Consider the following 99503-nt stretch of genomic DNA (forward strand, 5'->3'; position numbering starts at 1 on the left):
CGCAACTGGCGCAGTTTTCACTGGCCCGCGAACCGCACATGGATACCGTTGAGACGCCAAAGGCGGCGGTATCCATGGCGAAAAAGACCTCGCTTGTCGTGGTGGTGATCACCGCACTTCTGACCATCTACGGCACGCTGATTTAAGCGTCCGTATCCGCAGGCGGGATGCCGAAGTCAGGCATCCCGTTTTCCTGCCAGCGAATCAGCTTCAACCGCGTATGACGATTGGGATCGTACAGCGGGTCGCCTTCAATCTCTGTGTAGTTACGGGCGTGATACACCAGCACATCCTCTCCCTCTGACGTCTGCGTAAAGCTGTTGTGCCCCGGCCCGTACTGACGATGCTCATAACTTGTCGTGAACACCGGTCGCGGGGATTTGTGCCAGTTGTCGGCCTGCAACGGGTCAGCGTTAAGATCGATCCACAGCAGCCCCATGCAGTAGTTTTCGTCCGTCGCGCTGGCAGAATAGCTGACGAACAACCGGCTGCCATGCACGATCACCGCCGGGCCTTCGTTGACCAGAAAACCCCGGCATTCCCAGTCGAACTCTGGTCTGCTGAGCATCACCGGTTCGCCGCGAAGCGTCCACGGGTTTTCCAGTTCAGCCAGATAAAGGTTGGAGTTACCGGCGATATCGGGCGCTTTTTGCGCCCACAGATACCACTGTTTTCCCTGATGGCGGAAGGTGGTGGCATCCAGCGCGAAAGTATCAAACGGTGTTTTGACCTGACCTTTTTCTTCCCACCGGCCGGTCAGTGGATCAGCGTCGTTGCAGATGAGTGTAAACATGCGGTGCTGAAACATGCCGAGCGCGTCCAGCGCTTCAGTGTGCGTGGCAGCAAAGTAGATCACCCACACGCCGTCGATATTGTGCAGTTCCGGCGCCCAGATGAGTTTGCTCATCGGGCCGGTGGAGGGTTTGCGCCAGACGACCACCGCCTGCGCGGTGCGTAAACCCTCAAGCGTTGCCGCCCGGCGGATCTCCAGCCGGTCATACTCCGGCACCGAGGCAATAAAATAGTATTGCCCTTCATGATGAAGGATAAACGGGTCGGCGCGCTGCTCAATAAAGGGATTTGGCCATACGTTCATTATGCTTTCCTTACCTGTTCGATCTGTTCCTGATACTCGTTCAGCTCGCGATAGTTATGACGGCGTTTTTCCAGGTCAGTCTGGATCTGTTGCATAAAATCGCGATCGACTTTCAGCAGGCGAACCACACCCGCGGTGATGAGATAGCCGATACCCGGAATCACCGTAAACAGCATGACGATGCCGTTGATTGCGGTGGCGCTCTGCGCTTTCGCCCCGGCGTCATAGCCGTACCAGGAGAGAAGGAAACCAACCATCGCCCCGGCGATCGCCAGCCCTACCTTGAGGAAAAAGAGGTTGCCGGAGAAGCTGATCCCGGTGATGCGCTTACCGGTTTTCCATTCGCCGTAGTCGTCAACATCTGCCATCAGCGACCAGTGCAGCGGCGAGGGGATTTGATGCAGGATGTTGAGCAGGAAATAGAGCACCAGAATCATCATCGTGGCGTGCGGATCAAAGAAGTAAAACGCGCAGGAGAAAATCGCCAGTGCGATGTTGGTCCAGAAAAAGACTTTCAGCTTACACCAGCGGTCGGTCAGCACTTTCGCCAGCATGATGCCAATCATCATTCCGACCACGCCGAGGCTGATAAACAGGGTGGCGAAGTGGGTGCTTTGTTGCATCACCCAGGTGACGTAGTACATGGTCGCCGCCATACGGATGAACCCAGGGCAGACGTTACACAGCGTCAGCAGGAGAATGCGCACCCACTGGTCGTTTTTCCATACGTCTTTGAGATCCTGTTTCAGTTCGTCGTTGGTTTGCACCGCCGGGCGAATGCGCTCACGCACGGTGGAGAAGCAGAACAGGAACATGCACATACCGATGAATGCCAGCACGGTCATCGCCAGCTGATAGCCTTTGGCTTTGTTACCGCCGCCGAACCAGTCGACCATCGGCAGCAGTGTCAGCGACAGCAGCAGCGTGGCGATCCCCACCATCACAAAGCGGTACGACTGGCAGGCGACACGCTCTTGTGGGTCATTGGTGATCACGCTGCCCAGCGAGCAGTAGGGGATATTGATCGCGGTATAGGTAATGGAAAGCAGGAAATAAGTGACGAACGCATAGATAACTTTGCTGCTGTAGCTCCATTCTGGTGTGGTAAACATCAGCACGCTGAACAGGGCGTAGGGGAAAGCAATCCATAAAAGCCATGGACGAAACCGGCCCCATTTACTGCGCGTACGGTCGGCCAGCGCGCCCATAATCGGGTCGGTAACGGCATCAATAACACGAACCGATAACAACAATACGCCAACCAGCGCCGGTGCCAGACCGAAGATATCGGTATAAAAATAGTTAACAAACAACAGGATGGCGCCGAAGATGATATTGCATCCTGCATCGCCCATGCCATAGCCGATTTTTTCTTTCACAGACAGTTTATTGTTGCCCATCGACATCACTCCATAATGAGATATGGAGAGAATTATTTGCACGCAAAGCAATATTTGCGTAGCAGGATAGGGGCGGTGATATGGACGAACGAGCTGTTAACGGGAAAGTGTGAGGAAGTTAACAACGCCTCTGCACCTGAAAACAGGCGCAGAGGCATTAAGGATCAATGTGCTTTAACGGTTTTTTCGTTTTTCTGTTTGCACAGATAACCGATGCCGAGGATCACCAGCCAGACCGGGATCAGCCACACGGAGATCGCCATGCCTGGGGTGATCAGCATGATCACCAGCACGCCCGCCATGAACAGCAGGCAAAGCCAGTTACCCAGCGGGTAGAACAGGGCAGGGAAGCGCGGGGTGACGCCCTGCTGTTGCTTCGCACGGCGGAATTTGATGTGCGCGAGGCTAATCATCGCCCAGTTGATGACCAGCGCGGAGACCACCAGCGCCATCAGCAGACCGAATGCCGATTCCGGTGCCAGATAGTTAATCAGCACGCAGAGCGCGGTGAACACAGCGGAAACCAGAATAGTGGTGACCGGCACGCCGCGACGGTCGAGTTTCAGCAGCGCTTTCGGCGCGTTGCCCTGTTGCGCCAGACCAAACAGCATACGGCTGTTGCAGTAAACACAGCTGTTATAGACCGACAGCGCCGCCGTCAGCACCACGATGTTCAGAGCGTTCGCCACGAAGGTATCGCCCAGCTCATGGAAAATCAGCACAAACGGGCTGGTGTCAGCAGTGACACGCGTCCACGGTAACAGCGACAGCAGAACCGCCAGCGAGCCCACATAGAAGATCAGGATGCGGTAGATGACCTGGTTAGTGGCTTTCGGGATGCTGTGTTCCGGATTGTCAGCTTCCGCCGCGGTGATCCCAACCAGCTCCAGTCCGCCGAAGGAGAACATGATAATCGCCATCATCATGACCAGGCCGGTCATGCCGTTAGGTAAGAAGCCCCCTTGCTCCCACAGGTTACGCACGGTCGCCTGCGGGCCGCCGTTGCCGCTGAACAGCAGCCAGCCGCCAAACAGGATCATACCGACCACAGCGACCACTTTGATAATGGCGAACCAGAATTCCATTTCGCCAAAGACTTTCACGTTGGTCAGGTTAATGGCGTTGATGATCACAAAGAACGCGGCGGCAGACACCCACGTCGGGATTTCCGGCCACCAGAACTGGATATATTTCCCGACGGCGGTCAGTTCCGCCATGGCAACCAGCACGTACAGCACCCAGTAGTTCCAGCCTGAGGCAAAGCCGGCGAAGCTCCCCCAGTATTTATAGGCAAAGTGGCTGAAGGAACCGGCAACCGGCTCTTCCACCACCATTTCCCCCAACTGACGCATGATCAGGAAGGCGATGAAACCGGCTATCGCATACCCCAGAATAATCCCCGGACCGGCAGATTGAATTACAGATGCGCTACCAAGAAACAGGCCTGTACCGATAGCGCCGCCCAGCGCAATGAGCTGAATATGGCGGTTTTTGAGTCCGCGCCTTAGCTGATCGCCGTGCTGTTGACCTTCCATCATGAAAACCTCGTGTGTGGTTGTATTTTTATACGCTTGTATTGCGTGTGTAATTATGAAATTCCATTTCCTGTACTTATTTTTTTACGTATTAACAACGGGAAAGTTCCTCTCACCTCTTTCGCAAGAGGAAGAATAGTGGTAAGCGCGGCGTAATGCACCTGCTTTATGAAGGGGTAGTGACGGATTGCATAAAAAGAAAGCATGTGTACAGCGTAGCAGGAGTTTTTCGCTGCGCACGTTTCTCATTCAATATTCAATTTAGGTGCATTTTTATTCATTTAACGACTTGGTGAATCGGTTCGTAATGCACAAAATCGCGTTTCATGCAGGTTAAATCTCCCACTTTGTGAGTAAACGCAGTATTTGTGCAAAGTTACATGTTTGAAACGTTAATTCTGTACTGTTGTTAAAATGTGCGTGGTTTCGTGATTTCAATCAAAACCTGTATGGACATTAGGTGAATACTTTGTTACTTTAGCGCTAAGAACTTGCAATTGGTAAGACCAATTGACTCCGGGCTAATGGCAGAGACAGGGAATAATGGCCTACAGCAAGATCCGCCAACCAAAACTTTCTGATGTGATAGAGCAGCAGCTGGAGTTTTTGATTCTGGAGGGGACACTGCGCCCCGGCGAAAAACTTCCACCTGAACGCGAACTGGCTAAACAGTTCGACGTTTCCCGCCCCTCGCTGCGTGAGGCGATTCAACGTCTCGAAGCCAAGGGCCTTCTGCTTCGTCGCCAGGGCGGCGGTACCTTTGTGCAGAGCAGCCTGTGGCAGAGCTTCAGCGACCCGCTGGTAGAGCTCCTGTCCGACCACCCTGAATCTCAGTTTGATCTGCTGGAAACCCGTCACGCGCTTGAGGGCATTGCGGCGTATTACGCAGCCCTGCGCAGCACTGATGAAGACCGTGAACGCATTCGCGAACTTCATCAGGCCATCGAGCGGGCACAGCAGTCAGGCGACCTTGACGCCGAGTCCAGCGCCGTCGTCCAGTACCAGATTGCCGTCACCGAGGCAGCACACAACGTAGTTTTGCTTCATCTGCTACGCTGCATGGAACCCATGCTGGCTCAAAACGTTCGCCAGAATTTTGAATTGTTGTATGCCCGCCGGGAAATGCTTCCGCTGGTCAGCAACCATCGCACCCGAATTTTCGAGGCGATTATGGCCAGAGAGCCGGAGCATGCGCGTGAAGCGTCGCACCGACATCTGGCTTTCATTGAGGAGATCTTGCTGGACCGCAGCCGTGAACAAAGTCGTAGAGAACGTTCACTTCGCCGCCTACAGCAACGAAAGGATTAAGCGCCGGTTTTTTTAGAGCGCGGCAACTAAACGTAGAACCTGTCTTATTGCGTTTTTAGTTGTTCAAAATAGTTCGGGTTATATCGCGGCGGCAAGTGCGCGAATCCCCGGAAGCATAGTGAACTATGTGACCGGGGTGAGAAAGCGCAGCCAACAAAGAGATAACCTGAAATATGAAGAACAAAGAACGCAATGGGACAGGTTCCAGACAAATCAACGAATTAAAGATAAGGAATACCCCCCATGTCAGAACGTTTCCAAAATGACGTGGATCCGATCGAAACTCGCGACTGGCTACAGGCGATCGAATCGGTCATCCGTGAAGAAGGTGTTGAGCGTGCTCAGTATCTGATTGACCAGCTCCTTTCAGAAGCGCGCAAAGGCGGCGTGAAAGTGGCTGCTGGTGCAGGGGCTAGCAACTACGTAAACACGATTGCCGTTGAAGACGAACCGGAATATCCGGGTAATCTGGATCTGGAGCGCCGTATTCGTTCAGCTATCCGCTGGAACGCGATTATGACCGTTCTGCGCGCCTCCAAAAAAGATCTGGAACTGGGCGGCCACATGGCGTCTTTCCAGTCTTCCGCAACCGTTTATGAAGTGTGCTTTAACCACTTCTTCCGTGCCCGTAACGAGAAAGACGGCGGCGACCTGGTGTACTTCCAGGGCCACATTTCCCCGGGCATCTATGCACGTGCTTTCCTCGAAGGCCGTCTGACTGAAGAGCAGATGAACAACTTCCGTCAGGAAGTTCACGGTAACGGTCTTTCTTCTTACCCGCACCCGAAACTGATGCCGGAATTCTGGCAGTTCCCGACCGTCTCCATGGGCCTCGGCCCGATCGGCGCTATCTACCAGGCGAAGTTCCTGAAATATCTGGAACACCGTGGTCTGAAAGATACCTCTGAACAGACCGTTTACGCCTTCCTGGGCGACGGCGAGATGGACGAGCCGGAATCGAAAGGTGCTATCACCATCGCCACCCGCGAAAAACTCGATAACCTGGTGTTCGTCATCAACTGTAACCTCCAGCGTCTGGATGGCCCGGTCACCGGTAACGGCAAAATCGTTAACGAACTGGAAGGCATCTTCAGCGGTGCTGGCTGGAACGTGATCAAGGTGATGTGGGGCAGCCGTTGGGACGAACTGCTGCGCAAAGACACCAGCGGTAAGCTGATTCAACTGATGAACGAAACCGTTGACGGCGACTACCAGACCTTCAAATCCAAAGATGGCGCGTACGTCCGTGAGCACTTCTTCGGTAAATATCCGGAAACTGCCGCGCTGGTGGCTGACTGGACTGACGATCAGATCTGGGCACTGAACCGTGGTGGTCACGATCCGAAGAAAGTCTATGCGGCACTGAAAAAAGCGCAGGAAACCAAAGGTAAAGCGACAGTCATCCTGGCCCACACCATCAAAGGTTACGGCATGGGCGATACCGCGGAAGGTAAAAACATCGCTCACCAGGTGAAGAAAATGAACATGGACGGCGTGCGTTATATCCGCGACCGTTTCAATGTGCCTGTCACTGACGAGCAGGTTGAAAACCTGTCTTACCTGACCTTCCCGGAAGGTTCTGAAGAGTACAAATACCTGCACGAACGTCGTCAGGCGCTGAAAGGCTACCTGCCGTCTCGTCAGCCGAAATTCACTGAGAAGCTGGAACTGCCTCAGCTTGCTGACTTCTCTCAGTTGCTGGAAGAGCAGAACAAAGAGATCTCCACCACCATCGCTTTCGTTCGCGCCCTGAACGTGATGCTGAAGAACAAGTCGATCAAAGATCGTCTGGTGCCGATCATCGCCGACGAAGCGCGTACCTTTGGTATGGAAGGTCTGTTCCGCCAGATTGGTATTTACAGCCCGAACGGCCAGCAGTACACCCCGCAGGACCGTGAGCAGGTTGCTTACTACAAAGAAGACGAAAAAGGTCAGATCCTGCAGGAAGGCATCAACGAGCTGGGCGCAGGCGCATCCTGGCTGGCGGCGGCGACCTCTTACAGCACCAACGATCTGCCGATGATCCCGTTCTACATCTACTACTCCATGTTCGGGTTCCAGCGTATCGGCGACCTGTGCTGGCAGGCGGGCGACCAACAGGCGCGTGGCTTCCTGGTCGGTGGTACTTCTGGTCGTACGACCCTGAACGGCGAAGGTCTGCAGCACGAAGATGGTCACAGCCACATTCAGTCTCTGACTATTCCGAACTGTATCTCTTACGATCCGGCTTACGCGTACGAAGTTGCGGTGATCATGCACGACGGTCTGGAGCGCATGTACGGTGAGAAACAAGAGAACGTTTACTACTACATCACCACGCTGAACGAAAACTACCACATGCCAGCGATGCCGGAAGGCGCCGAGGAAGGTATCCGTAAAGGTATCTACAAACTCGAAACCCTCGAAGGCAGCAAAGGCAAAGTTCAGCTGATGGGTTCAGGCTCTATCCTGCGTCACGTCCGTGAAGCCGCGCAGATCCTGGCGAAAGACTACGGCGTGGGCTCTGACGTCTACAGCGTGACCTCCTTCACTGAACTGGCGCGTGACGGCCAGGATTGTGAGCGCTGGAACATGCTGCACCCGACCGAAGCGCCGCGCGTACCGTACGTTGCGCAGATTCTGAGCGATGCACCGGCAGTAGCATCGACTGACTATATGAAACTGTTCGCTGAGCAGATCCGTAACTTCATCCCGGCAAGCGATTACCGCGTACTGGGTACTGACGGTTTCGGTCGCTCTGACAGCCGCGAAAACCTGCGTCATCACTTCGAAGTCGACGCTTCTTACGTGGTGGTTGCGGCGCTGGGCGAACTGGCTAAACGTGGCGAAATCGATAAGAAAGTGGTGGCGGAAGCGATCACCAAATTCAACATCGATGCAGATAAAGTTAACCCGCGTCTGGCGTAAGAGGTAAAAGAATAATGGCTATCGAAATCAATGTACCGGACATCGGGGCTGATGAAGTTGAAATCACCGAGATCCTGGTCAAAGTGGGCGACAAGGTTGAAGCCGAGCAGTCGCTGATCACCGTAGAAGGCGATAAAGCCTCTATGGAAGTCCCGTCTCCGCAGGCTGGCATCGTGAAAGAGATCAAAGTCTCTGTCGGCGATAAAACCGAGACCGGCAAATTGATCATGATTTTCGATTCCGCCGACGGTGCTGCAGCTGCAGCACCTGCCAAGGCAGAAGAGAAGAAAGAAGCGGCTCCGGCGGCGGCACCTGCTGCGGCAGCGGCAAAAGAGGTTAACGTTCCGGACATCGGCGGTGATGAAGTTGAAGTCACCGAGATCCTGGTGAAAGTGGGCGACACCGTGACCGCGGAACAGTCGCTTATCACCGTCGAAGGCGACAAAGCCTCTATGGAAGTGCCTGCGCCGTTCGCGGGTACCGTCAAAGAGATCAAAGTGAACACCGGCGACAAAGTCTCCACCGGTTCTCTTATCATGATCTTTGAAGTCGCGGGCGCTGCGCCTGCGGCGGCTCCGGCTAAAGCGGATGCCGCTCCGGCAACAGCGGCACCGGCTGCCGCTGGCGGTGCGAAAGATGTTAACGTCCCGGACATCGGCGGCGACGAAGTTGAAGTCACCGAAGTGATGGTGAAAGTGGGTGACAAAGTCACCGCTGAGCAGTCGCTCATCACCGTCGAAGGCGATAAAGCGTCGATGGAAGTCCCGGCACCGTTCGCGGGTACCGTGAAAGAACTGAAAGTCAATGTGGGCGACAAAGTCTCCACCGGCTCGCTGATCATGGTCTTCGAAGTGGAAGGCGCTGCGCCTGCCGCGGCTCCGGCTGCTGCACCTGCGGCCGCTGCTCCGGCAGCACAGGCAGAAAAACCCGCTGCGGCTCCGGCGGCGAAAGCCGAAGGTAAATCTGAGTTTGCTGAAAACGATGCGTACGTCCATGCAACGCCGCTGATCCGCCGTCTGGCGCGCGAATTCGGCGTGAACCTGGCGAAAGTGAAAGGCACCGGTCGTAAAGGCCGTATCCTGCGCGAAGACGTTCAGGCGTACGTGAAAGACGCGGTCAAACGCGCTGAGTCTGCTCCTGCTGCCACCGGCGGCGGTATCCCTGGCATGCTGCCGTGGCCGAAAGTGGACTTCAGCAAGTTTGGTGAAATCGAGGAAGTCGAACTGGGCCGCATCCAGAAAATCTCTGGTGCTAACCTGAGCCGTAACTGGGTGATGATCCCGCACGTTACCCACTTCGATAAGACTGATATCACCGATCTGGAAGCGTTCCGTAAACAGCAGAACGCCGAAGCTGAGAAACGTAAACTGGACGTGAAATTCACCCCGGTGGTCTTCATCATGAAAGCTGTAGCTGCTGCACTTGAGCAGATGCCGCGCTTCAACAGCTCGCTGTCTGAAGACGGTCAGCGTCTGACGCTGAAGAAATACATCAACATCGGTGTGGCGGTGGATACGCCAAACGGTCTGGTGGTTCCGGTATTTAAAGACGTGAACAAGAAGAGCGTGACTGAGCTGTCCCGTGAACTGACCACCATCTCCAAAAAAGCGCGTGATGGTAAACTGACCGCGGGCGAAATGCAGGGCGGTTGCTTCACCATTTCCAGCATTGGCGGCCTGGGCACCACCCACTTCGCGCCGATCGTCAACGCGCCGGAAGTGGCTATCCTCGGTGTGTCCAAGTCTGCGATGGAGCCGGTGTGGAATGGGAAAGAGTTTGTGCCGCGTCTGATGATGCCAATCTCTCTGTCCTTCGACCACCGCGTGATTGACGGTGCTGATGGTGCGCGCTTCATTACCATCATCAACAACATGCTGAGCGACATTCGCCGCCTGGTGATGTAATCGAAAAGCCGGCCTGACGGCCGGCTTTTTTCTGGTAATCTCATGGCGTACTGTGGGGTTATTAGTGCCAAAAGATAAATCGTTGCCGTTTTGTTGTATCAAAATTGTTAACAATTTTGTAAAATACGGGCGGACAGAACGACCCGGTGGACGATGGGCGAGAAGACCAGGGATCGCCGGATATCAATTAAGAGGTCATGATGAGTACTGAAATCAAAACTCAGGTCGTGGTACTTGGGGCAGGCCCGGCAGGCTACTCTGCTGCCTTCCGTTGCGCTGATTTAGGTCTGGAAACCGTAATCGTAGAACGCTACAGCACCCTCGGTGGTGTTTGTCTGAACGTCGGCTGTATCCCTTCTAAAGCGCTGCTGCACGTTGCGAAAGTTATCGAAGAAGCCAAAGCGCTGGCTGAACACGGTATCGTCTTCGGTGAGCCGAAAACCGATATCGACAAAATTCGTACCTGGAAAGAAAAAGTTATCACTCAGCTGACTGGCGGTCTGGCTGGCATGGCGAAAGGCCGTAAAGTGAAAGTGGTAACTGGTCTGGGTAAATTTACCGGGGCCAACACCCTGGAAGTGGAAGGCGAAAACGGTAAAACCGTGATCAACTTCGACAACGCGATCATCGCGGCGGGTTCCCGTCCGATTCAACTGCCGTTCATTCCGCATGACGACCCGCGTGTCTGGGATTCCACCGACGCACTGGAACTGAAATCCGTACCGAAGCGTATGCTGGTGATGGGTGGCGGTATCATCGGTCTGGAAATGGGTACCGTATACCACGCGCTGGGTTCAGAGATTGACGTGGTTGAAATGTTCGACCAGGTGATCCCGGCGGCAGACAAAGACATCGTTAAAGTCTTCACCAAGCGCATCAGCAAGAAATTCAACCTGATGCTGGAAACCAAAGTGACTGCCGTTGAAGCGAAGAAAGACGGTATTTACGTTTCCATGGAAGGCAAAAAAGCCCCGGCGGAACCGCAGCGTTACGACGCGGTGCTGGTGGCTATCGGTCGTGTGCCGAACGGTAAAAACCTCGACGCGGGCCAGGCCGGTGTTGAAGTTGACGATCGCGGCTTCATCCGCGTTGACAAGCAACTGCGCACCAACGTGCCGCACATCTTTGCTATCGGCGATATCGTCGGTCAGCCGATGCTGGCGCACAAAGGGGTTCACGAAGGTCACGTTGCCGCTGAAGTTATCGCCGGCCAGAAACACTACTTCGATCCGAAAGTGATCCCGTCTATCGCTTACACCGAGCCAGAAGTGGCATGGGTAGGTCTGACCGAGAAAGAAGCGAAAGAGAAGGGTATTAGCTACGAAACCGCCACCTTCCCATGGGCAGCATCTGGCCGTGCTATCGCTTCTGACTGCGCAGACGGTATGACCAAACTGATTTTCGACAAAGAGACTCACCGTGTGATCGGTGGCGCCATTGTCGGTACCAACGGCGGCGAGCTGCTGGGTGAAATCGGTCTGGCGATCGAAATGGGTTGTGACGCCGAAGATATCGCGCTGACCATCCACGCGCACCCGACCCTGCACGAATCTGTGGGTCTGGCCGCCGAAGTGTTTGAAGGCAGCATCACCGACCTGCCAAACGCGAAAGCGAAGAAGAAATAATTCTTCTGCCTCAATGACAAAAAGCGGCTGATTCAGCCGCTTTTTCTTTTTCCGCCCGACAGCGAAAGTTTGAAAAACTATTTCTCCGGTAATACCTCAGTACAACCTGAAGCGCTTTTTAAAATAATTTCCAGGTAAACTCTTAGTGTGCTAATTAATTCAGAGGTGCACTATGAAAACGTTACTGGCTACAGCAGCATTAACCGCAACGCTGGTATCTGGCCTGGCATTTGCCGCCGATCCCGTGATTCCATGGGCTGACAACAGCGGCGGTACCGAAAGTACCCACATCGCTGCCATGGGCGAGAATTTGAACGCGCAGCATCAGGCGGTCACCAAAACGCACGAAGGCGTCTGGGCGGCAAATTCGGGCAGCATCAGCGCCGATGAAGCCGCGCTCTCCAGCAACAAACCGGCGGTGGTGGGTCATCCCGGCTTGATGCCGCATCAGGGTTGATAATGCGTTTTTCCGCGATATAGACGGTCGCCCTTGCGGGCGACCACTAGCTTACTTGCCCAGGTTAAGAACGAACATCACTGTGATGTCGGAAATATTCCAACCACCATGCAGCGATGCCAGCACTAAACCTGTCACAATGATGAGCGCATACAGATAACGCATCTCCATTGCACGTTTTCCCTTTAAGGGCCACGTTGATTCCTTCTTCACCGGGAAAGGCAGAACCGGGCAAACCAGGTAATTGCCACGCGGAGTACTGGAACTGCTTCCAGGCCCGGTGACTGGCTGCTACGCCAGCGAAGCAGGCCAGGGGCGACTATATCGCCACTTTTTCGAAAAGCGATAGCAAAGCATCATTTGTTTCCTGACATTTTGTTAAAACGGGAATGCGCTACGCAAAACCGAAACTGACCATTGCAAACAGGTCAGGTTCTGTGCAAAATCGTCCTTGCCTGGTAATTGCCACAAACCCTGCTTCAACGGTGCCTGCTACCACCCTGAAGCAACAAACTAACCGCTTCATTGCGGTTTTTTTGTGTCTGAGAAACCCCGTTTGGCCTGCAATATATTCAGCGCAACGATTCAGCAAATTATTTAATGTTGCTTTTTTGTAAACGGATTAACACACTGCCAAAATCCTGCTATGCTGCCCGACGCGGTATCCGGCATTTACCCTACAAACTGCTGTCTCACAGGAGCGTGAAGAGAATCGCCTGCCGCACATGACAATGAGAGCGAGGAGAACCGTCGTGCTAAAAGAATACCGTGAGCACGTAGCTGAGCGTGCCGCCGAAGGGATTGTTGCTAAACCCTTAGATGCAACCCAAATGGCCGCGCTGGTGGAACTGCTGAAAAATCCGCCTGCTGGCGAAGAAGACTTCCTGTTAGATCTGTTAACCAACCGTGTCCCGCCTGGCGTTGATGAAGCCGCCTACGTTAAAGCAGGATTCCTTGCCGCTGTCGCCAAAGGCGAAGCGAAATCCCCTCTGGTTACCCCTGAAAAAGCGATTGAACTGCTTGGTACCATGCAGGGCGGATATAACATTCATCCGCTGATTGACGCGCTGGATAACGAAAAACTGGCGCCGATCGCTGCCAAAGCGCTGTCACAAACTCTGCTGATGTTTGACAACTTCTACGACGTAGAAGAGAAAGCCAAAGCGGGTAACATTTACGCGAAACAGGTGATGCAGTCCTGGGCTGACGCAGAATGGTTCCTGAACCGTCCTCAGCTCGCGGAAAAAATTACTGTCACCGTCTTTAAAGTGACGGGCGAAACCAACACCGATGACCTGTCTCCGGCGCCGGATGCCTGGTCACGTCCGGATATCCCGCTTCATGCGCTGGCGATGCTGAAAAACGCCCGCGAAGGGATTGAGCCGGATCAGCCGGGCGTCGTCGGCCCCATCAAACAAATCGAAGCACTGCAGAAAAAAGGCTTCCCGCTGGCCTACGTCGGTGACGTGGTCGGTACCGGTTCTTCCCGTAAGTCCGCGACCAACTCCGTTCTGTGGTTCATGGGCGATGACATTCCGCACGTGCCGAACAAACGCGGCGGCGGTCTGTGCCTCGGCGGTAAAATTGCGCCTATCTTCTTCAACACCATGGAAGATGCCGGTGCGCTGCCCATTGAAGTGGACGTGAGCAACCTGAATATGGGCGACGTGATTGACGTATACCCGTTTAAAGGTGAAGTGCGTAACCACGAAACCAACGAACTGCTGGCAAGCTTTGAACTGAAAACGGACGTGCTGATCGACGAAGTGCGTGCCGGTGGCCGTATTCCGCTGATCATCGGTCGGGGCCTGACCACCAAAGCGCGTGAAGCGCTGGGCCTGCCGCACAGCGACGTATTCCGCAAAGCGAAAGACGTGGCAGAAAGCAGTCGTGGCTTCTCGCTGGCACAGAAAATGGTGGGCCGCGCCTGTGGCGTTGCCGGTGTTCGTCCGGGCGCTTACTGCGAGCCGAAGATGACCTCCGTTGGCTCTCAGGACACCACCGGCCCGATGACCCGTGATGAGCTGAAAGACCTGGCATGCCTGGGCTTCTCGTCTGATCTGGTGATGCAGTCCTTCTGCCATACCGCGGCCTATCCGAAGCCGGTCGACGTGACCACGCACCACACGCTGCCGGACTTCATCATGAACCGTGGCGGCGTCTCGCTGCGTCCTGGCGACGGCGTTATCCACTCGTGGCTGAACCGCATGCTGCTGCCGGACACCGTAGGTACTGGCGGTGACTCGCACACCCGTTTCCCGATCGGCATCTCTTTCCCGGCCGGTTCTGGTCTGGTGGCGTTTGCTGCCGCGACGGGCGTGATGCCGCTGGATATGCCGGAATCCGTTCTGGTGCGCTTCAAAGGCAAAATGCAGCCGGGCATCACCCTGCGTGATCTGGTGCATGCGATCCCGCTGTACGCCATCAAACAGGGCCTGCTGACCGTTGAGAAGAAAGGTAAGAAGAACATCTTCTCTGGCCGCATTCTGGAAATCGAAGGTCTGCCGGATCTGAAAGTTGAGCAGGCGTTCGAACTGACCGATGCCTCGGCTGAGCGTTCTGCCGCCGGTTGCACCATCAAGCTCAACAAAGAGCCGATCATCGAGTATCTGAACTCGAACATCGTGCTGCTGAAGTGGATGATCGCGGAAGGCTACGGCGACCGTCGTACGCTGGAGCGTCGCGTGCAGGGCATGGAAAAATGGCTGGCGGATCCGCAGTTGCTCGAAGCTGATGCCGACGCGGAATACGCGGCGGTGATTGACATCGATCTGGCGGATATCAAAGAGCCGATCCTGTGCGCGCCGAACGATCCGGACGATGCGCGTCTGCTGTCTGACGTGCAGGGCGACAAGATCGACGAAGTGTTTATCGGTTCCTGCATGACCAACATCGGTCACTTCCGTGCGGCAGGTAAACTGCTGGATACCCACAAAGGCCAGTTGCCGACCCGTCTGTGGGTGGCGCCGCCAACCCGTATGGATGCGGCGCAACTGACCGAAGAGGGCTATTACAGCGTGTTCGGTAAGAGTGGCGCGCGTATTGAAATCCCGGGTTGCTCGCTGTGCATGGGTAACCAGGCGCGCGTGGCGGACGGTGCGACAGTGGTTTCCACGTCAACCCGTAACTTCCCGAACCGTTTAGGTACCGGTGCAAACGTCTACCTGGCGTCTGCGGAACTGGCAGCGGTTGCGGCGTTGATCGGCAAACTGCCGACGCCGGAAGAGTATCAGACCTTCGTTGCGAAGGTGGATAAAACCGCCGTGGATACTTACCGCTATCTGAACTTCGATCAGCTCAATCAGTACACCGAAAAAGCGGACGGCGTGATTTTCCAGACCGCCGTGTAAGTTTTTCGTTTACCGATCCGACAAACCCTTCTCCCCGGAGAAGGGTTTTTTATTTCAAACCTTCCCTTCGTACCGCTTTTTTTCTTCTGCTCTGCTGCGATAATTACGGTAAGGGTTTTGCAGAGGAACACATTATGGATTACGAATTTCTGCGCGATGTTACCGGAGTAGTAAAAGTGCGCATGTCCATGGGTCACGAAGTGGTCGGGCACTGGTTTAATGAAGAAGTGAAAGAAAACCTGGCCCTGCTGGACGAAGTGGAACAGGCGGCGCACACGGTGAAAGGCAGCGAACGTTCCTGGCAACGGGTGGGGCATGAATATACGCTCTGGATGGATGGCGAAGAGGCGATAATCCGCGCCAACCAACTGGAGTTTACCGGTGACGAAATGGAAGAAGGGATGAATTACTACGATGAGGAGAGTTTGTCGCTGTGCGGCGTGGAAGATTTTCTTCAGGTGGTGAAAGCATACCGGGAATTTCTTCATCAATCCTGAGTGATTTCAATCATCAAAGCAGCCGGACATTTGCGTCCGGCTTTTTTTTGCTGAAAAATGATTGTTTGATTTTTATTAATCATCTTAAAACTGTGATCTGGCGCGTTTGTGAACTAAATTTGATTAAATATAATCTTTATGATTTTATTTAATCACAACACAACAACAGGCGGGAAGACCATGAACATCAAAAAGGCAATAGAACGCGTACCCGGCGGCATGATGGTCGTGCCATTGGTTATCGGTGCCATTATCAATACCTTTGCCCCGCAGGCGCTGGAGATAGGCGGGTTTACCACCGCGCTGTTTAAAAATGGCGCGGCCCCGCTAATTGGCGCATTCCTGCTGTGTATGGGCGCCGGGATCAGCGTGAAGGCGGCGCCTCAGGCATTGTTGCAGGGGGGGACGATCACCCTGACAAAACTGTTGATCGCCATTGCGATCGGCCTTGGCGTTGAGCAACTATTTGGTACGGAAGGGATCTTTGGCTTAAGCGGCCTGGCGATTATTGCGGCAATGAGCAATTCGAATGGCGGGCTGTATGCGGCGCTGGTTGGCGAATTCGGCAACGAACGTGATGTCGGCGCGATCTCCATTCTGTCTCTTAATGACGGTCCGTTCTTTACGATGATCGCCCTGGGCGCGGCGGGAATGGCAAACATTCCGATCATGGCGCTGGTGGCGGTGCTGGTCCCACTGGTGGTGGGGATGATCCTCGGTAACCTCGATCACAACATGCGCGACTTCCTGACCAAAGGTGGCCCGTTGCTGATTCCCTTCTTTGCCTTTGCGCTGGGCGCTGGCATTAACCTTGAGATGCTGCTGCAGGGCGGTCTGGCGGGCATCCTGCTTGGCGTGTTGACCACTTTCGTTGGCGGTTTCTTTAACATCCGCGCAGACCGGCTGGTTGGCGGGAGTGGCATTGCTGGCGCCGCCGCGTCCAGTACGGCGGGTAACGCTGTCGCGACGCCACTGGCAATTGCGCAGGCTGACCCTTCACTGGCGCAAGTCGCCGCCGCCGCCGCGCCGCTGGTTGCCGCGTCGGTGATCACCACTGCGATCCTGACGCCCATCCTCACTTCATGGGTGGCAAAACGGCAGGCGCGGCAGGTGGCTCAGGAGAATAAAGCATGAAAATGATCGTTATCGCCGATGACTTTACGGGCTCTAACGATACTGGCGTGCAGCTAGCGAAGAAAGGCGCGCGCACGGAGGTGATGCTCACCCCGGCGCAGAAGCCTTCGCGCCGTGCCGATGTGCTGGTCATCAATACCGAAAGTCGGGCAATCTCTGCGGCGAAAGCTGAACAGGCCGTACAACAGGCATTAGCGCCGTGGTGCGAAGGGAGCAGCCTGCCGCTGGTGTATAAAAAAATCGACTCGACCTTTCGCGGCAACGTGGGGGCCGAAGTCAGCGCGGCGATGCGGGCGACTCATCGGCCGCTGGCGGTCATTGCCGCGGCGATCCCCGCCGCCGGACGCACCACCCGTGATGGGCTGTGCCTGGTCAACGGAACCCCTTTACTGGAGACAGAATTTGCCAGCGATCCCAAAACGCCGATTGTCTCTTCGCGCATTGCGGAGCTGGTCGCGTTGCAGAGTGACATTCCGGTGCGCGAAGTCTCGCTTGAAGACGTCCGTCGCGGCCGCCTGAGCGCGCTGTTGAGCACCTTCGCTGCAGAAGGTGAATGCATGGTTGTGGCGGACGCGGTGGAAGATCGCGATCTGTCGCTGATTGCGCAGGCCATTTGTGAACAAAAACAGCTGCCGCTGTTGGTCGGCGCGGCCGGACTCGCCAATGCCCTGCCGGTCAGAATGTTTATGCAGGAGAAACAAGAGCTGCCAGTACTGGTGGTCGCGGGCTCGATGAGCGAAGCCACGCGACGTCAGGTCGAAAAAGCGCTATGTCAGGAGAGAGCGAAGATCGTTGATATTGATGCCTCACGGCTGGTCTCAGCGCATTTCGAACAAGAGATCGCCTCGATTGTGGAGCAGGCCTGTACGCTGTTGAGCCGTCGGCATCATACGATTTTACGCACCAGTCGGCGTGCGGAAGATCGGGAGATGATCGACACGTTGTGTCGCTCCGTGGGGATGAGTCGCCAGCAACTCGGCGAACTGTTGAGTCAGCGGCTTGGGGTCATCACGTTACGCATTATTGAGCAGGCGCGCATCGGTGGCCTGTTCCTCACCGGAGGGGATATCGCCACCGCAGTAGCCAGCGCGCTGGGTGCGGAAGGGTATCGCATTCAAAGCGAAGTCGCCCCCTGCATTCCGTGCGGCACCTTTGTGAACAGCGAGATTGACGATCTGCCGGTTATCACCAAAGCAGGAGGATTCGGCTCAGACAGTACCCTTTGTGATGCGCTTTATTTTATTGAGGAGATGTACAGTGGTAACTAAAACAATCGCGATTACGATGGGAGATCCTGCGGGGATCGGTCCGGAAATTATTGTTAAAGCGCTCAGCCAGGATGAACTGACTGGCGTACCGCTGGTGGTGGTGGGATGCCTGCAAACCCTGAAGCGGTTGCAGTCCAGAGGGCTGGCGGAAGGCGTAACGTTCCGCGCGATCACCCAGGTCGCGGATGCCCACTTCACACCGGGCGTGATTCATGTGATCGATGAACCGCTGGCACAGCCGGAGGCGCTGGAGCCGGGTAAAGTGCAGGCGCAGGCGGGCGATCTGGCTTTTCGTTGCGTAAAACGCGCGACGGAGCTGGCGATGAAAGGCGACGTCCATGCCATCGCCACGGCCCCGTTGAACAAAGAAGCGCTGCATCTTGCCGGACACAACTTCCCGGGCCATACAGAGCTGCTGGCAACGTTGACCGAAAGCCGCGACTACGCGATGGTGCTCTACACCGATAAACTAAAAGTGATTCATGTTTCCACCCACATCGCTCTGCGTAAGTTCCTCGATACCCTCAATGCTCAGCGCGTGGAAACGGTGATCGGCATCGCTGATACCTTCCTGAAACGCGTGGGATTTGCGAATCCGCGCATTGCGGTGGCTGGTGTGAACCCCCATGCCGGTGAAAACGGGCTGTTTGGCGATGAAGAGATCCGGATTGTCGGACCCGCGATTGAGAACATGAAGGCGAAGGGGATCGATGTTTACGGCCCGTGCCCGCCGGACACGGTGTTTTTACAGGCGTATGAAGGTCACTATGACATGGTGGTGGCGATGTACCACGATCAGGGACATATTCCATTGAAGCTGCTCGGTTTTTACGATGGCGTCAACATCACTGCCGGTCTGCCATTTATCCGCACCTCTGCCGATCACGGGACGGCATTTGATATCGCCTGGACGGGAAAAGCAAAATCTGAGAGCATGGCCATATCGATTAAACTGGCAATGCAACTGGCGTAATTTCCTGTTATGAAAGGACAACACCGTCTGGATCAGATTGTGGCGTATTTGAAAAATCATACGCTGGTGACCGTGGAACAACTGGTGGACGCGGTCGACGCCTCCCCGGCGACGATCCGGCGCGATCTGATCAAACTGGATGAACAGGGAGTGATCAGCCGCAGCCACGGCGGTGTTGCGTTACGACGCTTTGAACCTGCGCAACCGACCACGAATGAGAAACAACTGCGATCCCCCGCTGAAAAACGGGCGATCGCGCGTTATGCCGCCTCCATGGTGCATGCGGGTGATGCGGTTGTGCTTGATGCTGGTACCACGATGCTGGAGCTGGCAAAATGTCTGACGCATCTGCCTTTACGCGTTATTACCGTTGATCTGCACATCGCCCTGTTTTTATCGGAGTTTCGCCAGATAGAAGTGACCATTGTCGGCGGTCGGATTGATGACAGCAGCCAGTCGTGCATCGGTGAATATGGCCGCAAGATGCTGCGCAGCGTCTACCCCGATATCGCCTTCATGAGCTGTAACACCTGGAGCCTGGAGAAAGGGGTGACCACGCCGACGGAAGACAAAGCGGGGCTGAAACAAGAAGTTATCGCTAACGCCCAGCGTAAGGTGTTGCTGGCCGACAGCAGCAAATATGGCGCGCATTCTCTGTTTAATGTCGTCGCTCTCAGCCGCTTTACCGACGTCATCACCGATGTTAATTTACCGCAGGCCGTGCAGGCCGAACTGAAAGCGCAATCCGTCGCCCTGACGCTGGTTCAACCTGAATAACCGGATAGCAGACGTTGGGATAAACCTGGAGATGAGTGATGGGTAATGAAATACCCCTGAAATTTTATGACATCGTGGATGAGTATTCGACGGAGTCCGCAGAGCCTGTTAACGCCCCGGAGCGTGACGCTCTGGCACGCTATTTCCAGCTGCTGATCACCCGTTTAAGCAATAATGAAGAGATCAGCGAAGAGGCGCAGCAAGAGATGGCTCGTGAAGCCAACATTGACGCGCAACGCATCGATGATATCGCTGAATTCCTGAATCGATGGGGAAATGAATAAATCCTGATTTCGCTCAGGAGCTCTGCAGAGCTCCTGAGGGTTGTTCTTATACGCTCGGGATATTGCGCCCGTAGTAGATTTCGCGCATTTCTTTCCACAGCAGGTCGGTAATGACCTTGCGCTCTTCTGCAGATAACTCTTCCGGTTTGGTGTGAAACATGTAGTGCTTAAGGTCGAACTCTTTAAGCAACATCTTGGTATGGAAGATGTTTTCCTGGTAAACGTTCACATCCACCATGTCGTACAGCGCTTTCATGTCGTCGGACATAAAGTTCTGAATCGAATTAATTTTGTGATCGATAAAGTGCTTCTTACCGTTGATGTCACGGGTAAACCCCCGCACGCGGTAATCGATGGTCACAATGTCTGATTCCAGCTGGTGGATCAGGTAATTCAGCGCCTTCAGCGGCGAAATCACCCCACAGGTGGACACTTCAATATCCGCGCGGAAGGTGCACAGACCGCCTTCTGGGTGGCTTTCCGGGTAGGTATGCACGCAGATATGGCTTTTATCGAGATGAGCAACCACCGTTTCGGGCAGCGGTCCCGGGTGTTCTGTGGTGTCGATAAGCATCGGATCGACCGGTTCTTCGCTCACCAGAATAGTGACGCTCGCGCCCTGAGGTTCATAGTCCTGGCGCGCAATGTTGAGAATATTGGCACCGATAATCGAGCAGGTTTCTGACAGGATTTCGGTCAGACGGTTGGCGTTATAGAGTTCGTCGATATAGGCGATATAACCATCGCGCTCTTCCGCTGTTTTGGCATAGCAGATATCGTAAATACAAAAACTCAGGCTTTTGGTCAGGTTGTTAAAGCCATGCAGTTTAAGCTTTTTCAATTTTTATCATCTCCTTAGAAGCAGAGTGCGTCTTGCAGGTATTGGGGCAGTGCGAAGGCGGCCGTATGCACGCCGGGATTGTAATAGCGGCATTTCAGACCGGAGCTGTGAAAGCGCGCCTGAATGATTTCGGTGGAAAGATGGCGCAGCGCACCGTTGTCCGTCGCCCAGGCAAAAGTCATGATGCCGCCGTAATAGGTCGGGATCGCCGCCTGGTAAAAACTCACGTCGCGGAAGTAATGGCTCAGTTTACGATGGCTGCCGATGGCCTCATCCTGCTGCAGAAAACTCACGCCGTTCTGGGCGACGAAAATCCCGCCAGGGTTCAGGCAGCGCTTGCAGCCTTCGTAGAAATCCGAGGTGAACAGGCTTTCGCCAGGACCGATGGGATCTGTACAGTCAGAGATAATCACATCGAACGTCTGACGGGTCTGGTTGACGAAATTGACGCCATCGTCGATCACCAGCGTATAACGCGGATCGTCATAGCTCCCGGCGTTATGGTTCGGCAGATACTGGCGGCAGAACGAGACCACACCCGCGTCGATTTCCACCATGGTGATGGTTTCAACGGTTTTGTGGCGGGAGACTTCGCGCAGCATTGCGCCGTCGCCACCGCCGATGATCAGCACATGTTTTGCCTGGCCGTGAGCCAACAGCGGAACGTGGGTCATCATTTCGTGATAGATAAATTCGTCGCGCTCGGTGGTCTGCACCACGCCGTCCAGCGCCATCACCCGGCCAAACGCCGCGTTTTCGAAAATGATCAGATCCTGGTGGTCGGTCTTCTCGTGATACAAGACGTTATCAACGGCAAAGTATTGACCAAACTGGTCGTGCAGGGTTTCGTGCCACCGGTTTTTATCGGTCATCGACGGATACCTCCTTTGTTAACACCCCCTCAAAATGGGCGCAACATGATAGCCAACAATAACCGTGGATGCACGGTCATTATTTCATCAGAGGATTATTTCACGTAGGCGAGAAGACTTAATGAATCCCGCGCCAGCGCTTTACATTTTTTGGCGGTAGGAATGCTGATGCCGCTCAGATCGCGATAGCTGTCTTCACCGAGGGCTTTCATATTGTAGGTGTCGTAGTTGCTCAAATCCCACTGGTTTTGCTGGGCGAAAAACACCAGCGCACGGCGGATCTGACCATTCGGTAAGTTCTGGTAACCGCAATCATTTTTCAGGAACACAAAGACAGCGGTCAGGTCAGCCATATCTTCTGCTTCGGATTCGCTTAATGCGTAACTGTTGCAGGAGAGGGCAAGCAGGCTGCCAAGCACCAGTGTTCTGAAAAACATCTTCATGGGTTCTACCTTAATTCGTGGAAGTTCAACGTTAGCACACTTCATGGGGCCTCGCCGCTGTTTCTTGCTATCTTTCTGCTTGACCCTGCCGCAAGGGAAAGGGGTAAGCTTAATTATTCGCCATAAAAATAAAAGGAAGTAAAAAAATGCATCGCCGTGACTTTATAAAACTCACCGCCGCCGTAGGCGTCGCCAGTGCATTACCGGGATGGAGCCGCCTGGCGTTTGCCGCCGATCCCCCCGCGCTGCCGATCCCCGAACTGCTGACCACCGACGCCACCAGCCGCATCGCCATCAACGTGCAGGCCGGTAAAACGACGTTTGGCTCACATGTAGCCACCACCTGGGGCTACAACGGGAATCTGTTGGGCCCGGCGCTGCAACTGCGTCAGGGAAAAGCGGTGACGGTGGATATTCATAATCAGCTCAGCGAAGAGACTACGCTGCACTGGCACGGGCTGGAAGTGCCGGGCGACGTCGATGGCGGCCCGCAGGGGATCATCAAACCTGGCGAAACGCGCACGGTTACCTTTACGCCGACGCAGCGCGCGGCGACCTGCTGGTTTCATCCGCATCAACATGGCAAAACCGGGCGTCAGGTGGCGATGGGGCTCGCCGGACTGGTGCTGATAGAAGATAACGAACTGCACAACCTGCTGCTGCCGAAACAGTGGGGCATTGATGATGTGCCAGTGATCGTGCAGGACAAGAAATTCACCGCCGACGGGCAAATTGATTATCAGCTCGACGTCATGAGCGCGGCTGTCGGCTGGTTCGGTGATACCTTGCTGACCAACGGTGTTATCTATCCGCAGCATTCCGCGCCTAAAGGCTGGCTGCGGTTGCGTCTGCTCAACGGCTGCAACGCGCGGATGCTGAATTTCGCCACCAGCGATAACCGACCGCTGTACGTCATCGCCAGCGACGGAGGGTTACTGCCGGAGCCGGTGAAAGTGACGGCGTTGCCGGTGCTGCCGGGGGAACGTTTTGAAGTGCTGGTGGATATCAGCGACAGCAAAGCGTTTGATCTGGTTACGCTGCCGGTCAGGCAGATGGGGATGGAGGGTGCGCCGTTTGATAACGCGTACCCGGTGATGCGCATCCAGCCGCTGGCCATTCCGGCTTCCGGTACCTTGCCGGATACGTTAACCCGCATGCCTGCGCTACCGTCGCTGGACGGGCTGACGCAACGCACCCTGCAACTGTCTATGGATCCGATGCTCGACATGATGGGCCATAGGGGGTCGATGGATCACGGCGGCAACGGTTTTGATTTCCATAACGCCAATAAAATTAACGGTGTGGCTTTTGAGATGGATAAGCCGATGTTTTCCGCGGCGAAAGGGCAGTACGAGCGCTGGCTGATCTCCGGCAAAGGCGACATGATGCTGCACCCGTTCCACATCCACGGCACGCAGTTCCGCATTCTGTCTGAGAACGGTAACGCGCCTGCGGCGCATCGCTCCGGCTGGAAGGATATCGTGCATGTCGAAGGGGATGTCAGTGAAGTGCTGGTGAAATTTGACCATGACGCGCCAAAGGAATTTGCTTATATGGCACATTGTCATCTGCTGGAACACGAAGACACCGGAATGATGCTGGGGTTCACGGTATAAAAAAAGCCCGGTAAGCAGCGGCGCTTACCGGGCATCACATTACTTCACGTCGTCCGGCAACGCATACGCGACGATATAATCGCCCATCTTCGTCCCGAACGAACCATGACCGCCTGCGGAGATGACAACGTACTGCTTGCCATTCACTTCATAGGTCATCGGCGTAGCTTGTCCACCCGCAGGCAGACGCGCCTGCCACAGTTTTTCCCCGTTGGTCATGTTGTACGCACGGAGATAGTTGTCGGCGGTGGCGGCAATAAACAGCACATTACCGGCGGTGGAAATCGGACCGCCCAGCATCGGCATCCCCATGTTGAACGGGACCGGAACCGGCATCGGGAACGGCATGCTGTCCTGCGGGGTACCAATGCGTTTTTTCCATGCCACCTGGTTGGTTTTCAGATCCAGAGCGGAAATGTAACCCCAGGCCGGTTGTTTACACGGCAGACCAAACGGCGACAGGAACGGGTTCAGCGTGACGCCATACGGTACGCCATACTGCGGCTGAATGCCGGATTCAGAACCGGTACCCTGCGCATCTTTCGGCTGTTCCATTGGATTACCCGGGCCGCGCGGGATGAGCTTCGACACAAACGGCAGCGCCATCGGGTTCGCAATCGCCACCTGGCGGTTCGGATCAACGGAAATCCCGCCCCACTCAAACATGCCGAGGTTGCCCGGGAAAACCAGCGTGCCCTGTTCAGACGGTGGTGTGAAGATGCCTTCATAGCGCATCTGGTGGAAAATCACGCGGCACACCAGCTGATCGAACATGGTGGCGCCCCACATGTCCTTATCGGTCAGATCTTTCTTCGGACGGAAGCTCAGCTCAGAGAACGGTTGTGTTTTGGTTACGTAGTCGCCTTTTGCCGCACCCTGCGGAACCGGTTTTTCCGGTGCCGGAACGACCAGCTCACCGTTACGACGGTCGAGAACAAAGATATTCCCGGTTTTCGCTGGGGCATAAATCACCGGCACGGTTTTGCCGTTAACGGTGATATCCGCCAGTGTCGGCTGGGACGGCATGTCCATATCCCACAGGTCGTGGTGTACGGTCTGGTAACTCCAGGCGAGCTTACCGGTGGTCGCATTCAGCGCCACAATGGAACTGGCGTAACGCTCCTGTTCCGGCGTACGGTTACCGCCCCAGATATCCGGCGTGGTCACGCCCATCGGCAGGTAAACGAGATCCAGCTTCGCATCATAGGCGGCAGGCGCCCAGGAGTTCGGCGAGTTGAGCGAGAAATGGTGCTCATCAGCCGGAATGGCGTTGGCGTCTTTCGCGCCCGGGTCGAAGGCCCACAGCAGGTCACCGGTGTTGATGTCGAAGCCGCGGATCACGCCCGACGGTTCGCGCGTCGAGAAGTTATCCGTTACCGCACCGGCGATCACGATGGTTTTATCGGTCACGATTGGCGGAGATGTCGGTTCATACATGCCTGGCGTGGTGACCGGCATGTTGGTCTGCAGGTTGAGGATCCCTTTGTTGGCAAAGGATTCGCACAGCTTGCCGGTTTCAGCGTTAATGGCAAACAGGCGGCCATCATTCACTGGCAGAATGATCCGGCGCGGGCAGTTAGCCACCACATCCGCCGGCGCGTTCGCTGGCGTGGCTTCGTGATACGACACACCACGACAGGTCACGTGCTGGAAGGTCGGGTTGGTATTTAACTGCGGATCAAAGTGCCACTTCTCTTTCCCGGTCGCCGCATCCAGCGCAAACAGACGCTGGTGAGCAGTACAGAGAAACAGGGTGTCGCCGACTTTAATCGGCGTGACTTCGTTGGTGATTTCACCCGGATCGTTCGGTTGCTTCAGATCGCCGGTGCGGAATACCCAGGCCTCTTTCAGTTGCTTAACGTTGTCGGCGTTAATCTGTTTCAGCGGCGAATAGCGCTGTCCTTCCTGATTACGTCCGTACGCGGGCCAGTCCTGATCGGCTACCTGCGAAATCGGTGCGGCAGGGGTGACGTCGGTGCTTAGCGTACCGTTGATTTCCTGCGGATCGTGAAAGCCCGCCCAGGTCAGTATCCCGCCGCTAATCAGCAGCGCGACGACCAGCGCCGCCACGGCACCGCCGGAAGGGATAATCAGCCGACGCCAGACAAACGGCAGGATCAGCCAGATGCCGAAGAAGACCAGCACATCGCTGCGCGGCGTCAGCGCCCAGAAATCGAAACCGACTTCCCATACGCCCCAGATCAGGGTCGCGAGCAGCAATGCAGCATACAGCCACAGCGCCGAGCGCTGGCGACGCCACAGCATTACCGTCACGCCGAGCATCACCAGACCAGCAACCGGGTAGTACCACGACCCACCGATCGCCGCTAACCATATCCCGCCGATAAGGAGATACAGACCGCAAAACGCCGCGAAGAGCGCCGTGAGCCTCACGAGGAGCCGTGATTGTTGATATTTTGTTTCAGCCATAAAAAGACACCTGCTAAATCGTTAATTTTTTAGTAGCAATTAATTATAGGAGTTAACAAGTGTGATCGGAATCACAAATTGCGCTTTGCGATCGCATACACCGTATAAATCGATTTGCTGGTATACTGCGTGCCTTGCTGATCAATGTCGGTGCTTAAGGTAGCGGTATTGAGTGATTTACTATCAAAATCAGATGGTTAGTTTTATGAAACATACTGTTGAAGTGATGATCCCGGAAGCGGAGATCAAAGCGCGTATTGCCGAACTGGGTCGTCAGATCACCGAGCGTTATAAAAATAGCGGCAGCGACATGGTGCTGGTGGGGCTGTTACGCGGTTCATTTATGTTCATGGCTGACCTGTGCCGCGAAGTGCAGGTATCACATGAAGTCGATTTTATGACAGCGTCGAGCTACGGCAGCGGCATGTCGTCTACCCGCGACGTGAAAATCCTGAAAGATCTGGATGAAGATATCCGTGGCAAGGACGTGCTGATCGTTGAAGATATTATCGACTCCGGCAATACCTTGTCGAAAGTGCGTGAGATCCTGAGCCTGCGTGAACCGAAATCGCTGGCGATCTGCACGCTGCTCGACAAACCGTCGCGTCGTGAAGTGGACGTGCCGGTGGAATTTATCGGCTTCTCGATCCCGGATGAGTTTGTGGTTGGTTACGGTATTGACTACGCGCAGCATTATCGCCATCTGCCCTATGTCGGCAAAGTGGTGCTGCTGGACGAATAAAACAAAGGCCCCGAGGGGCCTTTTGTTATTTGTGGTTGTGGTGTTTCTGCTGGAGGTTGGAAATCCCGTGGCGGTAACGCTGCTCAAGGGTTTCACGGTTGGTGGCCGTGACGTCCAGATCGCGCAGCAGGCCATCGTGAATACCGTAAGCCCAGCCGTGAATCGTGACTTTCTGGCCGCGTTTCCAGGCGGACTGCATGATGGTGGAGTGACCCAGGTTATACACCTGCTCCATCACATTAAGCTCACACAGGGTATCCAGACGGCGCTCCTGCGGCATTTCACCGAGCAGCGAGCTGTGTTTAAACCAGATATCGCGGATGTGCAGCAGCCAGTTATTGATAAGCCCCAGTTCCGGGTTTTCTACCGCGGCCTGTACACCGCCGCAGCCGTAGTGACCACAAATGATGATATGCTCGACTTCCAGAACATCCACCGCGTACTGGACGACGGAGAGGCAGTTAAGGTCGGTGTGGATAACAAGGTTGGCAACGTTACGATGAACAAAAAGTTCACCTGGCTCAAGCCCTGTCAGGCGTTCAGCGGGAACGCGGCTATCGGAACATCCAATCCATAGAAAGCGCGGTTTCTGCGCTTGCGCCAGTTTCTCAAAAAAACCGGGGTCCTCTTCCACCAGCATTTTTGACCATAGTGCATTATTGCTGATGAGTGTATCTATATCTTTCATGGAGGTTAACGACCTGTAACCGAGTAAGTGCGTTGCGCTAATATAGGTCAACTCCTGACTTTTTAAAACCATGCATCGAGTGTCACAACTTGATAAGAGATATTTAATGACCATTGCACTGGAACTTAAGCAGCTTAAAAAGACCTATCCGGGCGGCGTCCAGGCGCTGCGGGGGATCGATCTTACCGTCACCGCTGGCGATTTCTACGCGCTTCTGGGGCCGAATGGCGCGGGGAAATCCACCACCATCGGCATCATCAGTTCGCTGGTGAACAAAAGCGCCGGTGAAGTGAGCGTCTTTGGCTACGATCTCGACAAAGACGTCGTCAACGCGAAACGCCAGCTGGGGCTGGTGCCGCAGGAATTTAACTTCAACCCGTTCGAAACCGTTCAGCAGATCGTCGTCAACCAGGCGGGCTACTATGGCGTTGAACGCAAAGAAGCGGTTATCCGCAGCGAAAAATACCTGAAACAGCTCGATTTGTGGGAAAAACGCAACGAACGGGCACGGATGTTATCCGGCGGGATGAAACGCCGCCTGATGATCGCCCGCGCGCTGATGCATGAGCCAAAGTTATTGATTCTCGATGAACCGACTGCCGGGGTCGACATCGAACTGCGCCGCTCGATGTGGGGCTTTCTGAAAGATCTCAACGACAAAGGCACGACGATCATTTTGACGACGCACTATCTGGAAGAGGCCGAAATGCTGTGCCGCAACATCGGCATCATTCAGCATGGCGTGCTGGTGGAAAACACCTCGATGAAAGCGCTGCTGTCAAAACTGAAATCAGAAACGTTTATTCTCGATCTGGCACCGAAAAGTCCGCTTCCGGTGCTGGAAGGGTATCAGTACCGGCTGGTGGATACTTCCACGCTGGAAGTGGAAGTGTTGCGTGAGCAGGGCGTTAACAGCGTGTTCAGCCAGTTGAGCGCGCAGGGGATTCAGGTATTAAGTATGCGTAACAAAGCGAACCGTCTGGAAGAGCTGTTTGTCTCGCTGGTGAATGAAAAACAGGGAGAACAGGTATGATGCAGCTTTATTGGGTTGCGCTGAAAAGCATCTGGACGAAAGAAATTCAGCGCTTTATGCGCATCTGGATACAGACGCTGGTGCCGCCGGTGATCACCATGACGCTGTATTTCATCATCTTTGGTAATCTGATCGGTTCCCGGATTGGTGAAATGCATGGCTTCACCTACATGCAGTTTATCGTGCCGGGGTTGATCATGATGGCGGTGATCACCAACGCCTATGCCAACGTGGCCTCGTCGTTCTTCAGCGCGAAGTTCCAGCGCAACATTGAAGAGCTGCTGGTGGCGCCAGTGCCGACCCACGTTATCATCGCCGGTTATGTCGGCGGCGGCGTGGCGCGCGGTCTGTGCGTGGGGATCCTGGTCACCGCGGTGTCGCTGTTCTTCGTGCCTTTTCAGGTGCATTCATGGGTGTTTGTCGCGCTGACGCTGCTGCTGACGGCGATCCTCTTTTCGCTGGCGGGGCTGCTGAACGCGGTGTTTGCCAAAACCTTTGACGACATCAGCCTGATCCCGACTTTTGTACTGACGCCGCTGACCTATCTTGGCGGGGTGTTCTACTCGCTGACGCTGCTGCCGCCGTTCTGGCAGGCGTTGTCGCACCTGAACCCGATCGTCTATATGATCAGTGGTTTCCGCTTTGGTTTCCTCGGCATTACCGATGTACCGCTGTTTACCACGGTCGGTGTACTGGTGATCTTTATCGTGGCATTCTACCTGCTGTGCTGGTATCTGATTCAGCGTGGCCGTGGGTTGCGCAGTTGATCCCACGCCCGGCGGTGCTGATGCCCGCCGGGCGCGTCTCTTAAGGGGAAAGTAATGTTAGGTTGGGTCATTGCCTGCCATGACGACCAGGCAGAGGATATGCGGGAGCGGCTGGAAAAAAAGTTCGGCCCGCTGGTGCAGTGTCAGGCCGTCAACTACTGGCGGGGACTGAGCGCCAATATGCTCAGCCGGATGATGTGCGATGCGTTGCACAGTGCTGACTCCGGCGACGGTGTTATTTTTCTCACCGATATCCCCGGTGCCGCGCCTTACCGCGTCGCCGCGTTAATGAGCCACAAACATAATCACTGTGAAGTCATTTCCGGCATCAGCTATTCATTGCTGGAACGGATGTATCCTCTGCGCGAAACGCTGGGCAGCGAAGCCTTCCGGGAAGCCATTGTGAGCAGTGGCGGTGCGGAGGTCAGCAGCCTCTGGCACCAGCAGCAAAAAAATCCGCCTTTCGTTTTGCTTCACGACCTGTATGACAATTAACCATTGGTATTGATTAGGCTTTTGTTACAATAACAACAGTTTCCTTGCTCCGGTTGTCACGCATGCTCACTCGCGTTTTTCTCATCTTGCTGCTGCTCATCACCAGCAGTGCCTCCGCCAGCCTCATCAATCAACAGCGGCTGCCCGCCAGATATATGCAAACCACCGAAGATGCCACCATCTGGGCGCAGATCGGCAATAACGTGGTGACGGTCGGTCACGTGCGGGCCGGGCAAATTCTCGCGGTGGTGCCGGGCGCTGCCGACTACTACGAATTCAGCTTTGGCTTTGGCACCGGGTTTATCGATAAAGCCCATCTGGAGCCGGTACAGGGGCATCAGCGTGTCGAAGATACCCTCGGCGATCTCAATAAACCGCTCAGTAATCAGAATCTGCTCACCTGGCGGGATACGCCGGTGTATAACGCGCCGGGTACCGGTAGCGCCCCGTTCGGCGTACTGACGGACAACCTGCGATATCCGATCATCAGCAAACTGAAAGACCGCCTGAATCAGACCTGGTATCAGATCCGCATTGGTAACCGGCTGGCGTGGATCAGCAGCCTGGATGCGCAGGAAGATAACGGCATTCCGGTGCTCACCTATCACCACATTTTGCGTGATGAAGAAAATACGCGCTTTCGCCACACCTCAACCACCACCTCGGTGCGCGCGTTCAGTAACCAGATGACCTGGCTGCGCGATCAGGGTTACACCACGCTGACGATGTATCAGTTAGAAGGCTATGTCCGCAACAAGATGAACCTGCCGGCGCGCTCGGTAGTGATCACTTTCGACGATGGCCTGAAATCGGTCAGCCGTTACGCCTACCCGGTGCTTAAGCCTTACGGCTTTAAAGCCACGGCGTTTATTATCTCGTCGCGCATCAAGCGTCAGCCACAGAAATGGGACCCCAAATCGCTGCAGTTTATGAGCGTGTCAGAGTTGCGTCATATTGAAGACGTCTTTGATGTGCAGTCACACACCCATTTTCTGCACCGTGTTGACAGCCATCGTCACCCGATTTTGCTGAGCCGCAGCTATCACAACATCCTGTTTGATTTTGCCCGTTCCCGCCGCTCGCTGGCGCAGTTTAACCCGCATGTGTTGTATCTTTCTTATCCCTTTGGCGGCTACAACAACAACGCGATTAAGGCGGCGAATGACGCGGGTTTTCATATGGCGGTGACAACGGTGAAAGGGAAGGTGAAGCCAGGAGATAACCCGTTCTTACTGAAGCGCTTATATATTTTAAGAACGGATTCTTTAGAGACGATGTCGCGGCTGATCAGTAATCAGCCGCAAGGGTGAGACAACTAAGCCACCTGAACCGGAATGGCTTTTGCCGTACGCTTCATTTCGTTGCCCGCATCGAAATAGGCCACTTTCGGCTGCCAGCGGCGGGCTTCTTCGTCGGACATCATGACAAAGCTGGCGATAATCACAATGTCGCCCACGTCTGCGCAGTGCGCTGCCGCGCCGTTGACGGAGATAATTTTGGAACCGCGCTCGGCCGCAATGGCATAGGTGGAGAAACGTTTGCCATTGTTCACGTTCCAGATATCAATCGCTTCGTTTTCAAGAATTCCTGCCGCATCGAGAAAATCCTGGTCAATGGCGCAGGAACCTTCATAGTGCAGGTCGGCCTGAGTCACTGTCACACGGTGAAGCTTACCTTGCAGCATTTTGCGAATCATTACGTCTACCTTTAATCATCATGCATTACCCTCTCCCGCAGAGAGAGCAGGGTGAAGGGAGTTATTCCCGGAGCCTGTATGCGCGCAGTATTGCCCGATTTTTAGTCGGTGTCTACTGCGCCAGCTCAACCTGTTTATTATCAATAAGACGCGCCTGCCCAAGCCAGGCGGCAACCAGAATTACTGCCCGTTTACTGGTTTCGGTCAGCTCCAGCAGCGTATCGGCATCGCGGATTTGTACTTCGTCGCTGCGGAACCCTTTTTCATTCAGTTCCTGCTCGCCAAGGGCGATCATCTCGTCGAGATCACGCTCACCGGCCTGCAGTTTTTTCGCAATGCCGTTCATCACCTGGCTCAGTCCCGGCGCGATTTTACGCTCGGCGGCGGTGAGGTAACCGTTGCGGGAACTCAGCGCCAGACCATCTTTGGCACGAACGATCGGCACGCCGACAATCTCGATGTCGTAGCCCATGTCGGCCACCATTTTGCGGATCAGCGCCAGTTGCTGGAAATCTTTCTCACCAAAGCAGGCCACGTCGGGCTGTATGAGATTAAAGAGCTTGCTGACAATCGTGGAGACGCCACGGAAATGGCCCGGACGGCTGGCGCCTTCCAGCATGGTGGAAAGACCGGGGACATCGACGTAAGTCTGCGTGTCGGTACCGTGCGGGTAGATATCGGCAGGCGCCGGGGCGAAAATCAAATCGACTTTGCGCTTGTTCAGCTTTTCGCTGTCTTCCTGCAACGTGCGCGGATAGCGCACCAGGTCGTCCGGTCGGTCAAACTGCATCGGGTTAACAAAGATACTGACGACGACCACGTCCGCACGCGCTTTCGCTTCGTCCACCAGCTTCATATGACCATCGTGCAGGTTGCCCATCGTCGGAACCAGCGCAATACGTTTGCCTTCCAGGCGCAGTCTGCGGATATGCTGACGCAGCAGCGGGAGTGTTTCGATTATCACCACAACAAAACTCCTTAATGGAAACTGTGTTCTTCGCCCGGATACACGCCGGACTCAACGTCAGCAATATACTGCCGTACCGCGGCGCGCATGTCGCCCGCTTCAGAAAGGAAATTTTTGGCAAATTTCGGAATATGCCCGCCAGTAATGCCAAATGCATCGTGCATCACCAGAATTTGCCCGTCGGTGACATTGCCCGCGCCGATGCCGATCACCGGGATTTGCAATGCTTCGGTGATGCGTTTCGCCAGTTCCACCGGTACGCATTCCAGCACCAGCAATTGCGCCCCGGCCGCTTCCAGCGCCAGTGCGTCATCGAACAGTACCTGCGCCGCATCGCCGCGGCCCTGCACTTTATAGCCGCCGAAGATGTTGACCGACTGCGGTGTCAGGCCGAGGTGCCCGCACACCGGTACAGCGCGTTCGGTGAGCATTTTTACCGTTTCTACCAGCCAGGCGCCGCCTTCAATTTTGACCATATTCGCCCCGGCACGCATCACCGTCGCAGCGTTTTCAAACGCCTGTTCCGGGGTGGCGTAAGCCATAAATGGCAGGTCGGTGAGCAGCAGGCAGTGCGGCGCGCCACGACGCACCGCACGGGTGTGATACGCGACATCTTCCACCGTCACCGGCAATGTGGAGTCATGTCCCTGGACCGTCATTCCCAGCGAGTCGCCGACCAGCATGACGTTAATGCCCTCGTCGGCAAACAGTTTCGCGAAACTGTAGTCATACGCGGTGATGGTCGCGAAGCGTTTCTTGTCCTGCTTGCATTTCTGCAACAGGGAAATGGTGGTTGGTTTCATTGCGTTTCCTGATAGCAAAAGCCGATTCTTGCGGCATTGTAACAGCAACCATCAGGGGGACAAGTTTACCAGTGGGCAGGTTGTGCGCTATTGAGTGATTTCAGCGCAACGGCAAGCGGTGTGCCATCAGGAAAAGTGAGATCAGGGGCGATTTCAAACAGCGGCCACAGCATAAAACCGCGGTTTTTCATGTCGTAATGGGGAACGGTGAGACGGTCGGTCTGAATGACACGATCGCCGAACAGCATGATATCGAGATCGAGCGTACGCGGCCCCCAGCGCTCTTCCTTACGCACGCGGCCTTGCTGCAGCTCAATGCGTTGCGTGTGGTCGAGCAGTGTTTCCGGGGACAACGCGGTTTCCAGCGCGACAGCGGCGTTCAGGTAATCGGGTTGATCCTGCGGTCCTAGCGGCGGAGTGCGGTAGAAAGAGGAGAGGGCGACGATGCGGCTGTCGGGGATCTCTCCGATCGCGGCAATCGCCGCATTAACCTGATCCAACGGTGACGCCAGATTACTGCCAATGGCGATCCAGACCGTGGTCACGCGTTGCTCTCCGGACGCGGTGCACGCTTGCGCGGGCGACGATGGCGTCGGCGGGCGGGTTCATCACCTAAATCGGTCAGCATGTCTTTCTGTTCAGGCGGCGCGGCCACCTGGAATTCGCCCCACCACTGCGTCAGACGCTGCAGTTCGGCGCTGTTTTCTGCTTCCGCACGCAGCGCCAGCAGATCATAAGCGGCGCGGAATTTCGGATGCTCCATCAGCTTCCAGGCGCGTTTGCCCTGACGACGCGACATACGCAACTGCAACTGCCAGATATCGCGCACCAGCGTGGTAATGCGTTTCGGAATGGCGATGGAACGGCAGGCTTCGTCGAGCACGTCATTAGTGGCCAGCGCGAAGGCGTCGTAGTAGGCCAGACCGCTTTCCTGTGCAATTTTCTGCGCCATTTCCAGCAACGGATACCAGAACATCGCCGCGAACAGGAACGCCGGATTCACGCGCATCTCGTTATGAATGCGGTTATCGGTATTTTTCAGAACCTGGGTGATGATTCGTTCCATTGGGCTATCACCGTTTTCGGTAAAGTAACGGGTAATAGTCGGAAACAGCGGTTGAAACAGACTGTATTCACGCAGTAAACGCCAGGTTTCGAATCCATAACCTGCCTGCAGGAGTTTCAGACACTCTTCAAACAGGCGCGCGGGCGGCACATCGTTAATCAGTGTGGCAAGACGCGGGATGGGCTCAGCAGTTTCCGGGCTGATGCTCATGCCCAGTTTCGCGGCAAAACGCACAGCACGCAGCATGCGCACCGGATCTTCGCGATAACGGGTTTCCGGGTTGCCAATCAGGCGGATCACGCCATCGTTGAGGTCCTGCATGCCGCCGACGTAATCACGCACTGTGAAATCCGCCACGCTGTAATACAGGCTGTTGATGGTGAAGTCGCGGCGCTGGGCATCTTCTTCGATGGAGCCGAAGATGTTATCGCGTAGCAGCATGCCGTTCTGGCCGCGCTGCGAGGTGGTGCGGTCGATCGGACTGCCGTCGTGGTGACCACGGAAGGTGGCGACTTCGATGATTTCAGGGCCAAACATCACGTGCGCAAGACGGAAACGGCGGCCCACGAGGCGGCAGTTACGGAACAGTTTGCGCACCTGGTCGGGCGTCGCACTGGTCGTGACGTCGAAGTCTTTGGGCTTTTTGCCCAGCAGCAAATCACGTACACCGCCGCCGACCAGATAGGCTTCATAGCCCGCTTTGTTCAGTCGATAGAGAACTTTGAGGGCATTTTCACTGATATCTTTGCGGGAAATAGCATGCTGCTCACGCGGGATAACCGTCATTTTAGGTCTGGCGACGACGATTTCTGCCTCGCTCTCCTCACGGCTTAGCACCTTACGGCAAAAATTAGCGACTCGGGTAAAAATATTGCACCTCGGTTGTGTAGTATCGATAAACGAAAAAATAAGATTCCGGACAAAAAATAGCGGCTAATCATAGCTCAGCCAAACGCGTTTGAGAATGCTGGATTTCCGGTACTGTCGAAAGCTTCCAGTTAGTCACTGCATTTTTTAGCAGATCCTCAACGCTCAAATCCTGCCATCCTTTTGCTATATCCTGATTAAGAAACTGTAAAGCGTTGATTAATTCAGGACGTGGATCGCCCTCCGGCAGTGCGGGCGCATGGTTCTGTTTAGACAGCTTATTGCCGTCGCTATTCAGTGCCAGCGGCAGATGAATGTAGTCCGGCGCCTGCCAGCCAAAATGGCGGTAGAGCGAGATCTGCCGTACGGTGGGCTCAATCAGATCAGCCCCGCGCACGATTTCCGTGACGCCCTGAAAATGGTCGTCGACCACCACCGCCAGGTTGTAGGCGAAAAGCCCGTCACGGCGATGAATAATAAAATCTTCCCGCGCCAGCGCCTCGTCAGCGACGATCTCTCCCCGAAGTTTATCGTAAAACCGGAGTACCGGTTGTTGCTGGCGCAGACGCAGCGCGGCGTTTTGCGGGCCGAGGTGCAAATCGCGGCAATGGCCATTGTAGATCCCGCCCATGCTGTGGATTTGGGCGCGGGTGCAGGTGCAGTAATAACTGAGCCCTTGCTGTGCAAGCCAGTCCAGCGCGGCGCGGTAGGCGTCGTGACGCTGTGACTGCCATAACACCTCGCCATCCCAGTGCAGACCGTAATGTTCCAGCTGGCGCAGGATGGTCTCTGCGGCACCGGGAACTTCACGCGGGGGATCGATATCTTCAATGCGCACCCGCCAGGTACCGTGATTAGCGCGGGCCTGCAGGTAGCTGCCAAGAGCGGCAATTAATGAGCCGAAGTGTAATTCACCGGAGGGAGATGGCGCGAAGCGCCCAATATAGTGTGATTCAGGCATATCAGTCATTACAAGGCGGGAGAAACTCCCGCCTTTGGATGGTATACAGTGCTGGAATTAACCGGCCATCTGTTTTTCGCGGATTTCAGCCAGGGTTTTGCAATCGATGCACAGATCGGCTGTCGGGCGCGCTTCCAGACGACGAATACCGATTTCAACACCGCAGGATTCGCAGTAGCCAAAATCTTCGTCTTCGACTTTCTTCAGCGTTTTTTCGATCTTTTTGATCAGCTTGCGTTCGCGGTCACGGTTACGCAGTTCGAGGCTGAACTCTTCTTCCTGCGCGGCACGATCGACCGGATCCGGGAAGTTAGCAGCTTCATCCTGCATGTGTGTAACAGTACGATCGACTTCATCCCTGAGTTGATTACGCCATGCTTCAAGGATGCGCTTGAAGTGCGCCAGCTGGGCTTCGTTCATATACTCTTCGCCCGGTTTCTCTTGATACGGCTCCACCCCAGCGATGGCGAGAATACTCAGGGACGATGTTTTACGGTTTTGCCCTTCTTGCATGTTGCTTCTCCTTAACACGCACTATCGATCCCCATGTTGGGGGAAAAATCAGGCCGCTATAAATAGCAGATGCTTTTCCGGATAGCAATTATCTAAACGTTACACTTGACAACCCTGTGAGGAAAAGCGTATTTGCGCACGCGACCAGCACACTTATTGTTCAGCGGTTTACCACGCTATAACACCACGGGTACCGGCTCACTCAGAGTCATAATATCGGCAGAAAGTTCCGCTTTATAAGCCAGAATTTCCACCCCTTTGCTTTGTGCCTCATTCAATAGTTGCGCGTATTTAGCATCGATGTGGCGCGCGGGTGAAAAACAGGTGATGGCTGAGTGAAGTACCGCAAAAAAAATGACGGCACGATCGCCTTCTGACACCACGCTCATCAGTTCCCGAAGATGCTTTTGACCCCTTTCCGTCACGGCATCCGGGAAAAAACCGTTCTCATTTTCCGCCAACGTAACCGATTTCACTTCAATATAGCAGTTTCGTCTATTCTCTGCTTGTAACATAAAATCAATACGGCTGCGCTCTGCGCCATATTTCACTTCGCCTTTCAACGCAGTATATCCGCGAAGCGCAGGAATAATTTCGGATTGAATCGCTTCTTTCACCAGCGCGTTCGCTCGTAATGTATTGACGCAAATAAAAGCGCCCTGCTGAGTTTGTGTTAATTCCCAGGTATGGGCGTATTTCCGTTTAATATTCTCCGAAGTGGAATACCACACGGTATCGCCCGGTGTGGCACATCCTGTCATTGCGCCGGTATTGGGGCAATGGAGCGTGATGACGGTTCCCTCAGCGGTGATCACATCCGCCAGAAAACGTTTATAGCGTTTTATCAACGTGGCGGATTGTAATTTAGGAATAAACTGCATCTTTGTTTCCTGATTATTCTGTTAACGCCCAACGCTCCAGCGCAGTATAACGCGTTCGTCCCTGCGAAAATGTCGACTCGTACAGCACAAATTCGCTCACCGGCACCGGCCAGTGGAACCCTGGCGGCGGGATCTTCACCGCATGGCTGGCGTCACGCAGCAATGTAATGTGCGGGTGAAAGGGCTGCGGACTCTGATAACAGCCGCGCCGCGCGGCCTGCGAGCGCAGCAGGCTGGCTAGCTGCAACAGTCCCCGTGGCGGCTGGCGAGTGCCGAGCCAGACCACCCGTGAACGCAGCCACTGCCCGGCGTCGTCCAGATGCAAAGTAAACCCCGGCTGACGAATGCGCCCGGCCATCGCCGTCAGTGCGCGCTGTTTTTCTGCGCTGACGTCGCCGAGAAACGCCAGCGTCAGGTGCAGGTTTGCCGCCGCGACCGGCCGTCCGGCTTCCGGCGCAAATTGCGTCGCCCGCCAGTGGACTATCTGCTGCTGAATATCGCCCGGTAATTCAAGGGCAAAAAACAGCCTTTTCGGCTCAGACATGATGGGTACTCGGTAATGATTTACCGCGATGCTACAATGCATGACCCTGAATGTTAACCCTTCGGAGCTTTTGTGTCCTCATTGCCGGTTGCCGCTGTCATTCCCGAACTCCTTCAGGCGCTGAACCATGCGCCGCAAGTCTTACTCAATGCGCCGACCGGTGCAGGCAAATCCACCTGGCTGCCGTTGCAACTGCTGGAACAGGGGGCGATGACGGGCAAAATCCTTCTGCTGGAGCCGCGACGACTGGCGGCGCGCAATGTCGCTCAGCGGCTCGCGGAACTGCTGGGCGAGCAACCAGGCGGAACGGTGGGCTACCGGATGCGCGCTGAAACCTGCGTCGGGCCCACGACGCGGCTGGAAGTGGTCACCGAAGGGATCCTCACACGGATGATTCAGCACGATCCCGAGCTCAGCGGCGTGGGGCTGGTGATCCTCGATGAATTTCACGAGCGCAGCCTGCAGGCGGATCTGGCGCTGGCGCTGCTGCTGGATGTCCAGCAGGGGCTGCGCGATGACCTCAAATTATTGATCATGTCCGCGACGCTGGATAACGCACGGCTGCAACAGTTGTTGCCGGATGCGCCGGTGATTGTTTCTGAAGGGCGCGCGTTCCCGGTGGAGCGGCGCTATCAGGCGCTGGCGGCGCATCAACGTTTTGATGAAGCGGTTGCTGTCGCCACCGCTGACTTGCTGCGCGCGGAATCTGGCTCGCTGCTGCTGTTTCTGCCGGGCGTCGGTGAAATTCAGCGCGTTCAGGAACAGCTGGCTTCGCGCGTCGCCGGGGATACGCTGCTGTGCCCGTTATATGGCGCGCTGCCGCTGAGCGAGCAACGAAAAGCGATCCTTCCAGCTCCGGCGGGCAAACGTAAAGTAGTACTGGCGACCAACATTGCCGAAACCAGTCTGACCATCGAAGGGATCCGCCTGGTGGTCGACTGCGCGCAGGAGCGGGTTGCGCGGTTTGATGCCCGGACGGGCTTAACGCGGCTCATCACGCAGCGCGTCAGCCAGGCCTCAATGACCCAGCGCGCCGGACGCGCCGGGCGCCTGGAACCGGGCCTCTGCCTGCATCTGCTCGGCAAGGAACAGGCGGAACGCGCGGCGGCGCAAAGTGAACCGGAGATCCTGCAAAGCGATCTTTCCGCCCTGTTGCTGGATCTCCTGCTGTGGGGTTGTGCTGATCCAGCAGAACTTCGCTGGCTCGACCTTCCGCCTGCCAGCAACCTGGCTGCCGCACGGCGGTTACTCACCGGGTTACAGGCGCTGGAGGGCGAACGGTTAACGCCGCGCGGGCAACGCATGGCTGCGCTGGGGAATGATCCCCGGCTGGCGGCGATGCTGGTGGCGGCAGACGGGCGTGATGAGGTGGCGACGGCGGCGAAAGCCGCGGCGATCCTGGAAGAGCCGCCGCGCAACAGCGGCAGCGATCTCAGCCATGCGTTTTCACGTCAGCAGCCCAACTGGCAACAGCGCGCCCGGCAGCTCAGCCAGCGGCTGGGGACGACAGGTGGTGATGCTGACATTGACGCGCTAGCACCGCTCCTGGCACGCGCTTTTGCCGACAGAATTGCCCGCCGACGCGGTCAGGAAGGACGATACCAGCTGGCGAACGGGATGGGCGCGATGCTGGATGCAGATGACGCGTTGAGCCGTCATGAATGGCTGATTGCGCCGCTGTTGTTGCAGGGCAGCCAGTCGCCGGACGCGCGCATCCTGCAGGCGCTGCCGCTGGATATCGACCGGCTGATCGCCCGTTGTCCGTGGCTGTTACAGCAGTCAGACACCATCGAGTGGGATGACGCGCAGGGCACGCTGAAAGCCTGGCGTCGTCAGCGCATCGGCGAACTGGTGGTCAAAGTCCAGCCGCTGGCGAAGCCGTCTGAAGAAGAACTGCATCAGGCCATGCTGAACGGCATTCGTGATAAAGGCCTGGCAGTCCTGAACTGGACTCCGGAGGCGGAACAGCTTCGGTTGCGGCTGCACTGTGCGGCAAAATGGCTGCCGGAACAGCCGTGGCCGGCGGTCGATGACGCGTCGTTGCTGTCGTCGCTGGAAAGCTGGCTGCTGCCGCAAATGCAGGGCGTACACTCGCTGCGCGCGCTGAAAGCCATCAATCTTCACACGGCGTTACAAAACCTGTTGCCATGGTCATTACGTCAACAACTGGATAGTGAGCTGCCAGCGCATTACACTGTGCCGACCGGAAGCCGGATTGCCATCCGCTATCACGACGAAAATCCCCCGGCGCTGGCGGTGCGGATGCAGGAAATGTTCGGTGAAGCGACAACGCCGACGATTGCTCAGGGGCGCGTCGCGCTGGTGCTTGAGCTTCTGTCGCCTGCGCAGCGACCGTTGCAGATCACGCGTGATCTCAGCGCGTTCTGGCAGGGAGCGTATCGTGATGTGCAAAAAGAGATGAAAGGGCGCTATCCAAAGCACGTATGGCCAGACGACCCTGCGAATGCGGTGCCTACCCGGCGAACGAAGAAATATTCACAGAGCAAAAATTGAGAGATTTCTTCTTTCACCTGCGGGTGAAAGACAAGAGAATCAGGCCATTACGCCTGAAAAATGCGGAGAGAAAGCATGGCGGGGAATGACCGCGAGCCGATAGGACGAAAGGGGAGACCCGCGCGTCCGGCAAAAGAAAAGATAAGTCGTCGTCGACTTCGGGAAGAGGAGTATGACGACGAGTACGATGACTACGACGATGAGGATGAAGAGCCGATGCCGCGTAAGGGGAAAGGCAGAGGGCGTAAGCCTCGTGGTAAACGCGGCTGGTTCTGGCTGCTGGTGAAGATTTGCATCGTCCTTGCGGTGCTGGTCGCCATTTATGGCGTCTATCTTGATCAAAAAATTCGTAGCCGTATCGACGGTAAAGTCTGGCAGCTTCCGGCGGCAGTGTATGGCCGGATGGTCAACCTTGAACCTGACATGCCGGTCAGTAAAAACGAGATGGTGCGACTTCTGACGGCCACGCAGTACCGTCAGGTGACGGCGATGACGCGCCCTGGCGAGTTTACCGTGCAGGCCAACAGCATTGAGATGATCCGCCGTCCGTTTGACTTCCCGGACAGCAAAGAGGGGCAGGTGCGCGCGCGTCTGACCTTCGAGGGCGATCACCTCTCGACCATCACCAACATCGACAACAATCGTCAGTTCGGTTTCTTCCGTCTTGATCCGCGACTTATCACCATGCTCTCTTCGCCCAATGGCGAACAGCGCCTGTTTGTGCCGCGCAGCGGCTTCCCGGATCTGCTGGTCGATACGTTGCTGGCCACCGAAGACCGCCATTTCTACGAGCATGACGGCATCAGCCTGTATTCCATTGGTCGTGCGGTGCTAGCTAACCTGACTGCCGGGCGGACAGTGCAGGGCGCCAGTACGCTGACGCAACAGCTGGTGAAAAACCTGTTCCTCTCCAGCGAGCGTTCTTACTGGCGTAAGGCGAACGAAGCCTACATGGCGCTGATCATGGACGCGCGTTACAGCAAGGATCGTATCCTTGAGCTGTACATGAACGAAGTCTATCTCGGTCAGAGCGGCGACAATGAAATCCGCGGCTTCCCGCTGGCGAGCCTGTACTACTTCGGCCGTCCGGTGGAAGAACTGAGTCTCGATCAGCAGGCATTGCTGGTGGGGATGGTGAAAGGGGCGTCGATTTACAACCCGTGGCGTAACCCGAAACTGGCGCTGGAGCGTCGTAACCTGGTGCTGCGTCTGCTGCAACAGCAGAACGTGATCGACCAGGAGCTGTACGACATGCTGAGCGCCCGTCCGTTGGGGGTTCAGCCACGCGGCGGCGTGATTTCACCACAACCTGCGTTTATGCAGATGGTGCGTCAGGAGCTGCAGGCGAAGCTGGGCGATAAGGTGAAAGATCTCTCCGGCGTGAAGATTTTCACCACCTTTGACCCGGTCGCGCAGGATGCGGCTGAAAAAGCGGCCACTGACGGGATCCCTGAGCTGAAGAAACAGCGCAAGCTGAGCGATCTGGAAACCGCGATGGTGGTGGTCGACCGTTTCAGCGGCGAAGTCCGGGCGATGGTCGGCGGGGCGGAACCGCAATTTGCGGGCTACAACCGCGCGATGCAGGCGCGCCGTTCGATTGGTTCTCTGGCGAAACCAGCGACCTATCTGACCGCGCTGAGCCAGCCGAATCTCTACCGTCTGAATACCTGGATTGCCGATGCGCCGGTGTCTATTCGCCTGTCGAACGGCCAGACCTGGTCACCGCAGAACGATGACCATCGCTACAGCGGCCAGGTGATGCTGGTGGATGCGCTGACCCGTTCCATGAACGTGCCGACGGTCAACCTCGGGATGGCGCTGGGCCTGCCTGCGGTGACAGATACGTGGCTGAAACTGGGTGCGCCGAAAGATCAACTGAACGCGGTACCGGCAATGTTGCTGGGGGCGCTGAACCTGACGCCGATCGAAGTGGCGCAGGCGTTCCAGACCATCGCCAGCGGCGGTAACCGCGCCAGCCTTTCCGCGTTGCGCTCGGTGATTGCTGAAGATGGCACCGTGCTCTATCAGAGCTATCCGCAGGCTGAACGCGCGGTACCGGCACAGGCAGCATACATGACGCTGTGGACCATGCAGCAGGTGGTGCAGCGCGGTACCGGTCGTCAACTGGGCGCGAAATATCCGGGCCTGCACCTGGCGGGGAAAACGGGGACCACCAACAACAACGTAGACACCTGGTTTGCGGGTATCGACGGACGTGAAGTGGTGATCACCTGGGTTGGCCGCGACAACAACCAGCCGACGAAGCTGTACGGTGCCAGCGGTGCGATGTCGATTTACCAGCGTTATCTGGCAAATCAGTCGCCGATCCCGCTGAATCTGACACCACCCGAAGATATCGTCGATATGGGCGTAGATGATAACGGCTACTTTGTCTGCGGTGGCGGCGGTATGCGTACCCTGCCGGTCTGGACGACAAACCCGGATGCGCTGTGCCAGCAGAGCCAGGCGCAGCAGGAACAACAGCCGGGTAACCCGTTTAACCAGTCGCAGCAGCAGCCTCAACAGCAGCCGCAACAGCAGCAGCAACAGCAGCAGCAACAGCCGCAGCAGCAGGAGAAAAGCGACGGCGTCGCAGGCTGGATCAAAGACATGTTTGGCAGCAACTAACGCCATCTGTGTGCCCTCTCTCCATCGGGGAGAGGGCGTTTCATGATCGGTGAATTAACCTTCCGCTAACTCCCTAACAACGCTCCGGTTATTTTTTATTCCCTTAGAACCCTCAGGGTCGCATTCCACTTGCTATGGCTGCGGCGTTTCGCCTATTATGCTGCCGTCATAATAATAATTATCGTTTACGTTATCATTCACTATTTCATCAGAGAAACGAAATGGCGCGTCCAAAAACTGCTCAGCCAAAGCCTGCCACATTGCGTAAAATCGCAGTGGTAGTAGCCACAGCGGTTAGCGGCATGTCTGTATACGCACAGGCGGCTGAACAACCGAAAGAAGAAACCATCACCGTTACCGCCGCACCGGCCAGCCAGGAAAGCGCCTGGGGCCCGGCACCAACAATCGCCGCGAAACGTACCGCGACGGCAACGAAAACCGATACCCCGATCGAAAAAACGCCGCAGTCGATTTCCGTGGTGACGAACGAAGAGATGCAAATGCATCAGTTCCAGTCCGTCAAGGAAGCGTTGGGTTACACGCCAGGCGTGACGGTCAGCAGCCGTGGTGCTTCGAATACCTATGATTTTGTCATTATCCGCGGTTTTTCTTCTGTCGGCCTGAGCCAGAATAACTATCTGGATGGCATGAAGTTGCAGGGTGATTTCTATAACGATGCGGTTATCGATCCCTACATGCTGGAGCGAGTTGAGCTGATGCGCGGCCCGGTATCGGTGCTGTATGGTAAAAGCAACCCTGGCGGTATCATCTCTATGGTCAGCAAGCGCCCGACCACTGAGCCGCTGCATGAAGTGCAATTCAAAATGGGAACAGATAATCTGTTCCAGACCGGTTTTGACTTCAGCGATGCACTGGATGACAACGGTGAATTCTCCTATCGCCTGACCGGTGTGGCGCGTTCCAGTAATGAGCAGCAGGAAAATGCGGAGCAGCAACGCTATGCGATTGCGCCGTCTTTCTCCTGGCGCCCGGATGACAAAACCAATTTCACCTTCCTGTCTTACTTCCAGAATGAACCGGAAACTGGCTACTACGGCTGGTTACCGAAAGAAGGGACTGTTCAACCGTTGCCAAATGGTGGTCATCTGCCGACCAGTTTCAACGAAGGAGCCAGTAACAACACCTATTCCCGTAATCAGAAAATGGTGGGTTACAGCTTCGAACACGGTTTCAACGACACGTTTACCGTGCGCCAGAATTTGCGTTTCTCTGAAATGAAGGTTGCCCAAAAGAGTGCTTACGGTACCGGTCTGTGTAACAACAGCATGAACGCCTTCAACGTTTACTGTCAGGCATTGACGCCAGAGCAACAGGCACATTATCTGGGGCGTGGCACAGTCGTGGACAATGAACGCCTGCAAAACTTTAGCGTTGATACTCAACTGCAAAGCAAATTTGCGACCGGCAGTATCGATCATACGCTGCTGACAGGGGTTGATTACATGCGTATGCGCAATGATATCAATGCCCTGTTTGGTAACGCGCCAGCATTGGATCTCAACAATCTGCCGTCAATGAATGATGTTGATTTTGGTGATGCCGTTCCTTACCAGATGAACGAAAGCAAGCAAACGGGCATTTACGTTCAGGATCAAGCTGAGTGGGACAAATGGGTGGTGACGCTGGGCGGTCGCTATGACTGGTCGAAGCAGGCAACCACCGTTCGCAGCGATAACGGCTACATCGATCGCAACGATCATAAATTTACCTGGCGTGGTGGCGTTAACTATCTGTTCGATAATGGTATTTCACCATACGTTAGCTATAGCCAGTCTTTCGAACCGAACGCCTTCAGTCTTTACAGCACTCCTCGCGTCGCTTATGCACCTTCTAAAGGTGAACAGTATGAAGCGGGTGTGAAGTATGTGCCGAAAGATATGCCGATCGTGGTGACTGGTGCGCTCTATCAGCTGACCAAATCGGATACCCTCATGGCGGACCCGAACAACGCCCTGAATCAGGTGCCCGCGGGTGAGATCCGTTCTCGCGGTGCAGAGCTTGAAGCCAAAGCAGCGGTAAATGCCAATATCAATGTGACTGCGTCTTATACCTACACGGATGCGCAATACACGAAAGATACTGATCTGAAAGGCAATACCGTGGTACAGGTGCCTAAACATATGGCTTCACTGTGGGGCGATTACACCTTCAATGAAGGCGCTCTGTCAGGCCTGACGCTGGGTACCGGTGGACGCTTTATTGGTTCCAGCTATGGCGATCCGGCAAATACCTTCAAGGTCGGCAGTGCGGCTGTCATGGATGCAGTTGTGAAATACGATCTGGCACGTTTCGGTATGGCAGGCTCCAGTCTGGCAGTGAACGTGAATAACGTATTTGACCGGGAATATGTATCCAGCTGCTTCGAAACCTATGGTTGTTTCTGGGGCGCAGAGCGTCAGGTGGTTGCCACCGCAACGTTCCGTTTCTAAATCCTTTTCAGGCGCGGCTTGCCGCGCCTTTTTCACACGTTGGTCGCTATGCAGGAAAAAACTTCTCTTTCCGAAACTACCTTTTCGCTTAGCAACGTCTCTTTTCGCGTACCGGGCCGTACGCTGCTGCATCCTCTCTCTCTGACGTTTCCCGTGGGCAAAGTGACCGGACTGATCGGTCATAACGGCTCGGGCAAATCGACATTGCTGAAAATGCTCGGCCGCCATCAGCCGCCGTCGGAAGGGGAGATCCTGCTCGACGGTCAACCTGTGGAGAGCTGGAACAGCAAGTCGTTCGCCCGTAAGGTCGCCTATCTGCCGCAGCAACTGCCTCAGGCGGAAGGGATGACGGTGCGCGAACTGGTGGCGATTGGACGTTACCCGTGGCACGGCGCGTTAGGGCGCTTTGGTGTGGCGGACAGAGAAAAAGTGGAAGAGGCGATCAGTCTGGTTGGCTTAAAACCGCTGGCGCACCGGCTGGTGGACAGCCTCTCCGGCGGCGAACGTCAGCGCGCGTGGATCGCCATGCTGGTGGCGCAGGACAGCCGTTGCCTGTTGCTCGACGAACCAACGTCCGCGCTGGATATCGCGCATCAGGTGGACGTGCTGGCGCTGGTGCATCGCCTGAGCCAGCAGCGCGGGCTGACGGTGATCGCCGTGCTGCATGACATCAACATGGCAGCGCGGTACTGCGATTTTCTGGTGGCGCTGCGCGGCGGGGAAATGATTGCCCAGGGGACGCCGGAAACGTTGATGCGCGGTGAAACGCTGGAACAGATCTACGGCATTCCGATGGGCATTCTGCCGCATCCGGCGGGCGCTGCGCCGGTAAGTTTTGTCTATTGATGAACAGTTCAATGTTAATTAGCCGCCGACGTCTGCTGACCGCCATGGCGCTGTCGCCACTGCTACTGAAGATGAATGGCGCCCGCGCGGCGACAGTCGATCCGCATCGTATCGTGGCGCTGGAATGGCTGCCGGTGGAGTTGCTGCTGGCGCTCGGCGTTACGCCTTACGGCATTGCTGATATTCCCAATTACAAGCTGTGGGTGAATGAGCCCGCGTTGCCTGACTCGGTGATTGACGTTGGACTACGCACCGAGCCCAATCTTGAACTGCTGACCGAAATGAAACCGTCATATATGGTCTGGTCAGCTGGCTATGGCCCGTCGCCGGAGACGCTGGCGAAAATCGCGCCTGGCCGTGGCTTTAACTTCAGCGACGGTAAAAATCCGCTGGCGATGGCGCGTAAATCGCTGGGGGAAATGGCACAACTGCTCGGGCTGGAAACGGCGGCCCGCCAGCATCTTGACCACTTCGATCAGTTTGTCGCGCAGTACAAACCACGCTTCGCGCAGCGAGGCCAGCGCCCGCTGTTGATGCTCACTTTACTCGACGCCCGCCATATGCTTGCCTTTGGCCCTAACTGCCTGTTCCAGCCGATCCTTGACGCGTATGGCATCGTCAACGCCTGGCAGGGCAACCCCAATTTCTGGGGAAGCGAAGTGGTGGGGATCGACCGACTCGGCGAATTTAAGGATGTGGACGTGCTGTGCTTTGATCATGGCAACGACCGCGAAATGCAAAAACTGATGGCGACGCCGCTGTGGCAGGCGATGCCGTTTGTCCGCCAGCAGCGCTTTCAGCGCGTGCCCGCGGTGTGGTTTTACGGTGCCACGCTGTCGGTAATGAATTTTGTTCGCGTACTGGATAACGCGCTGGGAGGGAAAGCATGAGATCGCGAATCGCATCTTTCCCGGCAGCACTGTTACTCGCGTTGTTTATTGCCGCCGCGGCGCTGAGCTGGGTGAATTTCAACCTCGCGTTGCCGCGCGCGCAGTGGGGCGAGGCGTTCTGGCAGCCGGATATCGACAGCATCGCGCAGATGCTGTTCCACTACAGTTTGTTGCCGCGGGTGGTGGTTTCACTGCTGGTGGGCGCCGGGCTGGGTTTAGTGGGCGTACTGTTCCAGCAGGTGCTGCGTAACCCGCTGGCGGAACCGACGACGCTTGGCGTTGCGACCGGCGCGCAACTGGGGATCACCGTCACCGCGCTGTGGGCCCTGCCCGGTGCGTTGACGGCGCAGTTCGCGGCGCTGGCGGGCGCCTGCATCGTTGGCGCGCTGGTGTTTGGCGTCTCCTGGGGCAAACGCCTGTCACCGGTGACGTTGATCCTCGCTGGTCTGGTGGTCAGCATGTACTGCGGCGCAATCAATCAGTTGCTGGCGATTTTCCATCACGATCAACTGCAGAGCGTGTTCCTGTGGGGTACCGGGACGCTGACGCAAACCGACTGGAGCGTGGTGAAACAGCTGTGGCCGCAACTGCTTGGCGGCGTAATGCTGACGTTACTGCTGTTGCGCCCGCTGACGCTGATGGGGCTGGATGATGGCGTCGCGCGTAATCTCGGGCTGGCGCTGTCGCTGGCGCGTCTGGCAGCGCTGGTGCTGGCAATTGTCATCAGTGCCCTGCTGGTGAATGCGGTAGGGATCATCGGCTTTATCGGCCTGTTTGCGCCATTGCTGGCGAAAATGCTTGGCGCCCGCCGACTGCTTTCCCGCCTGATGCTGGCGCCACTGATTGGCGCGCTGATCCTCTGGCTGTCCGATCAAATCATCCTCTGGCTTTCCCGCGTCTGGATGGAAGTCTCAACCGGTTCCGTGACCGCGCTGATTGGCGCGCCGCTGCTGCTCTGGCTGTTGCCGCGACTGCGCAGCATCAGCGCACCAGCGATGGATGCCGGGGATCGCGTCGCCGCAGAACGCCAGCGCGTGCTGGCCTGGTCATTGGCAGGACTGGCGGTGTTGCTACTGGTGATGCTGGTCTCGCTTTCGTTTGGCCGTGATTCTCAGGGCTGGCAGTGGGCGGGCAGTGAGCTGCTGAATCAACTGATGGAATGGCGCGCGCCGCGCATTCTGGCTGCGTTGATCGCCGGGATGATGCTGGCGGTGGCAGGCTGTATTATTCAGCGTCTCACCGGCAACCCGATGGCCAGCCCGGAAGTGCTGGGGATCTCCTCCGGCGCGGCGTTTGGCGTGGTGGTGATGTTGTTCTTCGTACCGGGCAATGCCTTTGGCTGGTTGATGCCCGCCGGTAGTCTGGGTGCGGCGGCAACGCTGATGATTATTCTGATCGCCGCCGGACGTGGTGGTTTTTCGCCGCACCGCATGCTGCTGGCGGGGATGGCACTCAGCACGGCATTCACCATGCTGTTGATGATGCTGCAGGCCAGTGGTGATCCGCGTATGGCGCAGATCCTGACATGGATTTCCGGGTCGACTTACAACGCGTCATATCCGCAGGTGATTCGCACCGGACTGATGATGATCGTGCTGCTGGCACTGGTGCCGTTTTGCCGTCGCTGGCTGACCATTTTGCCGCTGGGCGGTGAGACAGCCCGCGCGGTAGGAATCGCGCTGACGCCATCGCGCATTGGGCTGCTGTTGCTGGCCGCATGTCTGACGGCCACCGCCACGATGACCATCGGGCCACTCAGTTTTATTGGTCTGATGGCGCCACATATGGCGCGCATGATGGGATTCCGCCGGACGATGCCGCACATCGTGCTGTCGGCGCTCATTGGCGGGCTGCTGCTGGTGTTTGCTGACTGGTGTGGCCGGATGGTGCTGTTCCCTTACCAGATCCCGGCAGGGCTGCTGTCGACGTTTATTGGCGCGCCGTACTTTATCTACCTGCTGAGGAAGCAGAGCCGATAAATCCAGGCCGGGAAGCGCTCATGCGTACCCGGCCTGTAAAACTTACAGCTGCGCAAACACTCTGCGGGCGGCGTCGATGGTGTTATCGATATCTTCTTCGCTGTGGGCAACCGACATAAAGCCCGCTTCAAATGCTGACGGCGCCAGGTAAACGCCTTCGTCCAGCATCAGGTGGAAGAAGCGTTTAAAACGCTCTACATCGCATTTCACCACATCCTGATAGCAGGTCACGGTTTCCGCATCGGTAAAGAAAATCCCGAACATGCCGCCAACGTGGTTCACCACCAGCGGGATCCCCGCCTCTTTTGCCGCTTCCCGCAAACCGTTCGCCAGTTGCGTTGTCAGCGCGGTCAGCGTGGAATGCACGCCCGGCTGAGAGACTTCCGTTAAGCAGGCGAAACCGGCGGCCATGGCAATCGGGTTACCGGACAGCGTACCGGCCTGGTAAACCGGGCCGGTCGGCGCCAGCGCGTCCATCACGTCGCGACGACCGCCAAACGCACCGACAGGCATGCCGCCGCCGATAATTTTGCCAAGGCAGGTCAGATCCGGTACCACATCGTAATACGACTGTGCCCCCGCCAGCGCCACGCGGAAACCGGTCATCACTTCGTCGATGATCAGCAGCGCGCCAAATTCGTCGCACAGCGCGCGCAGACCCGGCAGGAAATCCGGCTGCGGTGGAATGCAGTTCATGTTGCCCGCGACCGGCTCAACGATGATACAGGCGATATCCTGTGGATACTGTTCGAACGCGGCGCGGACAGAGGCCAGATCGTTATAGGTGCAGGTCAGGGTATGCTTCGCGAAGTCTGCTGGTACGCCCGGCGAGTTCGGCTGGCCGAGGGTCAGCGCGCCGGAACCGGCTTTCACCAGCAGGCAGTCGGCGTGGCCGTGATAGCAGCCTTCAAATTTGATGATTTTGTCGCGACCGGTAAAACCGCGCGCCAGACGGATTGCACTCATGGTGGCTTCAGTCCCGGAGTTCACCATGCGCACCATATCCATCGTCGGCACCAGTTCGGTCACCAGCGCCGCCATTTTCACTTCCATTTCGGTTGGCGCGCCGAAGCTCAGGCCGCGTTCCGCCGCTTCAATCACCGCATTGCGAATGGCAGGATGGTTGTGCCCCAGCACCATCGGCCCCCACGAGCCAACGTAATCGACATACGCTTTGCCGTCTACATCGTACAGGTAAGCGCCATCGGCACGTTCGATAAACAGCGGCGTACCGCCCACGCCGCTGAAGGCGCGTACCGGTGAGTTCACACCGCCGGGGATGAGTTCGCGCGCGGCGCTGAAGAGGTTTTCTGATTTGCTCATAGCCTGTTCCTGATTCGTAGAAAGCGAAATGAGGACTATTCTAAGGTATTCCGCGAAGGTTATGAAAGTGTTGCCCAAATCAAAACGAGAGCAGGGCCGGGAATTTTCAGGCGACAGCAGTGCGGCGGGATGAGTACAATACGCCGCGCAATTTGTATGACCAATGAACAAGAATGGCATGAAAGCAGAAACGTCCTCTTTTGAATCACAGCAATTTCTTCGTTTACGCCGTCGCGATGCGATGCGGCGTCTGTTGAACCGCGACAAAACGCCGCTGGCGATTTTGCTGATGGCCGCCGTGGTGGGCACGATTACCGGGCTGGCTGGTGTTGCTTTTGAAAAAGCCGTCACCGGGGTGCAAAACTGGCGTATCGGGACGCTGACGCAGGTGGCGGATCACGGTTTTCTGCTCTGGCCGCTGGCATTTATTCTCTCGGCGCTGCTGGCGATGGTGGGCTATTTTCTGGTGCGCCGTTTTGCGCCGGAAGCTGGCGGTTCGGGGATCCCGGAAATCGAAGGCGCGCTGGAAGAACTGCGGCCAGTGCGCTGGTGGCGGGTGCTGCCGGTGAAATTCATCGGCGGGATGGGAACGCTGGGCGCGGGCATGGTGCTGGGCCGCGAAGGGCCAACGGTGCAGATCGGCGGCAACATTGGCCGCATGGTGCTGGATCTGTTCCGCATGCGCAGCCCGGAAGCGCGTCATACGCTGCTGGCGACCGGCGCTGCGGCGGGGTTATCGGCGGCGTTTAATGCACCGCTGGCCGGGATCCTGTTTATCATCGAAGAGATGCGTCCGCAGTTTCGCTATAACCTCATCTCCATCAAAGCGGTGTTTACCGGCGTTATCATGTCGAGCATCGTGTTTCGTGTCTTCAACGGCGAAGTGGCGATTATCGATGTGGGACATCTGTCAAACGCGCCCGTCAACACGCTGTGGCTGTACCTGATTCTGGGGATGATTTTCGGCTGCGTTGGCCCGCTGTTTAACGCGCTGGTACTGCGCACACAGGATATGTTTCAACGCCTGCACGGCGGGGAAATCAAAAAATGGGTGTTGATCGGCGGCGTCATTGGCGGGGCGTGCGGCGTGCTGGGGCTGATCCAACCGGCTGCGGCGGGCGGCGGTTTTTACCTCATCCCCATTGCGGCGGCGGGCAATTACACCATCGGCGTGTTGCTGTTTATCTTCATCGCCCGCGTGGTGACGACGCTGCTCTGTTTCTCTTCCGGCGCACCGGGCGGGATTTTTGCGCCGATGCTGGCGCTGGGGACGCTGCTCGGTACCGCGTTTGGCATGGCGGCGGCAGTCAGTTTTCCGGCCTATCAGCTGGACGCAGGCACCTTTGCGATTGCCGGAATGGGGGCGCTGCTGGCGGCGTCACTGCGCGCGCCACTCACTGGGATCGTGCTGGTTCTGGAAATGACTGACAATTATCAGCTCATTTTGCCAATGATTATTACCTGTCTTGGCGCAACACTACTGGCACAATTTTTGGGCGGTAAGCCGCTATACTCCACTATCCTCGCGCGTACACTGGCAAAACAGCAGGCAGAACAAGAGCGCAATACACAGCAGGTGAGTGGGGAGAATACTTGAACGAAATACTCGGGTATTAGATAATGGCTCAAAAGCTCAGGTTATAATTTAACCTGACTGCAGTATAACCGGGAGTAAGAAATGAGTGATGACGTAGCAGCACTGCCGCTGCAGTTTACTGATGCCGCAGCGAACAAGGTAAAAAGCCTGATTGCGGATGAAGACAACCCGAACCTGAAACTGCGTGTGTACATCACTGGCGGTGGTTGCAGCGGGTTCCAGTACGGTTTTACCTTTGACGATCAAATCAACGAAGGCGATATGACCATTGAGAAACAGGGTGTCGGTCTGGTTGTGGATCCGATGAGCCTGCAGTATCTGGTGGGCGGTTCTGTGGATTACACGGAAGGCCTGGAAGGGTCTCGCTTTATCGTCTCCAACCCGAACGCCACCAGCACCTGCGGGTGTGGTTCCTCGTTCAGTATCTGATGCCGTTGGCCCGGTGCTGACCGGGCCGATATTCCGCATTACCGTCCGTTTTCATCCAGCGCAAACGTCGGCAGTTTCAGATGCCAGCGTATCGCCGCCAGGCGAATCACCAGCGTCACTAACATCCCCAGCATCGCTGAATTTTCAAGAGACATTGCGAACGTGTGATGCGCCGTCGCATGCACAATACCGCCGACAATACAGGCGGTGGCGTAGATTTCGGTGCGCAAAATCATGGGGACTTCACGCGCCAGCACGTCACGGATGATCCCGCCGCCGACGCCGGTTACTACGCCCATACAGATGGCGACTAACGGGCCGCTGTCAGCCAGAAACGCTTTGTTGACGCCAATCCCGACGAACACCGCCAGCCCGACGGCATCCAGTACCGGCAAAATCCATTTCGGCAACCGGCGCGGCTGACGCACCAGCAAAATCGTCAGCATGCTGGTGACCATCGCGACGACCAGATCGGTGGGATCTTTCACCCAGAATACCGGGCCATTGGCCAGCGCCATATCACGAATCGTACCGCCACCGACGGCGGTGACCACGCCGAGCACCAGTACGCCAAACGGATCCATGCGGAGTTTTCCGGCGAGCAGAACGCCGGAGATAGCAAAAACGGCTGTACCTACGATATCCAGCCAATACACGAGCATCGTTATTTTCCTGCCTGATTCACCTGCGCAAGCGCAGAACAGAGTTGTTTTGCGGCGAGGATAATACGCGGGCTCGCGCGTTCAAACCAGTCACTATTGAGAGCAATAACCGGAATTTTGAGCTGGGTATGCCAGTAAGCTGCAATTTTCGGAACTTCTCTCTCTTTTCCCCCGAAGACAATGGCCTGAGGATGACGCGACAGCACTTGCTCGCGGCTGACCTGCGGCCAGGGAACCCGGCTGGCGGCAAAAATGTTTTCTCCACCGCACAGCTCAAGGATTTCGTTCTGAATGGAGTGCTTTCCGCTGGTAAAGAGGGGATTCGTGCCGAACTGCAAAAAAACGCGCGTTTTAGATGTGCTGGCGTAGCGGGATTTCAGCGCCGCATAGTCCTGCTGTAACGCGCGGGCGGCCTGTTTCGCTTTTTCAGGCTGCGGGCTCCAGGCGGCCAGTTGTTGCAGCGCGTCAATGATGCTGGCGACAGAATCGGTTTCAATCCACAGCACGTGAATGCCCAGCGCGCTCAACTGGTTGATCTGCCGTTCGGCATTGCCCTCTTTCCATGCCAGCACCAGGTCCGGTTTGAGCGCCACGATGCGTTCAAGATTGATGCCCTGCCAGCTCGCCACCTGCTCAATGGCGGCGGCTTCAGGCGGATAATCAGAAAACGCGCTCACGCCGACTGGGGTGATCCCGGCGGCGAAAGCCAGTTCGGTATTAGACGGAGAGAGTGAAATGACCCGCGGCGCGGCGAGCAGCCACGCCGGGGTAAGCAGGAGCAGGGCAACAATGGCCCTGAAAAAGGCGTTAGCCACGCGCCAGCTTCTGCACCAGCGTTTCTACCATCAGGGTAGACTGCTTCGCCGCCACGGCGAGGAACTCGTCAAAGCTGAGGTGCGACTGCTGGTCAGCCACGTCAGAGATGGCGCGGACCACCACAAACGGTACGCCAAAGCTGTGGCAGACATGCGCAATGGCAGTGGCTTCCATCTCTACGGCAATCGCGTGTGGGAAGTTGTGGCGAATTCGTGCCAGGCCGACAGAGCCGTTGATAAAGGCGTCGCCGCTGACGATGAGCCCGCGCACCGCGTGCAGGTTCAGCGCAGTGATGCAGCTTTCTGCGGCGGCGATCAGTTTTTCATCCGCTTTAAAACCCGCCGGGCAGCCCGGTAACTGACCATATTCGTAACCGAAGGCGGTGACGTCGGCGTCGTGATAACGCGCTTCGTCAGACACCACGATATCGCCCACGTTCAGCGTCGGGGCCAGGCCGCCTGCGGAGCCGGTGTTAATAATGACATCGGGTTTGCAATGCTCGAGCAGCAGGGTCGCGCCCATCGCTGCCGCCACTTTACCAATGCCGGATTTGAGCAATGCGATCTCTGTGCCATTCAGCGTACCGGTGTAAATTTCGCTTCCGCCCAGGGTGAGCGTTTTGCGGTTCTCGATTTTGTCACGCAGCAGCGTAACTTCTTCTTCCATTGCACCAATAATGCCGATTTTCATAGATTTACTCGCGATAAGTCATAATTAGAGGCATAGTTTACCATGCGCTCAGAAGATGCGCATTTCCGGACCGGGAGCGGGTATGGCTAAGATCGACTTTCGCAACAAAATAAACTGGCGTCGGCGTTATCGTTCTCCACAGGGCGAGAAAACCGAACATGAGATCCTGCGCATTTTCGAAAGCGACCGCGGGCGCATCATTAACTCGCCAGCGATTCGTCGGTTGCAGCAAAAAACCCAGGTCTTTCCGCTTGAGCGCAATGCCGCTGTGCGCACGCGTCTTACCCATTCACTGGAAGTGCAGCAGGTCGGGCGTTATATCGCCAAAGAGGTGCTGACGCGCCTGAAAGAGCAAAAGTTGCTGGCGACCTATGGGCTGGATGAACTCACCGGGCCGTTTGAGAGCATTGTCGAAATGGCCTGCCTGATGCACGACATCGGCAACCCGCCATTTGGTCACTTTGGCGAAGCGGCGATCAACGACTGGTTTCGCCAGCGCCTGTTCCCGGGCGATGCCGCCAGCCAGCCGCTGAGCGATGATCGCTGCATGGTGCCAGGATTACCGCTGCGGGAAGGCGAAGAGACGCTGAACGAACTGCGCCGCAAGGTGCGTCAGGATCTGTGTCAGTTTGAAGGCAATGCGCAGGGTATTCGCCTGGTGCAGACGCTGATGCGCATGAATCTCACCTGGGCGCAGGTGGGCTGTATTCTGAAGTACACCCGCCCGGCATGGTGGGTGGGACCGCCGCCGACAACGCACAGTTATCTGATGAAAAAACCGGGTTATTACCTGTCGGAAGAGCCCTACATTGCGATGCTGCGTAAAGAACTTTCACTGGCGCCTTACAGTCGTTTCCCGCTGACCTGGATAATGGAAGCCGCGGACGATATCTCTTATTGCGTGGCAGACCTTGAAGATGCGGTAGAAAAACACATATTCAGTGTTGAGCAGTTGTATCAGCATTTGCATGACGCCTGGGGGCATCATGAAAAAGGATCGCTGTTTTCTCAGGTTGTCGAAAATGCGTGGGATAAATCGCGTTCTAATTCCCTGATGCGCAGTACAGAAGATCAGTTCTTTATGTATTTGCGGGTCAACACGCTGAATAAACTGGTGCCTTACGCGGCCCAGCGCTTTATTGACAATATTGCGCAGATTTTTGACGGCGACTTTAATCATGCGTTGCTGGAAGATGACAGCGACTTTAGTCAACTGCTTGATCTTTATAAAAAGGTGGCAATGAAACATGTGTTCTGTCACCCGGATGTAGAACAGCTGGAGTTGCAGGGATACCGCGTCATTAGCGGCCTGCTGGAGATCTACAAGCCATTGCTGGAATTATCCGAACACGATTTCAGCGAGCTGGTTGCCAAAGAACGGCTGCGTCATCTGCCGATTGAATCGCGGCTTTTTCAGAAACTGTCGACCCGCCATCGGCTGGCTTATATCGAAGCGGTAAATAAAATTCCACGCGATCCGGCGACGTTCGTGGTGATGGAATATTATTACCGTTGCCGCCTGATCCAGGATTATATCAGCGGGATGACCGATCTCTACGCCTGGGATGAATACCGCCGTCTGATGGCGGTGGAATAAGCGGTGAGTTTTGTAAAGACGGACAATATTTTTTTACTTTTTCCATAAACTTAATTCCGGAACTTCCCGCTATAAAGTGAATCTGATAGTGACGTACACAGCGTTTCGCCCTATTTGAAAATTGGAATTGAGATTGAGAAACATGAAAAAAACCACGTTAGCAATGAGTGCACTGGCTCTGAGTTTAAGTTTAGCGTTATCGCCTCTGTCAGCGACGGCGGCGGAAACGGCCTCAACGGCAACCACAGCGCAGCAGATGCCGAGCCTGGCGCCGATGCTTGAAAAAGTCATGCCTTCAGTGGTTAGTATTAACGTTGAGGGTAGTACCACCGTTAATACACCGCGGATGCCGCGCAACTTCCAGCAATTCTTTGGTGATGATTCCCCGTTCTGCCAGGACGGCTCACCATTCCAGAGCTCCCCGTTCTGTCAGGGCGGCCCGGGCGCTGGTGGCGGTAACGGCGGCGGTCAGCAGCAGAAATTCATGGCGCTGGGTTCCGGCGTGATCATTGATGCCGCGAAAGGCTATGTGGTGACTAACAACCACGTTGTCGATAACGCGACGTCCATTAAAGTCCAGTTGAGCGATGGCCGTAAATTAGACGCTAAAGTCGTCGGTAAAGATCCTCGCTCCGACATCGCCCTGATCCAGGTTCAGGATCCGAAAAACCTGACGGCGATTAAACTCGCTGACTCCGATGCGTTGCGTGTCGGTGACTATACCGTGGCAATCGGTAACCCGTTTGGTCTCGGTGAAACCGTCACCTCCGGGATTGTCTCCGCGCTGGGCCGTAGCGGCCTGAACGTGGAAAACTATGAAAACTTTATCCAGACGGATGCGGCGATCAACCGCGGGAACTCCGGCGGTGCGCTGGTTAACCTGAATGGCGAACTGATTGGTATCAACACCGCGATCCTCGCGCCGGACGGCGGCAACATCGGCATCGGCTTTGCGATTCCGAGCAATATGGTGAAAAACCTGACCGAGCAGATGGTCAAGTTTGGCCAGGTGAAACGCGGCGAGTTGGGCATTATGGGGACCGAACTGAACTCTGAGCTGGCGAAAGCGATGAAAGTCGACGCGCAGCGCGGGGCTTTCGTCAGCCAGGTCATGCCGAATTCTTCCGCGGCGAAAGCGGGCATTAAAGCCGGTGACGTCATCACCTCGCTGGACGGCAAACCGATCAGCAGTTTCGCGGCGCTGCGTGCGCAGGTAGGCTCAATGCCGGTCGGCAGCAAAGTCAGCCTGGGTCTGTTGCGTGACGGCAAACCGGTGACGGTATCGCTGGAATTGCAGCAGAGCAGCCAGACGCAGGTCGAATCCAGCTCCATTTTCAACGGCATTGAAGGCGCTGAAATGAGCAACAAAGGACAGGACAAAGGCGTGGTGGTGAATACCGTGAAAGCCGCTTCTCCGGCCGCGCAGATTGGCCTGAAGAAAGGCGATATTATCGTTGGCGCGAACCAGCAGCCGGTGAAGAACATCGCGGATCTGCGTAAGATCCTCGACAGCAAACCGTCTGTTCTGGCGCTGAATATCCAGCGCGGCGACAGCACGATTTACCTGCTGATGCAGTAATCCTCAAGGCCTCTCCCGTCCGGGAGGGGCCGCTTTCTTTCCAATCTGTGATTATTCCCACATCTCCATAGATCTCACTGCTGGTTTGTGCATCTGCACAATGTGATAGCGTAGTATCTTCACTAATCTGTTGCTCTGCTGACAGGAGGGGATATGGCTGGCTGGCATCTTGATACCAAAATGGCGCAGGATATCGTGGCGCGAACCATGCGCATCATCGATACCAATATCAACGTGATGGATGCCCGCGGGCGGATCATCGGTAGCGGTGATCGTGAGCGCATTGGGGAATTGCACGAAGGCGCGCTGCTGGTACTGTCACAGGGGCGGGTCGTGGATATCGATCACGCTGTCGCCCGCCATCTGCACGGCGTCCGTGAAGGGATCAACCTGCCATTGCGTCTTGAGGGCGAGATTGTCGGCGTTATCGGCCTGACCGGTGAACCGGAATCCCTGCGTAAATACGGCGAACTGGTGTGTATGACCGCCGAAATGATGCTGGAACAATCCCGTCTGATGCATCTGCTGGCCCAGGACAGCCGCCTGCGTGAAGAGCTGGTGATGAACCTGATTCAGGCGGAAGAGAACACCCCGGCGCTGACGGAATGGGCGCAGCGACTGGGTATCGATCTCAACCAGCCGCGCGTTGCGGCGGTGGTGGAAGTCGACAGCGGGCAGCTCGGCGTCGACAGCGCGATGGCGGAACTGCAACAGTTGCAGACGGCGCTGACGACGCCAGAACGCAATAACCTGATCGCGATTGTGTCGCTGACCGAAATGGTGGTGCTGAAACCGGCGCTCAACGCCTTTGGTCGCTGGGATGCGGACGATCACCGTCGCCGCGTGGAGCAGTTGATCTCCCGCATGAAAGAGAACGGTCAGTTGCGTTTTCGCGTGGCGCTGGGGAACTACTTTACCGGGCCGGGCAGCATCGCGCGTTCCTGGCGTACTGCGCGAACAACGATGATGGTCGGTAAACAACGGATGCCCGACAGTCGCAGCTATTTTTATCAGGATTTGATGTTGCCCGTACTGCTCGACAGCCTGCGCGGCGGCTGGCAGGCGAACGAACTTGCCCGCCCGCTGGTGCGACTGAAAGCGATGGATAACAACGGGCTGCTGCGCCGTACGTTACAGGCCTGGTTTCGCCACAACGTCCAGCCGCTGTCGACCTCAAAGGCGCTGTTTATTCACCGCAACACGCTGGAGTATCGCCTGAACCGCATTTCAGAACTGACCGGGCTGGATTTGGGGAATTTTGACGATCGGCTGCTGCTTTATATTGCGCTGCAACTGGATGAACAACGGTGAAGTGATTGCCGGGTAAGGCGAAACCGCCACCCGGCAATAAACCACTTATTTGGTACGGGTCAGTTTTTCAAGATCCGCTTCGATTTCATTGATCTTGTTGGTGACCACGCTTTCCAGATGACGAAGGTCGTCGAGGATCTTACGCTTCAGGTCGACTTCAGTACGGTCGCGCAGGCAGATTTGATCTAATTCATCAATCACATAGCGCAGATTCGGGCTGATTTCCTGCACTTCTTTGTAGCCCTGTCCAACGCCATCCGCCACGACGGTCTTGCGCTGGCGCGGATATTTGAATTTCACGCTCTTTGCGAAAAACTCGCCTTTATCCTTCTGGAAATAGATTTTCAGGATATCGTTATTGGCTTCCTGCCGGAGGCTATAACGATCGATTTCATCAGGATTGGTAATGCCCAGACTTTTCAGATTGTCGTACATAGCGGTACCCCTAATTTCAATATAACTATTGAATAATTAATGAAAAAATCCATTTCCGCCAGCGCGACATGTAAAAAAAGCGGGACACGCCCGCTTTTCAATCCCGATATTAATCGATGGTGCGTAGCAGCTCGTTAATACCGACTTTGCCGCGCGTTTTGGCGTCGACTTTTTTGACAATAACTGCACAGTACAGGCTGTATTTGCCGTCTTTTGACGGCAGGTTGCCGGAAACCACAACGGAGCCCGCCGGGACGCGGCCGTAATGGACTTCACCGGTTTCACGATCGTAAATTTTGGTGCTCTGGCCGATGTACACGCCCATCGAGATCACCGCGCCTTCTTCAACGATAACGCCTTCGACGATTTCAGAACGCGCGCCGATGAAGCAGTTATCTTCGATGATGGTCGGGTTAGCCTGCAGCGGTTCCAGAACGCCGCCGATGCCAACGCCGCCGGACAGGTGAACGTTTTTACCAATCTGCGCGCAGGAGCCGACAGTCGCCCAGGTATCCACCATCGAACCTTCATCAACGTATGCGCCGATGTTCACGTAAGAAGGCATCAGCACGGTATTGCGGGCGATGAACGCACCCTGACGCACCGCGGCGGGCGGCACAACGCGGAAACCTTCTTTCTGGAAACGCGCCTGATCGTAATCGGCGAATTTCATCGGCACTTTATCGAAGTAGCGGCTTTCCGCACCATCGATAACCTGATTATCGTTAATACGGAAAGAGAGCAGCACCGCTTTCTTCAGCCACTGATGGGTCACCCATTGACCCTCGATTTTTTCGGCCACACGCAGTGCGCCGGAATCCAGCAGGGAAATGACCTGGTTAACCGCTTCACGGGTGACGGTATCCACGTTTGCCGGAGTGATTTCGGCGCGGCGTTCAAAAGCGGATTCAATAACGTTCTGTAACTGCTGCATTGTTTCTCTTTCCATTCAATTCACAAAAAAAATAACGTTACCCTTTATCGTTTGGATTGAGGGCCGCTGTCAACCGCTGTTGCACTTCTTGTTGCAGCACATTATTAAGGGCACGCCGGTCGGCGGTGGCGATTATAAATAAATCTTCTACTCGCTCGCCAATCGTGGTGATCCTGGCTCCGTGGAGCGAAATACCAAGGTCGGCAAACACCTGGCCGACGCGCGCCAGCAGGCCGGGTTGATCGAGGGCGATCAGCTCAAGGAAGGATTTTCTGTCGGTATGCGTCGGCAGGAAATTGACTTCGGTATCGACGGTGAAATGGCGCAATTTTGCCGGTTTCCGTCGCGGCGTTGGCGGCTGCCAGGCGCGCTGAGTGATGGCCTGCTCCAGACCGTGACGAATCGCCTCATGGCGATCCGCGGACAGCGGGCTGCCATCGGGCTCCAGCACGATAAAGGTGTCCATCGCCATGCCATCACGGGTGGTGAAAATCTGCGCATCGTGAACACTGAGGTTACGTCTGTCGAGTTCCGCACAGACAGCGGCGAAGAGGTAAGGGCGGTCAGGGCTCCAGATGAAAATCTCCGTGCCGCCGCGCGTCGCCTGTGGGCTTAACAGGATCAGCGGCTGTTTGAGATCATGCTGCAGCAGATGACGCGCATGCCAGGCGAGCTGGTTTGGCGTGTGGCGGACAAAGTAGTTGGCGCGGCAGCGCGCCCAAATCTGATGCAGCGCCTCTTCGTCGATGTTGTCCATCCGCAGCAGCGCCAGTGCCTGCAACTGATGATGACGCACGCGTTCGCGCATATCCGGCATGCTCTGGATGCCGCGGCGCAGCTGTTTCTCTGTCGCGAAATAGAGTTCGCGCAGCAGGCTTTGTTTCCAGCTGTTCCACAGCGTTTCGTTGGTGGCGCAGATGTCGGCGACGGTCAGGCAGACCAGGAAACGCAGGCGGTTCTCGGTCTGCACGGCTTCGGCAAACTGCTTGATGACTTCAGGATCCTGAATATCGCGGCGCTGCGCGGTCACCGACATCAGCAGATGATGGCGTACCAGCCAGGCGACAAGCTGCGTTTCGCGGGAATTAAGGCCGTGCAACTCCGCAAATTTCAGCACGTCCTGTGCGCCGAGTACGGAGTGGTCGCCGCCGCGCCCTTTGGCGATATCGTGAAACAGGGCGGCGATGAGGATCAGTTCCGGATGATTCAGCCGCGGCCAGAGCTCAACGCACAGCGGGTGCTGCGAGCGGGTCTCTTCGCGGGCAAAACTTTCCAGTTTCAGCAGGACGCGGATGGTGTGCTCATCCACGGTGTAGGCGTGGAACAGATCGAACTGCATTTGCCCGACAATGTGCGACCACTGCGGCATATAGGCCCACAACACGCTGTGGCGGTGCATGGGCAGCAGACCGCGGCGTACCGCGCCGGGGTGACGCAGCATGCTGAGGAAAATCGACCGCGCCTCCGGAATGTAACACAACGGCTGCGCCAGATGACGGCGGGCATGGCGTAAATGGCGCAGCGTGGTGGAGTAGATCCCGGTGATGGTGCTGTTACGCACCATCATGTAAAACATGCGCAGGATCGCCTGTGGCTCGCGCATGAACAGTGTCTCGTCGCGCAGATCAATGAGCGTGCCGCGTAACTGGAAATCATCATCCAGCGGACGTGGTTTTTCGTCTTCGGTCAGCGCCAGAATGGCTTCGTCAAACAACTGGAGCAGCATCTGGTTCAGCTCGCCGACGCGGCGGGTGACACGATAAAAATCCTTCATCATGTGCTCAACCGGCTCATTGCCTTCGCCGTGGTAGTTGAGCCGTTGTGCGACGCTTAACTGGCGATCAAACAGCAGACGGTTATCGTAGCGATTAAGTTCCAGATGGAGCGCAAAACGGATGCGCCACAGCAGATGCAGACACTCGTTCAGTTCGTTACGCTCGGCTTCGGTCAGAAAGCCGAAACCGACCATTTCGTCGAGCGAGGTGGCGCCGAAGTGACGGCGTGCGACCCATTGCAGGGTGTGGATGTCCCGTAAGCCGCCAGGGCTGCTTTTGATATCCGGCTCCAGGTTATAGCTGGTGCCGTGATAACGCTGGTGGCGATCATTCTGCTCTTCCACTTTGGCGGCAAAGAATTTCTCTGAAGGCCAGAATCCGTCGCTGAAAATGTACTTTTGCAGTTCAAGAAAAAGCGCGACGTCGCCGATGAGCAGACGGGTTTCAATCAGGTTGGTGGCGACAGTGAGGTCAGAAAGCCCTTCCAGCAGGCACTCTTCCAGCGTACGGACGCTGTGACCGACTTCCAGCTTGACGTCCCACAACAGCGTCAGCAGTTCGCCGATTTTTTGCGCCGCGTCGTCCGGTAGCTTTTTACGGCTGAGTATTAGCAGATCGATATCTGACAGCGGGTGCAGTTCACCGCGCCCGTAGCCGCCTACGGCCACCAGCGCCACGTCGCTCATCTCACCAAAACCGTAATGCAGCCACAGGCGTTGCAGCAGCTGATCGATAAACACGGTGCGGGCATCAATCAGTTGTTCAGCGGAAATCCCGCTGTCGAAAGCGTCACCCAGCCAGCGCTGGAATGTCTCCAGTTGCGCTTTGATCGTCGCGCAGTCCAGGAATGTTTCGGGCCACGAGACCGGGTTCGCGGGTTGATCGGGCAAAACAGGCAGTGTGGTGTCAGGTAAAGAAGTATTCATCGCGCCACCCATAAGAGAAAGCTATCACCCATAAAAAAACCGGCTTTCGCCGGCTTTTCATCATTCGTTGTGCGAGATTATCGCCGGGATGGTGTCATCCCTGCGTAGTGTCAGAATTTCGCAGCCGTTGTCTGTTACCACAATAGTATGCTCGTATTGCGCAGACAAGCTTCTGTCTTTGGTTTTCACCGTCCAGCCATCTTTCATCGTGCGGATGCGGTAATCGCCAGCGTTGACCATCGGTTCAATGGTGAAGGTCATGCCCTGTTTCAGTACCACGCCGCCATCGTCTGCGTCATAGTGCAGCACCTGCGGCTCTTCGTGGAACCCGCGGCCAATACCGTGACCACAGTATTCACGCACCACGGAGAAACCTTCCGCTTCAACAAATTTCTGGATAGCGGCGCCGAGGGAACGCAGGCGAATGCCCGGTTTCACCATTTTCAGCGCGATATACAGGCTCTCCTGAGTGACGCGGCACAGGCGCTCACCCAGAATGGTCGGTTTCCCGACAATAAACATTTTTGAGGTGTCGCCGTGGTACTCGTCTTTAATAACGGTCACGTCGATGTTAACGATATCGCCATCTTTCAGCAGTTTTTCGTCATCCGGGATGCCGTGGCACACCACTTCATTAATAGAGATGCACACGGATTTCGGGAAGCCGTGATAACCGAGGCAGGCGGAGATCGCGTGCTGTTCATTCACGATGTAGTCGTTGCAGATGCGATCCAGTTCGCCAGTGCTCACGCCCGGTTTAATATACGGTTCGATCATTTCCAGCACATCTGCGGCCAGTTTGCCCGCGACGCGCATTTTTTCGATTTCTTCAGGGGTCTTGATTGAGATAGCCATGAATTCTGTCCATCAGGGCCGATTTTTCGGCAATACTAGTCTATGTGTTGCAATGGTATCAGCCCGGCGTACTTCCTGCCAAATTGAGAATCCAGTTCAGCACGTAGCGCCAACATTTATTGGTTTCCGACGGCGATTTATGGTATAAAGCGCGCCGGACTTCCGATCCATCTCAGATACACAGGCTGGACGGAGGCGCTAAATCTCACTTTGTGTAACAACACACACGTATCGGCACATATTCCGGGGTGCCCTTTGGGGTCGGTAACATGGGATACGTGGAGGCATAACCCCAACTTTTATATAGAGGTTTTAAACATGGCAACTGTTTCCATGCGCGACATGCTCAAGGCTGGTGTTCACTTCGGTCACCAGACCCGTTACTGGAACCCGAAAATGAAGCCGTTCATCTTCGGTGCGCGTAACAAAGTTTACATCATCAACCTTGAGAAAACTGTACCGATGTTCAACGAGGCACTGGCTGAGTTGGGCAAGATTTCTTCTCGCAAAGGTAAAATCCTTTTCGTTGGTACCAAACGCGCTGCAAGCGAAGCGGTGAAAGAAGCTGCTAACAGCTGCGACCAGTTCTTCGTGAACCATCGCTGGCTGGGCGGTATGCTGACTAACTGGAAAACCGTTCGTCAGTCCATCAAACGTTTGAAAGATCTGGAAACTCAGTCTCAGGACGGTACTTTCGAAAAGCTGACCAAGAAAGAAGCGCTGATGCGTACTCGTGAGCTGGACAAGCTGGAAAACAGCCTGGGCGGTATCAAAGACATGGGCGGCCTGCCGGACGCACTGTTCGTTATCGACGCTGACCACGAGCACATCGCTATCAAAGAAGCAAACAACCTGGGTATTCCGGTATTTGCTATCGTTGATACTAACTCTGATCCGGACGGCGTTGATTTCGTTATCCCGGGTAACGACGATGCTATCCGTGCTGTCAACTTGTACCTGGGCGCAGTCGCTGCGACCATTCGTGAAGGCCGTTCTCAGGATCTGGCTTCTCAGGCGGAAGAAAGCTTCGTAGAAGCTGAATAATAAGGTTCAAGCCCTTATTTAACCAGGTAGTACTGAGTTTGGTTAGGGGCCTCTTTATGGCCCCTTTTTCACTTTTATATCTGTTTGGCCGGGAGCCAGGCAGGTCTCAATCTCCCGAGGATTTTAGAATGGCTGAAATTACCGCTTCCCTGGTAAAAGAGCTGCGCGAACGTACTGGCGCAGGCATGATGGAATGTAAAAAAGCACTGGTTGAAGCTAACGGCGACATCGAGCTGGCAATTGAGAACATGCGTAAATCCGGCGCTATCAAAGCGGCGAAAAAAGCAGGCAACGTGGCTGCTGACGGCGTGATCCTCACCAAAATCGTCGGCAACTACGGTGTGATTCTGGAAGTTAACTGCCAGACTGACTTCGTTGCTAAAGATGGTGGCTTCCAGGCATTTGCGAACAAAGTTCTGGACGCGGCAGCAGCAGGCAAAATCACTGACGTTGAAGTTCTGAAAGCACAGTTCAAAGAAGAACGTGTTGCCCTGGTTGCGAAAATCGGTGAGAACATCAACATCCGTCGCGTATCTTCCCTGGAAGGCAACGTGCTGGGCAGCTACCTGCACGGCGCGCGTATCGGCGTTCTGGTTGCTGCAACTGGCGCTGACGAAGAACTGGTTAAACAGCTGGCAATGCACGTTGCTGCAAGCAAGCCGGAATTCGTTAAGCCGGAAGACGTATCTGCTGACGTGGTAGAAAAAGAGTACCAGGTTCAGCTGGACATCGCCATGCAGTCTGGTAAGCCGAAAGAAATCGCAGAGAAAATGGTTGAAGGCCGCATGAAGAAATTCACCGGCGAAGTGTCTCTGACCGGTCAGCCTTTCGTTATGGATCCGAGCAAAACCGTTGGTCAACTGCTGAAAGAGCACAACGCTGACGTGACTGGCTTCATCCGCTTTGAAGTGGGCGAAGGCATCGAGAAAGTTGAGACTGACTTCGCAGCCGAAGTTGCTGCAATGTCTAAGCAGTCTTAATCGCAGTAAAAGGAGCCGCCTGAGGGCGGCTCTTCTTTGTACCCATCATGTTAAATTCAGTCAGCTCCGATTGGGTACGACTGTGAAGCAACGCATGATGTCGCCAGATTAAAACCATCCCATTCGTGACAGTCTCAGGAAAGAAACATGGCTACCAACGCAAAACCCGTCTACAAACGTATTCTGCTTAAGCTAAGTGGCGAAGCGCTGCAGGGCTCAGAAGGCTTCGGCATTGATGCAAGCATTCTCGACCGTATGGCGCAGGAAATTAAGGAACTGGTTGAACTGGGGATCCAGGTCGGAGTGGTGATTGGTGGCGGTAACTTATTCCGCGGCGCAGGCCTGGCGAAAGCGGGGATGAACCGCGTGGTGGGCGATCACATGGGGATGCTGGCGACTGTGATGAACGGTCTGGCAATGCGTGACGCACTGCATCGCGCCTATGTGAATGCTCGTCTGATGTCAGCGATTCCGCTGAATGGCGTGTGTGATAACTACAGCTGGGCGGAAGCGATCAGCCTGCTGCGCAACAACCGGGTGGTGATCCTCTCCGCAGGGACCGGCAACCCGTTCTTCACCACTGATTCCGCTGCCTGCCTGCGCGGTATCGAAATAGAAGCAGACGTGGTGCTGAAAGCCACCAAAGTGGACGGCGTCTTTTCCGCAGACCCGATGAAAGACCCGACTGCGACGCTGTATGAGCAGCTCACCTATCAGGATGTGCTGGAAAAAGAATTAAAAGTCATGGATCTGGCCGCCTTTACGCTGGCTCGTGACCACAACTTGCCGATTCGTGTTTTCAACATGAACAAGCCAGGCGCACTGCGTCGCGTGGTGATGGGCGAAAAAGAAGGCACTTTGATTACGGAATAATTTCCGTCGCGGCCAAATACGGGTAAGATTCTGCTTTAACATTGGCGGGTGATTTACCCGGTGGCATGATTTAAACGAGACTATACTTAGCACACTTTATTCTCCGCGGTGTGACGGTCTGGTCTGACTGAGACAAGTTTTCAAGGATTCGTAACGTGATTAGCGATATCAGAAAAGATGCTGAAGTGCGCATGGATAAATGCGTAGAAGCGTTCAAAAACCAAATCAGCAAAATTCGCACGGGCCGTGCTTCTCCCAGCCTGCTGGATGGCATTGTCGTCGAATATTACGGTACGCCGACGCCGCTGCGTCAGCTGGCCAGCGTCACGGTAGAAGATACCCGCACGCTGAAAATCAACGTGTTCGATCGTTCTATGGGGCCAGCGGTTGAGAAAGCCATCATGGCGTCCGATCTGGGCCTGAACCCGAGTTCTGCGGGCAGCGACATTCGTGTTCCACTGCCGCCGCTGACGGAAGAACGTCGTAAAGATCTGATCAAAGTCGTGCGTGGCGAAGCAGAGCAGGGTCGTGTGGCTGTGCGTAACGTGCGCCGTGATGCGAACGACAAGGTAAAAGCGCTGCTGAAAGACAAAGAGATCAGCGAAGATGACGATCGCCGTTCTCAGGATGACGTGCAGAAACTGACTGACGTGGCTATCAAGAAAATTGATACCGCGCTGGCAGAAAAAGAAGCAGAACTGATGCAGTTCTGATTTGCGCGGATAGCCGACAACGCCGTACAGGAGGCTTATAGCTTTGCTGGCGGCGTTTTGCTTTTTATACCCCTTTAAAATTCTTCCGGATCTTTCATGAAGCAATTAACCGTTCTTGGCTCTACCGGCTCCATTGGCTGTAACACACTGGATGTGGTGCGTCATAACCGCGACCGTTTCACCGTTACCGCGCTGGTCGCCGGGAAAAACGTTGACCGGATGGTCGAGCAATGCCTGGAGTTTACGCCGCGCGTTGCCGTGATGGACGATGACCAGAGTGCGAAAGCGCTGAAAATGGCATTGCAGCAGCATGGTAGCCGAACGGAAGTCATGAGCGGACAGCAGGCCGCCAGCGACGTCGCAGCGCTGGATGATGTCGACCTGGTGATGGCGGCGATTGTCGGCGCGGCAGGGCTGGTGCCAACGCTTGCGGCGATCCACGCCGGGAAAACGGTGCTGCTGGCAAATAAAGAAGCGCTGGTCACCTGCGGACGTTTATTTATGGACGCCGTAAAGCGCAGTGGTGCACAGCTATTGCCCGTGGACAGCGAACATAACGCGATTTTTCAGAGTTTGCCGGAAACAATTCAGCAGAACCTGGGATACGCTGACCTGGAGCAGAATGGCGTCTCGTCGATCCTGCTTACCGGGTCTGGTGGCCCGTTTCGTGAAACCGCGTTGTCTGAGCTGGCGGCAATGACGCCGGATCAGGCGTGTAAACATCCGAACTGGTCGATGGGGCGTAAAATCTCCGTCGATTCGGCCACCATGATGAACAAAGGTCTGGAATACATCGAAGCCCGCTGGCTGTTTAATGCTTCTGCCGCGCAGATGGAAGTCCTGCTGCATCCGCAATCGGTGATTCACTCGATGGTGCGTTATCTGGATGGCAGCGTGCTGGCGCAGTTAGGCGAGCCGGATATGCGTACGCCAATCGCCCATACGATGGGGTGGCCCGCGCGTGTGGTCTCCGGCGCCAAACCGCTCGACTTCTGCTCGCTGGGGACATTAAGTTTTGCCGCGCCGGATTATCACCGCTATCCGTGCCTGAAACTGGCGATGGACGCGTTTGAGAACGGGCAGGCGGCCACCACGACGCTGAATGCGGCGAATGAAGTTACCGTCGCCGCGTTCCTTGCCGGACGCATTCGCTTTACCGATATCGCCGCATTAAATTTATCGGTACTGGAGATAATGTCGATGGCAGAACCGCAAAGTATTGATGAAGTGCTGGCGGTGGATGCAGGCGCGCGTGAAATAGCGCAAAAACAAGTGATGCGTTTCGCAAGCTGATGATAATCCGCCTGTGTTGAGTCGCGGCATTTGTTAGCGCAGGGCTTCGGTGATATAGTCTGCGCCACCCTGTCGTAGCGATTTGATCGTCTGCGCGCAGGTGAGCCGTGATTTTCCACGGCTTTTTTTGCGTAAAGCTTTAGACTGTATCCCGTGGTTGACCCTGGGTCGACGCGAAGCCAGCGGCGCAGTGATGGGCTGTCAGGGGCGGGTATTCCGTAGTACCGCTAATTCCTTTTCATGGATCATTAACGCGTTATGTTGTCTGCGAATCAACCAATAAGCGAAAAATTGCCCGCACATGGCTGTCATCATGTGGCGATAATTATGGACGGCAATGGGCGCTGGGCGAAGAGACAAGGGAAGATACGAGCCTTTGGTCATAAAGCGGGGGCGAAATCCGTTCGTCGTGCAGTCTCTTTTGCTGCAAATCATGGTATCAGCGCATTAACGCTTTACGCATTCAGTAGCGAAAACTGGAACCGACCGGCGCAGGAAGTCAGCGCGCTGATGGAGCTGTTCGTCTGGGCGCTGGATAGCGAAGTGAAAAGTCTGAATCGCCACAATGTACGTTTACGTATTATTGGCGATACCAGCCGTTTCAATGCGCGTTTGCAGGAGCGAATTCGTAAAGCCGAAGCATTGACGCAGAATAATACAGGGTTAACACTCAATATTGCGGCAAATTACGGCGGTCGTTGGGATATTATTCAGGGAGTTCAGCACCTGGCTGAACAGGTTCAGGAAGGCGCACTCCGCCCCGATCAAATCACTGAAGATTTGCTGAGTCAGCAAATCTGCATGCACGAGCTGGCTCCCGTAGATTTAGTTATTAGGACAGGGGGAGAACATCGCATCAGTAACTTTCTGCTCTGGCAAATCGCCTACGCGGAACTTTATTTTACCGATGTTCTTTGGCCTGATTTCGATGAACAAGACTTTGAAGGGGCGTTGCATGCCTTTGCCAACCGTGAGCGTCGTTTCGGCGGCACCGAACCTGGTGGCGAAAATGCCTGATGGGGGTCGCTTTTGCTGAAGTATCGCCTGATTTCTGCTTTCGTTTTAATTCCCGTTGTCATCGCGGCGTTGTTTCTTTTGCCGCCGTTGGGGTTTGCCATTATCACGCTGGTTGTCTGTATGCTGGCAGCGTGGGAATGGGGTCAGTTAAGCGGTTTCACGTCTCGCACACAGCGAGTCTGGCTGGCGGTGCTTTGCGGCCTGTTGCTGGTGGTTATGCTGTTTTCGCTGCCGGAATATCATCAAAATATCCATCAGCCATTGATTGAAGGTTCGCTCTGGGCCTCGTTCGGGTGGTGGATTGTGGCGCTTCTGCTGGTGTTGTCTTACCCCGGCTCTGCGGCGCTGTGGCGCAACTCGAAAACGCTGCGTCTGATTTTTGGTTTACTGACCATCGTGCCGTTTTTTTGGGGCATGGTGGCGTTGCGCGCCTGGCACTACGAGGTGAATCACTACAGCGGCGCGCTGTGGCTCCTCTATATTATGGTGCTGGTCTGGGGTGCGGATTCCGGTGCTTACATGTTCGGAAAGCTGTTCGGCAAGCATAAGCTGGCGCCGAAAGTCTCGCCGGGCAAAACGTGGCAAGGGTTTATCGGCGGGTTATTCACCGCGGCGATTATCTCCTGGGCGTACGGGATGTGGGCCAATCTGGAAGTGGCTCCGGTCACTCTGTTACTCTGTTCCGTTGTGGCGGCGTTAGCGTCCGTCCTCGGCGACCTCACCGAGAGTATGTTCAAGCGGGAAGCAGGAATCAAAGACAGCGGTCATTTGATTCCAGGGCACGGCGGTATTCTGGATCGTATTGACAGCCTGACGGCGGCTGTTCCGGTCTTCGCCTGTCTGTTATTGTTAGTTTTCAGGACGATTTAACGGAAGGTTTTATGCTGAGCATTCTCTGGAATTTGGCTGCGTTTATCATTGCGCTGGGTGTGCTGATCACCGTGCATGAGTTTGGCCATTTCTGGGTTGCTCGCCGCTGCGGTATTCGTGTTGAGCGCTTTTCCATCGGTTTTGGTAAAGCGCTGTGGCGTCGTACCGATAAGCGTGGCACCGAATTTGTGATCGCCATGATCCCCCTTGGCGGTTACGTCAAAATGCTCGATGAGCGCGTTGAACCGGTCACGCCGGAGATGCGCCATTACGCGTTCAATAATAAAACAGTGGGGCAACGCGCCGCTGTTATCGCCGCCGGTCCGGTGGCGAATTTCCTCTTTGCTATTTTCGCTTACTGGCTGGTGTTCATCATCGGCGTGCCGGGTATTCGGCCCGTGGTTGGTGAAATAACGCCCAATTCGATCGCCGCGGAAGCACAAATTGCACCTGGCACGGAACTTAAAGCCGTTGACGGTATCGAAACGCCTGATTGGGATGCGGTGCGTCTGGCGCTGGTCGCAAAAATTGGTGATTCTCAGACGACAATCACGGTTGCCCCTTTCGGAAGTCCCCAACGCCAGGATAAAATCCTTGATCTTCGGCACTGGGATTTTGAGCCAGACAAAGAGGATCCGGTCACTGCGTTGGGTATTCATCCCCGAAGTGCGCAAATTGAGACCGTTCTGGCGGAAGTTCAGCCAGATTCCGCCGCAAGTAAGGCAGGTTTGCAAGCGGGCGACAGGATCGTTAAAGTCGGTGGTCAGCCGCTGACGCGTTGGTTAACGTTTGTTACGCTGGTGCGTGACAACCCTGGTAAGCCACTGGCACTTGAGATTGAACGGCAGGGCAGCGCCTTGTCATTAACATTGATACCCGATACAAAACGCGGTAGTGATGTGGCTCAGGGGTTTGCAGGGGTGGTGCCAAAAGTCACGCCGCTGCCCGATGAGTTTAAGACAGTTCGGCAATATGGACCGTTTGACGCGATCCTTCAGGCCACGGATAAAACCTGGCAGTTGATGACGCTAACGGTTCGTATGTTAGGAAAATTGATAACCGGTGACGTAAAACTGAACAACCTCAGTGGGCCGATTTCTATCGCTCAGGGGGCTGGGATGTCAGCGGAGTTTGGGTTGATTTACTACCTGATGTTTCTTGCGCTCATCAGTGTGAATCTCGGCATTATCAACCTGTTCCCGCTGCCCGTACTCGATGGGGGTCATCTGCTCTTTTTAGCGATCGAAAAGCTGAAAGGCGGACCGGTATCCGAGCGAGTTCAAGACTTTAGTTATCGCATTGGCTCAATTCTGCTGGTGCTGTTAATGGGGCTTGCACTTTTCAATGATTTCTCTCGGCTCTAAGAGAGATGGTTAGGAAGAACGCATAATAACGATGGCGATGAAAAAGTTGCTTATAGCGTCGCTGCTGTTTAGCAGCGCGACCGTATACGGTGCTGACGGGTTCGTAGTGAAGGACATTCATTTCGAAGGCTTGCAGCGAGTCGCCGTTGGTGCGGCCCTTCTGAGTATGCCAGTGCGACCGGGCGATACGGTGACTGATGACGACATCAGTAACACCATTCGCGCCCTGTTCGCGACCGGAAACTTTGAGGACGTACGCGTTCTGCGTGATGGTGATACGCTGCTGGTTCAGGTGAAAGAGCGTCCCACTATTGCCAGCATCACTTTCTCCGGCAACAAGTCGGTGAAAGATGACATGCTGAAGCAGAACCTGGAAGCCTCCGGTGTTCGCGTTGGCGAATCCCTCGACCGCACAACCCTTTCCGATATCGAGAAGGGGCTGGAAGACTTTTACTATAGCGTAGGGAAATACAGCGCCAGCGTGAAAGCGGTGGTAACGCCACTGCCGCGCAACCGCGTTGACCTCAAGCTGGTCTTCCAGGAAGGCGTCTCAGCCACCATCCAACAGATTAACATCGTGGGTAACCACGCGTTTACCACTGACGAACTGATCTCCAGCTTCCAGCTGCGTGATGAAGTGCCGTGGTGGAACGTGGTGGGCGATCGCAAATATCAGAAACAGAAACTGGCGGGCGACCTTGAAACCCTGCGCAGCTACTATCTGGATCGCGGTTACGCACGCTTCAACATTGATTCGACGCAGGTCAGCCTGACGCCGGACAAAAAAGGCATCTATATTACCGTCAACATCACCGAAGGCGACCAGTACAAGCTGTCTGGCGTTGAGGTGAGCGGTAACCTGGCGGGGCACTCCGCAGAAATCGAAGGCCTGACCAAAGTGGAGCCGGGTGAGCTGTACAACGGTACCAAAGTGACCAAAATGGAAGATGACATCAAAAAGCTTCTGGGTCGCTATGGTTACGCCTATCCGCGCGTGCAGTCTCAGCCTGAAATCAATGACGCTGACAAAACCGTTAAGCTGCATGTGAACGTCGATGCCGGCAACCGTTACTACGTGCGTAAAATCCGCTTTGAAGGTAACGATACCTCCAAAGATGCCGTTCTGCGTCGCGAAATGCGCCAGATGGAAGGCGCATGGCTGGGCAGCGATCTCGTTGACCAGGGTAAAGAGCGTCTGAACCGTCTTGGCTACTTCGAAACTGTAGATGTGGATACCCAGCGCGTATCGGGTAACCCGGATCAGGTTGATGTGGTTTACAAGGTCAAAGAGCGTAACACCGGTAGCTTCAACTTCGGCGTCGGTTACGGTACAGAAAGCGGCGTCAGCTTCCAGGTCGGCGTTCAGCAGGATAACTGGTTAGGTACCGGTTACTCTGTTGGCATCAATGGCACCAAGAACGACTATCAGACCTATTCCGAATTTTCTGTGACCAACCCGTATTTTACGGTTGATGGTGTGAGCCTCGGTGGTCGTATCTTCTACAATGATTTTAAAGCGGATGATGCTGACCTCTCCTCATACACCAACAAGAGCTACGGTGTAGACGGAACGCTTGGCTTCCCGATTAACGAATACAACACGCTGCGCGCCGGTTTAGGCTACGTCCATAACGACCTGTCTAACATGGAACCGCAGGTGGCGATGAACCGTTATCTGACCTCTATCGGCCAGACTGCCAGCACCACGCAGGATGACAACGGTTTCTCGGCAGATGACTTCACCTTTAACTACGGTTGGACGTACAACAACCTCGACCGCGGGTTCTTCCCGACGAAAGGTAACCGCGTCAACCTGAACGGTAAAGTGACCGTCCCGGGCTCCGATAACGAGTTCTACAAAATGACGCTGGATACCGCGTCCTACTTCCCGATCGATGACGATCACAAGTGGGTGGTGCTGGGTCGTACTCGTTGGGGTTATGGTGATGGTCTGGGCGGCAAAGAGATGCCGTTCTATGAAAACTTCTATGCCGGTGGTTCCAGCACGGTTCGTGGCTTCCAGTCGAATAACATCGGCCCGAAAGCAGCTTACTACGGTGCACCGGGGCTGGATGAATGTGATCAGAGCTCAGGTATTTGTAAGTCTGATGATGCGGTCGGTGGTAACGCCATGGGCGTCGCCAGTATGGAACTGATTGTTCCGACGCCGTTCGTTAGCGATAAGTACGCGAACTCGATTCGTACCTCCTTCTTCTGGGATGCGGGTTCGGTGTGGGATACCCATTGGGAAAACACAGCGGCAACGCGTGCAGCAGGTATTCCGGATTACAGCGATCCGAGTAATATCCGTATGTCAGCCGGTATCGCATTACAATGGATGTCTCCATTGGGGCCGTTGGTCTTCTCCTACGCCCAGCCGTTTAAGAAATACGACGGAGACAAAGCAGAGCAGTTCCAGTTTAACATTGGTAAAACCTGGTAATTGTTCGGTGCAAAGGAATGCATTCGCAGTGTAGCGATGACTCAGGCGAACACTTCGGTGGTCGCCAGGCCACGCAAAAGACGGTACCTCAGGGTACATATGGGATGGTAAGGAGTTAATTGTGAAAAAGTGGTTATTAGCTGCAGGTCTCGGTTTAGCAATGGCAACTTCTGCTCAGGCAGCGGACAAAATTGCGATTGTTAATATGGGTAGTCTGTTCCAGCAGGTTGCACAGAAAACAGGCGTTTCTGCAACGCTGGAAAACGAGTTCAAAGGCCGTGCCGGCGAACTGCAGCGTCAGGAATCCGATCTGCAATCTAAAATGCAGCGTTTGCAGCGCGATGGTTCTACCATGAAAGCCAGCGACCGTAGCAAACTGGAAAAAGACATCATGTCTCAGCGTCAGACCTTCTCTCAGAAAGCGCAGGCTTTTGAGCAGGATCGTGCGCGTCGCTCTAACGAAGAGCGCGGTAAACTGGTCACCCGTATCCAGACTGCCGTGAAGAAAGTGGCTGACGATCAAAGCATCGACCTGGTTGTTGACGCGAACACCGTCGCTTACAACAGCAGCGATATCAAAGATATCACCGCTGATGTACTGAAACAGGTTAAATAAGTAATGCCTTCAATTCGACTGGCTGATTTAGCTCAGCAGTTGGATGCAGAATTACACGGTGATGGCGAGCTCGTCATCACCGGCGTTGCGTCCATGCAATCTGCTAAAGCAGGTCACATTTCGTTCATGGTGAATCCTAAATACCGTGAACACCTGGCGCTTTGCCAGGCCTCTGCGATCGTGATGACGCAGGACGATCTTCCTTTTGCCAAAAGCGCGGCTCTGGTGGTGAAGAACCCCTACCTGACCTATGCTCGTATGGCACAAATTCTTGATACCACGCCGCAACCTGCACAGAATATCGCACCCAGTGCGGTGATCGACGCGACTGCGACGCTCGGCAACAACGTCTCTGTCGGGGCGAACGCGGTGATCGAATCCGGCGTCGTTCTGGGCGATAACGTCGTTATCGGCGCAGGCTGCTTCGTGGGTAAAAACACAAAAATCGGTGCGGGTTCCCGTTTGTGGGCCAACGTTACCGTTTACCACGAGATTGAAATCGGCGAAAATTGCCTGATCCAGTCCAGCACCGTGATCGGTGCAGACGGTTTTGGCTATGCCAACGATCGTGGTAACTGGGTTAAGATCCCGCAGCTCGGTCGCGTTATTATTGGCGATCGCGTTGAAATTGGCGCCTGTACCACAATCGATCGTGGGGCGCTGGACGACACGGTGATCGGCAACGGTGTTATCATTGATAACCAGTGCCAGATTGCACACAACGTGGTTATTGGCGACAATACCGCGGTTGCAGGTGGCGTTATCATGGCGGGAAGCCTGAAAATCGGCCGTTACTGCATGATTGGCGGTGCGAGCGTGATTAACGGGCACATGGAAATTTGCGACAAGGTTACGGTAACCGGTATGGGCATGGTGATGCGTCCGATCACCGAACCTGGCATCTATTCCTCCGGTATTCCGCTGCAACCGAACAAAGTGTGGCGCAAAACGGCAGCCCTGGTGATGAACATTGATGATATGAATAAGCGTCTTAAGAGCATTGAGCGCAAGGTCAATCAACAAGACTAAAAATTCATCATTCAGCCCTGCATTTCCCGGCCTGTCGGCATTCCTTTGATTGCGGCAGGCCGTGTTATTATTGCCATTCAGTATATTTTGACAGGAAGAGTATTTTGACTACTGACACTCATACTCTGCACATTGAAGAGATTTTAGAACTTCTGCCACACCGCTACCCGTTCCTACTGGTCGATCGTGTGCTGGATTTTGAAGAAGGTCGTTTTCTGCGCGCAGTGAAAAATGTTTCTGTAAACGAACCGTTTTTCCAGGGACATTTCCCTGGTAAGCCGATTTTTCCAGGCGTTCTGATCCTGGAAGCGATGGCGCAGGCCACCGGCATTCTGGCATTCAAAAGCGTAGGTAAACTGGAACCTGGCGAACTGTACTATTTCGCCGGGATCGATGAAGCACGCTTTAAACGCCCGGTAGTGCCTGGCGATCAGATGATCATGGAAGTGACCTTTGAAAAAACCCGTCGTGGCCTGACCCGTTTCAAGGGCGTTGCCCTGGTTGACGGTAAAGTGGTCTGCGAAGCGACTATGATGTGTGCGCGTAGCCGGGAGGCCTGATACGTGATTGATAAAACCGCCTTTATTCATCCAACCGCCATTGTGGAAGAGGGTGCCGTCATTGGCGCCAATGCCCATATTGGTCCGTTTTGTATTGTTGGCCCGAATGTTGAAATCGGCGAGGGCACCGTACTGAAATCTCATGTCGTCATTAACGGTCATACTAAGATCGGCGCTGACAATGTGATCTATCAGTTCGCTTCCATTGGGGAAGTTAACCAGGATCTGAAATATGCTGGTGAACCGACGCAGGTGGAAATCGGCGACCGTAACCGTATCCGCGAAAGCGTGACCATTCATCGCGGCACAGTACAGGGCGGCGGATTGACGAAGGTGGGCAGCGATAACCTGCTGATGGTCAATGCTCATGTGGCGCATGACTGCACCATCGGCAACCGCTGCATCCTCGCCAACAACGCCACGCTGGCGGGGCACGTATCGATTGATGACTTCGCGATTATCGGCGGTATGACGGCCATCCATCAGTTCTGCATCATTGGTGCACACGTGATGGTGGGCGGCTGTTCTGGCGTAGCCCAGGACGTACCGCCGTACGTGATTGCGCAGGGCAACCACGCCACGCCTTTCGGTGTCAACATCGAAGGGCTGAAGCGTCGCGGCTTTAGCCGTGAGGCGATTACGGCAATCCGTAACGCGTACAAACAGCTGTACCGTAGCGGTAAAACGCTGGAAGAAGCCAAACCAGAGATTGAAGCCCTGGCCGAACAGTATCCGGAAGTCAAAGCGTTCACCGAGTTCTTCGAACGTTCGACGCGCGGACTGATTCGTTAATGGCGGAACAGCGTCCTCTGACAATTGCCCTGGTCGCCGGAGAAACCTCCGGCGATATCCTTGGCGCAGGTCTCATCCGCGCACTGAAAGCGCGGGTACCCAATGCCCGCTTTGTCGGTGTGGCGGGTCCATTAATGCAGGCGGAAGGTTGTGAAGCCTGGTATGAAATGGAAGAACTGGCGGTGATGGGCATTGTCGAGGTGCTGGGGCGTCTGCGTCGTTTGCTGCACATTCGTGCTGATCTCACTCAGCGCTTTACCGAACTCAAGCCCGATGTTTTCGTGGGTATTGATGCGCCTGACTTTAACATTACCCTCGAGGGGAATCTGAAAAAGCAGGGGATCAAAACCATTCATTACGTCAGCCCGTCCGTCTGGGCCTGGCGACAAAAACGCGTTTTCAAAATCGGCAGATCCACCAATCTGGTGCTCGCTTTCCTGCCTTTCGAAAAAGCGTTTTATGACCGTTTCAACGTGCCGTGCCGGTTTATCGGTCACACCATGGCCGATGCCATGCCGCTGGAACCCGATAAAAACGCGGCGCGCGACGCACTGGGTATAGCGCATGACGCTCACTGTCTCGCGTTACTGCCTGGTAGCCGCGGCGCGGAAGTGGAAATGCTTAGCGCGGATTTCCTGAAAACGGCGCAGATCCTGCGTAATCATTATCCCGATCTTAACGTCGTGGTGCCGTTGGTTAACGCGAAGCGCCGCGAACAGTTTGAACGGATTAAAGCCGAGGTCGCTCCTGATCTCCGCGTGCATTTGCTTGACGGCAAAGGGCGCGAGGCGATGATCGCCAGCGATGCGGCATTGCTCGCTTCCGGGACGGCGGCGCTGGAGTGTATGCTGGCGAAATGCCCGATGGTCGTGGGCTATCGCATGAAGCCTTTTACATTCTGGCTGGCAAAGCGGTTAGTGAAAACGGACTACGTTTCGCTGCCGAATTTGCTCGCCGGGCGTGAGCTGGTGAAAGAGCTGCTGCAGGATGACTGCCAGCCGCAGGCGCTGGCCGACGCGCTGATGCCGTTGCTGGCTAACGGCAAAACCAGCCATGAAATGCATGACACTTTCCGAGAACTGCATCAGCAAATCCGCTGCAATGCGGATGAGCAGGCCGCCGATGCGGTACTGGAGTTAGCACAATGATGGAATTTATCTATCCGCACACGCACCTGGTGGCGGGTGTGGATGAAGTCGGTCGTGGTCCGCTGGTAGGCGCGGTCGTAACAGCGGCGGTGATCCTCGATCCCGCGCGCCCGATCATGGGCCTCAACGACTCTAAAAAACTCTCTGAAAAGCGCCGTCTCGCGCTGTTTGACGAAATCACTGAGAAAGCCCTGTGCTGGAGCCTCGGCCGCGCAGAGCCGCATGAAATCGATGAACTGAATATTTTGCATGCCACGATGCTGGCGATGCAGCGCGCTGTCGCCGGGTTAACGATCATACCGGAATATGTGCTGATTGACGGTAACCGCTGCCCGGCGCTGCCCATGCCATCTCTGGCGGTGGTCAAAGGCGACAGTCGGGTGAAGGAAATCAGCGCCGCGTCGATTCTGGCGAAAGTGACGCGTGATGCGGAAATGACGGCGCTGGATCTCAACTTTCCCCAGTATGGCTTTGCGCAGCATAAAGGGTATCCTACCGCTTTCCACCTGGAGAAGCTGGCCGAACACGGTGCGACCGAGCACCATCGACGCAGTTTTGCCCCGGTAAAACGTGCGCTGGGTCTGGTGTCCTGACCGGGCGCTATTAAGCAACGCGGAATCTGAAGATGGCTGAACCACGTTTCGTACACCTGCGGGTGCACAGTGACTACTCCATGATCGATGGGCTGGCGAAGACCGGGCCGCTGGTGAAAAAGGCGGCCGCGCTCGGTATGCCTGCGCTGGCGATCACCGATTTCACCAACCTGTGCGGGCTGGTGAAGTTTTACGGAGCGGGACACGGTGCTGGCATGAAGCCGATCGTCGGCGCTGATTTTCACGTCCAGAGCGATTTACTGGGCGAGGAACTCACCGAGCTGACAGTGCTTGCCGCCAACAATACCGGTTACCAGAACCTGACGCTGTTGATTTCCCGGGCTTACCAGCGCGGTTACGGTGCGCTGGGGCCATGGATCGACCGCGACTGGCTGGTCGAACACAACGACGGGTTGATTTTGCTGTCAGGCGCGCGGATGGGCGACGTGGGTCGCAGCCTGCTGCGCGGCAACATGGCGCTGGTCGATCAGTGCGTGTCGTTTTATGAAGAACATTTCCCTGACCGTTACTACCTCGAACTGATTCGTACCGGTCGTGCAGATGAAGAAAATTATCTTCACGCGGCGGTAAGCCTGGCCGAAGAGCGCGGGCTGCCGGTGGTTGCGACCAATGACGTGCGGTTTATCGACGCCGGTGATTTTGACGCCCATGAAATTCGCGTCGCGATCCACGACGGTTTCACGCTGGACGATCCCAAGCGCCCCCGCAACTACTCCGCACAACAGTACATGCGTACTGAAGACGAGATGTGCGAGCTGTTCGCGGATATCCCTGAAGCGCTGGAAAACACGGTTGAGATTGCCAAACGCTGCAACGTGACTGTGCGTTTAGGCGAATACTTCCTGCCGCAGTTCCCGACCGGGGAGATGACCACAGAAGACTTCCTGGTCGCCAAATCGAAAGAGGGTCTGGAGGAGCGTCTTGAATTCCTGTTCCCTGACCCGGAAGAGCGCGTAAAACGCCGCCCGGAATATGATGAGCGCCTGGATATTGAACTCCAGGTGATCAACCAGATGGGCTTCCCCGGCTACTTCCTCATCGTGATGGAGTTTATCCAGTGGTCGAAGGATAACGGCGTGCCGGTAGGCCCCGGGCGAGGCTCCGGTGCGGGGTCGCTGGTGGCCTACGCGCTGAAAATTACCGATCTCGATCCTCTCGAATTCGATCTGCTGTTCGAACGTTTCCTTAACCCGGAACGCGTCTCTATGCCTGACTTTGACGTCGACTTCTGCATGGAGAAACGTGACCAGGTGATTGAGCACGTGGCGGACATGTACGGCCGCGACGCGGTTTCCCAGATTATCACCTTCGGTACGATGGCGGCGAAAGCGGTTATCCGCGACGTGGGGCGCGTGCTGGGGCACCCGTATGGCTTCGTCGATCGTATCTCTAAACTGGTGCCGCCAGATCCGGGTATGACGCTGGCGAAAGCGTTTGAAGCCGAGCCGCAACTGCCGGAAATCTACGAGGCAGACGAAGAGGTGAAAGCGCTGATCGACATGGCGCGTAAACTGGAAGGCGTCACGCGTAACGCCGGTAAACACGCCGGTGGCGTGGTGATCGCGCCGACCAAAATCACCGATTTCGCCCCGTTGTACTGCGATGAAGCGGGTCAGCACCCGGTCACCCAGTTTGATAAAAACGACGTGGAATACGCCGGGCTGGTCAAATTCGACTTCCTCGGTCTGCGCACGCTCACCATCATCAACTGGGCGCTGGAGATGATCAACGCCCGCCGAGAGAAACACGGCGAGCCACCGCTGGATATCGCCGCCATCCCGCTGGATGACAAGAAAAGTTTCGACATGTTGCAGCGCTCGGAAACCACCGCGGTATTCCAGCTTGAATCGCGCGGCATGAAAGACCTGATTAAGCGTCTGCAACCTGACTGCTTCGAAGATATGATCGCGCTGGTGGCCCTGTTCCGTCCGGGGCCGTTGCAGTCGGGGATGGTAGATAACTTTATCGACCGTAAGCACGGACGCGAAGAGATTTCCTACCCGGATGTTGAGTGGCAGCACGAGAGCCTGAAACCGGTGCTGGAGCCGACCTATGGCATTATCCTGTATCAGGAACAGGTAATGCAGATTGCCCAGGTGCTTTCCGGCTATACGCTGGGTGGCGCGGATATGCTGCGTCGTGCGATGGGTAAGAAGAAGCCAGAAGAGATGGCCAAGCAGCGCGGCACCTTTGAAGAAGGGGCGAAGAAAAACGGCGTTGATGGCGAACTGGCGATGAAAATCTTCGACCTGGTGGAGAAATTCGCCGGTTACGGATTTAACAAATCTCACTCCGCCGCCTATGCGCTGGTTTCCTACCAGACGCTATGGCTGAAGGCGCACTATCCGGCTGAGTTTATGGCGGCGGTAATGACCGCCGATATGGACAACACCGAGAAAGTGGTGGGGCTGGTGGATGAGTGCTGGCGCATGGGGCTTAAGATCCTGCCGCCGGATATCAACTCCGGTCTGTACCATTTCCACGTCAATGACGACGGTGAAATCGTCTACGGCATTGGGGCGATCAAAGGCGTCGGCGAAGGCCCGATCGAAGCGATCCTCGAAGCGCGTAACGAGGGCGGTTACTTCCGCGAGCTGTTTGATCTTTGCGCCCGCACCGACACCAAAAAACTCAATCGCCGGGTGCTGGAAAAACTGATCATGTCCGGGGCGTTTGACCGGCTTGGCCCGCACCGCGCGGCGCTGATGAATTCGCTCAGCGATGCGCTGAAAGCCGCCGATCAACATGCCAAAGCCGAAGCGATCGGCCAGGCGGATATGTTTGGCGTGCTGGCGGAAGAGCCGGAACAGATTGAACAATCCTATGCCAGTTGCCAGCCCTGGCCGGAACAAATCGTACTAGATGGCGAGCGTGAAACGTTAGGGTTGTACCTGACGGGGCACCCGATCACCCAGTATCTGAAAGAAATTGAGCGCTATGTCGGAGGCTACCGGCTGAAAGACATGCATCCGACCGAACGTGGTAAAGTCACCACGGCGGCGGGGCTCGTGATTGCCGCGCGGGTTATGGTCACCAAACGCGGCAATCGTATCGGCATCTGTACGCTGGATGACCGTTCCGGGCGGCTTGAAGTGATGTTGTTCACGGACGCTCTGGATAAATACCAGCAATTGCTGGAAAAAGACCGCATACTTATCGTCAGCGGACAGGTCAGCTTTGATGACTTCAGCGGGGGGCTTAAAATGACCGCCCGCGAAGTGATGGACATTGACGAAGCCCGGGAAAAATATGCACGCGGGCTTGCTATCTCGCTGACGGACAGGCAAATTGATGACCAGCTTTTAAACCGTCTCCGCCAGTCTCTGGAACCCCACCGTTCGGGGACCATTCCAGTGCATCTCTACTATCAGAGAGCGGATGCACGCGCGCGGTTGCGTTTTGGCGCGACCTGGCGTGTCTCTCCGAGCGATCGTTTACTCAACGATTTGCGTGGCCTCATCGGCCCGGAGCAGGTGGAACTGGAGTTTGACTAATACAGGAATACTATGAGTCTGAATTTCCTTGATTTCGAACAGCCGATCGCCGAGCTGGAAGCGAAAATCGATTCCCTGACAGCAGTAAGCCGTCAGGATGAGAAACTGGATATTAACATCGATGAAGAAGTGCATCGTCTGCGTGAAAAAAGCGTAGAACTGACGCGCAAAATCTTCGCCGATCTTGGTGCATGGCAGGTAGCCCAGCTGGCGCGCCATCCACAACGCCCATATACCCTGGATTATGTCCGCCTGGCGTTCGACGAATTCGACGAGCTGGCCGGTGACCGCGCTTACGCTGACGACAAAGCGATTGTCGGCGGGATTGCGCGTCTGGACGGGCGTCCGGTGATGATCATTGGTCATCAGAAAGGCCGTGAAACCAAAGAGAAAATTCGTCGTAACTTTGGTATGCCAGCGCCGGAAGGCTACCGCAAAGCGCTGCGCCTGATGGAAATGGCAGAACGCTTCAACCTGCCGATCATCACCTTCATCGACACCCCGGGCGCATACCCTGGCGTGGGCGCGGAAGAGCGTGGTCAGTCTGAAGCGATCGCCCGCAACCTGCGTGAAATGTCACGCCTGAAAGTGCCAACTATCTGCACCGTGATCGGTGAAGGTGGTTCCGGCGGTGCGCTGGCCATCGGCGTGGGCGACAAAGTCAACATGCTGCAGTACAGCACCTATTCGGTGATCTCGCCGGAAGGCTGCGCGTCAATTCTGTGGAAAAGCGCCGATAAAGCGCCGCTGGCCGCAGAAGCGATGGGCATTATCGCCCCGCGCCTGAAAGAGCTGAAGCTTATTGATTCCATTATCCCGGAACCGCTGGGTGGCGCACACCGTAACCCGGAAGCGATCGCCGCAAGCCTGAAAGCGCAACTGCTGGCTGATCTCGCCGATCTCGACGTGCTGAGCAAAGAAGACTTGCTCAATCGCCGCTATCAGCGTCTGATGAGTTACGGCTACGCATAACTAACAGATCCTTCTGAAAAGCCGCGCTTCTGTGCGGCTTTTTTATGTCTGAGATGTAGCCAGGCTATGATTAGCTAAAGGTTTTCCTGGAGGAACACGTGAATATTATTGCCATCATGGGGCCTCACGGGGTCTACCACAAAGACGAGCCGATCAAGGAACTGGAAGCGGCGCTGGCACAACAGGGATTCAAAACTATCTGGCCGCAAAACAGCGCCGACCTGATCAAATTCATTGAGCATAATCCACGCATTTGCGGCGTGATTTTCGACTGGGACGAATACAGCGTCGATCTGTGCAGTGAGATAAACCAGCTGAATGAATATCTCCCGCTCTACGCTTTTATCGATACTCACTCGACGATGGACGTCTCGGTTCACGACATGCGCATGGCGCTGTGGTTCTTTGAGTATGCGCTGGGGCAGGCGGAAGACATCGCCTCCCGCATCCGGCAGTACACCGGCGAGTATCTGGATAACATCACCCCACCATTTACCCGTGCGCTGTTCACGTACGTGAAAGAGGGGAAATATACCTTCTGCACACCAGGGCACATGGGCGGTACGGCCTACCAGAAAAGTCCGGTGGGGTGCCTGTTTTATGATTTTTTCGGCGGGAATACGCTGAAAGCGGACGTGTCGATTTCGGTAACGGAACTGGGCTCGCTGCTCGATCACACTGGCCCACATCTCGAAGCGGAAGAGTATATCGCCCGCACCTTTGGCGCCGAGCAGAGTTACATGGTGACTAACGGCACCTCCACTTCGAACAAAATCATCGGTATGTATGCCGCGCCTGCGGGCAGTACGTTGCTTATCGACCGTAACTGCCACAAATCGCTCGCGCATCTGCTGATGATGAGCGATGTGGTGCCGTTATGGTTAAAGCCGACGCGCAACGCACTGGGGATCCTGGGCGGCATTCCGCGACGCGAATTCACCCGCGACAGCCTCGCGCAAAAAGTGGCGACCACGCCGCAGGCGCAGTGGCCGGTGCATGCGGTGATCACCAATTCGACCTACGATGGTCTGCTGTATAACACCACCTGGATTAAACAGACGCTGGACGTTCCCTCCATTCATTTTGATTCCGCCTGGGTGCCCTATACGCATTTTCATCCGATTTATCAGGGAAAAAGCGGGATGAGCGGCGACCGGGTGCCGGGCAAAGTGATTTATGAGACGCAGTCAACGCATAAGATGCTCGCGGCCCTGTCGCAGGCGTCGCTGATCCATATCAAAGGGGATTACGACGAAGAGGCATTTAACGAAGCGTTCATGATGCATACCTCAACCTCGCCGAGTTATCCCATCGTCGCCTCAATTGAAACCGCGGCGGCGATGCTACGGGGGAACCCGGGCAAGCGGCTGATTCATCGCTCGGTCGAGCGCGCGCTGCATTTCCGTAAAGAAGTACAACGGTTGCGGGAAGAGTCGGAAGGCTGGTTCTTTGATATCTGGCAGCCGGAAGCGGTAGACGACGCGGAATGCTGGCCGGTCGCGCCAGGTGAAGACTGGCACGGTTTCGCCGATGCCGACGCGGATCATATGTTTCTCGATCCGGTAAAAGTGACCATTCTGACGCCAGGCATGGATGAGCAGGGCAACATGAGCGATGAAGGGATCCCGGCGGCGCTGGTGGCCAAATTCCTCGACGAACGCGGCGTGGTGGTGGAAAAAACCGGTCCTTACAATCTGCTGTTTTTGTTCAGCATCGGCATTGATAAAACCCGGGCAATGGGGCTTCTGCGTGGGCTGACGGAGTTTAAACGCGCTTATGATCTCAATTTGCGCGTCAAAAATATGCTACCTGATCTCTATGCCGAAGATCCTGACTTCTACCGCAACATGCGCATTCAGGATCTGGCGCAGGGGATCCACAAACTGATTCGCCAGCACCAGCTTTCGCACCTGATGCTGCGCGCATTTGATGTGCTTCCGGAGATGGTCATGACACCGCATCAGGCATGGCAACGGCAGATTAAAGGCGAAGTGGAAACCATCGAGCTCGAACACCTGGTGGGACGCGTTTCGGCGAATATGATCCTGCCTTATCCGCCGGGTGTACCGCTGTTGATGCCGGGTGAAATGATCACCAAAGAGAGCCGGTCAGTGCTCGATTTCCTGCTGATGCTGTGCTCTATCGGGCACCATTATCCCGGCTTCGAAACCGACATCCACGGTGCGCGGCGCGGTGAGGATGGCATCTATAGGGTACGAGTCTTAAAAAATGACTGAAGGGTTGCGCGCATCGGTCGCGGGCGGGTAACGTGCTGGAATATTTAAAGGAGGATTTCCATGCTGGGTTTAAAACAGGTTCACCACATTGCCATCATTGCGTCGGATTACGCGAAGAGCAAAGCATTCTACTGCGACATTCTCGGTTTTACGCTGCAGAGTGAAGCGTATCGCGAGGCGCGTGACTCCTGGAAAGGCGATCTGGCGCTGAACGGGCAATATGTGATTGAACTGTTCTCCTTTCCGTTTCCGCCTGAGCGCCCGAGTCGCCCGGAAGCCTGCGGATTGCGCCATCTGGCATTCAGCGTAGAGGATATCGACCAGGCCGTCGCTCACCTCGAAGGCAAAGGCGTACGCTGCGAAGCGATTCGCGTCGATCCTTTCACCGATAAGCGTTTTACCTTTTTTAACGATCCTGACGGTCTGCCGCTGGAACTCTATCAGCAATAACACTTGTCATCACAGACTTAGCCCGGTAACGTGCCGGGTTAGGCTTCTTTAATGCAATACCATCATGACAACCCCGGCAATCGCTCAATTTCTCTCTCCCTGGCGTCGTTTCCTGGTCGCGTTTAGCGGCGGGCTTGACTCGACCGTGTTGCTGCACCAGTTGATGTGCTGGCGGCAGGAGAACCCGGACATTCAACTGCGTGCGATTCACATTCATCACGGCCTCAGCGCTAACGCTGATGACTGGGTGGTGCATTGCCAGCAGCGTTGTGCGCAGTGGGAAATCCCGCTGGAGGTTGTCCGTGTCACGCTGGTGGATGAAGGCAAGGGAACGGAAGCACATGCGCGGCTGGCGCGTTATACCGCTTTTCGTGAGGCGCTGACGCCTGGCGATGTGCTGGTCACGGCACAGCATCTGAACGATCAGTGCGAAACCTTTTTGCTGGCGTTAAAGCGTGGCAGCGGACCGGCGGGATTGTCGGCGATGCCTGCTCAGGCGGATTTCGCGGGGACGAAACTTCTGCGCCCGTTACTGAATACGTCCCGCGCATCGCTGTTGCAGTGGGCACGGGATCATGCGCTGAGCTGGATTGAAGACGAATCCAATCAGGACGATACCTACGATCGTAATTTTCTGCGCCTGCGCGTGGTGCCTGCGCTTACCGACCGCTGGCCGCATTTTGCTGATGCAGTGGCACGCAGTGCGCAACTGTGTGGTGAGCAGGAAAAACTGCTGGATGAGCTGCTGACCGATGAGCTGGCAACGCTGACGGACAGCGAAGGGGCGCTGGCCATCGCGCCGCTGGAGCGGGTCAGTGAGGTGCGCCGTGCCGCGCTGCTGCGACGCTGGCTGGCGCAACAACAGGCGCCGATGCCTTCCCGGGAAAGTCTTCAGCGACTCTGGGACGAAGTGGCGCAGGCCCGTGAGGATGCGAACCCCTGTCTGCGTTTTGGCGAGTTTGAAATCCGTCGTTTTCAGCACCGGCTGTGGTGGCTAAAAACACACGCCAGCCAGGCGGAGTGCGTGATTGCCTGGTCGTCGCCTTCGACCGTGCTCACACTGCCGGATAATCTCGGTCAGCTACGACTGACACCGGGCGGGCTGGTTCGCGCACCGACGGACGATGATGTCGTCAGTGTGCGGTTTAAAGCACCGGGTATGCTGCGCATTGTGGGGCGCAACGGGAGCCGTAAGCTGAAAAAAATCTGGCAGGAACTGGGCGTCGCGCCCTGGCTACGGGACACGACGCCGCTGCTGTTTTATGGTGAGACGTTGATTGCAGCGGCGGGTCAGTTCGTGACGCAGGACGGTCTGGCAGAAGAGGGGAATGGCGTACAACTGGAATGGATAAAAAACGGGCAGTTGCCTGCCCGTTCATAAATTACGACTCGCTGACCACTACGGTGCCGATTTCCGGATGACTGAAGCTGGCGATTTTATCAAGACGTAGCTCCCGGGTTTCACCGGAGACGTCGACGACCAGATACTCCACGTTTTTGCGTGACAGCAGGTCATTGGCCTTCGCTTTCAGGACTTCACCATCTTTCAGCTCCAGCGTCAGGATCAGATGATGCTGGCAGGCGAGTTCGAGATTGTCATAGTCATCACAATTGATGGGTTGATAAGTATCATTCATTGACATAATCGCTCACCAGTAAGTTCGCAGCGGCATAGGCTGCTTTTTCCCTGACCGACTCTGAAACGGCATGATCAGATGCAACATCGTTCAATGCCTTCAGCACACAACCCAGCGCATCCGGGATATACCCTAAATCTCCGCTGGCAATTTCCGCATATCTCGCGCGTATTAACTCACAATACTTTTCCACATGCCCTCCTGTCAGCGTTCTGACTTAACCGTGGGATGCAAGTTTAAGCCTACGAAGATAAACTCTGTTTAGCAAGGTGACTATACCATACCCATCAAAGCAATATCAGCAGGATGAGCGTTAACTCCGCGAATTCGTGACAGCCTTTTGTCACGGATTTCGTTACAATAACCGCCAATTTTTGCAGGAGTGACCTCATGGCGCTGAAAGCGACAATATATAAGGCGACAGTGAACGTTGCCGACCTCGACCGCAATCAGTTTCTGGATGCTAACCTGACACTGGCGCGTCACCCTTCGGAAACCGAAGAGCGAATGATGCTGCGTTTGCTGGCATGGCTCAAATATGCCGATGAGCGGTTGCAGTTTACGCGCGGATTAAGTGCGGATGATGAACCCGAGCTGTGGCTGTTAAACGATCACTTAGCGATTGATTTATGGATTGAACTGGGGCTGCCGGACGAGCGCCGGATCAAAAAAGCCTGCTCCCGTTCGCAGGCGGTGGCGCTGTTTACCTATAACAGCCGCGCGGCGGAAGTCTGGTGGCAGCAGAATCAGGCGAAGATGGCGTCGTTTGATAATCTGTCGATCTGGTATCTCGACGATGCGCAATTAGCAACGTTGAGCGCCTTTGCCGCCCGCACCATGACGTTGCAGGCAACGTTACAGGATGGCGCCATCTGGCTGTCGGACGATCAGAATAATCTGGAAATTCATTTAACCCCCTGGCAACAGCAGGCATGATCACCCTTTCGCGAAATGTCTCCCTGGCTGACGATGAAGTGGTGATTACGGCGATCCGTGCGCAGGGCGCGGGCGGGCAGCATGTTAATAAAGCCTCAACGGCCATACATTTGCGCTTTGACATTCGGGCCTCAAGCCTGCCAGAGTACTACAAGGAACGCCTGCTGGCCGCCAGCCATCATTTAATTACTGAAGATGGCGTGATCGTGATAAAGGCGCAGGAATATCGCAGCCAGGAGATGAATCGGGAAGCCGCACTGGCTCGCCTGGTGAGCGTCATAAAAGAATTAACCGCCGTGCAGAAGCATCGTAAATCAACCCGACCCACAAAAGCGTCGAAAGAACGCAGACTGGCCTCAAAGGCTCAGAAATCCTCGGTAAAAGCGCTGCGCGGTAAAGTTCGTCATTCCTCATCGTGACGAAGAAAAATCATTGAGAATAAGGAATTCAAGGTGAAGAAAGCGATATTAACCGTGGCTGCAGCCTGCACACTCTTTGCACTCATCGGCTGTAATAACCGTGCTGAAGTGGATACGGTGCTGGCGCCGCAGTCGGAAGAATTAACCCCGATGCAGCAAAGCTGGCGTGGTGTTTTACCTTGTGCGGATTGCGAAGGTATTGAGACGTCATTATTCCTGGAAAAAGACGGCACCTGGGTGATGAACGAACGCTATCAGGGCGTGCAACACGAACCGTCTTCGTTTGCATCGTATGGTACCTGGGCGCGCACGGCGGATAAGCTGGTGCTGACCGACAGCGGTGGCGAGAAGTCTTACTATCGTGCGAAGGGCAATAAACTGGAAATGCTCGATCGCGACGGTAACCCGATTGAATCGACATTGAATTATTCGCTTGAACCGGTAAAGGCAAGCCTGCCGACGACGCCGATGGCGATGCGTGGAATGTATTTTTATATGGCTGACGCCGCCATCTTTACTGATTGTGCAACGGGTCAGCGCGTCGCGGTAGCTAATAACGCCCAACTGGAACGTGATTATGCCGTTGCGCGTGGTACCGAAACAAAACCTATTTTGCTGGTGGTCGAAGGGCATTTCACCCTTGAGCCAAATCCGGATACCGGTGAAATGACCAAAACGCTGATGGCGGATAAAGGATCAAAATTTATCCCCGGCAAAGACTGTAATGAGTGATAAAAAAAGCCTCGCAATCGCGAGGCTTTTTTGTCGGCTTAGCCCTTAATGGCAGTGACCAGGTAATTGAGAATATCGCCGGTTTTAATCAGCTGCTTCTCACCTGAACGACGGTATTTATATTCGATATCGTCGTTATCAAGGTTACGGTCGCCAATCACGATGGTGTGAGGGATACCAATCAGTTCCATATCGGCGAACATCACGCCCGGACGCTCTTTACGGTCATCCATCAGCACGTCAATTCCCTGCGCGCGCAGTTCGTTGTACAGTTTTTCCGCCAGTTCCTGTACGCGGTAGGATTTGTGCATGTTCATCGGCAGGATCGCGACCTGGAACGGCGCAATAGCGTCCGGCCAGACGATACCGCGCTCATCGTTGTTCTGTTCGATCGCGGCGGCAACCACACGTGTCACGCCGATACCGTAACAGCCCATCGTCAGGATCTGGTTACGACCATCTTCACCCTGCACGGCGGCATTCATCGCCTGAGAATACTTGGTGCCAAGCTGGAAGATGTGACCTACTTCGATACCGCGTTTGATAACCAGCGTACCCTGACCGTCCGGGCTCGGATCGCCAGCAACCACGTTACGGATGTCAGCCACTTCTGGCGTCGCGACGTCGCGATCCCAGTTGATACCAAAGTAGTGTTTACCATCGATGTTCGCGCCAGCGCCGAAATCGCTCATCGCCGCCACAGTGCGGTCGATCACCACCGGTACCGGCATATTCACCGGGCCAAGGGAACCCGGACCGGCATTGACCACAGCGCGGATTTCCGCTTCGGTGGCGAAGGTCAGCGGGCTTGCCACTTGCGGCAGCTTCTCTGCTTTCACTTCGTTCAGTTCGTGATCGCCACGGACCAGCAGCGCAATCAGCGGATATTCGCTGCCTTCCACCGTTTTCACCAGCAGGGTTTTGACGGTTTTCTCAATCGGCAGATTGAACTGCTCAACCAGCTCGGCGATGGTTTTCGCGTTCGGCGTATCAACCAGCGTCATTTCCTGTGTTGCAGCCGCGCGCGGCGTTTTTGGCGCAAGCGCTTCTGCAAATTCAATGTTAGCGGCGAAATCGGAGCTGTCGGAGAAGATCACGTCATCTTCGCCGCTCTGCGCCAGCACCTGGAATTCATGAGAGGCGCTACCGCCGATAGAGCCGGTGTCGGCCTGCACCGCGCGGAAATCCAGACCCATGCGGGAGAAGATTTTGCTGTAAGCGGCATACATCGCATCGTAGGTTTCCTGTAAGGATTCCTGTGAGGTATGGAAAGAGTACGCATCCTTCATCAGGAATTCGCGGGAACGCATGACACCAAAGCGCGGGCGCACTTCATCACGGAACTTGGTCTGGATCTGGAAGAAGTTCAGCGGCAGCTGTTTGTAAGAGTTCAGCTCGTTACGGATCAGATCGGTGATCACCTCTTCGTGGGTCGGGCCGAGGACGAACGGACGATCGCCACGATCAACAAAGCGCAGCAGCTCCGGGCCATACTGCTCCCAACGACCACTCTCCTGCCATAGGTCAGCGGGCTGAACCACTGGCATAGACACCTCAATCGCACCGGCGTTGTTCATCTCTTCACGCACGATGTTTTCGACTTTTTTCAGGACGCGCAGGCCGGTTGGCAGCCAGGTGTATAACCCGGAGGCCAGCTTGCGGATCATCCCGGCGCGCAGCATCAGCTGATGACTGATGACTTCGGCGTCGGCAGGTGTCTCCTTCAGAGTGGAGAGCAGATATTGGCTAGTACGCATGTTGTTACGATTCCATTTGGACGATTGGAACAGGCTCAGGGCGAGCCTGATTCAAAAAAAGTGGTTTAGTTTACCAGTGTGGCAAAGATGCCAAAAGAGAGGAAAAATAAAATTAGCGCGGTTCCAGCGCAAAGACTTCGAATCCGTTACCGTTTACGCGCCAGCGAACGTTGAAATCCAGCAGCCAGACAGCATAGGTTTTCCCGCTTTCTTCCTCTTTTCGATACGCCGGACGCGGATCCTGAGCCAGAACGTCACAAATGAACGTTTTCAACTGCGGATACCGTTTTTCCAGCTGTAATAACTGTGTTTCAACGTCGTCGGTAAAGCTGACGGACATGCTGGCTGGCGGTGCCTGTTGCGCGTAGCTGGCGGTAGCGTCCGGCAGCGCTTCGGCAAACGGCAGGTAAGGTTTAATGTCGATGACCGGCGTGCCGTCCACCAGATCCAGACTGCCCAGTTGCAGGATCACCTGATCTTTCTGACAGCGGATGCCCTTCAGTTCAACCAGCGACATGCCGATCGGATTCGGACGGAAGGTGGAACGTGTGGCAAAAACGCCCATGCGGGCATTACCGCCAAGACGCGGCGGCCTGACAGTAGGGCGCCAGCCGCCGTCCATCGTCTGATGAAAAACAAACAACACCCACAAATGGCTGAAGCCTTCAAGACCACGAACGGCCTCGGCCTGATTGTAGGGGGGAAGCAAATGAAGTTCGCCGCCCTGGCTTTTCACCAGCCCCGGCTGGCGGGGAACGGCAAACTTCTCTTTATAGGGAGAGCGAATGACGCCTATTTGCTCAAACTGAAACGCACTCATTTCGCCGAAACGTTGAGGGCCGAACCGATACATACCGCCTGACGATAGCAACCCGGCGTACCGCTGGTCACTTCGCAACTGTGCAGCAGAACCGCGTTCGCCTTCATTTTAGAGGCGTTGATCTGCATACGTTTCCGCGCGGTTGGAATGTTTGGCGGAGAGTCCTGATTGGACGCCTGGCAGGAATCGCCGGAGACTTCACCGAGTTCGCGGAAAGGTTTACCGAGCAGATCTTCTGCTTTGGTGTAAATTTTTACCGGAACAGGGCGCGGTGCTTTGGGTTTGACGGTTTCCGTTTTGGGCGGCGTTGCGGTGCTTTGTACGGGTTCGACAGGAGATCTGCTTAGCATGGAACAGCCGCTTAACATGAGTGCCAGTAAACAGATCGGTAAAGCACGCATAATATTTCCTCAATGAATGGTAAACCAGGCGGTTATTGAATCAGGTGCTGGTCAAAATGACAAGACGGGCATAAGCCCGTCCTGAATGATATTAACTGGGGAAAGAGATTACCAGCCTTTCACCGCACCGCCGTTAAAGATTTTGTCGGCCGCAGCAGCCACTTCGTCAGACTGATACGCTTCAACGAATTTCTTCACGTTTTCGGCGTCTTTGTTATCTTCGCGGGAAACGATCAGGTTAACGTACGGAGACTCTTTATCTTCAACAAAGATGCCGTCTTTCGCCGGTGTCAGGTTGATCTGGCTGGCGTACGTGGTGTTGATGACAGCCAGCGCAATCTGCGCGTCGTCCAGAGAGCGCGGCAACTGCGGCGCTTCCAGTTCAACAATTTTCAGGTTTTTCGGGTTCTGCTCGATATCCAGCACGGTTGGCAGCAGGCCCACGCCATCTTTCAGTTTGATCAGACCCACTTTCTGCAGCAGCAGCAGGGAACGGCCAAGGTTGGTCGGATCGTTCGGAACCGCAACCTGTGATTCCGGCTGCAGCTCATCCAGCGTTTTGATTTTTTTGGAGTAACCGGCGATCGGGTACACGAAGGTGTTTCCGACTGGCACCAGTTTGTAGCCACGATCTTTGATCTGCTGATCGAGGTACGGTTTGTGCTGGAAAGCGTTCGCATCGATATCGCCTTTGCTCAGCGCTTCGTTTGGCAGAACGTAATCATTAAAGGTTACCAGTTCAACGTCCAGACCGTATTTCTCTTTCGCCACTTTCTGCGCGACTTCAGCAACCTGTTGCTCAGCGCCAACAATGATACCTACTTTAATGTGGTTCGGATCTTTTTCATCCTGACCGCAACCCACGAGAGCCAGAGAACCAAGCAGGGCACCCACGGCCGCAAAAGTCTTCAAATTGAACGCCATGTTATTTCCTTTGTATGTTGTGTATTACGTTATTTGTGAGTCACAGTCCGGACGATACGATCGCCGCAGAATTGAATTAAATAAACTAAAACTACGAGTAAAACCAGTACCGTATTCATTACTGTCGCGTTATAGCCGATATACCCGTACTGATAGCCAATCTGGCCGAGACCACCGGCGCCGACGGCACCCCCCATCGCTGAATAACCCACCAGCGTGATAAGGGTAATCGTAGCCGCATTCACCAGGCCTGGCAGCGCTTCCGGCAGAAGCACTTTGCGGACGATCTGCATCGGCGTGGCGCCCATGGCGCGGGACGCTTCAATCAGCCCGGTAGGAATTTCCAGTAATGCATTTTCCACCATACGGGCGATAAACGGCGCCGCCCCGACCGTCAGCGGGACAATCGCCGCCTGCAAACCGATGGACGTACCGACCATCAGTCGGGTGAACGGGATCATCCACACCAGCAGAATAATAAAAGGAATCGAACGGAAGATATTCACCAGCGCCGAAACGGTGCGGTAGAGCTTCGCATTTTCCACGATCTGCCCCGGACGGGTAACATACAGCAGAACACCCACGGGCAGGCCGAGGACAAAACCGAACAGGCCGGAGACGAAGGTCATCGCCAGCGTCTCCCAGACGCCGCGGGCCAGTAACCACATCATTGGCTCAGACATAACCCAGTACCTCTACTTTTACGTGGCGTTCCTGCAGCCAGGCAATGGCGGCTTGCGTATCTTGTTGTGTTCCGTGCATTTCGGTCAGCATGATGCCGAACTTAACGCCACCGGCGTAATCCATCTGCGCGCTGATGATATTGTTATTCACGTTAAAGCGACGCGCGGTTTCGGAGAGCAGCGGGGCGTCTACGGACTGACCCGTAAATTCCATGCGTAGCATGGGAACACTGCCTGACTGCGGGAAGTCTTTCAGACGCGCCAGGTAATCTTCCGGGATATCCAGATGCAGCGTCGACTGAATGAACTGCTGCGCCAGCGGGGTTTTCGGATGGGAGAACACTTCGCTCACCGTATCCTGCTCAATCAACTGACCGTTGCTAATGACCGCAACACAATCGCAGATGCGTTTCACTACATCCATCTCATGTGTAATCAACAGAATGGTCAGGCCCAGACGACGATTGATGTCTTTCAGCAATTCCAGAATGGAGCGCGTGGTGGCCGGGTCGAGCGCGCTGGTGGCTTCATCACACAGCAGCACTTTGGGGTTGCTGGCCAGCGCACGCGCAATGGCGACGCGCTGCTTTTGACCGCCCGACAGGTTTGCCGGATAGCTGTCGTGTTTATCGCTCAGGCCGACGAGATCCAGCAGCTCAGTCACGCGACGCTTTATTTCTTCTTTCGGGGTGTTATCGAGTTCCAGTGGCAACGCGACGTTACCAAAAACGGTGCGGGACGCGAGCAGGTTAAAGTGCTGGAAAATCATGCCGATCTGGCGACGTGCTTTGGTCAGTGCAGATTCTGAGAGCGTCGTCAGCTCCTGGCCGTCAACCAGTACGCTGCCCTGAGTCGGGCGCTCCAGCAGATTCACACAACGAATCAGTGTACTTTTACCCGCACCGGAGGCGCCAATGACGCCATAGATTTGCCCGGCAGGTACATGCAGGCTGACATCATTGAGAGCCTGAATAGTACGGTTTCCCTGCTGGAACACTTTGGTGATATTCGAAAGTTTAATCATTAGATATTTATTATCGTTTAAATGGTAGCCGTGGCATTTTTTACTGCCGGACGAGCACGAAGGCCGTCAATGAAATGGATGTTAAGGCATCCAGACGTCTAAATCAATCCGACTTTCAATAATGAGCACTTTCTTGCGTGACGAAACATGCGATACTAGCGGCACAGGCTATATTCAGGAGCTCATCGTGGCAAAGTCAGTACCCGCAGTTTTTCTCGATCGTGATGGCACGATAAATATTGATCACGGCTATGTGCATGAAATCGATGATTTTGAGTTTATTGATGGCGTCATTGATGCCATGCGTGAACTCAAAGAGATGGGTTTTGCTCTGGTACTGGTGACCAACCAGTCCGGGATTGCGCGCGGCAAATTTACCGAAGCGCAGTTTGAAACACTGACCGAGTGGATGGACTGGTCACTGGCTGACCGCGGTGTGGATCTGGATGGTATCTACTATTGTCCGCATCATCCGCAAGGCAGTGTAGAGGAGTTCCGCCAGGTGTGTGATTGCCGTAAACCGCATCCGGGAATGCTGATCTCTGCGCGTGATTATCTGCACATTGATATGGCGGCGTCTTACATGGTGGGCGACAAGCTGGAAGATATGCAGGCGGCGACCGCGGCAGAAGTCGGCACTAAAGTGCTGGTGCGTACCGGTAAGCCAGTGACGGAAGAGGCTGAAAAAGCAGCCGATTGGGTGATTAATAGTCTTGCCGATCTGCCAACGGCTATCAAAAAGCAGAAATAATCAACGTTATGACGAAAAGATGAGCGGTTGAAATAAAAATGAATTTTTCCGCTTGTCATTCCTCGCAGGCCCCCTATAATGCGCCTCCATCGACACGGCGCTGATGACAAACATCACACAGCGACGGTGAGTCGGAAGAGTAAAAATCCTGAGAAATTAGGGTTGACTCTGAAAGAGGAAAGCGTAATATACGCCACCTCGCGACAGTGCGCTGTAAGCCGCGTCGCAACTGCTCTTTAACAATTTATCAGACAATCTGTGTGGGCACTCGGAGTGACATGGATTCTTAACGTCTTCGGACGAAAAATGAATACCAAGTCTCAAAGAGTGAACACGTAATTCATTACGAAGTTTAATTCTTAGAGCATCAAACTTGAATTGAAGAGTTTGATCATGGCTCAGATTGAACGCTGGCGGCAGGCCTAACACATGCAAGTCGAGCGGCAGCGGGGGAAAGCTTGCTTTCCCGCCGGCGAGCGGCGGACGGGTGAGTAATGTCTGGGAAACTGCCTGATGGAGGGGGATAACTACTGGAAACGGTAGCTAATACCGCATAACGTCTTCGGACCAAAGTGGGGGACCTTCGGGCCTCATGCCATCAGATGTGCCCAGATGGGATTAGCTAGTAGGTGGGGTAACGGCTCACCTAGGCGACGATCCCTAGCTGGTCTGAGAGGATGACCAGCCACACTGGAACTGAGACACGGTCCAGACTCCTACGGGAGGCAGCAGTGGGGAATATTGCACAATGGGCGCAAGCCTGATGCAGCCATGCCGCGTGTATGAAGAAGGCCTTCGGGTTGTAAAGTACTTTCAGCGGGGAGGAAGGTGTTGTGGTTAATAACCGCAGCAATTGACGTTACCCGCAGAAGAAGCACCGGCTAACTCCGTGCCAGCAGCCGCGGTAATACGGAGGGTGCAAGCGTTAATCGGAATTACTGGGCGTAAAGCGCACGCAGGCGGTCTGTCAAGTCGGATGTGAAATCCCCGGGCTCAACCCGGGAACTGCATCCGAAACTGGCAGGCTTGAGTCTTGTAGAGGGGGGTAGAATTCCAGGTGTAGCGGTGAAATGCGTAGAGATCTGGAGGAATACCGGTGGCGAAGGCGGCCCCCTGGACAAAGACTGACGCTCAGGTGCGAAAGCGTGGGGAGCAAACAGGATTAGATACCCTGGTAGTCCACGCCGTAAACGATGTCGACTTGGAGGTTGTGCCCTTGAGGCGTGGCTTCCGGAGCTAACGCGTTAAGTCGACCGCCTGGGGAGTACGGCCGCAAGGTTAAAACTCAAATGAATTGACGGGGGCCCGCACAAGCGGTGGAGCATGTGGTTTAATTCGATGCAACGCGAAGAACCTTACCTGGTCTTGACATCCACGGAAGTTTTCAGAGATGAGAATGTGCCTTCGGGAACCGTGAGACAGGTGCTGCATGGCTGTCGTCAGCTCGTGTTGTGAAATGTTGGGTTAAGTCCCGCAACGAGCGCAACCCTTATCCTTTGTTGCCAGCGGTCCGGCCGGGAACTCAAAGGAGACTGCCAGTGATAAACTGGAGGAAGGTGGGGATGACGTCAAGTCATCATGGCCCTTACGACCAGGGCTACACACGTGCTACAATGGCATATACAAAGAGAAGCGACCTCGCGAGAGCAAGCGGACCTCATAAAGTATGTCGTAGTCCGGACTGGAGTCTGCAACTCGACTCCACGAAGTCGGAATCGCTAGTAATCGTGGATCAGAATGCCACGGTGAATACGTTCCCGGGCCTTGTACACACCGCCCGTCACACCATGGGAGTGGGTTGCAAAAGAAGTAGGTAGCTTAACCTTCGGGAGGGCGCTTACCACTTTGTGATTCATGACTGGGGTGAAGTCGTAACAAGGTAACCGTAGGGGAACCTGCGGTTGGATCACCTCCTTACCTGAAAGAACCTGCCT

At 55.3% G+C, this 99503-nt stretch carries 87 protein-coding genes and 1 rRNA gene (1 of these 88 running past the window's edge); 55 read left to right on the top strand and 33 right to left on the bottom strand.

From position 1 onward, the window contains the following. Positions 1-146, top strand: partial view of a beta-lactamase regulator AmpE gene (ampE, locus tag AOY23_RS03135; RefSeq protein ID WP_054178375.1) — the end only. It extends 709 nt beyond the left edge of the window; 146 of the gene's 855 nt are visible here — the last part of the coding sequence; its start codon lies beyond the left edge, outside the window; the stop codon is at positions 144-146. Here the strand turns inward: ampE and AOY23_RS03140 are convergent. From AOY23_RS03140 to aroP, 3 genes are all read right to left on the bottom strand, one after another. After that, entirely contained in the window at positions 143-1096 is a 954-nt protein-coding gene (locus AOY23_RS03140; RefSeq protein ID WP_054178376.1) for a glycoside hydrolase family 43 protein, read from the bottom strand. The genes ampE and AOY23_RS03140 overlap by 4 nt on opposite strands. Next, a complete protein-coding gene (locus AOY23_RS03145) occupies positions 1096-2496 on the bottom strand; it encodes a glycoside-pentoside-hexuronide (GPH):cation symporter (RefSeq protein ID WP_054178377.1) in 1401 nt (466 codons plus the stop codon). The genes AOY23_RS03140 and AOY23_RS03145 overlap by 1 nt, the downstream gene beginning before the upstream one ends. Positions 2497-2660: 164 nt before the next feature. Beyond that, positions 2661-4034, bottom strand: coding sequence for an aromatic amino acid transporter AroP (gene aroP / locus AOY23_RS03150; RefSeq protein ID WP_152958368.1), 1374 nt, complete (start codon positions 4032-4034; stop codon positions 2661-2663). Positions 4035-4574: 540 nt separating this feature from the next. Here aroP and pdhR point away from each other — a divergent pair. The 12 genes from pdhR (at position 4575) to AOY23_RS03210 (ending at position 20515) form a co-directional block, all read left to right on the top strand. Beyond that, complete coding sequence (gene pdhR / locus AOY23_RS03155) at positions 4575-5339, top strand: pyruvate dehydrogenase complex transcriptional repressor PdhR (protein WP_054178378.1); 765 nt, start codon at positions 4575-4577, stop codon at positions 5337-5339. A 243-nt stretch (positions 5340-5582) separates the two neighbouring features. Continuing rightward, entirely contained in the window at positions 5583-8246 is a 2664-nt protein-coding gene (gene aceE / locus AOY23_RS03160; protein WP_054178379.1) for a pyruvate dehydrogenase (acetyl-transferring), homodimeric type, read from the top strand. Between the two features lie 14 nt (positions 8247-8260). Continuing rightward, entirely contained in the window at positions 8261-10150 is a 1890-nt protein-coding gene (gene aceF / locus AOY23_RS03165) for a pyruvate dehydrogenase complex dihydrolipoyllysine-residue acetyltransferase (protein ID WP_054178380.1), read from the top strand. 200 nt (positions 10151-10350) lie between these two features. After that, positions 10351-11775, top strand: a complete 1425-nt coding sequence (lpdA, locus tag AOY23_RS03170) for a dihydrolipoyl dehydrogenase (RefSeq protein ID WP_054178459.1) — start codon at positions 10351-10353, stop codon at positions 11773-11775. A gap of 172 nt (positions 11776-11947) precedes the next feature. Beyond that, the gene (locus tag AOY23_RS03175; RefSeq protein WP_054178381.1) at positions 11948-12232 is read left to right on the top strand and encodes a hypothetical protein; all 285 of its coding nucleotides are present in this window, start codon (positions 11948-11950) and stop codon (positions 12230-12232) included. 752 nt (positions 12233-12984) lie between these two features. After that, a complete protein-coding gene (acnB, locus tag AOY23_RS03180; RefSeq protein ID WP_152958369.1) occupies positions 12985-15582 on the top strand; it encodes a bifunctional aconitate hydratase 2/2-methylisocitrate dehydratase in 2598 nt (865 codons plus the stop codon). Positions 15583-15716: 134 nt separating this feature from the next. Beyond that, a complete protein-coding gene (gene yacL / locus AOY23_RS03185; RefSeq protein WP_054178383.1) occupies positions 15717-16079 on the top strand; it encodes a protein YacL in 363 nt (120 codons plus the stop codon). A gap of 180 nt (positions 16080-16259) precedes the next feature. Continuing rightward, positions 16260-17213, top strand: a complete 954-nt coding sequence (locus AOY23_RS03190; RefSeq protein ID WP_054178384.1) for a 2-keto-3-deoxygluconate permease 1 — start codon at positions 16260-16262, stop codon at positions 17211-17213. Continuing rightward, positions 17210-18481 (top strand): D-threonate kinase, encoded by a 1272-nt coding sequence (gene dtnK, locus AOY23_RS03195; protein ID WP_054178385.1) that lies wholly within the window; start codon positions 17210-17212, stop codon positions 18479-18481. The genes AOY23_RS03190 and dtnK overlap by 4 nt, the downstream gene beginning before the upstream one ends. Beyond that, positions 18471-19454 carry a D-threonate 4-phosphate dehydrogenase gene (locus AOY23_RS03200; RefSeq protein ID WP_081005579.1) on the top strand — a complete coding sequence of 328 codons (984 nt, stop codon included), beginning with the start codon at positions 18471-18473 and terminating at the stop codon, positions 19452-19454. The genes dtnK and AOY23_RS03200 overlap by 11 nt, the downstream gene beginning before the upstream one ends. 9 nt (positions 19455-19463) lie before the next feature. Then, positions 19464-20231, top strand: a complete 768-nt coding sequence (locus AOY23_RS03205) for a DeoR/GlpR family DNA-binding transcription regulator (RefSeq protein ID WP_054178387.1) — start codon at positions 19464-19466, stop codon at positions 20229-20231. Between the two features lie 38 nt (positions 20232-20269). Beyond that, complete coding sequence (locus AOY23_RS03210; protein WP_054178388.1) at positions 20270-20515, top strand: DUF2543 family protein; 246 nt, start codon at positions 20270-20272, stop codon at positions 20513-20515. A gap of 46 nt (positions 20516-20561) precedes the next feature. Here the strand turns inward: AOY23_RS03210 and speD are convergent, their stop codons facing one another. From speD to AOY23_RS03225, 3 genes are all read right to left on the bottom strand, one after another. Next, positions 20562-21356, bottom strand: a complete 795-nt coding sequence (gene speD / locus AOY23_RS03215) for an adenosylmethionine decarboxylase (RefSeq protein WP_054178389.1) — start codon at positions 21354-21356, stop codon at positions 20562-20564. 14 nt (positions 21357-21370) lie between these two features. After that, the gene (gene speE / locus AOY23_RS03220; protein ID WP_054178390.1) at positions 21371-22228 is read right to left on the bottom strand and encodes a polyamine aminopropyltransferase; all 858 of its coding nucleotides are present in this window, start codon (positions 22226-22228) and stop codon (positions 21371-21373) included. A 95-nt stretch (positions 22229-22323) separates the two neighbouring features. Then, positions 22324-22671 carry a YacC family pilotin-like protein gene (locus AOY23_RS03225; RefSeq protein ID WP_054178391.1) on the bottom strand — a complete coding sequence of 116 codons (348 nt, stop codon included), beginning with the start codon at positions 22669-22671 and terminating at the stop codon, positions 22324-22326. Between the two features lie 146 nt (positions 22672-22817). Here AOY23_RS03225 and cueO point away from each other — a divergent pair, with 146 nt between their 5' ends. After that, a complete protein-coding gene (cueO, locus tag AOY23_RS03230; RefSeq protein WP_054178392.1) occupies positions 22818-24287 on the top strand; it encodes a multicopper oxidase CueO in 1470 nt (489 codons plus the stop codon). A gap of 39 nt (positions 24288-24326) precedes the next feature. Here the strand turns inward: cueO and AOY23_RS03235 are convergent, their stop codons facing one another. Further along, the gene (locus AOY23_RS03235; RefSeq protein WP_054178393.1) at positions 24327-26717 is read right to left on the bottom strand and encodes a glucose/quinate/shikimate family membrane-bound PQQ-dependent dehydrogenase; all 2391 of its coding nucleotides are present in this window, start codon (positions 26715-26717) and stop codon (positions 24327-24329) included. A gap of 205 nt (positions 26718-26922) precedes the next feature. Between AOY23_RS03235 and hpt the strand changes: the two genes are divergently transcribed. Beyond that, positions 26923-27459, top strand: coding sequence for a hypoxanthine phosphoribosyltransferase (gene hpt / locus AOY23_RS03240; protein WP_162838550.1), 537 nt, complete (start codon positions 26923-26925; stop codon positions 27457-27459). A 25-nt stretch (positions 27460-27484) separates the two neighbouring features. Here hpt and can read toward each other — a convergent pair whose 3' ends face one another. Next, positions 27485-28147 carry a carbonate dehydratase gene (gene can, locus AOY23_RS03245; protein WP_054178395.1) on the bottom strand — a complete coding sequence of 221 codons (663 nt, stop codon included), beginning with the start codon at positions 28145-28147 and terminating at the stop codon, positions 27485-27487. Between the two features lie 106 nt (positions 28148-28253). On the opposite strand from can, the gene AOY23_RS03250 reads away from it, so the two are divergent. The 4 genes from AOY23_RS03250 to AOY23_RS03265 all read left to right on the top strand — a co-directional run bounded on the left by AOY23_RS03250 (position 28254) and on the right by AOY23_RS03265 (position 31752). Beyond that, a complete protein-coding gene (locus AOY23_RS03250; protein ID WP_054178396.1) occupies positions 28254-29180 on the top strand; it encodes an ABC transporter ATP-binding protein in 927 nt (308 codons plus the stop codon). Then, positions 29177-29947, top strand: a complete 771-nt coding sequence (locus tag AOY23_RS03255; RefSeq protein ID WP_054178397.1) for an ABC transporter permease — start codon at positions 29177-29179, stop codon at positions 29945-29947. The genes AOY23_RS03250 and AOY23_RS03255 overlap by 4 nt, the downstream gene beginning before the upstream one ends. A 54-nt stretch (positions 29948-30001) precedes the next feature. Next, positions 30002-30442, top strand: a complete 441-nt coding sequence (locus AOY23_RS03260; protein WP_054178398.1) for a PTS sugar transporter subunit IIA — start codon at positions 30002-30004, stop codon at positions 30440-30442. A 62-nt stretch (positions 30443-30504) separates the two neighbouring features. Next, a complete protein-coding gene (locus AOY23_RS03265; protein ID WP_054178399.1) occupies positions 30505-31752 on the top strand; it encodes a polysaccharide deacetylase family protein in 1248 nt (415 codons plus the stop codon). 5 nt (positions 31753-31757) lie between these two features. Here the strand turns inward: AOY23_RS03265 and panD are convergent, their stop codons facing one another. The 9 genes from panD to thpR form a co-directional block, all read right to left on the bottom strand. Next, a complete protein-coding gene (gene panD, locus AOY23_RS03270) occupies positions 31758-32138 on the bottom strand; it encodes an aspartate 1-decarboxylase (RefSeq protein ID WP_038155586.1) in 381 nt (126 codons plus the stop codon). 112 nt (positions 32139-32250) lie between these two features. Then, positions 32251-33105, bottom strand: a complete 855-nt coding sequence (panC, locus tag AOY23_RS03275) for a pantoate--beta-alanine ligase (RefSeq protein WP_054178400.1) — start codon at positions 33103-33105, stop codon at positions 32251-32253. An 11-nt stretch (positions 33106-33116) separates the two neighbouring features. Continuing rightward, the gene (gene panB / locus AOY23_RS03280; protein WP_054178401.1) at positions 33117-33908 is read right to left on the bottom strand and encodes a 3-methyl-2-oxobutanoate hydroxymethyltransferase; all 792 of its coding nucleotides are present in this window, start codon (positions 33906-33908) and stop codon (positions 33117-33119) included. A 65-nt stretch (positions 33909-33973) separates the two neighbouring features. Beyond that, complete coding sequence (folK, locus tag AOY23_RS03285; protein WP_054178402.1) at positions 33974-34453, bottom strand: 2-amino-4-hydroxy-6-hydroxymethyldihydropteridine diphosphokinase; 480 nt, start codon at positions 34451-34453, stop codon at positions 33974-33976. Continuing rightward, positions 34450-35844, bottom strand: coding sequence for a polynucleotide adenylyltransferase PcnB (pcnB, locus tag AOY23_RS03290; RefSeq protein WP_072170908.1), 1395 nt, complete (start codon positions 35842-35844; stop codon positions 34450-34452). The genes folK and pcnB overlap by 4 nt, the downstream gene beginning before the upstream one ends. 67 nt (positions 35845-35911) lie before the next feature. Then, positions 35912-36802, bottom strand: coding sequence for a tRNA glutamyl-Q(34) synthetase GluQRS (gene gluQRS, locus AOY23_RS03295; RefSeq protein WP_054178460.1), 891 nt, complete (start codon positions 36800-36802; stop codon positions 35912-35914). Between the two features lie 57 nt (positions 36803-36859). Then, positions 36860-37315 (bottom strand): RNA polymerase-binding protein DksA, encoded by a 456-nt coding sequence (gene dksA, locus AOY23_RS03300; protein ID WP_007749299.1) that lies wholly within the window; start codon positions 37313-37315, stop codon positions 36860-36862. A 176-nt stretch (positions 37316-37491) separates the two neighbouring features. Beyond that, complete coding sequence (sfsA, locus tag AOY23_RS03305; protein WP_054178404.1) at positions 37492-38196, bottom strand: DNA/RNA nuclease SfsA; 705 nt, start codon at positions 38194-38196, stop codon at positions 37492-37494. 13 nt (positions 38197-38209) lie between these two features. Then, positions 38210-38740: an RNA 2',3'-cyclic phosphodiesterase gene (gene thpR, locus AOY23_RS03310; protein ID WP_054178405.1), complete on the bottom strand. Its 531-nt coding sequence runs from the start codon at positions 38738-38740 to the stop codon at positions 38210-38212. A 72-nt stretch (positions 38741-38812) separates the two neighbouring features. Between thpR and hrpB the strand changes: the two genes are divergently transcribed. From hrpB to fhuB, 6 genes are all read left to right on the top strand, one after another. Continuing rightward, positions 38813-41254 carry an ATP-dependent helicase HrpB gene (gene hrpB, locus AOY23_RS03315; RefSeq protein ID WP_054178406.1) on the top strand — a complete coding sequence of 814 codons (2442 nt, stop codon included), beginning with the start codon at positions 38813-38815 and terminating at the stop codon, positions 41252-41254. 75 nt (positions 41255-41329) lie between these two features. Continuing rightward, positions 41330-43882: a bifunctional glycosyl transferase/transpeptidase gene (mrcB, locus tag AOY23_RS03320; RefSeq protein WP_054178407.1), complete on the top strand. Its 2553-nt coding sequence runs from the start codon at positions 41330-41332 to the stop codon at positions 43880-43882. Positions 43883-44103: 221 nt separating this feature from the next. Then, positions 44104-46332, top strand: a complete 2229-nt coding sequence (gene fhuA / locus AOY23_RS03325) for a ferrichrome porin FhuA (RefSeq protein ID WP_054178408.1) — start codon at positions 44104-44106, stop codon at positions 46330-46332. 48 nt (positions 46333-46380) lie between these two features. Then, positions 46381-47178 carry a Fe3+-hydroxamate ABC transporter ATP-binding protein FhuC gene (fhuC, locus tag AOY23_RS03330; protein WP_054178409.1) on the top strand — a complete coding sequence of 266 codons (798 nt, stop codon included), beginning with the start codon at positions 46381-46383 and terminating at the stop codon, positions 47176-47178. Next, positions 47178-48068: a Fe(3+)-hydroxamate ABC transporter substrate-binding protein FhuD gene (gene fhuD, locus AOY23_RS03335; protein ID WP_054178410.1), complete on the top strand. Its 891-nt coding sequence runs from the start codon at positions 47178-47180 to the stop codon at positions 48066-48068. Before fhuC ends, fhuD begins: the two co-directional genes overlap by 1 nt. Next, the gene (fhuB, locus tag AOY23_RS03340) at positions 48065-50047 is read left to right on the top strand and encodes a Fe(3+)-hydroxamate ABC transporter permease FhuB (RefSeq protein ID WP_054178411.1); all 1983 of its coding nucleotides are present in this window, start codon (positions 48065-48067) and stop codon (positions 50045-50047) included. Before fhuD ends, fhuB begins: the two co-directional genes overlap by 4 nt. Positions 50048-50089: 42 nt before the next feature. Here the strand turns inward: fhuB and hemL are convergent, their stop codons facing one another. Further along, positions 50090-51370, bottom strand: coding sequence for a glutamate-1-semialdehyde 2,1-aminomutase (hemL, locus tag AOY23_RS03345; protein WP_054178412.1), 1281 nt, complete (start codon positions 51368-51370; stop codon positions 50090-50092). Between the two features lie 178 nt (positions 51371-51548). On the opposite strand from hemL, the gene clcA reads away from it, so the two are divergent. Both clcA and erpA read left to right on the top strand, forming a co-directional pair. Continuing rightward, complete coding sequence (gene clcA, locus AOY23_RS03350) at positions 51549-52967, top strand: H(+)/Cl(-) exchange transporter ClcA (RefSeq protein ID WP_054178413.1); 1419 nt, start codon at positions 51549-51551, stop codon at positions 52965-52967. 81 nt (positions 52968-53048) lie between these two features. After that, positions 53049-53396 (top strand): iron-sulfur cluster insertion protein ErpA, encoded by a 348-nt coding sequence (gene erpA / locus AOY23_RS03355; RefSeq protein WP_054178414.1) that lies wholly within the window; start codon positions 53049-53051, stop codon positions 53394-53396. 38 nt (positions 53397-53434) lie between these two features. On the opposite strand, the gene AOY23_RS03360 is transcribed toward erpA, so the two are convergent. The 3 genes from AOY23_RS03360 to mtnN are packed head-to-tail and all read right to left on the bottom strand — an operon-like array spanning position 53435 to position 55564. Then, entirely contained in the window at positions 53435-54058 is a 624-nt protein-coding gene (locus AOY23_RS03360) for a TRIC cation channel family protein (protein ID WP_054178415.1), read from the bottom strand. Between the two features lie 2 nt (positions 54059-54060). Beyond that, entirely contained in the window at positions 54061-54873 is an 813-nt protein-coding gene (btuF, locus tag AOY23_RS03365) for a vitamin B12 ABC transporter substrate-binding protein BtuF (protein ID WP_054178416.1), read from the bottom strand. Next, positions 54866-55564 carry a 5'-methylthioadenosine/S-adenosylhomocysteine nucleosidase gene (gene mtnN / locus AOY23_RS03370; RefSeq protein ID WP_054178417.1) on the bottom strand — a complete coding sequence of 233 codons (699 nt, stop codon included), beginning with the start codon at positions 55562-55564 and terminating at the stop codon, positions 54866-54868. The genes btuF and mtnN overlap by 8 nt, the downstream gene beginning before the upstream one ends. An 82-nt stretch (positions 55565-55646) precedes the next feature. Between mtnN and dgt the strand changes: the two genes are divergently transcribed. From dgt to AOY23_RS03385, 3 genes are all read left to right on the top strand, one after another. Continuing rightward, positions 55647-57161, top strand: coding sequence for a dGTPase (gene dgt, locus AOY23_RS03375; protein WP_054178418.1), 1515 nt, complete (start codon positions 55647-55649; stop codon positions 57159-57161). A gap of 142 nt (positions 57162-57303) precedes the next feature. Further along, a complete protein-coding gene (degP, locus tag AOY23_RS03380) occupies positions 57304-58740 on the top strand; it encodes a serine endoprotease DegP (protein ID WP_054178419.1) in 1437 nt (478 codons plus the stop codon). A gap of 153 nt (positions 58741-58893) precedes the next feature. After that, the gene (locus AOY23_RS03385) at positions 58894-60051 is read left to right on the top strand and encodes a CdaR family transcriptional regulator (protein ID WP_054178420.1); all 1158 of its coding nucleotides are present in this window, start codon (positions 58894-58896) and stop codon (positions 60049-60051) included. Between the two features lie 45 nt (positions 60052-60096). Here the strand turns inward: AOY23_RS03385 and AOY23_RS03390 are convergent, their stop codons facing one another. The 4 genes from AOY23_RS03390 to map form a co-directional block, all read right to left on the bottom strand. Beyond that, complete coding sequence (locus tag AOY23_RS03390) at positions 60097-60486, bottom strand: DUF3461 family protein (RefSeq protein WP_038155550.1); 390 nt, start codon at positions 60484-60486, stop codon at positions 60097-60099. Between the two features lie 109 nt (positions 60487-60595). Beyond that, positions 60596-61420, bottom strand: coding sequence for a 2,3,4,5-tetrahydropyridine-2,6-dicarboxylate N-succinyltransferase (gene dapD / locus AOY23_RS03395; protein ID WP_038155548.1), 825 nt, complete (start codon positions 61418-61420; stop codon positions 60596-60598). Between the two features lie 37 nt (positions 61421-61457). After that, positions 61458-64121: a bifunctional uridylyltransferase/uridylyl-removing protein GlnD gene (gene glnD, locus AOY23_RS03400; RefSeq protein ID WP_054178421.1), complete on the bottom strand. Its 2664-nt coding sequence runs from the start codon at positions 64119-64121 to the stop codon at positions 61458-61460. 60 nt (positions 64122-64181) lie between these two features. Next, complete coding sequence (gene map / locus AOY23_RS03405) at positions 64182-64976, bottom strand: type I methionyl aminopeptidase (protein ID WP_054178422.1); 795 nt, start codon at positions 64974-64976, stop codon at positions 64182-64184. 318 nt (positions 64977-65294) lie between these two features. Between map and rpsB the strand changes: the two genes are divergently transcribed. The 20 genes from rpsB to tilS all read left to right on the top strand — a co-directional run bounded on the left by rpsB (position 65295) and on the right by tilS (position 88866). Then, positions 65295-66020 carry a 30S ribosomal protein S2 gene (gene rpsB / locus AOY23_RS03410; protein ID WP_054178423.1) on the top strand — a complete coding sequence of 242 codons (726 nt, stop codon included), beginning with the start codon at positions 65295-65297 and terminating at the stop codon, positions 66018-66020. A 128-nt stretch (positions 66021-66148) separates the two neighbouring features. Further along, positions 66149-67000, top strand: a complete 852-nt coding sequence (gene tsf / locus AOY23_RS03415; RefSeq protein ID WP_054178424.1) for a translation elongation factor Ts — start codon at positions 66149-66151, stop codon at positions 66998-67000. A 147-nt stretch (positions 67001-67147) separates the two neighbouring features. After that, positions 67148-67873, top strand: coding sequence for a UMP kinase (gene pyrH, locus AOY23_RS03420; protein ID WP_049847502.1), 726 nt, complete (start codon positions 67148-67150; stop codon positions 67871-67873). A gap of 155 nt (positions 67874-68028) precedes the next feature. After that, complete coding sequence (gene frr, locus AOY23_RS03425) at positions 68029-68586, top strand: ribosome recycling factor (RefSeq protein WP_049847503.1); 558 nt, start codon at positions 68029-68031, stop codon at positions 68584-68586. Positions 68587-68682: 96 nt separating this feature from the next. Continuing rightward, on the top strand, positions 68683-69879 hold the full coding sequence (gene ispC, locus AOY23_RS03430) for a 1-deoxy-D-xylulose-5-phosphate reductoisomerase (RefSeq protein ID WP_054178425.1): 1197 nt from the start codon (positions 68683-68685) through the stop codon (positions 69877-69879). Positions 69880-70137: 258 nt separating this feature from the next. Next, a complete protein-coding gene (gene ispU, locus AOY23_RS03435) occupies positions 70138-70896 on the top strand; it encodes a (2E,6E)-farnesyl-diphosphate-specific ditrans,polycis-undecaprenyl-diphosphate synthase (protein WP_054178426.1) in 759 nt (252 codons plus the stop codon). A gap of 12 nt (positions 70897-70908) precedes the next feature. After that, the gene (cdsA, locus tag AOY23_RS03440; protein ID WP_054178427.1) at positions 70909-71766 is read left to right on the top strand and encodes a phosphatidate cytidylyltransferase; all 858 of its coding nucleotides are present in this window, start codon (positions 70909-70911) and stop codon (positions 71764-71766) included. Positions 71767-71777: 11 nt separating this feature from the next. Further along, positions 71778-73130 (top strand): sigma E protease regulator RseP, encoded by a 1353-nt coding sequence (gene rseP / locus AOY23_RS03445; RefSeq protein WP_054178428.1) that lies wholly within the window; start codon positions 71778-71780, stop codon positions 73128-73130. Between the two features lie 31 nt (positions 73131-73161). Then, complete coding sequence (gene bamA, locus AOY23_RS03450; protein WP_054178429.1) at positions 73162-75573, top strand: outer membrane protein assembly factor BamA; 2412 nt, start codon at positions 73162-73164, stop codon at positions 75571-75573. 121 nt (positions 75574-75694) lie between these two features. Then, complete coding sequence (gene skp, locus AOY23_RS03455; protein ID WP_038155526.1) at positions 75695-76189, top strand: molecular chaperone Skp; 495 nt, start codon at positions 75695-75697, stop codon at positions 76187-76189. Between the two features lie 3 nt (positions 76190-76192). Continuing rightward, the gene (lpxD, locus tag AOY23_RS03460) at positions 76193-77218 is read left to right on the top strand and encodes a UDP-3-O-(3-hydroxymyristoyl)glucosamine N-acyltransferase (protein ID WP_038155524.1); all 1026 of its coding nucleotides are present in this window, start codon (positions 76193-76195) and stop codon (positions 77216-77218) included. A gap of 104 nt (positions 77219-77322) precedes the next feature. Continuing rightward, positions 77323-77778, top strand: a complete 456-nt coding sequence (fabZ, locus tag AOY23_RS03465; protein ID WP_007373234.1) for a 3-hydroxyacyl-ACP dehydratase FabZ — start codon at positions 77323-77325, stop codon at positions 77776-77778. Between the two features lie 3 nt (positions 77779-77781). Then, positions 77782-78570, top strand: a complete 789-nt coding sequence (gene lpxA / locus AOY23_RS03470; protein ID WP_054178430.1) for an acyl-ACP--UDP-N-acetylglucosamine O-acyltransferase — start codon at positions 77782-77784, stop codon at positions 78568-78570. After that, the gene (gene lpxB / locus AOY23_RS03475; RefSeq protein ID WP_054178431.1) at positions 78570-79718 is read left to right on the top strand and encodes a lipid-A-disaccharide synthase; all 1149 of its coding nucleotides are present in this window, start codon (positions 78570-78572) and stop codon (positions 79716-79718) included. Before lpxA ends, lpxB begins: the two co-directional genes overlap by 1 nt. Further along, positions 79715-80311, top strand: coding sequence for a ribonuclease HII (gene rnhB, locus AOY23_RS03480; RefSeq protein ID WP_054178432.1), 597 nt, complete (start codon positions 79715-79717; stop codon positions 80309-80311). Before lpxB ends, rnhB begins: the two co-directional genes overlap by 4 nt. A gap of 32 nt (positions 80312-80343) precedes the next feature. Then, on the top strand, positions 80344-83826 hold the full coding sequence (dnaE, locus tag AOY23_RS03485; protein ID WP_054178433.1) for a DNA polymerase III subunit alpha: 3483 nt from the start codon (positions 80344-80346) through the stop codon (positions 83824-83826). Positions 83827-83838: 12 nt separating this feature from the next. Then, a complete protein-coding gene (accA, locus tag AOY23_RS03490) occupies positions 83839-84798 on the top strand; it encodes an acetyl-CoA carboxylase carboxyl transferase subunit alpha (RefSeq protein ID WP_054178434.1) in 960 nt (319 codons plus the stop codon). 98 nt (positions 84799-84896) lie between these two features. Then, entirely contained in the window at positions 84897-87035 is a 2139-nt protein-coding gene (gene ldcC / locus AOY23_RS03495) for a lysine decarboxylase LdcC (protein WP_054178435.1), read from the top strand. Between the two features lie 60 nt (positions 87036-87095). Continuing rightward, positions 87096-87485 carry a VOC family protein gene (locus AOY23_RS03500; protein WP_054178436.1) on the top strand — a complete coding sequence of 130 codons (390 nt, stop codon included), beginning with the start codon at positions 87096-87098 and terminating at the stop codon, positions 87483-87485. 64 nt (positions 87486-87549) lie between these two features. Then, entirely contained in the window at positions 87550-88866 is a 1317-nt protein-coding gene (gene tilS, locus AOY23_RS03505) for a tRNA lysidine(34) synthetase TilS (RefSeq protein WP_054178437.1), read from the top strand. 1 nt (position 88867) lies between these two features. Here tilS and rof read toward each other — a convergent pair whose 3' ends face one another. Then, on the bottom strand, positions 88868-89128 hold the full coding sequence (gene rof / locus AOY23_RS03510; protein WP_049847512.1) for a Rho-binding antiterminator: 261 nt from the start codon (positions 89126-89128) through the stop codon (positions 88868-88870). Next, positions 89115-89315: a YaeP family protein gene (locus AOY23_RS03515; protein ID WP_054178438.1), complete on the bottom strand. Its 201-nt coding sequence runs from the start codon at positions 89313-89315 to the stop codon at positions 89115-89117. Before AOY23_RS03515 ends, rof begins: the two co-directional genes overlap by 14 nt. A gap of 197 nt (positions 89316-89512) precedes the next feature. On the opposite strand from AOY23_RS03515, the gene AOY23_RS03520 reads away from it, so the two are divergent. The 3 genes from AOY23_RS03520 to nlpE are packed head-to-tail and all read left to right on the top strand — an operon-like array spanning position 89513 to position 91209. Beyond that, positions 89513-90058 carry a YaeQ family protein gene (locus AOY23_RS03520; protein WP_054178439.1) on the top strand — a complete coding sequence of 182 codons (546 nt, stop codon included), beginning with the start codon at positions 89513-89515 and terminating at the stop codon, positions 90056-90058. Next, positions 90055-90477, top strand: coding sequence for an alternative ribosome rescue aminoacyl-tRNA hydrolase ArfB (arfB, locus tag AOY23_RS03525; RefSeq protein WP_054178440.1), 423 nt, complete (start codon positions 90055-90057; stop codon positions 90475-90477). The genes AOY23_RS03520 and arfB overlap by 4 nt, the downstream gene beginning before the upstream one ends. 33 nt (positions 90478-90510) lie before the next feature. Then, positions 90511-91209 carry an envelope stress response activation lipoprotein NlpE gene (gene nlpE / locus AOY23_RS03530; protein ID WP_054178441.1) on the top strand — a complete coding sequence of 233 codons (699 nt, stop codon included), beginning with the start codon at positions 90511-90513 and terminating at the stop codon, positions 91207-91209. Between the two features lie 38 nt (positions 91210-91247). On the opposite strand, the gene proS is transcribed toward nlpE, so the two are convergent. From proS to metN, 6 genes are all read right to left on the bottom strand, one after another. Then, positions 91248-92966 (bottom strand): proline--tRNA ligase, encoded by a 1719-nt coding sequence (gene proS, locus AOY23_RS03535; protein ID WP_054178442.1) that lies wholly within the window; start codon positions 92964-92966, stop codon positions 91248-91250. Positions 92967-93078: 112 nt separating this feature from the next. Beyond that, positions 93079-93786, bottom strand: coding sequence for a tRNA (N6-threonylcarbamoyladenosine(37)-N6)-methyltransferase TrmO (gene tsaA / locus AOY23_RS03540; RefSeq protein ID WP_054178443.1), 708 nt, complete (start codon positions 93784-93786; stop codon positions 93079-93081). Then, on the bottom strand, positions 93783-94187 hold the full coding sequence (gene rcsF, locus AOY23_RS03545; protein ID WP_038155493.1) for an Rcs stress response system protein RcsF: 405 nt from the start codon (positions 94185-94187) through the stop codon (positions 93783-93785). Before rcsF ends, tsaA begins: the two co-directional genes overlap by 4 nt. Before the next feature lie 108 nt (positions 94188-94295). Next, positions 94296-95111: a MetQ/NlpA family lipoprotein gene (locus tag AOY23_RS03550; RefSeq protein ID WP_054178444.1), complete on the bottom strand. Its 816-nt coding sequence runs from the start codon at positions 95109-95111 to the stop codon at positions 94296-94298. A gap of 29 nt (positions 95112-95140) precedes the next feature. Beyond that, positions 95141-95794 (bottom strand): methionine ABC transporter permease MetI, encoded by a 654-nt coding sequence (locus tag AOY23_RS03555; RefSeq protein ID WP_054178445.1) that lies wholly within the window; start codon positions 95792-95794, stop codon positions 95141-95143. Beyond that, positions 95787-96818 (bottom strand): methionine ABC transporter ATP-binding protein MetN, encoded by a 1032-nt coding sequence (metN, locus tag AOY23_RS03560; RefSeq protein WP_054178446.1) that lies wholly within the window; start codon positions 96816-96818, stop codon positions 95787-95789. Before metN ends, AOY23_RS03555 begins: the two co-directional genes overlap by 8 nt. 187 nt (positions 96819-97005) lie before the next feature. On the opposite strand from metN, the gene gmhB reads away from it, so the two are divergent. After that, a complete protein-coding gene (gene gmhB / locus AOY23_RS03565) occupies positions 97006-97569 on the top strand; it encodes a D-glycero-beta-D-manno-heptose 1,7-bisphosphate 7-phosphatase (RefSeq protein WP_054178447.1) in 564 nt (187 codons plus the stop codon). A 375-nt stretch (positions 97570-97944) separates the two neighbouring features. After that, positions 97945-99486: ribosomal RNA gene (locus AOY23_RS03570) — 16S ribosomal RNA — on the top strand. The last annotated feature ends 17 nt before the right edge of the window (positions 99487-99503 follow it).

Source organism: Trabulsiella odontotermitis, assembly GCF_001297775.1.
Classification (GTDB): Bacteria; Pseudomonadota; Gammaproteobacteria; order Enterobacterales; family Enterobacteriaceae; genus Trabulsiella; species Trabulsiella odontotermitis.

Bases quoted from the DNA above. Each gene is read 5' to 3' on its own strand.
- AOY23_RS03140 (WP_054178376.1), bottom strand. From the start codon at position 1,096: ATGAACGTATGGCCAAATCCCTTTATTGAGCAGCGCGCCGACCCGTTT.
- AOY23_RS03145 (WP_054178377.1), bottom strand. From the start codon at position 2,496: ATGGGCAACAATAAACTGTCTGTGAAAGAAAAAATCGGCTATGGCATG.
- aroP (WP_152958368.1), bottom strand. From the start codon at position 4,034: ATGATGGAAGGTCAACAGCACGGCGATCAGCTAAGGCGCGGACTCAAA.
- pdhR (WP_054178378.1), top strand. From the start codon at position 4,575: ATGGCCTACAGCAAGATCCGCCAACCAAAACTTTCTGATGTGATAGAG.
- aceE (WP_054178379.1), top strand. From the start codon at position 5,583: ATGTCAGAACGTTTCCAAAATGACGTGGATCCGATCGAAACTCGCGAC.
- aceF (WP_054178380.1), top strand. From the start codon at position 8,261: ATGGCTATCGAAATCAATGTACCGGACATCGGGGCTGATGAAGTTGAA.
- lpdA (WP_054178459.1), top strand. From the start codon at position 10,351: ATGAGTACTGAAATCAAAACTCAGGTCGTGGTACTTGGGGCAGGCCCG.
- AOY23_RS03175 (WP_054178381.1), top strand. From the start codon at position 11,948: ATGAAAACGTTACTGGCTACAGCAGCATTAACCGCAACGCTGGTATCT.
- yacL (WP_054178383.1), top strand. From the start codon at position 15,717: ATGGATTACGAATTTCTGCGCGATGTTACCGGAGTAGTAAAAGTGCGC.
- AOY23_RS03190 (WP_054178384.1), top strand. From the start codon at position 16,260: ATGAACATCAAAAAGGCAATAGAACGCGTACCCGGCGGCATGATGGTC.
- dtnK (WP_054178385.1), top strand. From the start codon at position 17,210: ATGAAAATGATCGTTATCGCCGATGACTTTACGGGCTCTAACGATACT.
- AOY23_RS03205 (WP_054178387.1), top strand. From the start codon at position 19,464: ATGAAAGGACAACACCGTCTGGATCAGATTGTGGCGTATTTGAAAAAT.
- AOY23_RS03210 (WP_054178388.1), top strand. From the start codon at position 20,270: ATGGGTAATGAAATACCCCTGAAATTTTATGACATCGTGGATGAGTAT.
- speE (WP_054178390.1), bottom strand. From the start codon at position 22,228: ATGACCGATAAAAACCGGTGGCACGAAACCCTGCACGACCAGTTTGGT.
- AOY23_RS03225 (WP_054178391.1), bottom strand. From the start codon at position 22,671: ATGAAGATGTTTTTCAGAACACTGGTGCTTGGCAGCCTGCTTGCCCTC.
- cueO (WP_054178392.1), top strand. From the start codon at position 22,818: ATGCATCGCCGTGACTTTATAAAACTCACCGCCGCCGTAGGCGTCGCC.
- AOY23_RS03235 (WP_054178393.1), bottom strand. From the start codon at position 26,717: ATGGCTGAAACAAAATATCAACAATCACGGCTCCTCGTGAGGCTCACG.
- hpt (WP_162838550.1), top strand. From the start codon at position 26,923: ATGAAACATACTGTTGAAGTGATGATCCCGGAAGCGGAGATCAAAGCG.
- can (WP_054178395.1), bottom strand. From the start codon at position 28,147: ATGAAAGATATAGATACACTCATCAGCAATAATGCACTATGGTCAAAA.
- AOY23_RS03250 (WP_054178396.1), top strand. From the start codon at position 28,254: ATGACCATTGCACTGGAACTTAAGCAGCTTAAAAAGACCTATCCGGGC.
- AOY23_RS03255 (WP_054178397.1), top strand. From the start codon at position 29,177: ATGATGCAGCTTTATTGGGTTGCGCTGAAAAGCATCTGGACGAAAGAA.
- AOY23_RS03260 (WP_054178398.1), top strand. From the start codon at position 30,002: ATGTTAGGTTGGGTCATTGCCTGCCATGACGACCAGGCAGAGGATATG.
- AOY23_RS03265 (WP_054178399.1), top strand. From the start codon at position 30,505: ATGCTCACTCGCGTTTTTCTCATCTTGCTGCTGCTCATCACCAGCAGT.
- panD (WP_038155586.1), bottom strand. From the start codon at position 32,138: ATGATTCGCAAAATGCTGCAAGGTAAGCTTCACCGTGTGACAGTGACT.
- panB (WP_054178401.1), bottom strand. From the start codon at position 33,908: ATGAAACCAACCACCATTTCCCTGTTGCAGAAATGCAAGCAGGACAAG.
- gluQRS (WP_054178460.1), bottom strand. From the start codon at position 36,802: ATGCCTGAATCACACTATATTGGGCGCTTCGCGCCATCTCCCTCCGGT.
- dksA (WP_007749299.1), bottom strand. From the start codon at position 37,315: ATGCAAGAAGGGCAAAACCGTAAAACATCGTCCCTGAGTATTCTCGCC.
- sfsA (WP_054178404.1), bottom strand. From the start codon at position 38,196: ATGCAGTTTATTCCTAAATTACAATCCGCCACGTTGATAAAACGCTAT.
- thpR (WP_054178405.1), bottom strand. From the start codon at position 38,740: ATGTCTGAGCCGAAAAGGCTGTTTTTTGCCCTTGAATTACCGGGCGAT.
- mrcB (WP_054178407.1), top strand. From the start codon at position 41,330: ATGGCGGGGAATGACCGCGAGCCGATAGGACGAAAGGGGAGACCCGCG.
- fhuA (WP_054178408.1), top strand. From the start codon at position 44,104: ATGGCGCGTCCAAAAACTGCTCAGCCAAAGCCTGCCACATTGCGTAAA.
- fhuC (WP_054178409.1), top strand. From the start codon at position 46,381: ATGCAGGAAAAAACTTCTCTTTCCGAAACTACCTTTTCGCTTAGCAAC.
- fhuD (WP_054178410.1), top strand. From the start codon at position 47,178: ATGAACAGTTCAATGTTAATTAGCCGCCGACGTCTGCTGACCGCCATG.
- fhuB (WP_054178411.1), top strand. From the start codon at position 48,065: ATGAGATCGCGAATCGCATCTTTCCCGGCAGCACTGTTACTCGCGTTG.
- hemL (WP_054178412.1), bottom strand. From the start codon at position 51,370: ATGAGCAAATCAGAAAACCTCTTCAGCGCCGCGCGCGAACTCATCCCC.
- clcA (WP_054178413.1), top strand. From the start codon at position 51,549: ATGAAAGCAGAAACGTCCTCTTTTGAATCACAGCAATTTCTTCGTTTA.
- erpA (WP_054178414.1), top strand. From the start codon at position 53,049: ATGAGTGATGACGTAGCAGCACTGCCGCTGCAGTTTACTGATGCCGCA.
- AOY23_RS03360 (WP_054178415.1), bottom strand. From the start codon at position 54,058: ATGCTCGTGTATTGGCTGGATATCGTAGGTACAGCCGTTTTTGCTATC.
- mtnN (WP_054178417.1), bottom strand. From the start codon at position 55,564: ATGAAAATCGGCATTATTGGTGCAATGGAAGAAGAAGTTACGCTGCTG.
- dgt (WP_054178418.1), top strand. From the start codon at position 55,647: ATGGCTAAGATCGACTTTCGCAACAAAATAAACTGGCGTCGGCGTTAT.
- degP (WP_054178419.1), top strand. From the start codon at position 57,304: ATGAAAAAAACCACGTTAGCAATGAGTGCACTGGCTCTGAGTTTAAGT.
- AOY23_RS03385 (WP_054178420.1), top strand. From the start codon at position 58,894: ATGGCTGGCTGGCATCTTGATACCAAAATGGCGCAGGATATCGTGGCG.
- AOY23_RS03390 (WP_038155550.1), bottom strand. From the start codon at position 60,486: ATGTACGACAATCTGAAAAGTCTGGGCATTACCAATCCTGATGAAATC.
- dapD (WP_038155548.1), bottom strand. From the start codon at position 61,420: ATGCAGCAGTTACAGAACGTTATTGAATCCGCTTTTGAACGCCGCGCC.
- glnD (WP_054178421.1), bottom strand. From the start codon at position 64,121: ATGAATACTTCTTTACCTGACACCACACTGCCTGTTTTGCCCGATCAA.
- map (WP_054178422.1), bottom strand. From the start codon at position 64,976: ATGGCTATCTCAATCAAGACCCCTGAAGAAATCGAAAAAATGCGCGTC.
- rpsB (WP_054178423.1), top strand. From the start codon at position 65,295: ATGGCAACTGTTTCCATGCGCGACATGCTCAAGGCTGGTGTTCACTTC.
- tsf (WP_054178424.1), top strand. From the start codon at position 66,149: ATGGCTGAAATTACCGCTTCCCTGGTAAAAGAGCTGCGCGAACGTACT.
- pyrH (WP_049847502.1), top strand. From the start codon at position 67,148: ATGGCTACCAACGCAAAACCCGTCTACAAACGTATTCTGCTTAAGCTA.
- ispC (WP_054178425.1), top strand. From the start codon at position 68,683: ATGAAGCAATTAACCGTTCTTGGCTCTACCGGCTCCATTGGCTGTAAC.
- ispU (WP_054178426.1), top strand. From the start codon at position 70,138: ATGTTGTCTGCGAATCAACCAATAAGCGAAAAATTGCCCGCACATGGC.
- rseP (WP_054178428.1), top strand. From the start codon at position 71,778: ATGCTGAGCATTCTCTGGAATTTGGCTGCGTTTATCATTGCGCTGGGT.
- bamA (WP_054178429.1), top strand. From the start codon at position 73,162: ATGGCGATGAAAAAGTTGCTTATAGCGTCGCTGCTGTTTAGCAGCGCG.
- lpxD (WP_038155524.1), top strand. From the start codon at position 76,193: ATGCCTTCAATTCGACTGGCTGATTTAGCTCAGCAGTTGGATGCAGAA.
- lpxB (WP_054178431.1), top strand. From the start codon at position 78,570: ATGGCGGAACAGCGTCCTCTGACAATTGCCCTGGTCGCCGGAGAAACC.
- rnhB (WP_054178432.1), top strand. From the start codon at position 79,715: ATGATGGAATTTATCTATCCGCACACGCACCTGGTGGCGGGTGTGGAT.
- dnaE (WP_054178433.1), top strand. From the start codon at position 80,344: ATGGCTGAACCACGTTTCGTACACCTGCGGGTGCACAGTGACTACTCC.
- accA (WP_054178434.1), top strand. From the start codon at position 83,839: ATGAGTCTGAATTTCCTTGATTTCGAACAGCCGATCGCCGAGCTGGAA.
- AOY23_RS03500 (WP_054178436.1), top strand. From the start codon at position 87,096: ATGCTGGGTTTAAAACAGGTTCACCACATTGCCATCATTGCGTCGGAT.
- tilS (WP_054178437.1), top strand. From the start codon at position 87,550: ATGACAACCCCGGCAATCGCTCAATTTCTCTCTCCCTGGCGTCGTTTC.
- rof (WP_049847512.1), bottom strand. From the start codon at position 89,128: ATGTCAATGAATGATACTTATCAACCCATCAATTGTGATGACTATGAC.
- AOY23_RS03520 (WP_054178439.1), top strand. From the start codon at position 89,513: ATGGCGCTGAAAGCGACAATATATAAGGCGACAGTGAACGTTGCCGAC.
- arfB (WP_054178440.1), top strand. From the start codon at position 90,055: ATGATCACCCTTTCGCGAAATGTCTCCCTGGCTGACGATGAAGTGGTG.
- proS (WP_054178442.1), bottom strand. From the start codon at position 92,966: ATGCGTACTAGCCAATATCTGCTCTCCACTCTGAAGGAGACACCTGCC.
- tsaA (WP_054178443.1), bottom strand. From the start codon at position 93,786: ATGAGTGCGTTTCAGTTTGAGCAAATAGGCGTCATTCGCTCTCCCTAT.
- rcsF (WP_038155493.1), bottom strand. From the start codon at position 94,187: ATGCGTGCTTTACCGATCTGTTTACTGGCACTCATGTTAAGCGGCTGT.
- AOY23_RS03550 (WP_054178444.1), bottom strand. From the start codon at position 95,111: ATGGCGTTCAATTTGAAGACTTTTGCGGCCGTGGGTGCCCTGCTTGGT.
- AOY23_RS03555 (WP_054178445.1), bottom strand. From the start codon at position 95,794: ATGTCTGAGCCAATGATGTGGTTACTGGCCCGCGGCGTCTGGGAGACG.
- metN (WP_054178446.1), bottom strand. From the start codon at position 96,818: ATGATTAAACTTTCGAATATCACCAAAGTGTTCCAGCAGGGAAACCGT.